The organism is Streptomyces xylophagus, assembly GCF_000716435.1.
In the GTDB taxonomy this organism is placed as follows: Bacteria; Actinomycetota; Actinomycetes; order Streptomycetales; family Streptomycetaceae; genus Streptomyces; species Streptomyces xylophagus.
Window position 1 is genome coordinate 227,273 of sequence record NZ_JNWO01000009.1, and the last position, 96,259, is coordinate 323,531.

90 protein-coding genes (1 of these 90 only partly in view) are annotated in these 96,259 nt (G+C 69.5%); 32 read left to right on the forward strand and 58 right to left on the reverse strand.

Features of this window, described 5'->3' with window-relative positions:
* The 7 genes from OO70_RS23070 to OO70_RS23095 form a co-directional block, all read right to left on the reverse strand.
* Positions 1–838 carry the 5' portion of a dipeptide ABC transporter ATP-binding protein gene (locus OO70_RS23070; RefSeq protein WP_043674630.1) on the reverse strand. 788 nt of this gene lie to the left of the window's left edge, so 838 of the gene's 1,626 nt are visible here — the first part of the coding sequence; it begins with the start codon at positions 836–838; the stop codon falls past the left edge of the window.
* On the reverse strand, positions 835–1,833 hold the full coding sequence (locus OO70_RS23075; protein ID WP_043674632.1) for an ABC transporter permease: 999 nt from the start codon (positions 1,831–1,833) through the stop codon (positions 835–837). The genes OO70_RS23070 and OO70_RS23075 overlap by 4 nt, the downstream gene beginning before the upstream one ends.
* Positions 1,830–2,879, reverse strand: a complete 1,050-nt coding sequence (locus tag OO70_RS23080) for an ABC transporter permease (protein ID WP_043674635.1) — start codon at positions 2,877–2,879, stop codon at positions 1,830–1,832. Before OO70_RS23080 ends, OO70_RS23075 begins: the two co-directional genes overlap by 4 nt.
* A 4-nt stretch (positions 2,880–2,883) precedes the next feature.
* Positions 2,884–4,602: an ABC transporter substrate-binding protein gene (locus OO70_RS23085; RefSeq protein WP_043674638.1), complete on the reverse strand. Its 1,719-nt coding sequence runs from the start codon at positions 4,600–4,602 to the stop codon at positions 2,884–2,886.
* Between the two features lie 194 nt (positions 4,603–4,796).
* The gene (locus OO70_RS56880) at positions 4,797–4,889 is read right to left on the reverse strand and encodes an Ms4533A family Cys-rich leader peptide (RefSeq protein ID WP_317886218.1); all 93 of its coding nucleotides are present in this window, start codon (positions 4,887–4,889) and stop codon (positions 4,797–4,799) included.
* 56 nt (positions 4,890–4,945) lie between these two features.
* Complete coding sequence (locus OO70_RS23090; protein WP_456113478.1) at positions 4,946–6,526, reverse strand: DUF3152 domain-containing protein; 1,581 nt, start codon at positions 6,524–6,526, stop codon at positions 4,946–4,948.
* A 1,167-nt stretch (positions 6,527–7,693) separates the two neighbouring features.
* The gene (locus tag OO70_RS23095) at positions 7,694–8,860 is read right to left on the reverse strand and encodes an alpha/beta fold hydrolase (RefSeq protein WP_043674645.1); all 1,167 of its coding nucleotides are present in this window, start codon (positions 8,858–8,860) and stop codon (positions 7,694–7,696) included.
* Between the two features lie 164 nt (positions 8,861–9,024).
* On the opposite strand from OO70_RS23095, the gene OO70_RS23100 reads away from it, so the two are divergent.
* The 4 genes from OO70_RS23100 (at position 9,025) to OO70_RS23115 (ending at position 10,909) form a co-directional block, all read left to right on the forward strand.
* The gene (locus OO70_RS23100; RefSeq protein WP_043674648.1) at positions 9,025–9,243 is read left to right on the forward strand and encodes a hypothetical protein; all 219 of its coding nucleotides are present in this window, start codon (positions 9,025–9,027) and stop codon (positions 9,241–9,243) included.
* A gap of 211 nt (positions 9,244–9,454) precedes the next feature.
* A complete protein-coding gene (locus tag OO70_RS23105) occupies positions 9,455–10,099 on the forward strand; it encodes a TetR/AcrR family transcriptional regulator (protein WP_043674651.1) in 645 nt (214 codons plus the stop codon).
* Positions 10,100–10,242: 143 nt separating this feature from the next.
* Entirely contained in the window at positions 10,243–10,470 is a 228-nt protein-coding gene (locus tag OO70_RS23110; RefSeq protein ID WP_019072095.1) for a DUF3107 domain-containing protein, read from the forward strand.
* 169 nt (positions 10,471–10,639) lie between these two features.
* Entirely contained in the window at positions 10,640–10,909 is a 270-nt protein-coding gene (locus OO70_RS23115) for a hypothetical protein (RefSeq protein ID WP_043674654.1), read from the forward strand.
* A gap of 6 nt (positions 10,910–10,915) precedes the next feature.
* Here OO70_RS23115 and OO70_RS23120 read toward each other — a convergent pair whose 3' ends face one another.
* Positions 10,916–11,653 (reverse strand): ferritin-like fold-containing protein, encoded by a 738-nt coding sequence (locus OO70_RS23120; RefSeq protein ID WP_106971747.1) that lies wholly within the window; start codon positions 11,651–11,653, stop codon positions 10,916–10,918.
* 480 nt (positions 11,654–12,133) lie between these two features.
* On the opposite strand from OO70_RS23120, the gene OO70_RS23125 reads away from it, so the two are divergent.
* Together OO70_RS23125 and OO70_RS23130 are read left to right on the forward strand one after the other, a co-directional pair.
* A complete protein-coding gene (locus tag OO70_RS23125) occupies positions 12,134–14,755 on the forward strand; it encodes a DEAD/DEAH box helicase (protein ID WP_043674660.1) in 2,622 nt (873 codons plus the stop codon).
* A gap of 147 nt (positions 14,756–14,902) precedes the next feature.
* The gene (locus OO70_RS23130; protein WP_199827378.1) at positions 14,903–15,781 is read left to right on the forward strand and encodes an alpha/beta fold hydrolase; all 879 of its coding nucleotides are present in this window, start codon (positions 14,903–14,905) and stop codon (positions 15,779–15,781) included.
* 6 nt (positions 15,782–15,787) lie between these two features.
* Here the strand turns inward: OO70_RS23130 and OO70_RS23135 are convergent, their stop codons facing one another.
* The gene (locus OO70_RS23135) at positions 15,788–16,681 is read right to left on the reverse strand and encodes an NYN domain-containing protein (RefSeq protein WP_043674663.1); all 894 of its coding nucleotides are present in this window, start codon (positions 16,679–16,681) and stop codon (positions 15,788–15,790) included.
* A gap of 196 nt (positions 16,682–16,877) precedes the next feature.
* Between OO70_RS23135 and OO70_RS55400 the strand changes: the two genes are divergently transcribed.
* A complete protein-coding gene (locus tag OO70_RS55400; RefSeq protein ID WP_019058373.1) occupies positions 16,878–17,030 on the forward strand; it encodes a hypothetical protein in 153 nt (50 codons plus the stop codon).
* 90 nt (positions 17,031–17,120) lie between these two features.
* Here OO70_RS55400 and OO70_RS23140 read toward each other — a convergent pair whose 3' ends face one another.
* The 3 genes from OO70_RS23140 to OO70_RS23150 all read right to left on the reverse strand — a co-directional run bounded on the left by OO70_RS23140 (position 17,121) and on the right by OO70_RS23150 (position 19,457).
* Positions 17,121–17,726: a MarC family protein gene (locus OO70_RS23140; protein WP_043674666.1), complete on the reverse strand. Its 606-nt coding sequence runs from the start codon at positions 17,724–17,726 to the stop codon at positions 17,121–17,123.
* 59 nt (positions 17,727–17,785) lie between these two features.
* Positions 17,786–18,643 carry a PHP domain-containing protein gene (locus OO70_RS23145; protein ID WP_043674669.1) on the reverse strand — a complete coding sequence of 286 codons (858 nt, stop codon included), beginning with the start codon at positions 18,641–18,643 and terminating at the stop codon, positions 17,786–17,788.
* A 172-nt stretch (positions 18,644–18,815) separates the two neighbouring features.
* The gene (locus OO70_RS23150; protein WP_043674672.1) at positions 18,816–19,457 is read right to left on the reverse strand and encodes a DUF6758 family protein; all 642 of its coding nucleotides are present in this window, start codon (positions 19,455–19,457) and stop codon (positions 18,816–18,818) included.
* 148 nt (positions 19,458–19,605) lie between these two features.
* On the opposite strand from OO70_RS23150, the gene OO70_RS23155 reads away from it, so the two are divergent.
* Positions 19,606–20,856, forward strand: coding sequence for an MFS transporter (locus OO70_RS23155; protein ID WP_043674675.1), 1,251 nt, complete (start codon positions 19,606–19,608; stop codon positions 20,854–20,856).
* 54 nt (positions 20,857–20,910) lie between these two features.
* Here OO70_RS23155 and OO70_RS23160 read toward each other — a convergent pair whose 3' ends face one another.
* Positions 20,911–21,507, reverse strand: coding sequence for a suppressor of fused domain protein (locus OO70_RS23160; protein WP_043674678.1), 597 nt, complete (start codon positions 21,505–21,507; stop codon positions 20,911–20,913).
* 528 nt (positions 21,508–22,035) lie between these two features.
* Here OO70_RS23160 and OO70_RS23165 point away from each other — a divergent pair.
* Entirely contained in the window at positions 22,036–23,154 is a 1,119-nt protein-coding gene (locus OO70_RS23165; protein WP_043674681.1) for a magnesium and cobalt transport protein CorA, read from the forward strand.
* A 23-nt stretch (positions 23,155–23,177) separates the two neighbouring features.
* A complete protein-coding gene (locus OO70_RS23170) occupies positions 23,178–23,690 on the forward strand; it encodes a hypothetical protein (RefSeq protein WP_043674684.1) in 513 nt (170 codons plus the stop codon).
* Positions 23,691–23,696: 6 nt separating this feature from the next.
* Here OO70_RS23170 and OO70_RS23175 read toward each other — a convergent pair whose 3' ends face one another.
* Entirely contained in the window at positions 23,697–24,422 is a 726-nt protein-coding gene (locus OO70_RS23175) for a LolA-like protein (RefSeq protein WP_063749735.1), read from the reverse strand.
* Between the two features lie 213 nt (positions 24,423–24,635).
* Between OO70_RS23175 and OO70_RS23180 the strand changes: the two genes are divergently transcribed.
* The 3 genes from OO70_RS23180 to OO70_RS23190 are packed head-to-tail and all read left to right on the forward strand — an operon-like array spanning position 24,636 to position 27,739.
* Positions 24,636–25,979, forward strand: a complete 1,344-nt coding sequence (locus tag OO70_RS23180) for a magnesium transporter MgtE N-terminal domain-containing protein (RefSeq protein ID WP_043674686.1) — start codon at positions 24,636–24,638, stop codon at positions 25,977–25,979.
* On the forward strand, positions 25,969–26,562 hold the full coding sequence (locus OO70_RS23185; protein ID WP_043674688.1) for a DUF1003 domain-containing protein: 594 nt from the start codon (positions 25,969–25,971) through the stop codon (positions 26,560–26,562). Before OO70_RS23180 ends, OO70_RS23185 begins: the two co-directional genes overlap by 11 nt.
* A gap of 43 nt (positions 26,563–26,605) precedes the next feature.
* On the forward strand, positions 26,606–27,739 hold the full coding sequence (locus OO70_RS23190) for an Mrp/NBP35 family ATP-binding protein (RefSeq protein WP_043674690.1): 1,134 nt from the start codon (positions 26,606–26,608) through the stop codon (positions 27,737–27,739).
* A 67-nt stretch (positions 27,740–27,806) separates the two neighbouring features.
* Here OO70_RS23190 and OO70_RS23195 read toward each other — a convergent pair whose 3' ends face one another.
* From OO70_RS23195 to sigE, 5 genes are all read right to left on the reverse strand, one after another.
* Positions 27,807–28,463: a hypothetical protein gene (locus OO70_RS23195; protein ID WP_043674693.1), complete on the reverse strand. Its 657-nt coding sequence runs from the start codon at positions 28,461–28,463 to the stop codon at positions 27,807–27,809.
* Between the two features lie 222 nt (positions 28,464–28,685).
* Positions 28,686–29,126 carry a sec-independent translocase gene (locus OO70_RS23200; RefSeq protein ID WP_043674695.1) on the reverse strand — a complete coding sequence of 147 codons (441 nt, stop codon included), beginning with the start codon at positions 29,124–29,126 and terminating at the stop codon, positions 28,686–28,688.
* A gap of 212 nt (positions 29,127–29,338) precedes the next feature.
* Entirely contained in the window at positions 29,339–30,958 is a 1,620-nt protein-coding gene (locus OO70_RS23205; RefSeq protein WP_043674698.1) for a S1C family serine protease, read from the reverse strand.
* Positions 30,959–31,036: 78 nt separating this feature from the next.
* Positions 31,037–32,014 (reverse strand): anti-sigma factor family protein, encoded by a 978-nt coding sequence (locus tag OO70_RS23210; RefSeq protein WP_043674702.1) that lies wholly within the window; start codon positions 32,012–32,014, stop codon positions 31,037–31,039.
* Positions 32,011–32,712 carry an RNA polymerase sigma factor SigE gene (gene sigE, locus OO70_RS23215; RefSeq protein ID WP_019072074.1) on the reverse strand — a complete coding sequence of 234 codons (702 nt, stop codon included), beginning with the start codon at positions 32,710–32,712 and terminating at the stop codon, positions 32,011–32,013. Before sigE ends, OO70_RS23210 begins: the two co-directional genes overlap by 4 nt.
* Before the next feature lie 282 nt (positions 32,713–32,994).
* Here sigE and OO70_RS23220 point away from each other — a divergent pair, with 282 nt between their 5' ends.
* Positions 32,995–33,693 (forward strand): O-methyltransferase, encoded by a 699-nt coding sequence (locus OO70_RS23220; protein WP_078651523.1) that lies wholly within the window; start codon positions 32,995–32,997, stop codon positions 33,691–33,693.
* Between the two features lie 107 nt (positions 33,694–33,800).
* On the opposite strand, the gene OO70_RS52615 is transcribed toward OO70_RS23220, so the two are convergent.
* The gene (locus OO70_RS52615; RefSeq protein WP_003966491.1) at positions 33,801–33,968 is read right to left on the reverse strand and encodes a DUF3117 domain-containing protein; all 168 of its coding nucleotides are present in this window, start codon (positions 33,966–33,968) and stop codon (positions 33,801–33,803) included.
* Positions 33,969–34,343: 375 nt separating this feature from the next.
* Here OO70_RS52615 and chcB point away from each other — a divergent pair, with 375 nt between their 5' ends.
* Positions 34,344–35,147, forward strand: a complete 804-nt coding sequence (chcB, locus tag OO70_RS23225) for a 2-cyclohexenylcarbonyl CoA isomerase (protein ID WP_043674708.1) — start codon at positions 34,344–34,346, stop codon at positions 35,145–35,147.
* 6 nt (positions 35,148–35,153) lie between these two features.
* Here the strand turns inward: chcB and OO70_RS23230 are convergent, their stop codons facing one another.
* On the reverse strand, positions 35,154–35,726 hold the full coding sequence (locus tag OO70_RS23230) for a DNA-3-methyladenine glycosylase I (protein WP_043674710.1): 573 nt from the start codon (positions 35,724–35,726) through the stop codon (positions 35,154–35,156).
* Positions 35,723–36,073: a DivIVA domain-containing protein gene (locus OO70_RS23235; protein WP_199827379.1), complete on the reverse strand. Its 351-nt coding sequence runs from the start codon at positions 36,071–36,073 to the stop codon at positions 35,723–35,725. The genes OO70_RS23230 and OO70_RS23235 overlap by 4 nt, the downstream gene beginning before the upstream one ends.
* A 135-nt stretch (positions 36,074–36,208) precedes the next feature.
* Between OO70_RS23235 and folP the strand changes: the two genes are divergently transcribed.
* Positions 36,209–37,069 (forward strand): dihydropteroate synthase, encoded by an 861-nt coding sequence (gene folP / locus OO70_RS23240; protein ID WP_043674713.1) that lies wholly within the window; start codon positions 36,209–36,211, stop codon positions 37,067–37,069.
* Between the two features lie 154 nt (positions 37,070–37,223).
* Here the strand turns inward: folP and OO70_RS23245 are convergent, their stop codons facing one another.
* Positions 37,224–37,982, reverse strand: coding sequence for an LOG family protein (locus tag OO70_RS23245; RefSeq protein WP_043674715.1), 759 nt, complete (start codon positions 37,980–37,982; stop codon positions 37,224–37,226).
* A 77-nt stretch (positions 37,983–38,059) separates the two neighbouring features.
* Positions 38,060–39,139 (reverse strand): succinyl-diaminopimelate desuccinylase, encoded by a 1,080-nt coding sequence (dapE, locus tag OO70_RS23250; RefSeq protein ID WP_043674718.1) that lies wholly within the window; start codon positions 39,137–39,139, stop codon positions 38,060–38,062.
* Positions 39,140–39,224: 85 nt separating this feature from the next.
* Here dapE and OO70_RS23255 point away from each other — a divergent pair, with 85 nt between their 5' ends.
* Positions 39,225–40,205 (forward strand): heavy metal transporter, encoded by a 981-nt coding sequence (locus OO70_RS23255; RefSeq protein WP_199827380.1) that lies wholly within the window; start codon positions 39,225–39,227, stop codon positions 40,203–40,205.
* 295 nt (positions 40,206–40,500) lie between these two features.
* Complete coding sequence (locus OO70_RS23260) at positions 40,501–40,953, forward strand: hypothetical protein (RefSeq protein WP_019072065.1); 453 nt, start codon at positions 40,501–40,503, stop codon at positions 40,951–40,953.
* A 112-nt stretch (positions 40,954–41,065) separates the two neighbouring features.
* On the opposite strand, the gene OO70_RS23265 is transcribed toward OO70_RS23260, so the two are convergent.
* Positions 41,066–42,160, reverse strand: coding sequence for a bifunctional succinyldiaminopimelate transaminase/glutamate-prephenate aminotransferase (locus OO70_RS23265; protein WP_043674724.1), 1,095 nt, complete (start codon positions 42,158–42,160; stop codon positions 41,066–41,068).
* A gap of 128 nt (positions 42,161–42,288) precedes the next feature.
* A complete protein-coding gene (fdxA, locus tag OO70_RS23270) occupies positions 42,289–42,609 on the reverse strand; it encodes a ferredoxin (protein WP_019058397.1) in 321 nt (106 codons plus the stop codon).
* 140 nt (positions 42,610–42,749) lie between these two features.
* On the opposite strand from fdxA, the gene OO70_RS23275 reads away from it, so the two are divergent.
* Entirely contained in the window at positions 42,750–43,781 is a 1,032-nt protein-coding gene (locus tag OO70_RS23275; RefSeq protein ID WP_043674726.1) for a GNAT family N-acetyltransferase, read from the forward strand.
* A 17-nt stretch (positions 43,782–43,798) separates the two neighbouring features.
* Positions 43,799–44,650 carry a transglutaminase-like domain-containing protein gene (locus OO70_RS23280; protein ID WP_043674934.1) on the forward strand — a complete coding sequence of 284 codons (852 nt, stop codon included), beginning with the start codon at positions 43,799–43,801 and terminating at the stop codon, positions 44,648–44,650.
* A 106-nt stretch (positions 44,651–44,756) separates the two neighbouring features.
* Here OO70_RS23280 and OO70_RS23285 read toward each other — a convergent pair whose 3' ends face one another.
* From OO70_RS23285 to OO70_RS23330, 8 genes are all read right to left on the reverse strand, one after another.
* Complete coding sequence (locus OO70_RS23285; protein WP_043674729.1) at positions 44,757–45,371, reverse strand: response regulator transcription factor; 615 nt, start codon at positions 45,369–45,371, stop codon at positions 44,757–44,759.
* On the reverse strand, positions 45,368–46,573 hold the full coding sequence (locus tag OO70_RS23290) for a sensor histidine kinase (RefSeq protein WP_043674938.1): 1,206 nt from the start codon (positions 46,571–46,573) through the stop codon (positions 45,368–45,370). Before OO70_RS23290 ends, OO70_RS23285 begins: the two co-directional genes overlap by 4 nt.
* Positions 46,574–46,578: 5 nt before the next feature.
* Positions 46,579–47,310, reverse strand: a complete 732-nt coding sequence (locus tag OO70_RS23295; protein ID WP_043674733.1) for an ABC transporter permease — start codon at positions 47,308–47,310, stop codon at positions 46,579–46,581.
* Positions 47,307–48,230, reverse strand: coding sequence for an ABC transporter ATP-binding protein (locus OO70_RS23300; protein WP_199827381.1), 924 nt, complete (start codon positions 48,228–48,230; stop codon positions 47,307–47,309). Before OO70_RS23300 ends, OO70_RS23295 begins: the two co-directional genes overlap by 4 nt.
* Positions 48,231–48,383: 153 nt before the next feature.
* Entirely contained in the window at positions 48,384–50,579 is a 2,196-nt protein-coding gene (locus tag OO70_RS55405; RefSeq protein ID WP_456113479.1) for a hypothetical protein, read from the reverse strand.
* Positions 50,580–51,266: 687 nt separating this feature from the next.
* Positions 51,267–51,686: a DUF6113 family protein gene (locus OO70_RS23320; protein WP_043674747.1), complete on the reverse strand. Its 420-nt coding sequence runs from the start codon at positions 51,684–51,686 to the stop codon at positions 51,267–51,269.
* Complete coding sequence (gene mshB, locus OO70_RS23325) at positions 51,686–52,543, reverse strand: N-acetyl-1-D-myo-inositol-2-amino-2-deoxy-alpha-D-glucopyranoside deacetylase (protein ID WP_043674750.1); 858 nt, start codon at positions 52,541–52,543, stop codon at positions 51,686–51,688. Before mshB ends, OO70_RS23320 begins: the two co-directional genes overlap by 1 nt.
* A gap of 23 nt (positions 52,544–52,566) precedes the next feature.
* Entirely contained in the window at positions 52,567–52,761 is a 195-nt protein-coding gene (locus OO70_RS23330) for a hypothetical protein (RefSeq protein ID WP_043674753.1), read from the reverse strand.
* A gap of 202 nt (positions 52,762–52,963) precedes the next feature.
* Here OO70_RS23330 and OO70_RS23335 point away from each other — a divergent pair, with 202 nt between their 5' ends.
* Positions 52,964–55,081: a prolyl oligopeptidase family serine peptidase gene (locus OO70_RS23335; protein WP_043674756.1), complete on the forward strand. Its 2,118-nt coding sequence runs from the start codon at positions 52,964–52,966 to the stop codon at positions 55,079–55,081.
* Between the two features lie 150 nt (positions 55,082–55,231).
* On the opposite strand, the gene OO70_RS23340 is transcribed toward OO70_RS23335, so the two are convergent.
* From OO70_RS23340 to OO70_RS23360, 5 genes are read right to left on the reverse strand one after another with little or no spacing between them, the layout of a single operon-like run.
* Entirely contained in the window at positions 55,232–56,317 is a 1,086-nt protein-coding gene (locus tag OO70_RS23340) for an ABC transporter ATP-binding protein (RefSeq protein WP_043674758.1), read from the reverse strand.
* Positions 56,310–57,284 carry an ABC transporter ATP-binding protein gene (locus OO70_RS23345; RefSeq protein WP_043674761.1) on the reverse strand — a complete coding sequence of 325 codons (975 nt, stop codon included), beginning with the start codon at positions 57,282–57,284 and terminating at the stop codon, positions 56,310–56,312. Before OO70_RS23345 ends, OO70_RS23340 begins: the two co-directional genes overlap by 8 nt.
* Positions 57,285–57,293: 9 nt before the next feature.
* Positions 57,294–58,274, reverse strand: coding sequence for an ABC transporter permease (locus OO70_RS23350; protein ID WP_043674764.1), 981 nt, complete (start codon positions 58,272–58,274; stop codon positions 57,294–57,296).
* Positions 58,267–59,190 carry an ABC transporter permease gene (locus tag OO70_RS23355; protein ID WP_043674767.1) on the reverse strand — a complete coding sequence of 308 codons (924 nt, stop codon included), beginning with the start codon at positions 59,188–59,190 and terminating at the stop codon, positions 58,267–58,269. Before OO70_RS23355 ends, OO70_RS23350 begins: the two co-directional genes overlap by 8 nt.
* Positions 59,191–59,196: 6 nt before the next feature.
* Complete coding sequence (locus OO70_RS23360; RefSeq protein WP_043674770.1) at positions 59,197–60,834, reverse strand: peptide ABC transporter substrate-binding protein; 1,638 nt, start codon at positions 60,832–60,834, stop codon at positions 59,197–59,199.
* Positions 60,835–61,284: 450 nt separating this feature from the next.
* Here OO70_RS23360 and OO70_RS23365 point away from each other — a divergent pair, with 450 nt between their 5' ends.
* The 5 genes from OO70_RS23365 (at position 61,285) to OO70_RS23385 (ending at position 67,383) form a co-directional block, all read left to right on the forward strand.
* Positions 61,285–62,310, forward strand: a complete 1,026-nt coding sequence (locus tag OO70_RS23365) for an ABC transporter permease (protein ID WP_199827383.1) — start codon at positions 61,285–61,287, stop codon at positions 62,308–62,310.
* Between the two features lie 93 nt (positions 62,311–62,403).
* Positions 62,404–64,134, forward strand: a complete 1,731-nt coding sequence (locus tag OO70_RS23370) for an ABC transporter substrate-binding protein (protein ID WP_234336910.1) — start codon at positions 62,404–62,406, stop codon at positions 64,132–64,134.
* A 106-nt stretch (positions 64,135–64,240) separates the two neighbouring features.
* Positions 64,241–65,221 (forward strand): ABC transporter permease, encoded by a 981-nt coding sequence (locus OO70_RS23375; protein ID WP_043674779.1) that lies wholly within the window; start codon positions 64,241–64,243, stop codon positions 65,219–65,221.
* 49 nt (positions 65,222–65,270) lie between these two features.
* Positions 65,271–66,311: an ABC transporter ATP-binding protein gene (locus OO70_RS23380; protein WP_043674780.1), complete on the forward strand. Its 1,041-nt coding sequence runs from the start codon at positions 65,271–65,273 to the stop codon at positions 66,309–66,311.
* Positions 66,312–66,336: 25 nt separating this feature from the next.
* Positions 66,337–67,383, forward strand: a complete 1,047-nt coding sequence (locus OO70_RS23385) for an ABC transporter ATP-binding protein (RefSeq protein ID WP_043674782.1) — start codon at positions 66,337–66,339, stop codon at positions 67,381–67,383.
* Between the two features lie 134 nt (positions 67,384–67,517).
* On the opposite strand, the gene OO70_RS23390 is transcribed toward OO70_RS23385, so the two are convergent.
* A complete protein-coding gene (locus OO70_RS23390) occupies positions 67,518–67,904 on the reverse strand; it encodes a VOC family protein (protein ID WP_043674940.1) in 387 nt (128 codons plus the stop codon).
* Between the two features lie 138 nt (positions 67,905–68,042).
* On the opposite strand from OO70_RS23390, the gene OO70_RS23395 reads away from it, so the two are divergent.
* Complete coding sequence (locus OO70_RS23395) at positions 68,043–68,804, forward strand: class I SAM-dependent methyltransferase (RefSeq protein ID WP_043674785.1); 762 nt, start codon at positions 68,043–68,045, stop codon at positions 68,802–68,804.
* A gap of 60 nt (positions 68,805–68,864) precedes the next feature.
* On the opposite strand, the gene OO70_RS23400 is transcribed toward OO70_RS23395, so the two are convergent.
* The 8 genes from OO70_RS23400 to OO70_RS23435 form a co-directional block, all read right to left on the reverse strand.
* Complete coding sequence (locus tag OO70_RS23400) at positions 68,865–69,977, reverse strand: ABC transporter ATP-binding protein (protein WP_043674788.1); 1,113 nt, start codon at positions 69,975–69,977, stop codon at positions 68,865–68,867.
* 11 nt (positions 69,978–69,988) lie between these two features.
* Positions 69,989–71,050 (reverse strand): ABC transporter ATP-binding protein, encoded by a 1,062-nt coding sequence (locus OO70_RS23405; protein WP_043674790.1) that lies wholly within the window; start codon positions 71,048–71,050, stop codon positions 69,989–69,991.
* Between the two features lie 8 nt (positions 71,051–71,058).
* On the reverse strand, positions 71,059–72,039 hold the full coding sequence (locus OO70_RS23410; RefSeq protein WP_043674792.1) for an ABC transporter permease: 981 nt from the start codon (positions 72,037–72,039) through the stop codon (positions 71,059–71,061).
* A 94-nt stretch (positions 72,040–72,133) separates the two neighbouring features.
* Positions 72,134–73,942 (reverse strand): ABC transporter substrate-binding protein, encoded by a 1,809-nt coding sequence (locus OO70_RS23415; RefSeq protein ID WP_043674794.1) that lies wholly within the window; start codon positions 73,940–73,942, stop codon positions 72,134–72,136.
* Positions 73,943–74,067: 125 nt separating this feature from the next.
* On the reverse strand, positions 74,068–75,102 hold the full coding sequence (locus OO70_RS23420) for an ABC transporter permease (RefSeq protein ID WP_043674797.1): 1,035 nt from the start codon (positions 75,100–75,102) through the stop codon (positions 74,068–74,070).
* Between the two features lie 695 nt (positions 75,103–75,797).
* On the reverse strand, positions 75,798–77,705 hold the full coding sequence (typA, locus tag OO70_RS23425) for a translational GTPase TypA (RefSeq protein WP_043674799.1): 1,908 nt from the start codon (positions 77,703–77,705) through the stop codon (positions 75,798–75,800).
* A 153-nt stretch (positions 77,706–77,858) separates the two neighbouring features.
* The gene (locus OO70_RS23430) at positions 77,859–78,443 is read right to left on the reverse strand and encodes a hypothetical protein (RefSeq protein ID WP_043674802.1); all 585 of its coding nucleotides are present in this window, start codon (positions 78,441–78,443) and stop codon (positions 77,859–77,861) included.
* A gap of 97 nt (positions 78,444–78,540) precedes the next feature.
* Entirely contained in the window at positions 78,541–80,724 is a 2,184-nt protein-coding gene (locus tag OO70_RS23435; protein ID WP_043674804.1) for an ABC transporter family substrate-binding protein, read from the reverse strand.
* A gap of 293 nt (positions 80,725–81,017) precedes the next feature.
* Here OO70_RS23435 and OO70_RS23440 point away from each other — a divergent pair, with 293 nt between their 5' ends.
* The 4 genes from OO70_RS23440 to OO70_RS23455 are packed head-to-tail and all read left to right on the forward strand — an operon-like array spanning position 81,018 to position 84,877.
* Positions 81,018–81,308, forward strand: coding sequence for a hypothetical protein (locus tag OO70_RS23440; RefSeq protein WP_019058435.1), 291 nt, complete (start codon positions 81,018–81,020; stop codon positions 81,306–81,308).
* 18 nt (positions 81,309–81,326) lie between these two features.
* Positions 81,327–82,148: a hypothetical protein gene (locus OO70_RS23445; RefSeq protein WP_043674807.1), complete on the forward strand. Its 822-nt coding sequence runs from the start codon at positions 81,327–81,329 to the stop codon at positions 82,146–82,148.
* Between the two features lie 18 nt (positions 82,149–82,166).
* A complete protein-coding gene (locus OO70_RS23450) occupies positions 82,167–84,110 on the forward strand; it encodes a fumarate reductase/succinate dehydrogenase flavoprotein subunit (RefSeq protein ID WP_043674810.1) in 1,944 nt (647 codons plus the stop codon).
* A complete protein-coding gene (locus tag OO70_RS23455; RefSeq protein ID WP_043674812.1) occupies positions 84,107–84,877 on the forward strand; it encodes a succinate dehydrogenase/fumarate reductase iron-sulfur subunit in 771 nt (256 codons plus the stop codon). Before OO70_RS23450 ends, OO70_RS23455 begins: the two co-directional genes overlap by 4 nt.
* Here OO70_RS23455 and OO70_RS23460 read toward each other — a convergent pair.
* The 4 genes from OO70_RS23460 to OO70_RS23475 form a co-directional block, all read right to left on the reverse strand.
* A complete protein-coding gene (locus OO70_RS23460; RefSeq protein WP_043674815.1) occupies positions 84,858–85,169 on the reverse strand; it encodes a hypothetical protein in 312 nt (103 codons plus the stop codon). The two genes, OO70_RS23455 and OO70_RS23460, sit on opposite strands and share 20 nt — an antisense overlap.
* Positions 85,166–86,164, reverse strand: a complete 999-nt coding sequence (locus OO70_RS23465) for a phosphotransferase family protein (RefSeq protein WP_043674818.1) — start codon at positions 86,162–86,164, stop codon at positions 85,166–85,168. Before OO70_RS23465 ends, OO70_RS23460 begins: the two co-directional genes overlap by 4 nt.
* On the reverse strand, positions 86,161–86,448 hold the full coding sequence (locus tag OO70_RS23470) for a hypothetical protein (RefSeq protein ID WP_043674820.1): 288 nt from the start codon (positions 86,446–86,448) through the stop codon (positions 86,161–86,163). The genes OO70_RS23465 and OO70_RS23470 overlap by 4 nt, the downstream gene beginning before the upstream one ends.
* 82 nt (positions 86,449–86,530) lie before the next feature.
* On the reverse strand, positions 86,531–87,484 hold the full coding sequence (locus OO70_RS23475; RefSeq protein WP_407702820.1) for a glycoside hydrolase family 18 protein: 954 nt from the start codon (positions 87,482–87,484) through the stop codon (positions 86,531–86,533).
* Positions 87,485–88,074: 590 nt separating this feature from the next.
* Between OO70_RS23475 and OO70_RS23480 the strand changes: the two genes are divergently transcribed.
* Positions 88,075–89,562: a hypothetical protein gene (locus OO70_RS23480; RefSeq protein ID WP_407702822.1), complete on the forward strand. Its 1,488-nt coding sequence runs from the start codon at positions 88,075–88,077 to the stop codon at positions 89,560–89,562.
* Positions 89,563–89,607: 45 nt separating this feature from the next.
* Here the strand turns inward: OO70_RS23480 and OO70_RS23485 are convergent, their stop codons facing one another.
* From OO70_RS23485 to OO70_RS23510, 6 genes are all read right to left on the reverse strand, one after another.
* Positions 89,608–92,307 carry a SpoIIE family protein phosphatase gene (locus tag OO70_RS23485; protein WP_043674823.1) on the reverse strand — a complete coding sequence of 900 codons (2,700 nt, stop codon included), beginning with the start codon at positions 92,305–92,307 and terminating at the stop codon, positions 89,608–89,610.
* 262 nt (positions 92,308–92,569) lie between these two features.
* Positions 92,570–92,977, reverse strand: coding sequence for an ATP-binding protein (locus OO70_RS23490; protein ID WP_407702823.1), 408 nt, complete (start codon positions 92,975–92,977; stop codon positions 92,570–92,572).
* 154 nt (positions 92,978–93,131) lie between these two features.
* On the reverse strand, positions 93,132–93,554 hold the full coding sequence (locus OO70_RS23495; protein WP_043674828.1) for a (deoxy)nucleoside triphosphate pyrophosphohydrolase: 423 nt from the start codon (positions 93,552–93,554) through the stop codon (positions 93,132–93,134).
* Between the two features lie 23 nt (positions 93,555–93,577).
* Positions 93,578–93,769: an SPOR domain-containing protein gene (locus OO70_RS23500; protein WP_043674831.1), complete on the reverse strand. Its 192-nt coding sequence runs from the start codon at positions 93,767–93,769 to the stop codon at positions 93,578–93,580.
* 398 nt (positions 93,770–94,167) lie between these two features.
* Positions 94,168–94,920, reverse strand: a complete 753-nt coding sequence (locus OO70_RS23505) for a GntR family transcriptional regulator (protein WP_043674834.1) — start codon at positions 94,918–94,920, stop codon at positions 94,168–94,170.
* A gap of 147 nt (positions 94,921–95,067) precedes the next feature.
* Positions 95,068–96,219, reverse strand: a complete 1,152-nt coding sequence (locus tag OO70_RS23510) for a DUF4190 domain-containing protein (RefSeq protein WP_234336913.1) — start codon at positions 96,217–96,219, stop codon at positions 95,068–95,070.
* Between the last annotated feature and the right edge of the window lie 40 nt (positions 96,220–96,259).

Sequence of the window (96,259 nt, forward strand, 5' to 3'; positions counted from 1 at the left end):
TCAGGGACGCCTCGGAGGGCGCCCGCGGCACGTCCACGCGCGGGACCGCGCCGAGCAGATCCCGGGTGTACGGCTCGGTCGGCGCCCCGAGCACGGTGTCCACCGGCCCGTGTTCGACGGCCCGCCCGTGCCGCATGACCAGGATCTCGTCGACGCTCTCGGCGGCCACACCCACGTCGTGCGTGACGAGCAGCAGCCCCAGGCCGGTCTCCTCGCGCAGCGTGTGCAGCAGGTCGAGGATCTGCGCCTGGACGGTCACATCGAGCGCGGTCGTCGGCTCGTCGGCGATCAACAGGTCCGGCTCACAGGCGAGCGCCATGGCGATGAGCGCGCGCTGCCGCATCCCGCCGCTGAACTCGTGCGGGCGCGAACGCGATCGCCGTAGCGCGTCCGGAATTCCCACCCGGTCCAGTACCTCGACGGCACGCGCGCGTGCCGCCCGACGCGACACGCGCGTGTGCACGCGATAGACCTCGGCTATCTGGTCACCGATCGCGTAGTACGGGTCCAGGGACGACAGCGGGTCCTGGAAGACCATCGCGGCCTTCCCGCCGCGCAACAGCCTCAGGTCCGCGTCGGACGCCTCCTGTACGTCGATGCCGGCCACGCGCACCGAGCCGCCGACGTCGGCCCCCGTGCCACGGTGCAGCCCCAACAGGGCCGAGGCGACCGTGGACTTGCCCGAGCCGGACTCGCCGACCAGGCCGAGCGCGGCGCCCTTCTCCAGGCTGAAGGAGAGGCCGTCGACGGCGCGCAGCGACCCGAACCCGACGGTCAGGTCGGTGACTTCCACCAGGACGTCCGTCGAGCCGTCCACCGAGCTGTTCACCAGGCTCATGCGAGCACCACCCGTCGGTCGGCCACCGCGTACAGCACGTCCGCGACGGCGTTGGCGATGACTACGAAGAAGCCGATGACGAGGACCATGCCGACGACCACAGGAAGGTCGACGACATTGACGGCATGGACGAGTTCCTGTCCGATGCCGGGCAGTCCGAAGAGCGTCTCGGTGAGCACCGCGCCGCCGACCGCCGAGCCGACGTTGTTGGCGTTGAGCGCGATGATCGGCGCGAACGCCCCGCGCAGCGCGTGCCGTCCGATGATCGACCGCTCGCCGACGCCGTACGCGCGGAACGTGCGGATGTGGTCCTCGGCGAGCGTCTCCAGCATCGACGCCCGGGTGAGCCGGGCGAACGCGGCGGCTTCGATGAGGGCCAGCGAGAGCCAGGGCAACAGCAGGTTCCAGGCCCACTGTTCGGGGTCGTCGGTGAGGCCGACGTACTGCGGGAAGGGCAGCAGTTGGAGCTGCCCGCAGACGACGATCATCAGCACCAGGCCGATCACGAAGACCGGGGTGGCGACGCCCGCGAGGGTGATGCCGGTCAGCAGGCGCTCGGTGAACCGGCCGCGCCGCCACGCGGACAGGACGCCGGTGCCGACCCCGAGGATCAGCCACAGCACCATCGCGCCGAACACGAGCGACAGGCTGACTGGCAGTTTCGCCAGGATCAGCTGGGTGACCTGCTGGTCGCCCTGGTACGACAGCCCGAGGCAGGGCGCCGAGCAGTGCTCCACGGAGGTGCCCGTGGAGTAGTCCTGGCCGACGAGGATGCCCTGAAGGAAGTGCCAGTAGCGGAGGTACAGCGGGTCGTCGAGCCTCAACTGCTGGGCGACCTGGTGCACTTGCTCCGGGGAGCAGCGCGGGCCGCAGGTGATCTGAGCGACGTTGCCGGGGGTGACGAAGAAGACGACGTAGACGATCACCGAGATGGCGAGCAGGGTGATCACGGTGCCGATACCGCGGCGCAGGACGAACCCTCCGAAGCCGCTCATGAACTGGCCTCCTTGGAATTCGCGCTCTTCGTAGTCGTGCCCTTGGCGCTCGCGTCCGCCTTGGCCTCGCGCTTGCGGCCGGTGCCGATCCGCAGGCGGGAGGCCGCGCGCGGGTCGAGGGCCGTGCGGATGCCGTCGCCCAGGACGGTCAGCGACAGGACGGTGACGAAGAGGGCGCCGGCGGGCAGCAGCAGGTACTGCGGGGCGGCCTGGTACCAGACGTCGGCGGCGGTGAGCATCTGTCCCCAGGAGGGCGTCGGGGGCTTCACACCGACGCCGAGGAAGGACAGCGCGGCTTCGGTGGTGATGTTGATCGGTACGAGGAGCGCCGCGTACGTGATGACGGGGGCGGCCAGCCCGGGAAGCAGTTCGCGGCGGGCGATGCGCCAGGTGCCCCAGCCGCTGAGCCGGGCGGCGGAGACGTAGTCGAGCTCCTTGAGGGTGAGCGTCTGGGCGCGCACGATCTTCGCGATGTTGCCCCAGGCGATGAGCCCGATGACGAGCGCGACCAGCAGGGGCCGCGGGAAGCTGCTGGGCACGATCGCCAGCAGGGCCAACGACATGATCATCAACGGCATCGCCACGATGATGTCGGTGATCCGGCTCAACAGTTGATCAACCCATCGACTGCCGAGCGCGGCCGCGACACCGATCACTACCCCGATGGTGACCTGTACGACGGTCGCCCCCAGGGCGACGCCGAGCGAGACCCGGGCGCCGTACGCGAGGCGGGCGAAGAGGTCGCGGCCTGTCTGCGGTTCGACGCCGAGCCAGTGGTCGGCGGTGATGCCCCCGAGGGAGCCGGTCGGCACGCCCCCGCGCGCGGAGTCGATGAGCGAGGGGTGGTAGGTGAAGGGGTCCTGGCCCTCGATCGCGGTGAGCAGCGGCGCGGCGAGCGCGACCAGGACGAGCAGGGCGACGACGACCGCCGCAACGAGGGCGGCGCGCTGCGCGCGCAGCCGCCGCCAGAACTGACGGGCCCCCGAGCCCGCCGGGACGGAGACGTCCGTCCCGGCGGGCTGGGAGGCGACAAGTGCCTCGCTCATGGGGTTACTTGACCGCGACCTGGGAGATGTCCAGGACGCCGGTCCAGTCGCTGATCACGACGTTCTTGATGTCCTTGCCGACCAGTCGCTTGTAGACGGGGTGGAACAGCGGCACGGTCAGGGCCTGCTCGCCGATCTTCTTGTCCAGTGCACCCCACCGCTTGGCGGCCTCGTCAAGATTCGTCAACTTGTTGATCGCGTCAATCTCGGCATTGACCGACTTGTCATTGAGCAGGCCGGTGTTGAAGTTCGCGCCGTCCTTGACGATCTGACGGCCGTCGAAGATCGGGGCGAGGAAGGGACCGCCGGAGGGCCAGTCGGCACCCCAGTGGGCGAGGAAGAAGCCCGGCTCGGTCTTGACGCTGTGGATCTTGTCCTTGTAGTCGTTGATCTCCAGGCCCTGCAGCTTGACGGTGATGCCGGCCTTCTTGAGCGCGTCCTGGATCGCGGTCGCGATCTCCGGGCTGGTCTCGAAGTCCTTGTCGTTGGAGTGCGTCAGGGTGACGGTGATCCCCTTCGGGTAACCGGCCTCCTTCAGCAGCTCCTTGGCCTTGGCCGCGTTGCCGGAAGCGCCCGCCGGGAAGAGGTCGTAGGGGTCGTAGCCGAAGGACTTCTGGTTCGGCAGGAACGTGGTCGCGGCCTCGGCGAGCGACGAACCGCCGGCCGCGTTGACCACCGACGACCGGTCGATGGCGTACGAGATCGCCTGCCGCACCTTGACGTTGTTGAACGGCGCGACCGTCGGGTTGAACGCGATGTAGTTCGTGTAACCGAAGTGCCCGGTGCCGACGCGCGCCGCGAGCTCCTTGTCACCGGTCACCTTGGCCAGCTCGGCCGGCCCGAGGTTGGTGTCCGTCGTCACGGCGGCGGCGTCCGTCCCCTGGGACGACGACAGCCGCTGGTTGATCACGGACGAGTCGAGCCCCGACTTCACGTCGATCTTGTCCGGGTAGGCCTTGCGCTCGGCGTCCGTGGCCGTGGACCAGTACTTGTTGCGCTCCAGGACGAGCGTCTCACCGTCGTTCTGGTTACTGACGACCTTGTACGGCCCCGACGAGATCGGGTGCTGCTCGTACTTCGTCCCCGTGTCCTTCGCCTTCGGGACGGGTGTGAACTGCGTCTGCGTGGCGAGGTAGGGGAACTCGCCCTCGGGCTTGTTCAGATGAAAGACGATGGTCAGGCTGTCAGGAGTCTCAATGGCGCTGAGCCCCTTCTTGTCCTTGTACGGCCCCTGGTAGTCGGCCGCGCCGACCAGCCAGTCCCTCAAGTAGGGCGCACCCCCGGAGAGTTCGGGGGCGAAGGAGCGCTCGATGCCGTACTTGATGTCGGCCGAGGTGATCGCGGTGCCGTCCTCGTACTTGAGGCCCTTCTTCAGGGTGTACGTCCACACGGTCGCGTCCTTGTTGGGGCGCCCGGTGTCGGTGGCGAGGTCCGGGACGACCTTGGCGCCGGCCGCGCCGTTCTCGCGGTTGCGAGTGGTAAGGGTGCGGAAGACGAGGGACGGGACGTTGCCGCCGCCGGAGGTGTACAGGCGCGCCGGGTCGAAGTCCTCCTGGGGGTTGGAGTTCAGGACCGTGAGCGTGCCGCCCTTGTGCGGCGTGGAGTCGCCACCGGAGCCCTTGGCATCGTTGTCCTTCGGCCCGCAGGCGGCGGCGCCCGCTGCCACGGCCAGGCTGACGGATGCCACGGCCACGCGCCGGGCTATGACGGACGGTTGACGCATCGGAATGACGACCTCTCGGGGGGATGCTCGGGAATTCTCATGGGGTTTCCCGAATAGTGAGACAGATGGACGAGGGGTGAGACGGAAGTGAACAGGCGTCTGCCCCGGCGTCAGGTCGTCGGAAATGCCCTGCCGAAGTCACACGGGCAAGGGCGTGATGGTGCGGGTCGCGACACGAACGCCAGGGGCGGTGTTCAGCGACAGAGGATGTCGGCCACGCAGAGCGGGGTCACGCCGATGAGCGCCAGCTCGATGGCGGCGCGATTCGCGACATGACTAGACCACATGCCCAAAAATATGAAGGAAGTTGCGGCTCGTGTCAATGTGACATAAGCGTCGCCCGTCAACTCCCCGGGTACGGCCAGGGGTTCGCGAGGCAGTGGATCCCGTCATGGTCGAGGAACTTGGTCTGCTGCTGCATGACCGGCGCCAACTCGCCGTCCTTGTCGCAGGTGACGTGCCCGTAGCCGAGACGATGACCGACTTCATGGTTGATCAACATCTGTCGATACGCGTACATCTTGTCCCCATATGTTGACGACCCCTGCGCCCATCGATACGCATTGATCATCACGCGTTCGGTGGAGGCCGAGTCGCACGACACGTTGTCCTCAGTCGTGTCGAGCCCGGACTTGGCGCACCACTTGGCGGTAGTACCAGGGCTGGCCAGGGTGATCACGAAGTCCGGTTTGCCGGAGTAGATCCGCTCGAAGGTACGGGCACCGTTGTGGGCCCAACTCCGGCCGTCGTTGAGCGTCTTCTGCACGGCCTCGGCGAAGAGCGTCCCGTCGAGCCCGAGTCCCTGTTCCACGTCCACGCGGTACGTGTACTTGTGCCCCTTGCCGGGCGCCTTGTCGACACCGGGCACCGCGTCGAACTTGTCCGGCCCCTTGAGCTTGGCGCTGAGCGGGTACTTCTTGTCCATCATCTGCGCGTACGTCAGTGTCGCCACGCGGGGAGAGGCGGACGGGCTGGACTGCGGCGAGGCCGTCCCCCTCACGTCACGGGCCTGATCGGTGGCCGCCTGCGACCGCACACCGTCGTCGCCGCCGTCCTTGGCGACCTGCCCGGCCACGATGACGGCCAGCACGGTGGTGACGGCAGCGGCCGCGATGCCGGTGTAGGCGCGTCCCTTGCGGCCCTTGGCGGGGGCGGGCGCGGAGCCGGTCCGGTCAGGGTCGGCGGGAGGCGCGTCGCCGGTGTCGCCATCGGTGTCGACGTCGCTCTCGGGGGCCCAGTCGGTGACGGAGCCGTACGGGTCGCTGGGGTGCGTCGCGACGCCTGTCCGAGGCGCGAAGACGTCCTCGTCGCCCGCTTCGAAGGCGTCGACATAGTCCTGCCGGGGCCCACGACCGGCCCGACCGTGTCGCCGGCGACCGGGCTGAGGGGCCTGGCGCTGCCGAGGTATGGAGACCGCCGGGCCACCCGGGCCGGAGGGCATGGCGGCGGCGGGGGCTTGGGGCGTAACAGGGGTACCAGTTGCACCAGGTACGCCGGGCGGACCTTGAGGAGTGCCGAGAGGTCCGCGCGGCACGCCGTATCCCACACCGGCACGTCCCCTCAACTCACCCCAGCCACCACCGGATTCAGGCTGCTGGGGGTGACCGGCACGGGCTTGGGGGGTGCCGTCGGGGACACGGGGGACACCGCGCGCGGGAGTGCCTTCGGGGAAGCCGGGAGTTCCTTGCGCGCGGGTGCCGCCGAAGAAACGGGGTGTGCCGTGCGCAGGAGTGCCGTCAGGCGTGCGGGGAACACCGCGAGCCGGGGTGCCATCAGGAAGCCTGGGAAAGCCGTGCGCGGGCGTGCCGTCCGGCAGCCGAGGCACGCCGTGTGCCGGGGTGCCGTCGGGAAGCCTGGGAAAGCCATGCGCCGGAGTACCGTCCGGCAGCCGCGGGACACCGTGGGCCGGAGTTCCGTCGGGCAGCCTCGGAAAGCCATGCGCCGGAGTGCCATCAGGAAGCCGGGGAACACCGTGAGCCGGAGTTCCGTCCGCAAACCCCGGGACGCCACGAGCAGGCGTGCCGTCCGGCAAACGGGGGACTCCGCGCGCGGGAGTGCCATCAGGGAGACGCGGGTCTCCAGGAGTAGGAGCACCGCCGAAGAAACCCGGGGTCCCGTGAGCCGGGGTCCCGTCAGGGAGACGCTGTCCTGCTTGAGCGGGCGGCGCGCTCCGGAAACGCGGCACTCCATGGGCGGGAGTCCCGTCTGGAAAACTCTGCGCACCCTGCGCGGGCGACGACCCCTGGAAGCGCGGCACGCCGTGGGCCGGGGTTCCATCCGCGAAACGCGGCCCCCCTTGAGCGGGCGCTGTCCCTGGGGAACGCGGAACTCCCCACGCAGGCGTGCCGTCCGCCATACCGGGAATCCCGTGAGCCGGGGTCCCGTCCGAAAGGCGCGACTGCCCTTGACCGGGCGGCCCACCCTGAAAACGAGGCACCCCCTGAGCCGGGGTCCCGTCCGCGAAACGCGGCGCACCCTGCCCGGGCGGCACTCCTTGGAAACGCGGTACACCGTGAGCCGGAGTCCCATCCACGAAGCCCGGTATGCCTTGACCCGGGGTCCCATCCACGAAGCCCGGTATCCCTTGAGCCGGAGTCCCGTCCGGCAGACGCGACCCCCCTTGGCCGGTCGCCCCTCCTCCGGAGCGCGGGACACCCCGCACAGGCGGGCCGTCCCCCACGCGCGGCACCCCATGAGCCGGCGTCCCCTCAGGGAATTGCGACGCCCCGTACCCCGGGTTCCCGCCTGCCGAAGGCTGCTGCCGGCCAGGTATCACCCCAGGTCCGGGCCGCCTCTGCCCTACCCCGGCACCCGCACTCTCACCCGGCACCGAACGCCCCGGCGGCACAACGCGCTGACCCGCCCGGCTGCCGTCCCCTACCTCATCCGCCCCAGGACGCGCCCCGCGCCCAGGCACCGCACCAGCCTCGGATCCACCCCGCCGACCCACACCTGCACCTGTGCCTGCCCCGGACCGACCCCCCTGGCCCCTGTCGGAACCCTGAGCGCCTGTCCCGGCCCCCCTGCCTATGTCCGCGGGGTCACCCTTCGCGGCGGACCTGCGGCGACTATGGCGTCCCACGTCGCCCCCTCAGCTCCCCGCGTTCGTATCGTCGGCCTTGTCATTGGCCCCGGCACCGGACCCCGTACTCGCTCCGGCGCCGTCGGCATCCCTCACCGTACGCACCGAAACGCCGTCACGGGACCCCCGCGCACCGCCCCCGCCACCTCGGCCGAAACCTTCCGTCTCGACGGTACGGCGATCGCTCGCGGCACCGGGGCGCTCACCAGCAGCGGACGCCAACTCCCCTGAGTCCGCCAGGAGTTCGCGGAACGCCGTCGCCACCGTCTCCGGGTACTCCATCATCGCGACGTGCCCGGCGTCCGGCAGGGACAGCAGGCGGGAGTCGCGGAAGGTGCGGGCGGCCCGCTGGGCCATGCGGTAGCCGACCAGTTGGTCGCGGCCGCCGTAGACGAGGAGGGTGGGGGCCAGGACGCGTTCGGCCTGGCGCCAGAGGCCGTGTTGGCCGCCCAGGGTGTACGCGTTGACGATGCCGCGGGAGGAACGGGCCATCGCGTCCCAGAAGTACGGCAGTTGCAGGCGCCGCTCCAGTTCCTCGACGGCGTGGCGGAACGCCTCGGGTGTCACCTGGCCGGGGTCGCCGTAGCAGAGACCGAGGACGCCGCGGACGCGCTGTTCGGCCGTCCAGTCCCTGCTGATGCGGGTGAACAGGGCCGCGATCCCCGGTACGCCCAGCAGTGCCGTCGGCACCGCCGAGCGCTGGACGCGGATCTCCGGCAGGGCCGGGGAGATCAGCGTGAGCGTGCGGACGAGGTCGGGGCGCACCGCGGCCACCCGGGTCGCGATCGCGCCGCCCAGCGAGTTGCCGAAGAGGTGAACAGGGCCGCGCCCGGCCGCGTCGAGGTAGCGGATGCACGCGCGCGCGTGCCCGGTGACGGAGTAGTCGCCGTCGTCCGGTGGCGGGGAGTCGCCGAAGCCCGGCAGGTCCAGGGCCTCACTGTCGACCAGGCCCTCGAGCTCGGCCATGAGCTGCGACCAGTTCTGCGAGGAACCGCCCAGCCCGTGGACGTAGAGCGCGGGTGGCAGTCCTTCGCGTACCGGGGGCCTGGACCGCACCGTGAGGGTGATCCCCGGCAGCCCGACCGACCGGAGCCGCTCCCCTTCGCCGACCCTGACGGGCGCCACCTTGGGGAGCACACTGGCGGCCGACACGGAAGGCAGCTCTGTCGAAGACATGCGGCAATGTTACGAGACGATCACGCAGTGGCTCGTGTGTTCGCCGTCACAGACACACCCACAGGTCCGCGCGCAGACACACCCATGGGCCGCGCATGGACCCACTCACCGCATGGCGTCCCGGTCGGGTGGGTCCTAGGCTCGTACCTGGAAGGGAGTCCGCAATGGCCGTCGACCCCACCGATCCCGAGACCTTCGAGGTCGAGAACGACGACGCCGAACTCGACGTCGAAGCACCAGAGAACGACGCCGCCGAGCAGCTGACGGACCTCACACCGGACCACGACGACCCGCTGACGGCGCTGGATCCGGACTCCGCGAACGAGGCCGACGTCATCGAACAGGCCCGGGTCGTCTCCCTCGACGAGGACGACTATCGCTGACGCCCCCCTGTCACCGCTGTCCTCGGCGGGTAAGAAACAGGCGCCGAGGCGCCCTCCCCTGCCCGCTCCATCCCCCTTCGAAACACTTTGCGCCGCTTTCGCAGCCGTCCGGTCCGTGAAATTCTGCGCTCGCACCGCGCACACCACGGTTACCGAAAAGTACGATGGCGGCGCGGCGCTCACCGCATGAGGACGACATTTGGGAGGCGGCGTGACAGCCATCGAGCAGACAGAGGCGGCGCGCCCGCGGGGCACCCGCCTGCCGCGCCGTGCCCGACGGAACCAGCTGCTGGGCGCCGCCCAGGAGGTCTTCGTCGCGCAGGGGTACCACGCGGCCGCGATGGACGACATCGCCGAGCGCGCCGGCGTCAGCAAGCCGGTGCTCTACCAGCACTTCCCCGGCAAGCTCGACCTCTACCTCGCCCTCCTCGACCAGCACTGCGAGTCGCTGATCCAGGCGGTGCAGACCGCGCTCGCGTCGACGTCCGACAACAAGCAGCGCGTCCGGGCGACGATGGACGCGTACTTCGCCTACGTCGAGGACGACGGCGGCGCCTTCCGGCTGGTCTTCGAGTCGGACCTGACGAACGAGCCCGCCGTGCGCGAGCGCGTCGACAAGGTGACGAACGAGTGCGCCGAGGCGATCTGCGACGTCATCGCCGAGGACACCGGCCTGTCGCGGGCCGAGTCGATGCTGCTGGCCTCGGGTCTTGGCGGCCTCGCCCAGGTCGTCGCCCGCTCCTGGCTGCACAGCGACCGCAGCGTGCCGCGCGACCAGGCGGTCCAGCTGCTGGCCTCGCTGGCGTGGCGCGGCATCGCCGGTTTCCCGCTGCACGGGAACGAGCAGCACCACTGACCCCCGGGCTCCCTTTTTGTTCCCGTCCGTTGTTCGCTCCTGGCGTTCCCGGCGCTGAACATCTCCGTCCCCTCACCGGGCTAATGTGTGCTGAGTACGGCGCGGAAGATCGCGCACTTTGCTGACCGTCGGAGGGACATAGCGTGGAGGTCAAGATCGGCGTGCTGCACACGCCTCGCGAGATCGTTCTGGAGACCGGTCAGAGCGCCGAGGAGGTCGAGCAGGCCGTGGCCGAGGCACTGACCGGGAAGGCTCCGCTGCTGAGCCTCGTGGACGAGCACGGCCGCAAGGTTCTCGTCCCCGCCGACCGACTCGCCTACGTCGAGCTCGGCGAGGCGGCCCCGCGCAAGGTGGGCTTCGGCGCGCTGTAGTCGCGAACGGACGAGGGGGCCCGGTGACCGACGAGGTCACCGGGCCCCCTCGCGTTTCCGCCACAGATGGAGCACAAGTCACCCACAGGGGAGGATTGCATTCCGCAGGTCACGGGTATGACCGGCTACGACCGCAGTACGCAGGCCGACCGTGGGAGGGACCCCCGTGATGATCCTGGAAGCGCTCGGCTCCGCAGTGCTGGGTCTGCTGCTCGCGTGGGCGGCCACCCACCGGCTCGCCCACCGTCTGCCGACCCGCGCCCTGGTGTTCTCCACGGGTGTCGCCGGAGCCCTTTTCGGTGACTTCGTCACCCACAGCGCGCTGGGCCCCGGCAGCGGTCTGCCGAGCCTGCTCGGCGCGGCGGTCGTCTCGGCCGCCTCGCTGTCGCTGCTCCTTCGACCCGCGAGACGACTCCGGGGACGATCCGCCCCCGCATAGCCGTAACTAGGCGGCGAGCCCCAGTGCCGCCATCCGCTTGGTGTGCGCCTCGGTGATCCGGGAGAACATCCGGCCGACCTCCGCGAGGTCGAAACCGTCGGCCACGCCACCCACCAGCATCGTCGACAGCGCGTCCCGGTCGGCGACCACCCGCTGGGACTGCGACAGCGCCTCACCCATCAACCGCCGTGCCCACAGGGCGAGTCGGCCACCCACGCGCGGATCCGCGTCGATCGCGGCGCGTACCTTTTCTACGGCGAAACTGGCGTGCCCGGTGTCGTCCAGGACCCCGAGCACGAGCAAGCGGGAGTCCTTGTCGAGGCGGGCGGCGACCTCGCGGTAGAAGTCGCTGGCGATCGAGTCGCCGACGTACGCCTTGACGAGCCCTTCCAGCCAGTCCGAGGGCGCCGTCTGCTTGTGGAAGCCGTCGAGCGCGGCGACGAACGGCTGCATCGCGTCGGTCGGCTCGGCCCCGATCTCCGTGAGCCGGTCCCTGAGCTGCTCGAAGTGGTGGAACTCGGCCGACGCCATCTTCGCCAGCTCCGCCTTGTCCGCGAGCGTCGGCGCCAGCTTGGCGTCCTCCGCGAGCCGCTCGAACGCCGCCAGCTCGCCGTACGCGAGCGCGCCGAGCAGGTCCACCACCGCGTTGCGGTACTGCGGGTCGGCGGCGGCCGTCGCCCAGTCCTGGGCGGCGACTCCGGTGGGTTCGGCGGGTCCGTCGGAGGCGTTGTCAGCGGTCGTCATGAAGCGCACAATAGCCCGCTCACAGCACGGCGGAAGTCCCTGGTCAATCAGTGTGACGACGACTACGTGACCAAATCGGCCAACGCATGTGCGCGATTCCGGGGTATGGTGGTAATGCGCCCGCCGAGTATTCGCCGGGCCGCACGAATGAGGATGCCCGGTCGGTGGCCCGATCGGCTCCGACCCGACAGCCCTCCTCGCCCGTACGGCACGTTGCGTACGAAGTTCGGAGGGGGACCCTCAGCGGTTCGAGCGCTAGAGCGTCGGCAGTGGTCCCGTGCAGTACGGCTTGCCCTCGCGGGTTGTCCGTAAGGCAGCCGACGTCCCCGGCACGGTCCTGACACGACCCCCGCGCTCGCCTCGCACCGCGCACACAGAAGAGGCAGCACCCTGACTACTTTCCGAGAGCTCGGAATCCTTCCCGAGACCGCTGAGGCCCTTGAGGCCGTCGGTATCGTCTCCCCGTTCCCGATCCAGGAGATGACGCTCCCCGTCGCCCTTTCCGGCACGGACGTCATCGGCCAGGCCAAGACCGGCACCGGCAAGACGCTGGGCTTCGGCCTCCCGCTCCTGGAGCGCGTCACCGTCCCCGCGGACGTCGAGGCAGGCCGGGCCAAGCCCGAGCAGCTGACCGACGCCCCGCAGGCACTCGTCGTCGTCCCCACCCGCGAGCTGTGCACGCAGGTCACGAACGACCTGCTGACCGCCGGCAAGGTGCGCAACGTCCGCGTCCTCGCCATCTACGGCGGCCGGGCCTACGAGCCGCAGGTCGAGGCGCTCCGCAAGGGCGTCGACGTCATCGTCGGCACCCCGGGCCGCCTGCTCGACCTCGCGGGCCAGAAGAAGCTCGACCTCAAGCACATCAAGTCGCTCGTCCTCGACGAGGCCGACGAGATGCTCGACCTGGGCTTCCTGCCCGACGTCGAGAAGATCATCAACTTCCTGCCGGCCAAGCGTCAGACCATGCTGTTCTCGGCGACCATGCCAGGCGCGGTCATCGGTCTCGCGCGCCGCTACATGACGCAGCCCACACACATCCGCGCCACCTCGCCGGACGACGAGGGCGCGACGGTCGCGAACACCAAGCAGTTCGTCTACCGCGCGCACAACATGGACAAGCCCGAGCTCGTCGCCCGCATCCTGCAGGCCGAGGGCCGGGGCCCGGTCATGGTCTTCTGCCGTACGAAGCGCACGGCGGCCGACCTCGCCGACCAGCTCCAGCAGCGCGGCTTCGCCTCCGGCGCGGTCCACGGCGACCTCGGCCAGGGCGCCCGTGAGCAGGCGCTGCGCGCGTTCCGCAACGGCAAGGTCGACGTGCTCGTCTGCACCGACGTCGCCGCCCGCGGTATCGACGTCGAAGGCGTCACGCACGTCATCAACTACCAGTCCCCCGAGGACGAGAAGACCTACCTGCACCGCATCGGCCGTACGGGCCGCGCGGGCGCCAAGGGCATCGCGGTCACCCTCGTCGACTGGGACGACATCCCGCGCTGGCAGCTCATCAACAAGGCGCTGGACCTGGGCTTCCCGAACCCGCCGGAGACGTACTCCACCTCCCCGCACTTCTTCGAGGAAATGAACATCCCCGCGGGCACCAAGGGTGTCCTGCCCCGCTCGGAGCGCACGCGCGCCGGGCTGGCCGCGGAGGAGGTCGAGGACCTCGGCGAGACCGGCGGTCGCGGCGGTCCGCGTGGCCGGGGCGGTCGTGGTGCTCGCGACGGCGGCCGTGACAGTGGTCGTGATGGTGGCAGGGGCGGTCGCGACAGCGGCCGGGACAACAGCCGGGACGAGTCCCGTTCCGCCGACACCGAGCGCGCGGCGCGCACCCCGCGCCGCCGCCGTCGTACGCGCAACGGCGCCCCGATGGAAGGGACTTCGGCGGCTCCGGCCGTGACGTCGTCCACTCCGGAGGAGACCGCGCTGGCCGCCTCCGAGGACACCGCGACCCGCACCCCGCGCCGTCGTCGCCGCACGCGCAACGCAGCGACGGGAGAGCAGCTGCCGGCCACGACAGTCGCACCCGAAGCCGCCGAGAGCGCAGTGGCCACGGCGGAGGGCTCGACCCTGGACGCCCCCGCGACCTCGCGCCGCCGCCGTACCCGCAAGCCGGCCGAGGCCGAGATCGTGACGCCCGCGGCCGAGGTCGTGGTCGCCGAGACCCCGGTCGTCGAGGAGACGCAGCCGCGTCGCCGGACCCGTAAGGCCGTACAGGCCGCGGAGCCGGTCGAGGCCGCGCCGGAGACGGCAGCCGTGGCCGCGGTCGACACGGCCGAGGCCGTCGAGACCAAGCCGCGCCGCACCCGGACCCGGAAGACCGCGGCTCCGGCCGAGGTCGCCGCCGTGGAGACCGCCGAGGTCGTCGAGACCGCGCCGCGTCGCCGTACCCGCAAGGCCGTCGCCGACATCCCGGCGCAGGTCACCGAGGAGCAGGGCAGTGCCGCCGAGGCGTCGCTCGACTCCGCGGAGGGCACGGAGACGAAGCCCCGCCGCCGTACGACACGGAAGGTCGCCGAGGCTCCGGTCGTCGCCGCAGAGGCGCCGGTCGCGGCTGAGGTCAAGCCCCGCCGGACCCGGAAGACCGCGGCCCCGACCGAGGTCGTCGCCGTGGACACCGCCGAGGCCGTCGAGACCAAGCCGCGCCGTACGCGCAAGACGGCCGCCGTAGCCACGGAGGCGCCGGAGGTCGTGGAGACCAAGCCGCGTCGCACCCGTAAGGCCGCGGTCGCCGCCGTGGACACGGTCGAGGCCGTCGAGGCGAAGCCCCGTCGGACCCGTAAGGCAGCGGTCGCCACCGAGGCACCGGAGGCCGAGGCCGCAGTAGAGGCGAAGCCGCGTCGCACCCGGAAGACCGCGGCCGTCGCCGCCGAAGCCGCTGTCGACACGGCCGAGGGTGTGGAGGCCAAGCCGCGTCGCACCCGCAAGGCTGCGGTCGCCGCCGAGATCCCGGCCCAGGTGGCCGAGGAGCCGGAGGCCAAGCCTCGTCGCACCCGTAAGACGGCCGCCGTCGCCACGGAGACGGCGGAGGCACCGGAGGCGAAGCCGAGGGTGCGCCGTCCCCGCAAGACAGCGGCGACAGCGGCGGTGGAGGCCACCGAGGGCTGATACGCCCCCGAAGGTCAACAAATCGGTACCGGACGGCCCGGCCCACGTGAAGTGGGCCGGGCCGTCCGCGTTCCCCCGCTCCCCCGTTAACCCCGGTTACACCCTCCCGTTCCCGGCCCGCTCAACCCCGCCGGATAACCTCACCCCATGAGCAAGCCCCCCTCCTTCACCCCGCCCCCCGGCGCTCGCGCGTACCCGTTGCGGACCGCTCGCGGTGAGTTCGCCGTCGTGGACTCGCCCGTGGGCGACGGTGTCGAGCCGAGAGGGGTCGCGCTGTTGCTGCCGGGGTTCACCGGCAGCAAGGAGGACTTCAACCCGTTGCACGAGGCGTTCGCCGCGCGCGGGTACCGGACCGTCGCCGTGGACGGGCGGGGACAGTACGAGACCGACGGGCCCGCCGACGACGAATCCGCCTACGCCCAGGGCGAGTTGGCGCGGGACGTGCTCGCGCTGGCCGAGGCGGTCGGTGCGCCGGTGCACCTGCTCGGGCACTCCTTCGGCGGGCACGTCGCACGAGCCGCCGTGCTGCTCGACGACTCGCCGTTCGTGTCGCTGACGCTCATGGCGTCGGGGCCGGCGGAGATCTCCGCCTCCCAGCAGCAGCGCGTGAAGCTGTTGCGGGACGCGCTCGCCGTGATGTCGATGGCCGAGGTGTGGGACGCGATCCAGGCGATGGAGGCACCCGAGGAGACCGAGACCGGCGGTGCGCTGGACGAGGGGCTCGACGACCGGGCCGACCTGCGGCGCCGCTGGCTGGGCACCAAGCCGGCCCAACTCCTCGCGGCGGGACGCCAGTTGTGCGTCGAGCCGGACCGGGTCGCCGAACTGGCCACCGTACCGCTGCCCTTCCACGTCCTGTCGGGTTCGCGCGACGACACCTGGCCGGTGCCACTGCTCGACGACATGGCCGTACGACTGAAGGCGCGGCGGACGGTCATCGCGCGGGCCGAGCACTCACCGAACACGGACCAGCCGGCCGCGACGGCCAAGGCCATCGCCGACTTCTGGGACACCGCAAGCCAGTAGAAAACGCTAGTACTGCGTCTGCAGGTGCTCCCAGAACCCGTCCCGCAGCGCCCGCCGCAGATCGGCCTGGCCGCGCAGGGAGTACTGGAGCAGCCCCTCCGCCTCCACCAGCAGGTCCTGGTCGACCGCCCCCGGCAGATACGGATGCCCGGGCAGCAGCTCCACCAGCGCCTCCCGGCCCCGCGCCGAGAGCCACTTCGCCGCGATCTGCGCGCCCACGAACCGGACGTCGTCGCGAGTGGGCCGGGTGGCGGTGGCCTCGTAGACGGCGGTCGCGCGCCGGGAGACGTACGGCTTGAAGAAGTCGAGGTCGAAGGTGCGCTGGCTGTCGACCTCCCAGAGGAGCGGCTCGGCCTGGTTGCGGCCCTCGGGGGCCTCGATGCCCCACAAGTGGACGCGGGCGCCGTACCCTTGGGCCGCCTCGACCGCCGACACCAGGTCCTCGTCGCCGCCGATGAGGGCCGCGTCGCTGATGGCTCGGTGCCGGGCGAGGGACTCCAGGTCGGAGCGGATGAGTGAATCGACGCCCTTCTGCTGGTTGTTGGCGTTGAGATTGCCCAACCGCACTTTCACGTCAGGGAGTTCGGCGATGGCCTGCTGCTCCGAGGTGTGGATGCGGCGCCGGGCGCCGTCGTACCAGTAGACCCGCAGCAGCCGGCTGTCCGCGAAGATCGTGCGGGCCTTGTCGATGAGCGCCTCGATGAGGCCCTCGGTGTCGAGGTCGAAGGTGCGTCGGTCCTCGGTCCCGGAGACGAGCCGGCCCGCGGCTGCATACAAATACCCGGCGTCGACGAAGATCGCATGCGTCGAGGGCGTCTTCGCCACTTCGGCGAGCATGCGCTGCAGCAGCTCGTTCGTGCGGTCGATGCGGGCGCTGAGGGCCGCGAGGTCGTCGTTCATCGCCTCCATTGTCCCGGCGGTCACGCTGCGAACACAACCGGTCCCGGTCAGTCTCGCGCCGATCTCTTACCGGTCAGTAATTAGGCGTGCGAAAAATTTCCTTAGCGTAGGGAATGTTTGTAACACGCATCCCGTTGACTACATACGTAACCAAGTAGTTCTCCTCAGGAGGATGACCAGACGAAGGGAGAAGCCAATGCGCTTCGAAATCATGCGTCTTGACGAGGTCGACGGCACCACCGTGGACAGCACCGTCGTGGACGCCGCCTCCGTCAATCGGATCGTGCAACAGGCTGCCGCCATAGGACAGCGCCTGTGGATCCGCCCCGCCGAGACCAAAGCCTCGTAACACCGACGACATTCCCGCAGAGCTCCACCAGACTTCAGAACCCCCGTACGGCACCGATGCCGTGCGGGGGTTCTGCGTGTCCGGCCCCTCTCAGCTCGCCCGGATCACCTGGGTGATCCCGTTGATGATCTGCTGCACGGCGATCGCGGACAGCATCATCCCCGCGAGCCGCGTCACGAGCACCACCCCGCCGTCCTTGATGACCCGGATGATCAGCAGCGAGTACCGCATCACCACCCACAGAACGACATGGATCGCGAGGATCGCCGTCCACACCGACACCTGCGTGGCCACGCTGTCGGCCTTCTGCACGGCGAGGATGACGGACACGATCGCACCGGGCCCGGCGAGCAACGGCATGCCCAGCGGTACGAGGGCGACGTTGACGTCCTTGGTCTGCTTCGGCTCGTCGGTCTTGCCGGTGAGCAGATCGAGCGCGATCAGCAGGAGCAGCAGCCCGCCCGCGATCATCAGCGCGGGCACGGAGACATGCAGATAGTCGAGGATCTGGTGCCCGAGCAGCCCGAACACGGTGATCACGCCACCCGCGACACACACGGCCTGGAAGGCCATCCGCTTCTGCACCTTGGACGGTCGTCCGGAGGTCAGCGCGAGGAAGATCGGGGTGATCCCAGGGGGATCCATGATGACAAAAAGGGTCAGGAAGAGAGAGCCGAAGACGGCGACGTCGAACATGGGTGAGCCACAAGCCTTGCAGGTGAGAGTGAGCGGAGACGAACGGTCGGAGGCGGGGTTCAGACTCCGCCGGCCCCCGGCACCGGGAACGCCCCCGTGGCGCGCCGCGTGATCTCGCCGTAGACCTCGGGATCGGTCGTGTACTCACCGAGCTGCACGCTCTTACGGCTCCCGTGATAATCGCTGGACCCGGTGACGAGCAGCCCGAGCTCCTTCGCGAGCCCCCGCAACCGCACCCGCGTCTCGGCATCGTGGTCCATGTGCTCGACCTCGATACCGTCGAGCCCGGCCGCGGCCATCTCGGCGATCGCGGCCTCGGGCACGGTGTGCCCACGCTTGCTGGCGCCGGGGTGCGCGAACACGGTCACGCCACCAGCGGCCTTGACGAGCCGGATCGCCTCGAAGGGATCGGTCTCGTGCTTCGCCACATGGGCCCGCCCCCCATCGGCGAGCCAGTCCACGGTGAAGGCGTCATTGACGGTCGGTACGACACCCAACTCGACCAGCGCGGTGGCCACATGCGGCCGCCCGACCGACCCCTGACCGGCGATCCGCGCGACCTGCTCCCAGGTCACGGGCACACCCAGTTCCTGCAGCTTGGCGACCATCCCCTGAGCCCGAGGCACCCGATCGTCCCGCACCAACTCCCGCTCGGCGAGCAGAGCCGGCTCCTCGGGATCGAACAGGTACGCCAACAGGTGCATGGAGACCCCGTCGATCCGACAGGACATCTCAGCCCCGGTGACCAGCGTGAGCCCCGAGGGCAACGCGTCGATCGCCTCGGCATACCCACGACTGGTGTCGTGGTCGGTCAACGCAACAACATCCAGCCCGGCAGCGGCAGCGTTCCGCACCAACTCAGCGGGCGAATCCGTCCCGTCGGACGCCGTGGAGTGGGTGTGCAGATCAACACGCACGCGCAGACTCCAAACGGCAACAGTTCAACGGGGGACCACTCAAGGGTAACGGCAACCCCGGGACCCTATAAACGCCCCAGGGATCTCGCCCTTAAGGGGCGCGAGGAACTGCGCGACCAGCCACAACGCACCCGCAGACGCCCCACAACAGAACCCGGCACCCCCTTAGGCGCTACGGCTCCAGCAAGCGCGGCGACAAGGCTCCGCACGGCACCAGATCCACCTCTGCCCCCGCATCCCGCAGATCCGTAAGCACCAGCTCGTCATACATCAACAACCCCGACTGCTCAGGCCAGACAACCGCCCACAGCCACAACCCCAACGCCTCCCCCGCAAACACCGCCCGATCACCCGGCGCGGACGCGACATGCCACAACGGCGTAGGCCGCCCCGCGGCAAGCAGCTTCGCCTGAGGAGGCTTCTCGACGTTCATATAAGGCCCAGGATCCGGCCCATCGATCCCCGCATACCGCGCACCAAGGCCGACACCCAGCTCCTCGGCGACAAGGATCAACTCCCCCATCCCCCCAAGCGGCCCGGGCCCGGTGCAGGCGACCGCCGTAGCCCGCCCCCCACTTCGGTCATCGCCCGCACAGGCCACACCGGTGAACAGCCATCCGACCGGCAACGGCCACGGCATCCACACCGGCACCTTCGTCCGGTGCACCACGACACTGAGCGCCTCGACGCTGGGCGGGATCACGGGCTGCAGCGGATGCACGGTCCCGTGGACATCGCACTGCCAGGAATCGGCGAAGAGTCCGGGAGCCCTGACCCGGCCACCACACTTCGGGCAACTGGGTTCGCCCCTCATAGGGCCCCACGGTCCTACCCTCGCTCCCCCACGTCAAGGACGATCACCCGTCCGGCCGGGACCACTCACGGAGCGAAACTAGATGCAGCTTGCATTAATTACCCAGCCTAACTTACTATGTGCATATACCAACTACTTGGGAGGAAGCATGGACGACCCCTTCAGTGCGGGAGCCGGCGCGGGAGCCGACGCCGGCGCGGGCAGCATCCTGCGGCAGCCGAAGGCCGTATGGGCCACCGCCGGCGCCTCGGTCGTCGCCTTCATGGGCATCGGACTCGTCGACCCGATCCTGCCGTCGATCGCCAAGGGCCTGGACGCCACGGCCGGCCAGGTGTCCCTGCTCTTCACCTCGTACTTCCTGATCACCGCCCTCGCGATGCTGGTGACCGGCTTCGTCTCCAGCCGCATCGGCGGCCGCAAGACCCTGCTGCTCGGCCTCGCCCTCGTCGTGGTCTTCGCGGGCCTCGCCGGCACCTCGAACTCGGTCGCCGAACTCGTCGGCTTCCGGGCCGGCTGGGGTCTGGGCAACGCGCTGTTCGTCTCGACGGCCCTCGCGGTCATCGTCGGCGCGGCGGCCGGCGGCAGCGCCGCGGCGATCCTGCTCTACGAGTCCGCCCTCGGCCTCGGCATGGCCTGCGGCCCGCTGCTCGGCGCCCTGCTGGGCAACCAGAGCTGGCGCTACCCCTTCTTCGGCACCGCGTTCCTGATGGCGATCGGCTTCCTGTGCATCACGGTGTTCCTGAAGGAGCAACCGAAGCCCGCCCGCAAGACCTCACTCCTCGACCCGCTCAAGGCCCTCGGCCACGGCGGACTCGCCTCAGCCGCCGTCTCGTCCTTCTTCTACAACTACACGTTCTTCACCGTGCTGGCCTTCACCCCGTTCGTGCTGGACATGACCCCGTACAAGTCCGGTGCCGTGTTCTTCGCGTGGGGCCTGCTGCTCGCCGCCTTCTCGGTCCTCGTCGCGCCGCGCCTGCAGGCCCGGTTCGGCTCCCTGAAGGTCCTCGGCGGCTCACTCGTCCTGCTCGCCGTCGACGTGCTCGTCCTGGGCTACGGCAGCCACACCACCGCCGTCGTCTGCACGATCCTGTCCGGCGCCTTCATCGGCGTGAACAACACCGTCTACACCGAGTTGGCCCTCGGCGTGTCGGACGCGCCGCGCCCGGTGGCGAGCGCGGGCTACAACTTCGTCCGCTGGTTCGCCGCCGCTGCCGCGCCGTTCTTCGCGCCGCGGATCGAGGGGTGGAGCAACATCCACATCCCGTTCGTGGTCGCGGCGATCACCGCGGCGCTGGGCGCGCTGGTGGTCCTCGTACGACGGAACGCGCTCACGCACGAAGCCGAGGAACTGGAGCCGAGGCACGCGGTGGAGGACAGTGTCGCGGTGTTCGCCAACTGACGGATTCCGGCCGGGCGTTGGTGAGATCGGTCACGCGTACGGTCATCCAAGAGGTCAGTCGAGCGGGACGGATTTGCGGGACGGGTCCCGTAGGTCCGTCCCGTTCGTCAGCCAGCGCTCCTGGAGGGCCTGCGCGCCGTGGACGCGTTTCCAGGCGGCCTCGTTCGGGGTCATGGGGAGCAGTGGCAGGAAGCGGACCGGGTCCAGGGGCTCGTCGAGTTCGAGGTCTTCGACCAGGCCACCGGGCTCGGCGACCAGTACCGAGGTGAACGGGGCGCCGGGCCACAGCGGTTCGCCCACGTCGAGGGAGGCGCCGGGGGCCACGACCACGCCCTCGACCTGCGGGGACGCGGCGAGTACGGCGAGCGGGCGGAGCACCTTGTCGGTGTCGGCGTGGCCGCCGCGCACGGACAGGACCAGCTCGGCGCGCGGTCCCGCGACCGGGTCGGCGAGCATCGCCGCGGGGTCGCTCATCGGCTGCGCGGACATGCCGAGCGTGGCGTAGCGGACGATCGCCCCCTCCTGGTCGTCGTCCTGGAAACGCAGCACCTCGACGCGGTCCGTACCCAGGAAAGTGACCGCCGCGCGCGCGTCCGGTTCGCCCAGCGCGGTACGCAACCGGGCCTCGACCAGAGCAAGAACATCAACCATGCGGGGAGCATAGAACTCGTCAGTACCGGGCAAAGCAGCGCCTTGACACTTCGGCCGGCTGATAGTCTTGGCCGGTCGTTCGGGGCAGCACGCTGAAGCGTCGCGATCAAGTCCCGACGCCGTTGAGACTCCCCTACGGGGGACCGGCCGGAGGAGGTGGGGCTGCAATGGACCGAAGTCGACCTGGCAGTACCACCCGCTCTTCCGGCCGCTGATGTCGTAGCTCTGGTTCCGGCCTCCAGCCGGCTGTCGCCGCTCGCACTTCTTCACCGTCGCGGAAGAGCACTTCGTTTCTTTACCTGATCTGTCCGGCCGTGTCTGTGGTCCGCCTGTTCCGAAGGCGGCCCGAAGTCGGTCGGTGCCTGTAAGTCAGTGCAGTGCCTGTATCAGTAGCGAAACTCGCCACCGCGACGGTGCGGTGCTCCCCGCTTTGTGGACGTGCCAAACATCCGCACACAGGACGTCCCCATTCCGGGCAGTTCCAACCGTCGTTGGCGCCTTTCGTTGCTCGTCGCGAAGGAGCCCGCCATGTCGATGATCCGCGACCTGCGTGCCGTGGTCCGCCCGTCCCGTCCCTCCCTGCGCAAGGACGGCGGCGCGTACGACACCACGCGTGACCCCGGTACCCCGTCGGCCGTCGTCGACTGCGCCGTCTACCGCGACGGTGCCCGCGTCGACACCGGCAAGCCGCTGACCCCGCACGAGGCGATGCGTCTGGTGCGCCGCGACGGGGGCTTCGTGTGGATCGGGCTGCACGAGCCGACCGAGGCCGAATTCTCCGGTATCGCAAGCGAGTTCGGGCTGCACCCGCTCGCCGTCGAGGACGCCGTACAGGCCCACCAGCGCCCCAAGCTGGAGCGCTACGACGACTCCCTGTTCACCGTCTTCAAGACCATCCACTACGTCGAGCACGACCAACTCACGGCCAACAGCGAGGTGGTCGAGACCGGCGAGGTCATGTGCTTCACCGGGCGGGACTTCTTCATCACCGTCCGGCACGGCGGCCAGGGCTCGCTGCGGGCGCTGCGGCACCGGCTGCAGGACGACCCCGAGCTGCTCGCGCGCGGTCCCTCGGCGGTGCTGCACGCGATCGCCGACCACGTCGTCGACGGCTATGTCGCGGTCGCGGACGCGGTGCAGGACGACATCGACGAGGTGGAGACCGAGGTGTTCACGCCGGGCCGCAAGGGCGGGGTCTCGCGCGGTGTCGACTCGGCGCGGATCTACCAACTCAAGCGCGAGGTACTGGAGTTCAAGCGCGCCGTGTCGCCGCTGCTGCGTCCCATGCAACTGCTCAGCGAGCGGCCGATGCGGCTGATCGACCCCGACATCCAGAAGTACTTCCGCGATGTCGCCGACCACCTCGCCCGGGTCCAGGAGCAGGTCATCGGCTTCGACGAGCTGCTCAACTCGATCCTCCAGGCCAACCTCGCGCAGGCGTCCGTCGCGCAGAACGAGGACATGCGGAAGATCACCGCGTGGGCCGCGATCATCGCCGTACCGACGATGGTCACAGGGGTGTACGGCATGAACTTCGACAACATGCCGGAGCTGCACTTGAAGTACGGCTATCCGCTGGTGCTCACCTTCACCGTGACCGTCTGTCTGTCGATCCACCGCATCCTGAAGCGCAACGGCTGGCTGTGAGCGGCCTGGATAGGCTGAGCGCCATGACAAGCGAGCTGCTCGAGCAGGCCCTCGTCGAGGAGGCCACAAAGAAGTCCGGCCTCGTCTGGGTCAACGGCCCGGGCGTCCCGGCCCGCGCCCTGTGGCATGTCTGGCACGAGGGCGCGGCCTGCCTGATCGGCGACGGACCGGGCGAACAGCCGCTGCCGGGACTGGTCGACGGCGGCACCGCCGAGGTCACGGTCCGCAGCAAGGACAAGGGCGGCCGACTGGTCTCGTGGACGGCGAAGGTCGTGGAACTGGCACCGGACTCCGAGGCCTGGACCGCGGCCGTAGCCGAGCTGAAGGGCAAGCGGCTCAACGCCCCCGACGGCGAGGCGATGACAGGGCGCTGGGCACGCGAGTGCCGGGTACTGCGTCTGGAGCCGACGGGAGCGACGGCCGACCTGCCGGAGGGTTCGCTGGCGGAGCCCCCGCTGCCGACCCCGGCGACGACCCGTCAGCCGATCCCGGCGAGCCTGCCGCGCCTGCTCCTGAAGAAACGCAAACGCAGGTAACTGCCGCTAGGAAGACGGCAGTTGCTTGCCGTAGTCGACAGTGTCGTCGTCCGCCGGTTCCGTCACGGCGAAGCTCTTGCCCCAGTCCGAGAAGGTGAGGGTGCCCGCGCCGCCCGCGCGGACCAGCCGGAGCGGATACGGCTTGCCCTCCAGCGAGACGTCGAGGGTGCCGCCGGAGCCGTCGTCACCCGTGATGCGGATGGTGCGGACACCGTTCTGGTCGTGGTGTCCGTCCGTCGCGAGTGTGCCGTGCAGAGTCAGCAGACTGGAAAGGAGCACGTCCTTGTCCGTGAAGCCACTGAACTTCTTGTACGAGGGGTCGCCCTGCGGCACCTTCACGTACTTGCCGTGCAACGAGTCGCCGACGCCCGAGTCGCCGTTGCTGTTCCAGAAGTCCGCATCGGCCTTCAGGTACAGCTGCTCGCCGACCCTCAGCAGCCCGAAGGTCGACCCCTTCGAGGTGACCGACCCGCTGCCGCCGTCGGACTTCAGCCGCATGTCGAGCGTGTACGTCCGCCCGCTGGTGACGACGGTCCCGGACAGCCGTACCGCGCCGGCGGCACCCGCGGCCGACACCGACGTCGACTGGATCTTGTCGGCGGCCAGCTTGCCGACCCCGTTCGTCCCCGCGTCCGGATCCTCACTGCACCCCGTCAGCCCCGTCACGACCAGGGCACACACCGCGCCGAGCAGCGCCGCACGACGGTTTCGGACCGGGGGGATCGCAGTCACAGGTGGGGGGCCTTTCGTGCGGCGGGGGGGGCGATGGCGTACGGCAGCGTACCGGGGCCGGCGGACGGCGGCGGAGCCAGTCCGTCCGGACCGCCCACCTGCGCGGATCGCAAACGGACGGGCTAGCCTGAAGCCCATCCGAGCGGGCAATTCGGAACATCCGGAAACCATCAAAAGAACGCCTCGAACCACGAAAAGAATGGAGGTGCGGCCATGGCAGGGGGCGCTCCCCGAGTCTTCGTCTCGCACCTCTCCGGTGTCGCCGTCTTCGACCCGAACGGCGACCAGGTGGGCCGCGTACGCGACCTGATCGTCATGCTGCGCGTCGGCCAGCGGCCACCCCGGCTGCTCGGCCTGGTCGTCGAACTCTCCACCCGGCGCCGCATCTTCCTCCCCATGACCCGCATCACCGGCATCGAGTCCGGCCAGGTCATCACCACCGGCGTGCTGAACGTCCGCCGCTTCGAGCAACGGCCCACCGAGCGGCTGGTGTTCGGCGAACTGCTGGACCGGCGCGTCACCCTCGTCGAGACCGGCGAGGAGGTCACCGTCCTCGACCTGTCGGTGCAGCATCTGCCGGCCCGCCGGGACTGGGAGATCGACCGCGTCTTCGTACGGAAGGGCAGGAGCGGCGGAGCCTTCAGAAGGGCCAAGGGCGAGACGCTGACCGTGGAGTGGTCCGCCGTCACCGGCTTCTCCCTGGAGGAGCAGGGACAGGGCGCGGAGAGCCTCCTGGCCACCTTCGAGCAGCTGCGCCCCGCCGACCTCGCCAACGTCCTGCACCATCTCTCCCCCAAGCGGCGCGCCGAGGTCGCCGCCGCCCTCGACGACGACCGCCTCGCCGACGTCCTCGAGGAGCTCCCGGAGGACGACCAGATCGAGATCCTCGGCAAGCTGAAGGAGGAGCGCGCGGCGGACGTCCTGGAGGCGATGGACCCGGACGACGCGGCCGACCTCCTCTCCGAACTCCCCGAGGACGACAAGGAGCGCCTGCTGAACCTGATGCAGCCCTCCGAAGCGGCCGACGTACGCCGCCTGATGTCGTACGAGGAGCACACGGCGGGCGGCCTCATGACGACCGAGCCGATCGTCCTACGGCCGGACGCGACCGTCGCCGACGCGCTCGCCCGCGTCCGCAGCGCCGACCTCTCGCCGGCCCTGGCCGCGCAGGTCTACGTCTGCCGCCCGCCCGACGACACCCCGACCGGCAAGTACCTCGGCACGGTCCACTTCCAACGGCTGCTGCGCGACCCGCCGTACACCCTGGTCAGCGCGATCATCGACGACGACCTGCAACCGCTGGACCCGGACGCGACGCTGCAGCTCATCGCCGGGTTCTTCGCGACGTACGACATGGTCGCGGCGCCCGTGGTCGACGAGACCGGGTCGCTGCTCGGCGCGGTGACGGTGGACGACGTACTGGACCACATGCTGCCCGAGGACTGGCGGGAGACCGAGTTCCATCTCGACGAGGGCGAGACCGAGGGCGAAGACGAGCACGAGGCAGACTCAGCGACATCGGCAGAGGCGGAGGAGGTGGCGGCTCATGACTCCTGAGCGCGAGACCACACGCGAGCGGACACCGGCGGGCGCGACCGCCACCACCCGGACCCGGGCCCGGCTCGACCAGCCGCGCCCGCCCCGGCGCCGGCTCGTGCCCGAGTACGACCCGGAGGCCTTCGGGCGGCTGTCGGAGCGGATCGCGCGGTTCCTCGGCACCGGGCGGTTCATCGTCTGGATGACGATCGTCATCATCGCGTGGGTGCTGTGGAACATCTTCGCCCCGCGCGCCGTGCGCTTCGACAACTACCCGTTCATCTTCCTCACCCTGATGCTGTCGCTCCAGGCCTCCTACGCGGCCCCGCTGATCCTGCTCGCGCAGAACCGGCAGGACGACCGCGACAAGGTCAACCTCGAACAGGACCGCAAGCAGAACGAGCGGTCGATCGCGGACACCGAGTACCTCACCCGCGAGATCGCCTCCCTGCGGATCGGTCTCGGCGAGGTGGCGACCCGGGACTGGATCCGCTCGGAACTGCAGGACCTGGTGAAGGAACTCGACGAACGGCACGACAGGCACACGGTATTCCCGACAGTCCGGGCAGAACGGTCCCGGGCACGTGACGTAGACGACCGCTGACGGGCTTACCGGGGGCCCTGTGCGGCGCCGTACCATCGTCCCTATGGCTACGGAAGACGCGGTGCGTGAAGCGCTGTCGACGGTGAACGACCCCGAGATCAACCGACCCATCACCGAGCTGGGGATGGTCAAGTCGGTGGAGATCGGTGCGGACGGAGCGGTCGCGGTGACCGTGTACCTGACGGTCTCCGGCTGCCCGATGAGGGAGACGATCACGCAACGCGTGACCGATGCGGTCTCCGCGGTCGACGGTGTCACCCGCGTCGACGTGACGCTCGACGTCATGAGCGACGAGCAGCGCAAGGAACTCGCGACCGCCCTGCGCGGTGGCAAGGCCGAGCGCGAGGTCCCCTTCGCGCAGCCCGGTTCCCTCACCCGCGTGTACGCGGTCGCCTCCGGCAAGGGCGGCGTCGGCAAGTCCTCGGTGACGGTGAACCTCGCCGCGTCGATGGCGGCCGACGGTCTCAAGGTCGGGGTCGTCGACGCCGACATCTACGGCCACAGCGTGCCGCGCATGCTGGGCGCCGACGGCACTCCCACCCAGGTCGAGAACATGATCATGCCGCCGTCGGCACACGGCGTGAAGGTCATCTCCATCGGCATGTTCACCCCGGGCAACACACCGGTCGTGTGGCGCGGCCCGATGCTGCACAGGGCCCTTCAGCAGTTCCTGGCGGACGTGTACTGGGGCGATCTCGATGTACTTCTTCTTGATTTGCCGCCCGGGACGGGCGACATCGCCATCTCCGTCGCCCAACTCGTCCCGAACGCCGAGATCCTGGTCGTGACGACCCCTCAGCAGGCGGCGGCCGAGGTCGCCGAGCGGGCGGGCTCCATCGCCGTACAGACCCACCAGAAGATCGTCGGCGTCGTAGAGAACATGTCCGGCCTGCCCTGCCCGCACTGCGGCGAGATGGTCGACGTCTTCGGCTCCGGCGGCGGCCAGTCGGTGGCGGACGGCCTGACCCGCACGACCGGCGCCTCGGTCCCGGTCCTGGGTTCCATCCCGATCGACGTCCGCCTCCGAGAGGGCGGCGACGAGGGCAAGCCGGTGGTGCTGAGCGACCCCGACTCCCCTGCGGGCGCGGCGCTACGAGCGATCGCGGGCAAGCTGGGCGGGCGGCAGCGAGGTCTTTCGGGACTGTCCTTGGGGATCACCCCCAGGAACAAGTTCTAGGGCAGCCAACCAGGGGCGCGGGGAACTGCGCGACCAGCCACATACGGCCCGCAGTTCCCCACTGGTTTTACTCGTATGTGCCGATGTCCTTGATCATGGCGAAGCCGAGCCCGTACGCGCTCATGCCCCTGCCGTACGCCCCCACGTGCACGCCCTCCTGCGTCGACCCGGCGAGCACCCAGCCGAACTCCGACTCACGGTAGTGAAAGGGCGTCGGCACCCCGTCCACCGGCAGGGACAGCGTCGACCAGTCGTCACCGGCAAGGTCATCCGCCAGCACCCACGCCGTCTCCGTCTGCTGCTCCAGCCAGTCGTCCCGCAGCGTGTGGTCCATCTGCCCGGGCCAGGTGAAGGACAGCAGCCCCACCCCGGCGAGCCAGGCAGCGGAGGACACCGACGTGGCCTCCAGAAGACCCGTACCGTCCGCGGTGCGCCGCGCCGGGTTGCCCGCGACGGTGACGACCACCGCGAACTTCTCCTTGTCCTCCGTGCCTTCGTTGCGTACGGAGGGCTCGTCGCCGTGCCCGATCGAACCGTGCTCGACGGCTCCGTCCGCCGCCATGCCCACCTGCATCAGCCAGCGCGGCCCCGTGAAGGCCTCGTCGAGGCCGTACCACGGGAAGGGCGCCAGCAGGTAGCTGTCGACCGTGCGCCGGGCGGAGGGGACCTGTTGTCCACCCTCCGCGGCCGGCGCCTGCGCGCCTACCCGACTCGTCGTCTCCATGCCCGGACGCCTCCTCGCTCTCGTCGGACCGGGGCGGCCCGCCCCCCTTCGGGCGACTCGCCCGGTCCGCACAACAACTCGGCAGCATAGCCACCTCGCGGGAAGCAGCCCGGAAAGCGCCCGGCGCGTGAGGCGCACGGGGGCCGTGTTCAGGCCGTACGGAGGCGTGGAAGACGTCGGGGACGTATGAAACGCGTCACGTATGACGCGCCTGAGGCACGGTCAGGTGGCGTCCGCGTCGAAGGGCGGGCGCTCGTCCTTCTCCGGGTCCTCGGGCTTCTTTGTCATGTCGAGACGACCGCTGCCGGAGGAAGAGGAGGACGAAGAGGAGGAGGGGGTGTCCGCGTTCTGCACGGCCTCCGTGACCTCGGCCATCTCCTTCTTCAGGTCGAAGCCGTTGCGGATCTCCTTGAGCCCCAGTTCGTCGTTGTCCAGCTGCTTGCGCAGGAACGTCTTGGGGTTGAGGTCCTCGAAGTCGAAGTCCTTGAACTCCGGGCCCAGCTCCTCGCGGATGTCCGCCTTGGCGCTCTCCGAGAACTCTCGGATCTTCCGGATCGTCCGCATGACGTCCTGGATGACCTTCGGGAGCTTGTCCGGACCGAAGACGAGCACAGCGAGGACGATGATCGTCACCAGCTCTAGCGGTCCTATGTCATTGAACACCTGAAGCTCCTAGCGATGTCCTCGGCCCTCGGCCCTCGGTGGTCTGTGCGGTCTTCCGTGGTCCGGGCCGGGTCCACGGTACCCGGCGATCCCACCCGACCGGTACTGTCCCGGGGGCTACGAGTGGGTGTACACGACCGGTTTTCCGGGTTGTTTGCCTAGTGGGACGGGGCGCGGGGCTCTCACCTGTGACGTTTCTGTCAATAACCGGCTCATCCCGTGGTCGAGGAGCCGAGGACGAGCGACACCGTCATGTCCTTGCCGTCACGCCGGAGGGTCAGGCGCAGCTGGTCGCCGGGACGGTGGGCTCGGGTCCTGACGATGAGTTCGTCGCCGGAGTGGACGCGCTCGCCGTCGACCCCGGTGATGATGTCGCCCGCTTTGAGGCCGGCCTTGGCACCGGGGCCGCCGGCGGTGACGGCGGGACCGTCGCCGCTGCCCTTCGCGGCGACGCGGGCTCCGTCGCCGGTGTAGTCCATGTCGAGGGTGACGCCGATGACGGGGTGCGTGGCCTTCCCGGTGTTGATCAGCTCCTCGGCGACACGCTTGGCCTGGTTGACGGGGATGGCGAAACCGAGCCCGATGGAACCGGCCTGACCGTCTCCCGTGTCCGTACCGTCGTCGGCGGAGCGGATCGCCGAGTTGATCCCCACGAGCCGCGCCTGCGAGTCCAGCAGGGGCCCGCCGGAGTTGCCGGGGTTGATGGGCGCGTCGGTCTGGAGCGCGTCGACGTACGAGACGTCACTCCCGTCCGCCGCGTCGCCGCCGGCCGTGATGGGCCGGTCCTTGGCGCTGATGATCCCGGACGTCACGGTGTTGTCGAGATCGAAGGGCGCCCCGATCGCTACGACGGGGTCACCGACCCGCACGTTGTCGGAATTGCCGAGCGGCATCGGCCGGAGCCCCCGCACACCGCTCACCTGCACGACGGCGAGGTCGTATCCGCTGTCGTGCCCGACGACCTTGGCCCTCGCGGTCTGTCCCCCACTGAAGCTCACGGATATCTCACCGTCGCTCCCAGCGGGCTGCACGACATGGTTGTTGGTGAGGATGTGCCCCCGCGTGTCCAGCACGATCCCGGTACCGGTCCCCGACTCCTCGTCCCCGGTCACATGCAGGGTCACGACACTGGGCAGGGCCCGAGCGGCGATCCCGGCCACACTGTCCGGCGCCCGCCCACTGGCCTCCTCCCCGGCCTGCGACAACACGATGTCCCCACCCGCGCCGTCCCGCTCGATGTACGCCCCTACGACCCCTCCGACGCCCCCGGAGAGCAGCGCGATGCCGAGCGCGGAGGCGGCGAGGCGTTTCCGGGCGCGGTTGCGGCGCTGCTGGTGGGTGAGAGCGGGGGCGCCGTTCTGCTGGAGGGGGGCGGGGGTTGCCCAGGGGTCGTAGCGGTGCCAGGGGTTGGTGGCGGGGAGGTCGGGGTGCGGGTCAGGATCAAGGTCGGGGTCGGACGGTGATGGTGGAGTTTGGGCACCACCGGCACCACCGGCAACAGGGGCACCAGGGGCCCCTGTAAGCACCTGTGGCGCCACGTCGTACCCGGAGGTGACCGTCGGGTGCTGGACGGGCGGCGCAGGCGCCCAGGGACCCGGCTGGCCGTACGGCGGGGTGCTGTGGGGGTCGGGGTCGTGCAGGGGCTCGGGCCGGTGGGCGGGTGCCGGTATGGGAGAGGCCGGTTCGAGGTCACCGTCAACGTCCGCAGCCACACCGCTGGTTGGAGACTCGGCCCCATCCGCACCCGGCGTCATCGCTCCGGAATCCCCGGCCCGGCCCCGACCCCACCACTTCGACTTCGTGGGCCTCGGTTTCGGTGTCCCGTCGTTCATGTGCTCCCCACCAACCGGCCGCGCCACCCCGTACTCCCCGGATTCAACCAGGTTCGCCGGTCGCGGTGCAGGGGCTGGTCAGCGGTGGGGGCGGGAGGAGGTGGAGGGGGCGGGAGAGGGGGACGAGGTGGTGTCGGGGACGGGGGCGCGCAGCAGGCCGGGGGCCATGACCTCGGGGGCCGTGGACCAGGACGTGAGGGCGACCGGCGGGGTCGCGTTCAGCGGGCGTATCAGTGGGGACATGACCGCCGCACCGGCCATCACCGGCGCGCTCAGCGTGTGCATGACCTCGTCGCCCCGGGCGACCGCCGGAGACGGCACCCCGGGCAGCAGCGGCGCGGAGACGGACGTCGGTGCCACCGAGGTGTCGCCGAGCATCGACCGCTGGCTCGCACCCTGGGCGAGCAGGGGTCCGACGCCACCACGGCGACGGCCCGCGTCGGGAGTCACCGCGCCCGTGCCCTGCGTACGCGCCGGAGTCACACCCGCGCCCCGCGCCTCGGCTGCCGCGTCGCCCGGCGTGACCGTGGCCACCCCGCCCAGTGCGATCGCGGCCAGCGACACCGCGCCGGCGGCGACGAACGCGAACCGCATCCCGCGCGAGGCGGAGCGGTCGGTGTCGTGCCGACTGACGTCATGGATGCGGAAACCCTCACGCGCGGAGGGTGACGAAGGGGCCAGGGCCGTGGAGGCGTGCGGGCCCGCCGGGACATAGCCGAACTCGAACGCGTCGAGCGGGCCGTCCCTCTTCACGCCGAAGAAGCCGACCCCGGCGAAGAGTCCCCCGCCGGGCGGCTCCTCGCCGTCCGTGTCGTCGCCTCCCCCGGGAAGCCCCTGGAGACGGGCCAGGAAGCTCTCGGAGGGGGGCGGTGGGGCCATTTCCGCGAACACGTTCTTCAGTCGGCGCTGTGCGTCGGCCTCGGCCTTGCACTTCGTGCAGGTGGCCAGGTGTGCCAGTACGCGATCGCGCGACTCATGACCGAGCTCCCCGTCCACCAGGGCGGAAAGTCGGTCTCCCAGATGCTGCTCCGCAGGCGTAGGACGTGATCCACTCACGCGGTCGCGCCCCCTCCCCCCAGCGCGGGCACACGCGCCACGAAGGAACGGCGCTCGGCCCGTGCTTCCGGCGAGCGGTGCGCGAGGGCCTTGCGGAGCTGGGAGCGGCCGCGGTGGATCCGGGAACGGACCGTGCCGAGCTTGACGCCCAGGGTCGCGGCGATCTCCTCGTACGAGAGACCCTCGATGTCGCACAGGACGACCGCGGCCCGGAACTCCGGGGCGAGGGTGTCCAGGGCCTGCTGGACGTCGGCGTCGAAGTGCGCGTCGTTGAAGACCTGCTGGGGCGACGGCTCGCGGCTGGGCAGGCGCTCGGCCGCGTCCTCCCCCAGCGCGTCGAAACGGATGCGCTGCTTGCGGCGGACCATGTCCAGGAAGAGGTTGGTGGTGATGCGGTGCAGCCAGCCCTCGAAGGTGCCGGGCGTGTACGTCGACAGCGAACGGAAGACCCGGACGAAGACCTCTTGCGTGAGGTCCTCGGCGTCGTGCTGGTTCCCCGTCAGGCGGTACGCGAGCCGGTACACACGGCCGCTGTGGGTGCTGACGATCTCCTCCCAGGTGGGCGGAGTCCACGCCTGCCCGTCCGCGTCGGTGGAGAAGGTCGCGGTCTGGGCATGGTCAGCGGCGTGGCTGTGGTCAGCAGCGGTGTCGTTCACGGATTTCGGCCTGCCCGCCGATCCGAGAAAGCGCCGGAGCACTCCTCCCCGATCCACAGGTACAGCCGCACCTCCCCTGTCGGCTCTGGTGGTGTCCAGTGGAGCCCCTACCATAGCCACCTCGCCCGTTAGCTCCGGATAAGCGGTTTTACGAGAATTTGATACACGCTCATACCGACCTCGCGGCGGTGAGAGCTCTTGTTCGTGACCTTGCTCGTCGCCCTGCTGGTGCCTCTGCCCGACGTACTGATCCATCCTCATCCCCCGCTCTTCCCTCCGGTCGCGTCCCCCAGTGCATTCCTCCCCCTCTAAACGCCCGGTCCCATCAGCAGGTTCCCGGCACCAACGGATACAGTCACGCCCAGGCAACCACGGGGACAGGAGAGGGTCATTACCGGCAACCGGCAGACGAGCTGGGCGTTCGCCGACGCCTATGTCGCCGAGGACGAAGCACTGCGCTGGGCCCGTGACCGGGCCCGCGAGGCAGGGCTGCGCTCGGTGTCGCCCGGCACGGGCGCCGCGCTGCGGATGCTCGCCGCCACCGTGGACGCGAAGGCGGTGGCGGAGATCGGAACCGGGACCGGCGTCTCCGGAATGCATCTTCTGTACGGGATGCGGCCGGACGGGGTACTGACCACCGTCGACCCGGAGCCGGACCACCAGCAGTTCGCCCGCCAGGCCTTCCGCGCCTGCGGCTTCGCCAGCAACCGGGCCCGCTTCATTCCGGGCCGCGCCCTGGACGTGCTGCCCCGGCTCGCGGACGCCGGCTACGACCTCGTGTTCTGCGACGGCGACCGGCAGGAGTTCCTGGACTATCTCGCTGAATCGTTGCGCCTGCTGCGTCCGGGTGGCCTGGTGGTCTTCGAGGGCGTCTTCGCCAACGGCCGGACCGTCGACTCGGGCCCCCAGCCCACCGAGGTACTGCGGCTGCGCGAGCTGCTGCGGGCCGTGCGCGAGAGCCCCGAGCTGGTGCCGTCGCTGCTCCCGGTCGGCGACGGGCTGCTGTGCGCCGTCAAACGGTAGACAGGCCTCAACCAGTGGGCAGGCCATAGGAGTTCAGGAAAGCAGCGTGCCCCGGCACCATCTCGGATGCCGGGGCAGCTGAAGGGGTATGGTCGCGTTCCGCCGCGTCAGCCGACGACCTTCTTGAGGGCGTCGCCCAGCGCGTCGGCCTCGTCAGGGGTCAGCTCGACGACGAGCCGACCGCCGCCTTCGAGCGGAACGCGCATGACGATGCCCCGCCCCTCCTTGGTCACCTCGAGCGGGCCATCGCCCGTCCGCGGCTTCATGGCCGCCATGCTCGTTCCCCTTCCTGAAACCAGCTCATCGTCGCCGACGGCCCCATGGAGGGCACGCGCGGCCCCTAATGAGACACGCGTCACCGGCATCGAACACATTGCTTCCAAGCCATTATCCCGCATCTCAGGACCCGATGACCAACATCAGTCGGCATCGCTTGGGCAACGCGCACGAGCAAAACCACTCAATTCGCCGATGCGACTGCGATACTTCGCCGCCGCACCGACCCGCGTCGACCGAATCCGGACCGGAATTCTTTGACGCAGGTCACACGTCCGGTCCGGTGCTCGGACGGTGATCTCCGCCATGCTGTCCTACGGACGTACGGCGTACCGACCGGTACGCCGGAGCCGCGACACCGGAGGGGACACACCATGGCCGACACCGTGCTCTATGAGGTGAGCGACGGACTCGCGACGATCACGCTGAACCGCCCCGAGGCGATGAACGCGTTGAACATCGCGACCAAGGTCGCCCTCCGGGAGGCGGTTCAGACCGCGGCGGGCGACGACGCCGTCCGCGCCGTGCTGCTGACCGCGGCCGGGGAGCGGGCGTTCTGTGTGGGCCAGGACCTCAAGGAGCACATCACGCTGCTGGCCTCCGACCGGGAGGCCGGGACCGGGGCCACCATGACCACGGTGAAGGAGCACTACAACCCCATCGTGCGGGCGATCGCCGGTATGGCGAAGCCCGTGGTCGCCGGGGTCAACGGGGTCGCCGCGGGCGCTGGATTCGGGCTTGCCCTGGCTGCGGACTACCGGGTCGTGGCGGACACCGCGGGCTTCAACACGTCCTTCGCGGGGGTCGCGCTGACGGCCGACTCCGGCATCTCCTGGACGCTGCCTCGGGTCGTCGGACCTGGGCGTGCCTCCGACCTGCTGCTGTTTCCTCGGACGATTTCGGCGCAGGACGCGTACGAGTTGGGGATCGCCAACCGTCTCGTCCCCGCCGGCGAGTTGCACGCGGAGGCCGAGAAGGTGGCCCGGGCGTTGGCCGATGGGCCGACCGTGGCGTATGCGGCGCTGAAGGAGGCCGTCGCCTACGGCCTCTCGCACACCCTTGAGGAGACGTTGGAGAAAGAAGACGAACTCCAGTCTCGGGCGGGCGCGTCGGAGGATCACGCGATCGCTGTGCAGGCTTTCGTCAACAAGGAGAAGCCGAAGTACTTGGGCCGCTGAGCCGGCTCAGGAACGGCGGGACACACAGTCCACCAGGTGGTCGTTGACCAGACCGCACGCCTGCATCAGTGCGTACGCCGTCGTCGGGCCGACGAATCTCAGGCCCCGTTTCTTGAGGGCCTTCGACAGGGCCGTCGACTCGGCCGTGACCGCCGGGACGTCTCCGAGGGTTTTCGGGGCCGGGCCCGGCGTCGGGGCGTAGGACCAGATGAACTCGTCCAGTTCGCCCGGCGCCCAGTCGTCCAGCACGCGCGCGTTGGCGATCGTCGCGTCGATCTTCGCGCGGTTGCGGATGATGCCGGCGTCGGCGAGGAGGCGTTCGCGGTCGGTGTCCGTGAAGGTGGCCACCTCGGCGATCTTGAAGCCGGCGAAGGCCGCGCGGAAGCCCTCGCGGCGGCGCAGGATCGTGATCCAGGAGAGGCCCGACTGGAAGGCCTCCAGGGAGAGCCGCTCGTAGAGGGCGTCGTCGCCGTGGACCGGGCGGCCCCACTCCTCGTCGTGGTACGTGACGTAGTCCTCCGTGGACAGCGCCCAGGGGCAGCGCAGGGCGCCGTCCGGACCGGCGACGGCGTCGCTCACTGGCGGTCGCCTTCCGCGGGCTTCTCCATGGAGACGTGGGCGGTGGCCTGGGCGCCCGCCAGCGCGGACTCCAGGTCGGCGATCCGAGCGTCGCGCTCGGCGAGTTCGGCGGCGATGCGACTCAGTGCGTCGTCCACCTCGGCCATGCGGTAGCCCCGCGCGGCGAGCGGGAACCGGAGCGTCTCCACGTCGGCTCGGTCGACCGGCCGGTCCAGGGGCAGCGGATCGTCGAGGCGCTCGGGCGCGGCGTCCGGCAGCGGGGCGCTGTCGCCGCCGCCGATCACCGAGAGGGTCACGGCGCCGACCACGACGGCGAGCGCGACGACCAGGAACAAGAACATGAACATCGCTGGGGTCTCCACGGGCGTCGAGGTCGGACGTGCCGAAGCCGAATGTGTCAGGGTTCGATCGTGCCATGCGACGCTGACAGTTAGGGTCACAGGCGGCTGAAGACCGGTACGTACTAGGAGAGGTCACAGGGGATGCTCAGGCTGGGCAGGCGTGAATTCGACACGCACGAGCCGGTGATCATGGCGATCGTGAACCGGACCCCGGACTCCTTCTACGACCAGGGGGCCACGTTCCGCGACGAGCCCGCCCTCGCGCGCGTGGAGCAGGCGGTGGCCGAGGGCGCCGCCATCATCGACATCGGCGGGGTCAAGGCCGGTCCCGGCGAGGAGGTCACCGCCGAGGAGGAGGCGCGGCGCACGGTCGGTTTCGTCGCCGAGGTGCGGCGGCGCTTCCCGGACGTGATCATCAGCGTCGACACCTGGCGGCACGAGGTCGGCGAGGCCGTCTGCGAGGTGGGCGCGGATCTTCTGAACGACGCGTGGGGCGGCGTCGATCCCCGGCTCGCGGAGGTCGCCGCGCGGTATGGCGTGGGGCTGGTGTGCACCCACGCGGGCGGCTCGGAGCCGCGTACCCGGCCGCACCGGGTGACGTACGACGACGTCATGGCCGACATCCTGCGCGTGACCCTGGGGCTTGCCGAGCGGGCGGTGGCGTTGGGTGTGCCGAGGGAGTCGGTGCTGATCGATCCCGGGCACGACTTCGGGAAGAACACGCGGCACAGCCTGGAGGCGACTCGGCGGCTCGGGGAGATGGTCTCCACGGGGTGGCCTGTGCTGGTGTCGTTGTCCAACAAGGACTTCGTGGGCGAGACGCTCGACAAGCCGGTCAAGGAGCGGGTTGTCGGTACGTTGGCGACCACTGCCGTGTCTGCGTGGCTGGGGGCGCAGGTGTATCGGGTGCATGAGGTCGCGGAGACTCGGCAGGTGCTGGACATGGTGGCGTCGATCGCCGGGCATCGGCCTCCGGCTGTGGGGCGGCGGGGGCTGGCCTGATTTTTTCGCCCCCGCCGCCCCTACCCGTCCCATCCCTGGGGGCTGCGCCCCCAGACCCCCGCTTCGGCCCCGAAAGGGCCTCGTCCTCAAACGCCGGACGGGCTGAATTTGCCGGCCTGCGCTCAACAGCGCACGGGCTGAAAAGCAGGCAGCGTTAGCGGCCTGCCTCCTTCGACACCAGCGCGACCGCCTCGTCCACGTCGTCCGTCACGTGGAACAGGAGGAGGTCCTTCTCGGAGGCCTTGCCCTGGGCGATCAGGGTGTTCTTCAGCCAGTCGACGAGGCCGCCCCAGTACTCGCTTCCGAAGAGGACGATCGGGAAGCGGGTGACCTTCTGGGTCTGAACGAGGGTGAGGGCCTCGAAGAGTTCGTCGAGGGTGCCGAGGCCGCCGGGGAGGACCACGAAGCCCTGGGCGTACTTGACGAACATCATCTTGCGGACGAAGAAGTAACGGAAGTTCAGGCCGATGTCGACGTAGGCGTTGAGCCCTTGCTCGAAGGGCAGCTCGATGCCCAGGCCGACGGAGATGCCCTTGGCCTCCAGGGCGCCCTTGTTGGCCGCCTCCATGGCGCCGGGGCCGCCGCCGGTGATCACGGCCCACCCGGCCTCCACGAGGGCGTGTCCGAGCCGTACGCCCGCCTCGTACTCCGGTGAGTCCGGCTTGGTGCGGGCCGAGCCGAACACGCTGATCGCGGGCGGCAGTTCGGCCAGTGTGCCGAAGCCCTCGATGAACTCAGACTGGATGCGCAGGACACGCCACGGGTCGGTGTGGACCCAGTCCGAGGGGCCGCCCGCGTCCAGGAGGCGCTGGTCGGTCGTGCTCGCGGTCACCTGGCCGCGCCGCCGGAGGACCGGTCCCAGGCGCTGCTCCTCCGGTGGCTGCTGCTTGCCCTCGGGGTTGCCTGTAGCCATGTGCGCTCCCTCCACTTGCAGGTGTTTCGTACTTCAGCGTAGGTCTACGCGGGTTACGGAGGGGGGACATACGGATGTCAGACGGTGAGCCAGTCCCGCAGCCGCCGCTCCGCCTCGGGGATCAGGGCCGCCTCGACCCGCTCGTCGACCTTGTGGGCGAGGAGTTGGGCGCCGGGGCCGTAGTTCACCGCGGGCACGCCGAGCGCGCTGAAGCGGGCCACGTCCGTCCAGCCGAACTTGGGGCGGGCCTCGCCGCCGACGGCCGCCATGAAGGCCGCCGCGGCCGGGTGGGTCAGGCCGGGGCGGGCCCCTCCGGTGTGGTCGTCGACGACGAACTCGTCGACCCCGCAGTCGGCGAAGTAGTCCCGCACGAAGGCCTCCGCCTCGGCCTCGCTGCGGTCGGGCGCGTAGCGGAAGTTGACGACAAGGGTGCACGCGTCAGGGATGACGTTGGTGGCCACGCCCCCTTCCACACGCACCGCGTTGAGACCCTCGTGGTACTGCAGGCCGTCCACTACGGGCGTACGGGCCTCGTACGCGGCGAGCTTGGCCAGCGCACGCGAGGCCGCGTGGATCGCGTTGGAGCCCATCCACGCGCGCGCGGAGTGCGCTCGTTCACCCGTGAACTTCAGGAACATCCTGAGCGTGCCCTGGCAGCCGCCCTCGACCTGACCGTCCGTCGGCTCCAGGAGGACCGCGAAGTCGCCCTCCAGCCACTCGGGATGGGCTTCGGAGACGTGCTTGAGGCCGTTGAGGTGGGCGGCGACCTCTTCGTTGTCGTAGAAGACGAAGGTGAGGTCGCGGTTGGGGGCCGGGACCGTTGCGGCGATGCGGAGTTGGACCGCCACGCCGGACTTCATGTCGCAGGTGCCGCAGCCCCACAGGACGCCGTTCTCGTCGAGGCGTGAGGGGACGTTGTCGGCGATCGGGACCGTGTCGATGTGGCCGGCCAGGATGACGCGTTCCGATCGCCCGAGGGTGGTGCGTGCGACGACGTTGTTGCCGTACCGGTCGACCGTCAGGTGGGGCAGGGCGCGCAGCGCGGTCTCGATCGCGTCCGCGAGGGGCTTCTCGCTGCCGCTCTCCGAGGGGAAGTCGACAAGCTGCGCGGTGAGCCGTGCGGCGTCCAGCGTGAGGTCAAGAGGGGTGTCGGCCATGCCGTCGACCCTAACGCGAAGAGCTTGTGCACAGGTTGTCCACACCCGGCGCAGCGGTAACAGGAGCCTCCAGTACCTTGTGGGAATGCCTGAGCAGTCCCCCACTCCAAAGAAGCGTCGACGCGGCCGCCTCTTCCGGTTCTCAGCAGCCTTCGTGGTGCTGCTCGCCGTCGCGGGCTACCTCGTCGTCCAGTACGTCACCGGCGGTCGGGGCGGCCCCGGCTGCAAGGTGGTCTCCGGCAAGGACGACGGCCAGGAGTACGAGTTCTCGCAGGAACAGGCGATGAACGCGGCGACGATCGCCGCCGTCGGCACCGGGCGCGGCATGCCCGAGCGGGCCGTCACGATCGCGCTCGCGACCGCCCTCCAGGAGTCGCAGCTCGTCAACATCCAGCACGGCGACCTGGATTCGCTCGGCCTGTTCCAGCAGCGGCCCTCGCAGGGCTGGGGCACCAGGAAACAGATCCTGGACCCGACGTACGCGGCGGGCGTCTTCTACGAGCACCTCGCCAAGGTGAACGACTACCAGAAGCTCCCCCTCACGGTCGCCGCCCAGCGCGTGCAGCGCAGCGGTTACCCGGAGGCGTACGCCAAGCACGAGCCCGACGCCGCGCTGCTGTCCGCCGCGCTCACCGGGCAGGCCGCCGCCACGCTGACCTGCCAGGGCCTCCCTGACACCACCGTGACCGCCACGGGCCCGGACGCCGTACGGGCCGCGCTGGTACGGGACTTCGGGCGCACGGTGCTGAAGGAAACCGGCGCGGAGGTGACCGGGGGCGGCTCGGCTTCGAAGGACAAGACGAAGGCCAAGTCCACTCCGGCTCCCAGCGCGAGTGCGACAGGCGGGAGCAGCACCGTGACCCTGCCGGTGCGGTCCGGCAGCACGAGGACCGGCTGGCAGCTCGCGCACTGGGCGGTGGCCAACTCCTCGGCGCTGCACATCGAGCGTGTGTCGTACGCCGGCCGCGAATGGGCCGCCGGCAGCGCGGACGACCCGTGGCACTCGACCGGCACGAAGGCCGCCGGCGGGGTGCGGATCGTGACCGAGCGGCAGGCCGAGAAGTAGTACGGGCGGCAGGCGGGCAGTAGTACGGGTCCTCACCCGTAGGGGTTACGCGTGGTCGATCCGGGCCCGGGTGTGCTCAGGTTTTCGCGCGGTCACCCTCGCGTGTGCCGAAGTCCTTGAAAACAAAGGGCTGCGACCATTCGACGGGGTTTCGGGCCGGGCGCTCTTTGTCCGTTTTTATCCGTAGCTGATAATGCGACGCATTGCGAACTCTTTACGTTGGCGCTCCGCAACCTTCGCGCGCTTCGAGCGGTAGTCACTGCGTCCGAGCCCGGAGATCAACACAAGGAGCATCATGTCCCTCCCCCTGACCCGCCGGATCGCCCGTGCCGCGCTGCTCGTCGCAGCGGGAGCGGCAGCCGGGGTCGGTGCGGCCGGCTCCGCCAGTGCGGCCCCCTCCCTGCCGGCCACCCCGAACCTGGGCGCACTGACCGCCCTGGACGGGGCGAGCGTCGGCAACACGGTCGACGGCGCGAGCCAGAACGTCACGGGGGTCGCCGGCAAGTCCGGTGGCCAGACGCTGGAGAAGGCGGTGCCGGCCGCCGGGAAGACCGGTGGGAAGGTTGCCAAGACGGTGGCGCCGGCTGCGCAGCATGTTGCCGGGGACACGGCTGGGCAGGCCGGGGGCCTGCTCGGTGACACCGCCAAGACCGCCACGGCGGGTGGCGGGTTGCCGACGGACGCGGTGACCAAGGGTGGGCTGCCGACTGCGCAGGAGCTGCCCCTTAAGGGTCTGCCGCTCGGCTAGGCGCCCTGCGCTGAAGGGGTCCAGGGAGTTCCCTGGGCCCCTATTCTGCGTTGTTTGTCGGCTTGCGGCCGGTGGGGGCTTGTCGCGCAGTTCCCCGCGCCCCTACGGCAACTCAGCTGAGCCTGTTTACAGCTGCCCGGACTCGCTCGTCCGTCGCTGTCAACGCCACTCGTACGAAGTTCGCGCCCGCTTCTCCGTAGAAGTCGCCCGGCGCCACCAAAATGCCCAAGTCGGCCAGGTGGGACACCGTGTCCCAGCAGGACTCGTTCCTCGTTGCCCAGAGGTAGAGGCTCGCCTCGCTGTGTTCGATGCGGAAGCCGTGGGACACGAGGGCCTCGCGCAACAGCGACCGGCGGGCTGTGTAGCGCTCGCGCTGTTCGTGGACGTGGGTGTCGTCGCCCAGGGCCGCTACCACTGCCGCCTGGGTCGGGGCCGAGGTCATCATGCCGCCGTGCTTGCGGATCTGGAGGAGTGGGCCCAGGACCGCCGGGTCGCCGGCCAGGAAGGCCGCGCGGTAACCGGCGAGGTTCGAGCGCTTGGAGAGGGAGTGGACGGCGACGATGCCGTCGTAGGAACCGCCGTTGACGTCCGGGTGCAGGACCGAGACCGGGTCGGCCTCCCAGCCCAGTTCGAGGTAGCACTCGTCGGAGAAGATCAGGATGCCGTGCTCGCGGGCCCAGGTGACGATCCGGGTCAGTTCGTCCTTCGACAGCACCTTGCCGGTCGGGTTCGAGGGCGAGTTGAGCCAGAGGAGCTTCAGGCCCTCGGGGTTCAGGGTGGTCGGGTCGTCGTAGACCTCGTGGTCGGCTCGGGCCAGGCGGGCGCCCACCTCGTATGTCGGGTAGGCCAGGCGCGGGTAGGCCACGCGGTCACCGGGGCCCAGGCCCAGCTGGGTGGGGAGCCAGGCGACGAGTTCCTTGGAGCCGACGATCGGCAGGACGTGGTGGTGGGTGACGTCACGGGCGCCGAGACGGCGTTCGACCCAGCCGGTGATCGCGTCGCGCAGGGCCGGGGTGCCCCAGACCGTGGGGTAGCCGGGCGAGTCGGCCGCGTCGATCAGGGCCTTCTGGATCAGGTCGGGGACGGGGTCCACCGGGGTGCCGACCGACAGGTCGACGATGCCGTCCGGGTGTGCCGTCGCCGTCTTCTTGTACGGCTCCAGCTTGTCCCAGGGGAAGGTGGGCAGCAGGTCGGAGACTGCGGACACGATTTCTGGCTCACTTTCTTCGGTACGACCGGTACGACCGGAACGGCAAACGCCTCGGCCCCGTAGGGCGCTGATCGGGCGTGATCAGGCCGTACGGGACCGAGGCGGCGCGACTGCGCGGGCCGCTCCTACTGGTTCTGCGGCGGCAGCGCGGCGACGAAGGGGTGGTCGCGCTCGATCAGGCCCAGCTTGCTGGCACCGCCCGGGGAGCCGAGCTCGTCGAAGAACTCGACGTTCGCCTTGTAGTAGTCCTTCCACTCCTCGGGAGTGTCGTCCTCGTAGAAGATCGCCTCGACCGGGCACACCGGCTCACAGGCTCCACAGTCGACGCATTCGTCCGGGTGGATGTACAAGGACCGGGAGCCCTCGTAGATGCAGTCGACCGGGCACTCCTCGATGCACGCCTTGTCCTTGACGTCGACACAAGGCTGCGCGATGACGTAGGTCACGCTGTCGTTCCTCCTCGATAGGGCGCTGGCGGGCCTCCGTAGGCTCCGCCGCCAGGCGCGCTGGAGCGCGGCGTCGTCCATGCCCGCACCTAGTATCTCCGTTCCGGGGCGTGATCCATACAGGAGGGGTGAACTGACCTGTGGAAATCTCTGCGGCCGGACGACTCGAGGTCCGCATCACCGCTGCTGACGTGGGCAAACGGGTGTCCGTCAGGCGCTTGACAGGTACGGAAGACACGGCGGAGAAGTTCACCGACACGGTGGGTGTTCTCACATCATGGGACAGCGGTGTGCTGACGATCACACGGAAGGGTGGCGAGTCCGTCCGTATTTCGGAATCCTCGCTGGTGGCGGGCAAGGTCGTCCCGGCCGCTCCGGCCCGTCGGCGGGGACCGTCCGCCGGCTACCGCGAGCTGGCGCGCGTCGCCGCACGCGGCTGGCAGCCCGTGGAGAGCGAACGGCTCGGCGAGTGGGAGCTGCGCGCCGCCGCCGGATTCACCCGCCGCGCCAACTCCGTGCTCCCGCTCGGCGATCCCGGCCTGCCCCTCGACGAGGCCCTGACTGCCGTACGACGGTGGTACGGCGACCGGGGCCTGCCCGCGTACGTCCAGACCGCGACCGGCGCCGAGGGCACGCAGGAGGTGCTCTGCGCCGAGTTGGAACGGCGTGGCTGGACCCGTGAGGTCACGGCCGAGCTGTGGGTCGGGGCCCTGGCCCCGGTCGCCGACCGCGCCGACGCGTCCGGGGTTCTGCTGTCCCGGGCGGCCGACGAGGCGTGGCTGGCCCGCTATCAGCGCAAGGGGGTGAGCGAGGTGGCCCTCAAGGTGCTGGGGAGCGGGCCCTCGGTGTGGTTCGCGACGGTGCCCGGTGAGGGTGCGGACATGGCTCCCGCTGCCATCGGGCGGTGCGTCGTCGACGGGCGGTGGGCCGGGTTCGGTGCCGTCGAGGTCGATCCTGCGCTACGGCGGCGGGGGCTGGGCTCGCTCGTCATGGCCGCGTTGGCCTCGCGGGCGCTGGACGAGGGGGCGTCGGCCGCCTGGTTGCAGGTCGAGGCGGACAACGCGGGGGCGCGGGCGCTGTACTCCGGGATGGGGTTCGGGGCGCATCACGCCTACCACCACTATCGCGAGCCGGTGGCTGACAGTGCCGTCGGCCGCCTCGGAACGTCGTGAGGGGGTACGAGTTCGCCATGCCTGCTCCCTGTCCCCCGTCGCCCGAGCGGGCCGCGGAAGTGCGTCGCCTGTTCGCCGAGGAGGCCCGGTCCGAGCGGCCCGATCTCGCGATGCTGTGCCTGCTCGTGGGGGCGGCGGCGGACGGGGCGTTGGACGACGCGGGGATCGACTCGGTCCAGATCGAACTGGACCGGCTTGCCGGGCAGTTGCCCTTCCGGCCGGGCGCCCCACTCGCCTGGGCCGATGCGCTGCGTCAACTCCTCGGCGTGCGTTTCGAGTTCCGGGGTTCGCCGGGTGACTATCAGCGGCTGGAGTCCTCGTTGCTGCACGACGTGCTGCGGCGGCGGCGCGGGTTGCCGATCCTGTTGTCCGTGGTGTGGATGGAGGTGGCTCGGCGGGCGGGGGCGCCGGTGTACGGGGTCGCGTTGCCGGGGCACTTCGTGGTCGGGTTCGGGCCGGCGGAGGATCAGGTGCTGGCCGATCCGTTCGACGGGGGGCGGGTGTTGTCGGGGGGTGATGCGGAGTTGTTGGTGGCGGGGGCGACTGGGGCGGCGCTGCATCCCTCGATGCTTGTGCCTGCGGCGCCGTTGGAGGTTGTTTCGCGCGTCCTGAACAACATCCGGGCGTGGGCTGCGGCTCGGCCGGAGCGGTCGGATGTTGCCTTGTGGGGTGTGGAGTTGGCGTTGCTGTTGCCCTCGCATCCTGCGCGGTTGCGGTATGAGCGGGCGCAACTGTTGGTTCAGCGGGGGGATTACCTCACCGGGGCGGCTGAGCTGGAGGCGTATGCGGAGGTGGTGGCTGTGGTGGATGAGGCTGCGGCTGATCGGGTTCGGGGGCAGGCTCAGTCGGCTCGGGCGATGTTGAACTGATAGTCGCCGGTGCGCCGTTGGGGTGTCGGTTGTGCTGCGTGTGCGGGTGCGTTGTGGCTGGTCGCGCAGTTCCCCGCGCCCCTGAGGGATCACGGCAACCTGCGTTTTACAGCCAGCCCTTCTCCCTCGCGATCCGTACCGCCTCCGCCCTGTTCCGTACCGCCAACTTCTGAATCGCCGTCGACAAGTAGTTGCGGACCGTCCCCTGCGACAGATGAAGGGCCGTAGCCAACTCGGCGTTGGTAGAGCCGTCCGCCGCCGCCCTCAAGACCTCCCGCTCGCGGTCCGTCAAAGGGTTGGCGCCCTCTGCCAAAGCCGCTGCCGCCAGTGTGGGGTCGATGACACGCTCGCCCGCGAGTACTTTCCTTACCGCTTGGGCCAGTTGGGCCGCCGGGGCGTCCTTGACGAGGAAGGCGTCGGCGCCTGCTTCCATCGCGCTGCGGAGGTAGCCGGGGCGGCCGAAGGTGGTGAGGACCACCAGCTTCACCGTGGGCAGGGCCTTGTGGACCTGGGCCGCCGCCTCGATGCCTGTGCAGCCCGGCATCTCGATGTCGAGGAGAGCCACGTCCACGGCGTGTTCCCGTACCGCCGCCAACACCTCGTCGCCGCGCGCGACTTGGGCGACGACCTCGATGTCGTCCTCCAGGCCGAGCAGTGCGGCCAGTGCCTCGCGGACCATCGACTGGTCCTCGGCGAGGAGGACCTTGATCGTACGGCTCATGCGGGCGATCCTACGTCCGCCGAGGAGACCGGAACGCTTGCGGGCACCCGTGCGACCAGCCGGAAGCCGTGCTTGAGGCGGGCCGCCTCCAGGGTGCCGCCGACCTTCGCGAGGCGCTCGCTGAGACCCGTCAGACCGTTGCCGGGGCCCTTGCCGGAGCCGCCGGTGCCGTCGTCCTCGACGGACAGTTCCAGGACGGGACCGTCCAGGGTCTGGCGGCGGACCAGTTCGACCACGCAGCGCCGGGCGCCGCTGTGCCGTACGACGTTGGTGATCGCCTCGCGCAGGGCCCAGGCGAGGGCGGACTCGCTGGGTTCGGGGATGTCGGTGAGGTCCGGGTCGGTGGGGAGGTCGGCGGTGACTCCGGCGGCCGTCAACGCGACCTGGGCGCCCGCGAGTTCGCCGGGCAGGCGGGGGCGGCGGTAGCCGGTGACCGCCTCGCGGACGTCCACCAGGGCCTGGCGGCTGACCTGTTCGATGTCGGCGACCTGCTGGGCCGCCTTGTCGGGGTGGTCGGGGAGCATCCGGCCGGCCAACTCACTCTTCAGCGTGATGAGGGAGAGGGAGTGGCCCAGGAGGTCGTGCAGGTCCCGGGCCAGGCGCAACCGCTCCTCGTTGGCCGCCAGTTGGGCCACCGTGGCCCGCGCCTTGCGCAACTCGACCGTCGTGCGCACCAGTTGCCGTACGCCTGTCATGGAGTAGCCCACCAGCAGCACGATCAGAAACAGGCCCCAGGCCTCGTCCAGGTCGTCGACGAACCAGCCCGCCAGCATCATCGCGGCGGTGGTCAGCGGGATCGTCCAGTACGCGGCCTGCAGCGGGAGGGTCACCCCGCAGCTGACGGAGACGTAGACGAAGAGGCCGAGCCAGGAGTCGCCGAGGCTGAGGGCCAGGGCGACGGCCAGTACCCACAGGACGGCGACCTGGGCGGCGACGAGCCGGCCGGAGTAGGGGCGGCCCATGGTGCGGAAGACGACCGACAGGTAGATCCCGGTGAAGGCCACCAGGCCCACCCAGCCGGCCGTCGTGGCCGAGGTGGTGTGGTGGCCGCCCAGCAGGTCCTGCACGGGCGCGCCGAGGAAGACCAGCCAGGGCAGGATCCACACCAGCTTGCGCAGCACCTCGCTCCGGTTGCGGGGCGGCTGGCCGATCCGGATCAGCCGCTCCACCCTGGCCTTTTCCGGCAGCGGGTCTTCGGTCATCGCGCTCACGCCTTCAGCGTGTCCTTCCGGTACAGCCACGCCGCCCCGCCCGCGAAGAGCGCGAAGTAGACGACGAGGAGGGTGACGTCCTTGGCGTGGGGCGACTGGCTCTGCTCGATGGCCTGCCCCAGGGCAGCGTACGCGTGCGTGGGCAGCCACTTCGCGATGTCCTGCAGCCAGGTCGGGAAGGTCGAGGACGGGAACCACAGGCCGCCGAGGATCGACAGACCGAAGTAGATGATCATCGTGATCGGGCGGACCGCGTCCCCGGAGGCGAGGTAGCCGATGGCGACGCCGAGCGCGGCGAAGACCAGGCTGCCGGCCCAGATCGCGCCGGTCAGCGCGAGCCACTGCCAGGCGTCCAGGCGTACGTCCTTCACCACGGCGGCGACGATGAAGACGACCACGATGGACGGCAGGCTGACGACCGCGGCGCTCGCGGTCTTGGCGAGGACGTAGCCGCGCCCGGGCAGCGGGGTCAGCCGCAGCTGCCGTACCCAGCCGTTCTCGCGCTCCTTGGCGATGCGCTCGCTGTTGCCCATCAGGACGGCGGTCAGGGCGCCGAAGGAGGCCATGGAGACCATGACGTACTTCGCGATGCTGAGGCCGGTGCCGTCGACGGTGCCCGTCTGGTTGGAGACGAGCAGGAAGATGACGGAGGGGTAGATCACCGAGAAGAACAGGAACTTGCGGTTGCGCAGGGCGCGGGTGATTTCCAGTTTGATCAGGCTTTTCATGACTGCTTGGCCTCCTCGGCCTCCGTGATGGCGACGAACGCCTGCTCCAGACCGAGCCCGGCGACTTCGAGGTTGCGGGGGTAGACGCCGAGGCCGTAGAGCGCGTGGACGGTCGCGTCGGCGTCGGTGGACTGGATGCGGATGGTCTGGCCCGACACATCGACCGAGGTCAGGAAGGGGAGGGACCGGATCGGTGCCTCGTCGATCTCGCCGTCCAGGTCGAAGGCGATCCTCCGGGCGCCCGCCTTCGCCTTGATCTCGGCCGAGGTGCCGTCGGCGAGCAGCCGGCCGCGGTGCAGGACCAGGACGCGGTCCGCGATGGCGTCGGCCTCTTCGAGGTAGTGGGTGGCGAAGAGGACCGTACGGCCCTGGTCGGCCTGTTCGCGCATGGTGGCCCAGAATGCCTGCCGGGCGGAGACGTCCATGCCGGTGGTCGGTTCGTCGAGGACGATCAGGTCGCTGTCGCCGGCGGTCGCGAGGGCGAAGCGGACGCGCTGGGCCTGGCCGCCGGAGAGCTTGTTGACCTTGCGGTCGGCGATCTGGCCGATGCCCGCACGGGCGATCACATCGCCGACCTTGTACGGCTTCGGGTGCAAGTCGCAGGCCAGCTTGACCAGTTCACCGACCGTGACCTCGTCCATCAGCCCGCCGCTCTGCAGCATCGCGCCCACCCGCCCGGCGACGATCGCCTCGCGGGGGCTGGTGCCGAAGACCTCGACCTTGCCGGTGTCTGCCTGCTTGAGGCCGAGCAGCAGATCGAGGGTGGTCGACTTGCCGGCCCCGTTCGGACCCAGCAGGGCCACCGTCTCCCCCGCGTGCAGCGCGAGCGACAGCCCGTCGACGGCCCGTACGCTGCCGTAACTCTTGCTCACCTGGTCGAACCCGACCACCGGGGTGGTCGTCGCCGCTGTTGTCGTCATGGCACCCATCGTGTCCGCCGGGGGCCGGTTCCCGGCAGTGTCTGCGGTCCGGTGTGCCGCATGACAGATGTCATGCCGGGGAGGGTGTCCTACGACGAGAGGGCCACCCGGCGTCCGTGCCGGGTGGCCCTCTCGTTCGTCCAGGCAGTGCCGCTAGCTGGGGGTCGTGTCGATGATCCCCACCCGGTCGGTCTTGCTGATCAGCGCCTTGCGCAGGGCGAGGTACACGTCCTCGGGCGTGACGGCGGTCTTCTGGCCGGTCGCCCTGGTGATCTTGACGCCGTCGAAGGTGCTGCCGTAGAGCGTCTTGAGGGCGGTGAGGTCGGGGCTGTCGACGAGCTTGCCGTTCACGGCCTTCACGCCGAGGAACTTCCACAGCGAGTTCTGCGGGCTCAGCTTCAGCTGGACCCCGGTGTCCGTCTCGACCGTGACGAACCCGGACATCGCCGGTTCCGCGAAGGCCTTCATCTCGCGGTCGACCTCGGCGTTCGTGACCGTCGGCTGCTTGGTGGTCGTCGGGACCGTCACCGCGGTGGCCGTGCCGGTCTCCACCTCGGTGCGGTACGCCTCCTCCACGGCCGTGACGGAGCCGGACGCGTCGATGGCCTTGCCCGCCTTGCCGTAGACGGCGACCGCCTTGCCTGCCTTGAACTGGATCGTGCCCTCGGTCACCGCGCCGGAGCCGGAGCCGCCGCCGAGGTCCGAGAGGGCGGCGGCCAGCTTCTCCTCGTCGACCGGCATGTCGGGCTGGACGACCCGGTGCTGGCCGAAGAGCGAGCCGATCACGGAGACCGGGTTGTAGTCGCTGGTGGCGGCCGAGCTGACCGTGGACGCGAAGTCGAACTGCAGCCCCGCCTGGTCCGGCTTGAGCGAGACCGTCTTGCCGCCGACCGACAGCTTCAGCGGCTTGTTCACCCGGTCGCCGAACGCGTCGTCGAGCTTCTTGACGGCGTCGTCGCGGGTGCCGCCGCCGATGTCGACGCCGAGCACGGTGGTGCCCTTGGGCACGTCGGTGTGGTTCATCAGCAGCCCGGCGCCGTAGGCACCGCCCGCGATGACGAACACGCCGACGACGAGCAGGACCAGCTTGCTGCGGCCCTTCTTCTTTTTCTTCGCCGCGCTCTTGCCCGCGTTCTTGGCGGCGGGCGCGCTCTGCGTCGAGCCGGGCTCGGGCAGCTTCGGGGGCGTGTGCGGCAGCGGTCCGTCGGGGTGGGTGCCGGTGCCGAACGGCGCGTTCCCGGCGCCCGGGACGACCGGCATGCCGCTGGTGACGGTGTGTCCGGAGACCTGGTCGGCGGGGGCGCCGTAGCCGGGCATGCCGGGCTGGGCCAGCTTCTGCGGGGTGAGGATCGCGGTGTCGTCGCTGAGACCGCCGCCGGGGATCATGCCGGGGAGACCCGCGCCGCCGGGCGCGCCGGCGCCTGTACGGGGACCGCCGGGACCCATTCCGGGGCCGCCGGGGACGCCCGTGCCGGGACCACCGGGTCCCGTACCGGGGCCGCCGGGACCCGCGCCGGGACCACCAGGGCCTGCGCCAGGACCGCCGGGACCGCCAGGGCCCCTGCCGCGACCGCCGTGCCGGCCGGAACCCGTGCCCGGGCCGCCGGGGCCACCCGGACCGGCGAGTCCACCGGGACCGCCAGGGCTACCGGCGCCGTTCGTGCTGCCCGGTCCGTCGGCGTAACCGATCGGCGCGCCCGGTGCTCCGCCCATGGGGCCGGGCGGCAGCATCAGGCCGTTTCCGGTGACCGGACCGCCGGTCGGGCCCGCGGGACCCTCGGGGCCGCCCTGACCGCCGCGCCCGTTCGGGCCGTTGAAACCGCTGGGCCCACCGGGACCGCCCGGGCCGCCGGGACCACCGGCGCCTCCGGGACCCATGCCCTGGCCGCCGGGCCCGGGGAACTGCTCGGCACGCCCGCCGGGGCCACCGGACCCGGGGAAACCGCCCGGCTCGCCCTGGCCGTTGGACCCGGGATAGCCACCTTGGTCACTCTGGCCGTTGGGACCGGGGAAACCGCCCTGCTCGCCCTGGCCATTGGACCCGGGATAACCGCCCTGGCCGCCCTGGCCGTTGGGACCGGGGAAGCCGCCCTGCGTGCCCTGCCCGTTGTCCGAGAAGTACGGCAGGTCGTCGCGGCGCGGTTCGCCCTGGGCGTTGTTCGGGCCGCCGCCGTTCGGGCGTGAGCCGTTGCCCAGCGGGCCCGCCGCCAGTGCCTCGGTCACGTCGAAGGAGCCGGTGCCGCCACTGTGTCCGGGGGCGACGGGTCCGGAGCCGGTGGCACCGCCGACTCCGGCGCCGTTCGTGCCGCCGTTCGCGCCGCCCGGCCGGGAAGCGCTCGGCAGACCCATGGCGCCGACCACACCACCGGGGCGCGCGCCCGTCGGCCGTGCGGCAGCGGGCGTACCCGACGGGGCACCAGGACCCGGGGTACCCGCGGCCGAACCGCCGGGAATTCCGGCGCCGTTGGTGCCACCACCGCCCTGACCGCCCTTCGCGGGGCCGGACTTGCGGGGTGCGAACCAGTCGCTGGTCTTCTCCTCGGCGCCGGGCAGCGCGAGTTCACCGGTCGGCTCGACGACGCCCGCGGGCAGCGCGGAACTCGGCAACTGCACCTCGGCGGTCGTGGACGCGTCGGCGGACTCGGTGTCCGTGACGGGCGTGCGCACGACGACCGGCGGAATGGGCCGCGAACCGGGGATGTTGATCCGGATCCGGGTCGTCAGCGTCGTCTCGGTCTTGCGTTCCTCCGGCTGCGCGGCCGAACGCCCCGCATCCGTACGGTCGTCGGAAGCCGCGGGCGTCCCGTACGGCGGGGTCCCCGAGGGGTAAGCGGCTCCGCCGCGCCCGTCGGGCCCGGAGGACGGAGTGTCAGTTTCACGACTCAAGGCAGGTTCTCCCGGTTGGCTCCGCCGCCCGACACCCACGGGCGACTCGGCGGCGCGCACCACCATACTGGCCACTTCTTGGCGGGATCCCACGACCGCTGGGGAAACCCACACCGGACTCGCACGGGTGCGTCACCGCGAAGTGGTACGTCACTTGCCAAGTCGGACCTCAGGGCTGCTTGGTTGCCGCCCCAAACCCAACGTGGCACACATCACAGCTACGGCCATCCCGCCGAGCAGGAAGAGATAGGAACCGACTCCCGCGCCGAAGAGGAAGTCGCCTTCCGGTCGGCTGGCGGTGAGCAGGATGACGGCGACCATCCAGCCGGCCGCGGGTGCCACGGCCCCGCCCCGGCCGTCGGAGGCTCTCGCTCCGCCGAGGAACAGTCCGCCCGCTCCGGCCAGCGCGAGCAGCAGCCCGCCCGGGAACCACGCGGCCTGCACCAGCGCCCCCGCCGCCCCGACGACCGCCCCGAGCACGAAGAGCCCGAAGTAGGCCAACACCCGTAGCCCGGACGGCCGTTGCAGCGGCTGGGCGAGCAGGCTTCCGCCGCCCTGGTTGGCGCTCATCACAAACCCAGCCCTTCGAAGAGGTCGGTCTCGGGCGCCCCACCGGGTACCCCGTGGACCAACTCGTAGTACTCGGTGGTGAATACGGGCTGCGCGAGCTCGTTCGACAACACGAAGTACGGCTGATCCGGGGCCACTTCGATCTGGGTGGCGTGCGCACGCAGCGCCGCGGTCTTGGCGGCGGCGTAAGCGGTGCCGTCGATCACGGCGGTGATCCGCCCGTCGTCCACGACACCCGGTACGTCGTCCACGGCGGCCGGCGCGGCGAAGGGCAGCTCCGGCAGCGCGTCACGCAGCCGCGCGAAGCCCTCCTCGACGACGGTCCGGGGCACGCGGTTCCAGTAGACCTTGGCGATCGGATGCCCGGCGTCGGCGGCGAGTTCGGCGGCGCGCATGGCGACGCGGTGGGCCTGGATGTGATCGGGGTGGCCGTAGCCGCCGTCGGGGTCGTAGGTGACCAGGACCTGGGGGCGTACCTCGCGGATCACCTCGACGAGGTGTCCGGCGGCCTCGTCGACGTCGGCCTGCCAGAAGCAGGCGGGGTCGTCGTTGTCCGGGGTGCCCATCATCCCGGAGTCCTCGTAGCGGCCGCGGCCCCCCAGGAGGCCGTGGTGGGCGACCCCGAGCGCCTTCATGGCGGCGCTGAGCTCGCGCTCCCGCTCCTCGGCCAGCACGGAACCCGACAGATGCCGCAATTCCGGCGGGATGACCTCGCCGTGCTCGCCAAGGGTGCACGTCACCAAGGTCACGTGGGCACCCTCGGCCGCGTACTTGGCCATGGTCGCGCCGTTGTTGATCGACTCGTCGTCCGGGTGCGCGTGCACCAGCAGCAGACGACGGCCGGGCAGTTCCGTCATGGGCCCACCCTAAAGGGGACCCGTCAGAACTTGATGCTGCCGATCATGCTGGCGATGTTCGTCGTGAGATCGCTGATCGTGGGCGCGATCGTCGAGGAGGCCAGATAGAACCCCAGGAGGATGCAGACGACCGCATGCCCGCCCTTCAGCCCTGATTTCCTGACCAGAAGGAAGACGACGATCGCCAGCAGCACCACCGCCGAAATCGAGAGTGCCACGGCGGCTCACCTCCAATGATCCCAGGGACTAGGGGGGTCGGACTATGGGGGCAGTGGATCCATGGCGTGGATCCGTAGAGCAAATCCATACAGCGGCCAGCAGGTTCATACCCACCAAGCGCTAGTGATCATAACTATCCGCGCTCGCGCATCGCTCGGCGCACGGCCGCACAAGGGGGCGCATGGCCAATATGGTCGGGGCATGACGACCGAGGCTGACTCCTTCCCCCGACGGCACGCCCGTACCCAGCGGTTCACGCTCGGCGCGCCGCGCGCGTTCACCGTGTCGCCCGACGGTTCCCGGGTCGTGTTCCTGCGCTCCTCCTCCGGCACGGACCGGGCGAACGCGCTGTGGGTCCTCGATCCGGCGGACGGCAAGGAGCGGCCGGCAGCGGACCCGCGCACCCTCCTCGGCGGCGCCTCGGAACACCTCTCCCCCGAGGAGCGGGCGCGCCGCGAACGCAGCCGCGAGGGCGGTGCGGGGATCGTCGGCTACGCCACCGACAGCGAGGCCGAGTTGGCGTCTTTCGCCTTGTCAGGGCGGCTTTTCACGGCCGAGCTGCGGGCCGGCACCGCACGCGAACTCCCGGTCCCCGGACCGGTGATCGACCCGCGCCCCGCCCCCGACGGACGGCACATCGCCTACGTCACCGGCGGCGCCCTGCGCGTCGTGGGTGCCGAGGGCGACGGCGACCGGGCGCTCGCCGAGCCGGAGTCGGACCAAGTCACCTACGGGCTGGCCGAGTTCATCGCGGCCGAGGAGATGAGCCGTACGCGCGGCTTCTGGTGGTCGCCGGACTCGGACCGGCTGCTGGTCGCCCGCGCGGACGACACGCCCGTCCAGCGCTGGTGGATCGCCGACCCGGCCCACCCCGAGCGCGAACCGCAGCGGGTCGCGTATCCGGCGGCGGGCACGGCCAACGCGGACGTACGGCTGTACGTGATCGGTCTCGACGGGGTGCGCACGGAGGTCGTCTGGGACCGGGCGCGGTACCCGTATCTGGCGCGAGTGCACTGGTCAGCGGCGGGTGCGCCGCTGCTGCTGGTGCAGGCCCGGGACCAGCGCAGCCAGCTGTTCCTCGCCGTGGAGCCGGACTCAGGGGCGACCCGGATGGTGCATGCCGACGAAGATCCAATTTGGCTTGATCTTTTCCCTGGCGTGCCCTGCTGGAGCCCCTCCGGGCAGCTCGTGCGGATCGCCGACGAGGGCGGCGCCCGGGTGCTCGCGGTCGGTGAACGCCTGCTCACAGGACCGCAGTTGCACATCCGCGCGGTGCTGGACGTCTCGGACGACAGCGTGCTCGTCTCGGCCTCGGCCGGTGAGGCCGCGCCGGCCCCGGAGACCGGCGAGGTGCACGTCTATCGCGTCAACGAGCTCGGCCTGGAGCGTCTCTCGCAGCAGCCCGGCGTGCACTCGGCGGTGCGCGCCGGGGGCGTGACCGTACTGGTGTCGGCGGTGCCGGACCGGCCGGGCACCCAGGTACAGGTGCTGCGCGAGGGCAGGAAGACGGTGACGATCACGTCGTACGCCGAAGATCCCGGTATGTCCCCGCGCATCACGTTCACCGAGGGGGGCGCACGGCGCGTCCCGTGCGCCCTGCTTATGCCACGGGACTACGACGGCAGCGGCCCGCTTCCGGTTCTGCTGGACCCTTACGGCGGTCCGCACGGCCCGCGCGTGGTCGCCGCGCACAACGCGCACCTCACCTCGCAGTGGTTCGCCGACCAGGGTTTCGCGGTGCTCGTCGCCGACGGCCGCGGCACCCCAGGCCGCTCACCGGCCTGGGAGAAGGCGATCCACCGCGACTTCGCACTCTCCCTCGACGACCAGATCGACGCGCTCCAGGACCTCGCGAAGTCCCACCCCCTCGACCTCTCCCGGGTGGCCATCCGCGGCTGGTCGTACGGCGGTTGGCTCGCGGGCCTCGCCGTGCTGCGCCGCCCGGACGTCTTCCACGCGGGCATCGCGGGCGCCCCGGTCACCGACTGGCGGCTCTACGACACCCACTACACGGAGCGGTACCTGGGCGACCCGGCCGCGGACCCGGAGGCGTACGCGAAGAGCAGCCTGGTGACGGACGAGGGGCTCTCCTCACCCGCCGACCCGCACCGCCCGCTGATGATCGCGCACGGCCTCGCCGACGACAACGTGGTGGTCGCGCACTCCCTGCGACTGTCCTCCGCACTACTGTCCGCCGGCCGCCCGCACGAGGTGCTGCCGCTGTCCGGGGTGACGCACATGACCCCGCAGGAACAGGTCGCGGAGAATCTGCTGTTGCTTCAAGTGGACTTCCTGAAGCGAGCGTTGGCGATGGTCTAGGTACGGCAACGGACCGGGGCGACATGGCGCGCCCCGGTCCGTTTACGGCACCCGCACGGCCGTACGTTGTTCAGATTGACGCGTCCGTATATCGAGACCGGGTCGGCGGAGTTGCCTGCGTGTTAACGCAGTTGATACCTGTTTGTGGGGTTATTCCGTCCCATCCGCAAGATCGTCCGGGGTCGCTTCGGGGGTTTCCTCCTGGGGTACGACCGTCTTCTCCTCCGCGAAGTGACAGGCCGAGTCGTGCGCCGCGGGCCCCGTCACGAGCCGGAACTCGGCCGGCACCGCGAGCAGCGGGACCTCCAGCGCGCAGCGTTCCTGTGCCTTCCAGCAGCGGGTGCGGAAGCGGCATCCGGACGGGATGTCCGTCGGCGACGGCACGTCCCCCGACAGGATGATCCGCTCCCGGTGCTCCCGCGCGTCCGGGTCGGGCACGGGCACGGCGGACAGCAGCGCCTGGGTGTACGGGTGCGTCGGGTGGTCGTAGATCTCGGCGTCCTTGCCGATCTCCACGATCCGGCCCAGGTACATGACCCCGACCCGGTCCGAGATGTGCCGGACGATCGACAGGTCGTGCGCGATGAAGACGTAGGAGAGGTCGAACTCGTCCTGGAGTCGGTCGAGGAGGTTGATGACCTGCGCCTGCACGGAGACGTCGAGCGCGGAGACCGGTTCGTCGGCGACGATCACCTCCGGGCGCAGCGCCAACCCCCGTGCGATGCCGATGCGTTGGCGCTGGCCGCCGGAGAACTGGTGCGGATACCGGTTGATGTACTCGGGGTTGAGCCCGACGACGTCCAGCAGATCCTGAACCCGCTTGCGCCGGTCGCCCTTCGGCGCCACCTCGGGGTGGATCTCGTACGGCTCCCCGATGATGTCGCCCACCGTCATACGGGGGTTGAGGGAGGTGTACGGGTCCTGGAACACCATCTGGATGTTGCGTCGGGCGGCCTTCAGGGCGCGGCCCGACATCTTGCTGATGTCCTCGCCCTTGAACTTGATCGAGCCTTCCGTCGGCCGCTCAAGGTTGACCAGCATCTTGGCCACTGTCGACTTGCCGCAGCCTGACTCCCCGACGATGCCGAGGGTCTCTCCCCTGTTGAGCGTGAAGTCCACACCGTCGACGGCCTTGACGGCACCGACCTGTTTCTTGAAGAGGATGCCCTGGGTCAACGGGTAGTGCTTGACCAGTCCACTCACTTCGAGGATCGGCTCAACTGTTGACTCAACCATTGAGGCACTCCCTCCAGAAGTGGCAGGCGCTGCCCCGGTGTTGATCGACCTCGTACAGCTCGGGTTCATCGGTCCGGCACACGTCCTGGGCCATCGGACAGCGGGGGTTGAAGGCGCAGCCGGGCGGGATGTGCATGAGGTTCGGCGGCAGGCCCTTGATGGCGTACAGCTCCTGGCCCTTCTGGTCCAGGCGCGGGATGGAGTCCAGCAGGCCGCGCGTGTACGGGTGGGCCGGGGACTTGTAGATGTCGTGGACGGGGGCCGACTCGACGATCCGGCCGGCGTACATCACGGCGATCTTGTCGGCGACGTCGGCGACGACTCCGAGGTCGTGGGTGATGAGGATGAGCCCCATGTGCAGCTCGCGCTGCAACTCGGCGAGCAGGTCCATGACCTGTGCCTGGACGGTGACGTCGAGGGCGGTGGTCGGCTCGTCGGCGATGATCAGCGCCGGTTCGAGGGCGAGCGCCATGGCGATCATGATGCGCTGGCGCATACCGCCGGAGAACTGGTGCGGGTAGTCACGGACGCGCTGGGCCGCGCCCGGAATCCGGACCCGCTCCATCAGCTCGATCGCCTTGGCGCGGGCGTCCTTGCGGGACATCCCCCGGTGCACGATGAACATCTCGCCGAGTTGGTCGCCCACGGAGAGCACGGGATTGAGCGAGGACAGCGCGTCCTGGAAGATCATCGCCATCTCGGCACCGCGGACCTTGCGCCGTTCCTCTTCCTTGAACTTGAGGAGGTCCTTGCCCCGGAACAGGATCTCGCCGCCGGTGATCTTCCCCGGCGGCACATCGAGAATCCCCATCACGGCCTGCGCGGTCACGGACTTCCCGGACCCCGACTCCCCCAGCACGGCGAGGGTCTCCCCCTCGTCCACGCTGTAGTTGACCCCGTTGACGGCCTTGGCGACCCCGTCCCTGGTCCTGAACTCCACATGCAGATCCCGCACTTCGAGCAGCATGACGCCGCCTCACCTCAACTTCGGATCGAGGGCGTCGCGCACCGCGTCGCCGAGCATGATGAACGCGAGGACGGTGATCGCCAGGGCTCCGGCCGGCCAGAGGAGCATGTGGGGGGCGTTGCGGATGTACTGGGACGCCGAGGAGATGTCGATGCCCCAGCTGACCGTGGGCGGCTTGAGGCCCACGCCGAGGTAGGACAGGGTCGCCTCCAGCGAGATGTACGTGCCGAGGGCGATCGTGGCGACGACGATCACCGGTGCGACCGCGTTCGGGGTGATGTGCCGTAGCAGGAGGCGGGAGTTGGAGGCGCCGAGGGCCCTCGCGGCCTGGACGTAGTCGTTCTGTTTGGCGGTGATGACCGAGCCGCGGGCGATGCGGGAGATCTGCGGCCAGCCCAGCAGCACCATGAAGCCGATGACCGGCCAGACCGTGTTGCTGGTCACCACGGACAGGAGGACCAGACCGCCCAGGACCACCGGGATCGCGAAGAAGATGTCGGTGAGGCGGGAGAGGATCGAGTCCCAGATCCCGCCGAAGAAGCCGGCGAGTCCGCCCAGCACCGAGCCGAAGAGCGCGACTCCCAGCGTGGCCAGCACGCCGACCGTCACCGACGTACGGGTGCCGTAGACCGTGCGCGTGTAGACGTCGCAGCCCTGGCCGTCGTAGCCGAAGGGATGGCCCGGCTGGGAGCCCTCCTGGGCCTTTGCGAGGTCGCACTTGAGGGGGTTGCCCGAGGCGATCAGCGAGGGCCAGAGGGAGATGACGATCAGGAAGAGGATGACGAGCGCGGAGATGATGAAGACCGGGTTGCGGCGCAGGTCTCGCCAGGCGTCGGACCAGAGGGAGCGGGGCTTCTCCTGGGGGCCCGTGCCTTCCGGGCCGCCGGGTGTCTTCTCGAGGGTCTCCGCCTCGCTCGTCGCGAGGTCCATCGCACCGCCCATGCCGGTCCCGGCGATGGCGCGATCCGGCTCGAACGGCTGCTCAGGCATAGCGGATCCTCGGGTCGAGTACGGCGTACAGGAGGTCGACGAGCAGGTTGGCGACCAGGAAGACGAGGACGAGGACGGTCACGAAACCGACCACGGTCTGCGTGTTCTGGCGCACGATCCCCTGGTAGAGCTGGAAGCCGACGCCGTGGATGTTGAAGATCCGCTCGGTGACGATCGCGCCGCCCATCAGGGCGCCGATGTCGGTGCCGATGAAGGTGACCACGGGGATGAGTGAGTTGCGCAGGAGGTGGCGGATGATCACCCGGCGTCTCGGCAGGCCCTTCGCCACGGCCGTGCGGACGTAGTCGGAGCGCCGGTTCTCCGCGATGGACGTGCGGGTCAGCCGGGTCACGTACGCGAGCGAGACCGAGGCCAACACCAGCCCGGGGACGATCAGTTCGCTGAACGTCGCGTCCGTGGAGACGGACGGTTTGATCCAGCCCCACTCGACGCCGAGCAGCAGTTGCAGAAGCAGACCGGTGACGAAGGTCGGGATGGAGATCACGACGAGGGTGAGCAGGAGGACCGTGGTGTCGATCGGGCGTCCGCGCCGGAGGCCGGTGACCACACCCAGCGCGATGCCGACGACGACCTCGATGACGATCGCCACCACGGTCAGCCGGATGGTGACCGGGAACGCCGTCGACATCAGCTCGGTGACCTTCTGCCCGTTGAACGCCGTACCGAAGTCACCGGTGAAGACGTTCCCCATGTAGGTCAGGTATTGCTGCCACACGGGCTTGTCGAGCCCGAACTCCCGCTTCAGCTGGGCGGCCGTCGCCGGGTCGCACTGCCGGTCGCCGCACAGGCCCGCGATGGGGTCGCCCATCACGTTCACCATCAGGAAGATCAACAGTGTGGCGCCGATGAAGACCGGGATCATCTGCAGCAGACGCCGGGCGACGTACCGTCCCATGCGGGCTCAGCCGACCTTGATCTCGTTGTACACAGGGACGCTGAACGGGTTGAGCGCCACGTTGGAGAGCCGGTCGGAGTAGCCCGCGCTGCCGTTCTGGTACCAGAGCGGGATGGCGGCCATGTTGTCGCGGACGACACCCTCGGCCTGCTGGAAGAGCTTGATCGCCTTGCTCGTGTCCGTCTCCGCGTTGGCCTGGTCCACGAGCTTGTCGAAGTCCTTGTTGGACCACAGGCCGTCGTTGGAGGAGGCGTTGGTGTAGTAGAGCGGCTGGAGGAAGTTCTGGATGAGCGGGTAGTCCATCTGCCAGCCGGCCCGGAACGGCCCGGTCATCTTGTGCTGGCCGATCTGGTTGCGGAAGTCGGCGAAGGTACCGACCGGGTTGCCGACGCACGCCTTGTCGTTGCCGAGCGCGTTGTTGATGGAGTTGCACACGGCGTCCACCCACTCCTTGTGCGAGCCCGTGTCCGCGTTGTACGTGATCTTGACCTGCCCGCCGGGAATGCCGCCGCCCTCCTGGACCAGCTTCTTCGCCTCGGTGGGGTTGTACTTGCAGGAGTCCCCGCACAGCCCGTCCTGGAAGCCGCCCGCGGTGCCGAGCACCGGGGAGGTCCAGTCGGTGGCCGGGGTGCGGGTCTTCTGGAAGATCGTGGTGGTGATCTGGTCCCGGTTGATGGCCATCGACAGCCCCTGGCGGACCTTGTCCGAGCCGCTCTTGTTCCAGTTCTTGTCGTAGTACGGGAACGCGAGGGTCTGGATGATCCCGGCGGGCGTGTTGATGTACCGGCCGCCGAGGTCGCTCTTGACGTTCTTGAGCTGCGAGGCCGGGATGTCGTCGACGAGGTCGAGGTTGCCGGCCATCAGGTCGGTGTAGGCGGTGTTGTTGTCGGTGTAGACCTTGAGGGTCACGCCACCGTTCTGGGCCTTGTCCGCACCGGTGTAGCCGTCCCACTTCTTGAGCTGCATCTGCGAGCCCTTGGTGTACGAGGAGATCGTGTACGGGCCGTTGCCGACCGGCTTCTTCAGCCAGCCGGCGTGGTCGGAGAAGAACGTCGACGGCAGCGGGGAGTAGGCCGCGTAGCCGAGGGTGTCCGGGAAGGTCGAGAACTTCTGGGTGAGCTTGACGGTGAAGGCGTTCGTGCCGGTCACCTTGAGCCCGGTGAGTGTGTCGGCGCTCTGTGACCCGCTGTCGGGGTGGGTCTTGTCGTAGCCCTCGATGTACCCGAAGAAGTACGCGTTCTTCTGGTTGTTCTTGAGGCTGGCGCCGTAGTTCCACGCGTCGACGAACGACTTCGCGGTCACCGCCTCGCCGTTGCTGAACTTCCAGCCGCTCTTCACCGTGACCGTGAAGTTCTGCGAATCCGTGGTCTCGATCTTGTCGGCGAGCATGTCCGTGGCCTTGCCGGTCTTCGGGTCGTACCGCTTCAGACCGCGGAAGACCATGTCGAGGACCTTGCCGCCCTGCACCTCGTTGGTGTTGGCCGGCTCCAGCGGGTTCTGCGGGTCGCCCCAGGAGGCGCTGAGCACCGCGCTGCCGTCACCGCCGCCGCCGCTGCCGCTGCTCCCGCCGCCCCCACAGGCGGTCGCCGCGAGGGCTACCGCCGCCGCGCAAGCGGCCCATTTGGCGTGCGTGGCTCCACGCATCGAGTGCCTCCTCAGGAAAGCCGATCCCTGCTGATCCGTTACCGGTCAATATCGGCTTAAAAGGAGCACATCGCCTGCGGGCCCACCCGTTCGGGGGACCTCCGACCTCTGTTCAGTCGATCTTCGGCAGGGAGCACAATGGATCACCGCGAAGCGATGCGGAACCGTTGGATTGTGACGCCCCGATGTACGCATTCCGATACTTGGGCGTCCGCATAACGAACTCATTGCCCGTTTCGCGTAGTTGGCCCGACATAAAGCACGGATCGATCACGGGGTGCTACACGCGTAGCTACGGAACAGTCAAAGTGAAGCAAAGAAGGTAAAGAGAAACCCAAGTCGACCCAGATTTTATTGACCTTGCATGAATTGCGTTGAAAAAGTCCGGCGTAGCCCGTAGGGGAGTGCCCTGCGGAGTCTCATCAGACCCTCCCTTGGGCCAGGAGCACCATGACCCCCCCAACTCCATCCGCGGCCCCGCTCGAGGTGACCGACGAGAGCGCCGAGAAGTCGATCACTTCTCCCGACTCGAAGGCCGGCGAGAGCAGGTCTCCCGGACAGCTCGCGTGGCGCCGCTTCAAACGGGACCGTACGGGCGTCATATCGGCGATCGTCGTGATCTTCTTCTTCGCGATCGCGCTGGCCGCTCCCCTGATCTCCAAGCTGTACGGGAAGGATCCGTACACGACATACGCGAGCCAGGACCCGAGCCTGCTCGACGCCTTCTCGTACCCGGCGGGCGCGAACGGCGGCATGAGTTCGCAGTTCTGGTTCGGAATCGAACCGCAGCTCGGCCGCGACGTCTTCACCTTCCTGATCTACGGCATCCGGACCTCGCTGGGCATCGCCCTGGCCGCCACCCTGATCACCACCGCCGTCGGCGTCGTGGTCGGCGTGGCCGCGGGCTACGTGGGCGGCAAGACGGACTACATCGTCGGCCGGATCATCGACATCGTGCTGTCGATCCCCTCGACGCTGTTCATCATCGCCTTCATGCCGGTGGTGTTCGGGCTCTTCGTCGCCGCCGACGACAACATCCCGACCTGGCTGCGGGCCACCGCGCTCATCCTCATGATGTCCCTCTTCGGCTGGGCGTCGATCGCCCGTCTGCTGCGCGGCCAGGTACTCGGCCTGCGCGAGCGGGAGTTCGTCGAGGCCGCCAAGGTGACCGGGGCGTCACCGGCGCGCATCGTGTTCAAGGAACTCCTGCCGAACCTGTGGACCCCGATCCTCATCCAGTCCACCCTGCTGCTCCCGGCCTTCGTGACCTCGGAGGCGGGCTTCGCCTTCCTCGGTGTCGGCATGATCGACCCGACTCCCGACTGGGGCGTCATGATCCAGCGGGGCGCCCAGTTCTACACCCAGGACTTCACCTTCATGCTCTTCCCGGGTCTGGCCATGGTGATCTTCGTCCTCGCGTTCAACCTGCTCGGCGACTCGGCGCGCGACGCGCTCGACCCGAAGTCCAAGCGCTGACCCATCTCTCATCTCCGGCCCGGTCAATGTCGTCCGGCTGGTCCGTCCCACCCGTAAGGCAGGGTTACTGTGTCTTTTTCCCGTAGAAACTTCATGATCGCCACCGGTGTGGTGGCCGCGTCGAGCTCGGTGCTGACCGCCTGTGGCGGCGGCAACTCGACCTCGAACACCAAGGTCCCCTCGGTCAGCAAGGCCAAGCAGAGCAAGATCGGGGTCGGCACGAAGGCCGACTCGACGGGCCCCGCCCCCGAGGTCGCCGGCGCGGTCAAGGGCGGGACGATCTACGGGCTCGACCAGTTCGACATGGACCACCTGGACCCGGCGCAGATCTACGTCTCCACCGAGATCCTCATCACCACGCCGATCATGCGCGGCCTGACCGGCTACAAGCTCGACTCCAAGGGCGGCGCCACCCTGGTCGGCGACGCGGCCACGGACGCGGGCACGGCCAAGGACGGCGGCAAGACCTGGTCGTTCACCATCAAGGACGGCATCAAGTGGGAGGACGGCTCCGACCTCTCCATGGACGACGTCCGGCACACCTTCGAGCGCCTCTTCGCCTCCTTCGTCACCGAGGGCCCGCGCTACGTCCAGCAGTTCCTGGTGGGCGGCGACAAGTACACCGGTCCCTACGAGGGCAAGAACCTCGACTCCATCGAGATCGACGGCAAGACCATCACCTTCCGCCTCAACGAGGCCCGTGGTGACTTCAACTTCACGCTCGCCGAGCGGGCGTACTCCTTCGTGAAGAAGTCGAAGGACACCAAGGAGAAGTACGACAAGCAGCCGTTCTCCTGCGGCCCGTACAAGATCTCCGCCCGTGACGTCGGCAAGTCCATGACGTACACCCGCAACGAGCACTGGGACGCGGCGACGGACCCGATCCGCAACGCCTACCCGGACAAGTACCTGTTCCAGTTCGGCTTCGAACTGCTGGCCTCGACCGACCGCTACATCGCGGACAAGGGCAACGACCAGTACACGATGTCGATCTTCAACGAGGTCGCCCCGGAGCGGATCGCCACGGTCCTCACCAACGCGAAGCTCAAGCAGCAGGTGCTCACCGCGGTCGACACGGTCACCTACTACTGGCCGATCAACACCACCCGGATCACGGACGTCAGGGTCCGCCAGGCCATCAACTACGCCTGGCCGAACCAGCAGTTGCAGACCATCCGCGGCGGCGCCTCCACCAGCGAGATAGCGACGACCATCTTCTCCCCGGTGACGCCCGGCTACACGGAGTTCGACCTCTACGGCAAGACCACGAAGCCCGGCGGCGACCCGGTCAAGGCCAAGGCCCTCCTCAAGGAGGCCGGCAAGGTCGGACAGAAGCTGGTCATCGCCTACCAGACGTCGGACAACGCGGTGAAGCAGGCCGTGGCGATCAAGAACGCGCTGGAGGCAGCCGGCTTCACGGTCGTCAACAAGCAGATCGACAAGTCGACCTTCTACACCCAGATCGGCAAGATCGACAACCAGTACGACCTGTTCGCGGCCGGCTGGAGCCCGGACTGGCCGGGCGGCTACTCGGTCTTCTACCCCTGCTGGGACGGCGAGAACATCGGCGACGGCCGCAGCAACTACGCCCAGCTGAAGAACGCGAGCGTCGACAAGGCCATCGCGGCCGCCTCCCTGATCACCGACGCGGACGCGGCCAACAAGGCCTGGGGCGCGATCGACAAGCAGGTCATGGAACTCGCGGCCTGTGTCCCGGACTACCACGCCATCCGCAACTGGATGCACGGTACGAAGGTCGGCGGCTTCGTCTACGACGCGGGCAACACCGGTATCGCGCTCACCAGGCTCTACGCCAAGGCGTAGGCGCCACCGCCACCACAGGGGGCGGCCCCCACCCCGGGCCGCCCCCCACCGGCTCCACACCCCTCACGCCCCGGCAACGGCGCCCCGTCCGGAAAGTCCTGACCCCATGTTCCGCTTCCTTGTCCGCCGTACGATCGGCGCGCTGGTCATCCTCCTGATCGTCAGCGCCATCACGTTCTGGCTCTTCTACGCCGTCCCGCGTGACCCGGCCATGATGTCCTGCGGCAAGAACTGCACGCCGGCCTCGCTGGCGCAGATCCGGCACAACCTGGGCATCGACCATCCGATACCGGTCCAGTACTGGTACTGGCTCAAGGGCATCTTCGTCGGGCGTGAGTACAGCGGCTTCGGACACTGCAACGCGCCGTGCCTCGGCTACTCCTTCGCCAACAATGAGCCCGTCTTCGGCACGATCATGGACCGGCTGCCGCTGACCCTCTCGCTCGCCTTCGGCTCGGCCGTCATCTTCCTGATCTTCGGTGTCGGCACCGGCATGATCGCGGCGCTCAAGCAGGGCAAGTTCCTGGACAAGTTCGCGACCTCGGCCTCGCTGCTCGGCTCCTCGCTGCAGATCTACTTCGTCGGCTACATCGCGCTGTACTTCCTGACCTTCAAGCTGGGCATCCTCGACCAGCCCTCGTACACGCCGCTGACCGACAACCCCGTCCAGTGGTTCTCGGGCCTGCTGCTGCCGTGGATCGTGCTGTCGATCATCTTCACCGCCAACTACACCCGTATGGCCCGCTCCCAGCTGGTCGAGCAGCTCAGCGAGGACTACGTCCGCACCGCCCGCGCCAAGGGCCTCTCCCGTGCCAACGTGTTCCTGCGCTTCGCCTGGCGCGGCGCGATGGGCCCGATCGTCACGGTGTTCGGCATCGACCTGGGCACGCTGATCGGTGGCGCGATCATCACCGAGCAGGTCTTCAGCCTCCAGGGCATCGGCCGCCTCTCGGTGATCTCGGTCATCCAGAGCGACCTGCCGATGCTGCTCGGCGTCACGGTGCTGTCCGCGGCCGCGATCGTGTTCTTCAACATCTTCGTCGACGCCGCCTACGCCTTCATCGACCCGCGGATCCGGCTCGCCTGACCCTCCGCCCGTACCCCCTACCCCCCGCATCGCCCCCAGGAGCGTCTCCGTGACGAGCACCGATCAGCAGCCCTTCCTCTCCGTCAGGGATCTCAAGGTCCACTTCTCCACCGAGGACGGCATCGTCAAGGCCGTCGACGGACTCTCCTTCGACCTCGCCAAGGGCCAGACCCTCGGCATCGTCGGTGAGTCGGGCTCCGGCAAGTCCGTCACCAACCTGACGATCCTGGGCCTCCACGACCGCGACCGCACGGCGATCGACGGCGAGATCCTGCTCGACGGCAAGGAGCTGCTCACCGCCACCGAGCGAGAGCTCGCGCAGCTGCGCGGCAACAAGATGTCCATGATCTTCCAGGACGCGCTGGCCTCACTGTCGCCGTACCACACGGTCGGCAAGCAGATCAGCGAGGTGTACCGCAAGCACACCGGTGCCTCCAAGAAGGAGTCCCGCGAGCGCGCGATCGAGATGCTGAAGCGGGTCGGGATCCCGCAGCCCGAGGTCCGGGTGGACGACTACCCGCACCTGTTCTCGGGCGGTATGCGCCAGCGCGCGATGATCGCCATGGCCCTGGTCTGCGACCCGGAGCTGCTGATCGCCGACGAGCCGACGACGGCCCTCGACGTGACGGTCCAGGCCCAGATCATGGACCTGCTGAAGGACCTCCAGCAGGAGTTCGGCACCGCGATCGTCTTCATCACCCACGACCTCGGCGTCATCGCCGACATCGCGGACGACGTCCTGGTGATGTACGGCGGCCGGTGTGTGGAGCGCGGTACCAAGAAGGAGGTGCTGACGGACCCGCAGCACCCCTACACGCTCGGTCTGCTCAGCTCCATGCCGAGCCTCGAAGGACCGGTCGACGTGCCGCTGATGCCGATCCCGGGCTCGCCGCCCTCGCTGCTCAACCCGCCGTCCGGCTGCCGCTTCCACCCGCGGTGCGCCTTCGCCGAGAAGGTCGCGGGCGGACGGTGCTCCAGCGAGTCGCCCGTGCTGGAGGTGGTCGACGGCCGGGGCTCCGCCTGCCACCTCACCACCGCGCAGCGCCAGGAACTCTTCGCCGATCTCGCCGCCGTAGCCCAGCACAACTGACGTACTAGAAACGGGACTTCCCATCATGAGCGACACAACTCCCCTCCTGGACGTCAGCGGGCTGACCAAACACTTCCCGATCAAGGGCGGCTTCCCGATCCGGCGTACGGTCGGTGCCGTGCAGGCGGTCGACGGCCTCGACTTCCAGGTCGGCGAGGGCGAGAGCCTGGGCCTGGTCGGCGAGTCGGGCTGCGGCAAGTCGACGACGGGCCGCCTGATCACCCGGCTGCTGGAGCCGAGCGCGGGCAAGATCACCTACAGCGGCCAGGACATCACCCACGCCAACCGCAAGGCGCTCGCGCCGATCCGGTCCGAGATCCAGATGATCTTCCAGGACCCGTACGCCTCGCTGAACCCGCGCCAGACGGTCGGCAAGATCGTGGCGGGTCCCATGGAGATCAACAACATCAACCCGGCCGGCGGCCGAGAGGCCCGCGTCCGGGAGCTGTTGGAGATCGTCGGCCTCAACCCCGAGCACTACAACCGCTTCCCGCACGAGTTCTCCGGCGGCCAGCGCCAACGCATCGGTGTCGCCCGCGCGTTGGCCCTGGAACCGAAGCTGATCGTCGCGGACGAGCCCGTCTCCGCCCTGGACGTCTCGATCCAGGCCCAGGTCGTCAACCTGCTCCAGAAGGTCCAGCGGGAACTCGGCATCGCGTTCGTGTTCATCGCCCACGACCTGGCGATCGTCCGGCACTTCTCACAGCGGGTCGCGGTAATGTACCTCGGCAAGATCGTGGAGATCGCCGACCGCGACGACCTGTACGGCAACCCGCGCCACCCCTATACGCGGGCCCTGTTGTCCGCCGTGCCCGAGGCCACGGTGGACGAGACGCCCGCCCGGGAGCGCATCCGGCTGGCCGGTGACGTGCCGTCGCCGATCAACCCGCCCACCGGCTGCCGCTTCCGCACCCGCTGCTGGAAGGCGACGGAGAAGTGCGCGACGGAGGCTCCGCCGCTGGTGCAGGTCGAGGGCAACAAGCCCGGCCACCTGACCGCATGCCACTACCCCGAGACGGCGGACACCGTTCCGGCACCCCGTCTCTCCAAGGACCCCGAGGCGGCGGCCTGACACACCCCTTTAGTCAGCCGCCCCCTTCAGGAACGGACTTTCACCGGCCCATTGACCCGAGCCCATGAACGTCCGGTTCCAGGGGACGAAGGCCCGCGCCCACCCAGGCGCGGGCCTTCGCCATTCCCTGCGGCTCAGCCCAACTCCCCGCGCTCCACGCAGAATTCATTGCCCTCGGGATCGGCAAGGATGAACCATCCGCCACCGTCCGGCCGGGTGTGGTCGGCGACTTTCGTGGCGCCCAGTCGCAGCGCCCGCTCGACCTCCTGGCTACGGGTCCGGCCCTGGGGCTGGAGGTCCAGGTGGATGCGGTTCTTCGCGGCCTTGGACTCGGGTACGCGCACGAAGAGCAGCGTCGGGCCACCGGCCGGGTCGACGATCACCGCCTCCGGATCGCCGGGCTTGTCGTCGTCGGCCAGCGGGCGACCCAGCAACTCGCTCCAGAACAGGCCGAGTTCGTAGGGGTCGCCGGTGCAGTCGAAGGTGAGGGTGCGGATGGTGGGGTTCAGGGTGTTTGTCATCGCGCCGAGCATCCCGGAGGGCGGCACCGTTGTCGACCGGTTAAAGCACCGCGCCCTTACGGCCGACGGAAGTTCGGAAGTCTGCAAGAAATGAACGAGCCCGGCGTCCGGCCCCTTCCCGTGTGACAAACTGCCGCGGTGGTTGATCGTTCGTTCGCGGACCTTTCGCTCGCCGCGCTGTACGACACCCTCAACCCCTGGGGGCCCGGCGACGACTTCTATCTCGGGCTGGTGATGTCCGCCGGCGCCGTGCTCGACATCGGATGCGGTACCGGGCGTCTGCTCGGGCGGGCCCGGCGGGAAGGGCATCCGGGGCGGCTCATGGGGCTCGATCCCGCCGCCGCGATGCTGGTGCAGGCACGGGCTCATGAACCCGGGGTCGAGTGGGTGCTCGGGGATCTGCGGACACGGGAGTGGCACGGCGAGTTCGATCTCGCCGTGATGACCGGCCATGCCTTCCAAGTGCTGCTCGGCGACGAGGAGTTGCGCCTGGCGCTGGCCGCCGTACACGCCGCGCTCGCCCCTGGCGGGCGGTTCGTGTTCGAGACCCGGAATCCGGGGGCGCGGGCCTGGGAGCGGTGGACGCCGGACCGGGTGCGGGAGATCTCCGACGGCAACGGCGGGGTCGTACGCGTGTGGCACGAGGTCGAGTCCGTGGCGGCGGCCGGGGACCGCGTGACGTTCACCGAGACCTTCGACGGCGCGCACTGGGAGCGTCCGCAGGTCGACCGGACCACCCTGCGGTTCCTCGGGCCCGATGCCCTGGACCGCTTCCTCCGCGAGGCCGGGTTCGCCGTCGTCGAGCGGTACGGCGACTGGGTACGGGGGCCACTGACCCCGGCCGGCCCCGAGATCGTCACCGTGGCCGAACCGGCGGGCCGGTACAACCAGGCGTCGTGACATCGCCGTTGGGCCACCGGCAGAGCGGCGAGTGACCCAACGGCACCTCTGCTGCTCGTCCTACGACTCCTCCAGCGCGGCCAACGCCGGGTCCAGCACGATGTCCTCGTCGCGGGCCTCGATCGTCGGCTCCTCCGGGAAGTGGCAGGCCGTCAGGTGGCCCGCGAGGTTGCCGGAGATCTGGATCAGGGGCGGTTCCTCAGTCGCGCACTTGTCCTGGGCCTTCCAGCAGCGGGTGCGGAAGCGGCAGCCGGTGGGCGGGTTGATCGGGGAGGGGACGTCGCCGGCCAGACGGATGCGTTCGCGGCCCACCGTTTCGTCGTCGCCCAGGTTCACCTCGGGCACGGCGGACAACAGGGCGTGGGTGTACGGGTGCCGGGGGCGGGTGTAGATGGAGTCGCGGTCGCCCACCTCGATGATCTTGCCGAGGTACATCACCGCGACCCGGTGCGAGAAGTGCCGTACCACTGCCAGGTCGTGGGCGATGAAGAGGAACGCGATGCCCAGTTCCCGCTGGACCTCTTGCAGCAGGTTCACCACCTGGGCCTGGATCGAGACGTCCAGGGCGGAGACCGGTTCGTCCGCGACGATCAGCTTCGGTTCCAGGGCCAACGCCCTTGCCACGCCGATGCGTTGGCGCTGGCCGCCGGAGAACTCGTGCGGGAAGCGGTTGTAGTGCTCGGGGTTGAGGCCGACGATCTCCAACAGCTCCCGGACACGCCCCTCGCGGCCGCCGGCCGGCTGGATGCCGTTGATCTCCATCGGGCCCGAGATGATCTTGCCGACCGTCTGCCGCGGGTTCAGCGACGAGTACGGGTCCTGGAAGATCATCTGGATCTCGGAGCGGATCGGGGCAAGTTGTTTTCGGCTGGCGTGAGTGATGTCCTGGCCGCTGTAGGTGATCTTGCCCGCGCTCGGCTCCAGCAGGCGGGTGATCAGGCGGCCCGTCGTCGACTTGCCGCAGCCCGACTCGCCCACGAGGCCGAAGCTCTCCCCCACGTGCACGGTCAGGTCGATGCCGTCGACGGCCTGGACGGCGCCGACCGTACGGCGGATCGGGAAGCCGCCCTTCACCGGGAAGTGTTTGGTCAGGCCCTCCACCACCAGGAGCGGGTCCCCGGATACTTCCGGGGCCGCGTCGCGCGGGGCGGGCAGGACGAGGTCCTCTGTCATGACGTCTCCTCCTAGCCCAGTCGGGGCTTGATCTCTTCGATGAAGATGGACCGCTTCTGGTCCGCCGTGAGGTGGCAGGCCGAGGCGCGGTCGGGGGCGAGCAGCGGGCGTTCGGTGACGCAGCGGGTGCCGCCGACCCGGTCCTGGAAGGTGCAGCGGGGGTGGAAGCGGCAGCCCGAGGGCGGGTTCAGGAGTGACGGCGGGGCGCCGGGGATGGGGGCCAGGGGCGCGCCCAGGTCCGAGTCCAGGCGGGGCATGGAGTTCAACAGGCCCCAGGTGTAGGGGTGTTGGGGTGAGCGGAGGACTTCGTTCGTCGTGCCGCGTTCCACCGCGTTGCCCGCGTACATCACCATGATGTCGTCGGCCATGTCGGCGATGACACCGAGGTCGTGCGTGATGAAGACGATCCCTGAGCCGAACTCCTGCTGGAGGTCCTTCAGGAGGTCCAGGATCTGAGCCTGGACCGTCACATCCAGTGCGGTTGTGGGCTCGTCGGCGATCAGCAGGTCCGGGTCGCAGACCAGGGCCATGGCGATCATCGCGCGCTGGCGCATACCGCCGGAGAACTGGTGCGGGTAGTCCTTCGCCCGCTCCTTGGGGTTGGGGATGCCGACCTTGCCGAGCATCTCCACCGCACGGGCCCAGGCCACCTTCTTGGAGGCGCCCATGTGTTTCATGTACGGCTCGGCGATCTGGCGGCCCACCGTGTAGTACGGGGAGAGGGCGGTCAGCGGGTCCTGGAAGATCATGGCGACCTTGTTGCCGCGCAGCTTCTCCAGGTCCGACTCGCGGGCCGTGGTCAACTCCTGGCCGTCGAGCAGGATTTCGCCCTCGACGGTGGTGAACATCGGGTTGTGCAGGCCGAGGATCGTCAGGTTGGTGACCGACTTTCCGGAGCCCGACTCCCCCACGATACCGAGGGTCTTGCCGCGTTGGACGTCGAAGGAGAGACCGTCGACGGCGCGCACGATGCCGTCCTCGGTCTTGAAGCTGACGTGCAGGTCCCGCACGGAGAGGAAGGCACCCGCGTCGGCCGGCGAGGGAGCCCCGGCTTCCTTGGTCAATGTGGTCACGAGTGCTCCTAGGCCAGCCGTACGCGCGGGTCGATGAAGGCGTAGCAGGCGTCGACGATGATGTTGAAGAGCAGGATCATGGTGGCGGAGAAGATCATCACGCCCAGCAGCAGCGGCAGGTCGCTGAAGAACACCGCCTGGACCGCGAGGTTGCCGAGGCCCGGCAGGCTGAAGGTGTACTCGGTGATGATGGCGCCGCCGAGCAGAGCGCCCAGGTCGATGCCGAAGATGGTGACGATGGGGATCAGCGAGCCGCGCCAGGCGTAGCGGAAGAAGACATATCTGCGGGACATGCCCTTCGCCTTGGCCGTACGGACGTGTTCCTCCTGGAGCTGCTCGATCATCGCCGAGCGCGCCATACGGGTGTACTGCGCGGCGAAGATCGTGGACAGCACCACCCAGGGGATGATCAGCCCGGAGAACCAACTGACCGGGTTCGCGGTGAAGTTGTTGTACGCCGGCTTGTCGAAGAGGTGCGTCTGGTAGACCAGCAGCGCCAGTGCCAGCGGGCCCAGGAAGTAGATCTGCATCGAGCTGAGCACCATCGCCCCGGCCGTGGCCGTCTTGTCGATCAGCGTGCCGCGCTTCCAGGCCGCGAGCAGGCCGGTGCCGAGGCCGATGAGCAGGAAGAAGAAGGCGCCGCCGAGGGTGAGCGAGATGGTGGTGGGCAGCCGGTCGATCAGCGTGGCCCAGACCTGGTCGTTGGTGTGGTACGAGTACCCGAAGCACGGGGCGGGGCAAGGGCCTTGGGCGAAGCCGTTGCTGCCCATGACGAGGTTCTTCAGGAAGATCCAGTACTGCGTGGTGATCGGCTTGTCGAGGCCGAGCACATGGTGGATGTTCGCGAGGCTGGTGGGATTGCACGTCTTGCCGCACATCAACAGACCCGGGTCCCGCGGCATCCCGAAGAACAGCAGGAACGTGACGATGCTCAGCAGGAAGAGGATGACGATCGCGCCGAGGAACCGGCGGACGAGGAAGCGCAGCATGACAGGGGCAGCTCTCTGACGTCGGCGGGCCGCCCGGCACCCGGTGCGTCGCCCCGGAGAGGGGCGGGAGCACCGGGTGCCGGACGGACGGCGGTTACTTGACGAACAGGCGACGCGGGTCGACGCCGCCGAGGACGTCGTCGTAGACGAGGCCGCCGACCTTGGAACCGGCGATCTGGGTCTGCTTGTAGTACGCGGTCGGGACGAAGGAGACGAGGTCCTTCACGAGGTACTCGTCGATCTTCTCCCAGGCGGCCGCGGCCTTGACCGGGTCGGTGATCTTGTTCGCCGCGTCGATGTCGGCGTTCACCTTGGGGTCGTTGACCTGGGAGTAGTTCTGCGCACCGTCGGCGATGACGCGTCCGTCGTAGAGCGGCGGGACGACGGTCGAGGCGGACGGCCAGTCGGCACCCCACGCGGTGTGGAAGATGTCGTAGTTGTTGTCCAGCTTGCTGACCTGGTCGTAGTAGGTCTCGGCCGGGATCTCCTGGCGCTGGACGTTGAAGCCGGCCTTCTTCAGGCCCGCCGCCATGGCGGTGGAGTACTGCTGGCCCTCGGGGGTGTTGGTGTAGCCGAAGGTCAGCTTCATGTTGAGCTTGCCGGCCTTCTTCAGCAGCGCCTTGGCCTTCACCGGGTCACCGGCAGGGTTCTTCTTCTTGCCGAACGGGTCGAACGCGGCGTTGTAGCCGGAGACGGTCGGGCTGATCGTGCCGCCGGCGACCTCCATCGCGTCGGTACCGCCGAAGGCACGGAGGAACGGCGTGATGGGCAGCGCGTAGGCGATGGCCTCACGCACCAGCTTGTCCTTCATGGCCGGGTGGCTGTTGTTGATGTTCATCTGGCCCACGTACGGCTGGTAGCCGGAGACCGTGCGGGACTTCATCTTCGGGTCCTTGAGCACGCTGGACAGGTTGCCCGCGTCGACCTGGTTGTTGAAGCTGATGCCGGTCTGGTCCGCCCCGCTGTCCGCGAGGAGCGCCTTCGTCGACGTCTCGAACTGCTGGTTGAACGTGAAGTTGAACTGGTCCACGTACTGGTGGCGGATCGGGTCCGTCTTCGGGTCCCAGTTGGTGTTCTTCACGAGCACCATCGACTTGCCCGACTTGAACGACTGGATCTTGTACGGGCCGCTCGTCACCGGGTTCTTGTCGTACTTGACCTGGGTGTCACCCTTGGCGGACACGACGGCGTAGCCCGCCATGGCGAGGGCGTACGGCAGGTCGGCGTGCGCCGTCTTGAAGTGGAAGATGACGGTCTTGGCGTCCGGTGTCTCAAGGACGGTGCTCGGCAGGTGCTTGCCCTTGTAGGGGCCGTCCGGCAGCAGCTTGCGGTAGTCGGCGCCGGCGGTGTCGGCCAGCCACTGCTGGATGTACGTCGGGCCCTGGTTGATGTAGGACGCGAAGAGCCGCTCGAAGGTCTGGCGGAAGTCGGCGGACGTGATCGGCGTCCCGTCCGCGAACTTTATGCCGTCCTTGAGGGTGTACTTCCAGGTCTTGCCGCCGTCCGTGGTGGTGCCGGAGTCGGTGGCGAGGTCACCGACGACCTCGTGACCCTTGCCGTCGGCGGTGGTCGTCTTGTAACCCGTGAGACCCCGGTGGAGCAGGGTCGCGAGCGAGCCCTCGTCCGAGACGTAGATCTGGGCCGGGTCGAGGTGCGCGTAGCTGTCGCGCTGGAGCACCTCGATCGAACCGCCGGACTTGGCGCCCGGTACGGCCGGGGCCGGTCCGGTGGAGTCCGCGGCGTCGCCGAACTTGATCGACTTCTGCTGTCTTGCCGCGTTCTCCTTGTCCTGCTTGTTGTTGTCACTCGCGTCGCTGCCGCCCTTGCTGCAACCGGTGAGCACAAGAGCCCCGGCCGCGAGCACGGAGAGCGCGGCGTATACGTGGCGTCCGCCCCTACTCATCACTCAGTTTCCACCCATCTGTGTGTCACCAGTGCACAAAGGAATTCCCGTGCTGGATCGCCGTGCTGGATTGCTGTGCTGTGTTGCCGTGCGGTATCCGGGCGAGGACGCCCACCAACGGACGGTCAGCGTGCCGTCTTGGGATCGAAGGCGTCCCTGACCGAGTCCCCGAGCAGGTTGAAGGCCACGATGAAGATGATCATCGAGACACCCGGGAAGAACATGTAGGTGATGTCGTTCGACATCACGAGTTCGGTGGACGCCTTGGAGAACATCTGTCCCCAGTCCGGCGTCGGTTCGACGATGCCCACACCCAGGTAGGACAGTCCGGCCTCGGCGGTCACGAAGCCCGGAAGCATGTACGTGGACTGCACGAGGATCGGCGTGACCACGTTCGGCAGGATCTCCCGGCTGATGATCCGCCAGGGCGAGGCTCCGCTGACCCGGGCCGCCTCGATGAACTCCCGTTCGCGCAGCGCCAGACTGGTGCCGCGCAGGATGCGGGCCAGGCTCATCCAGCCCAGGAACCACTGCACCGCGATGAGCGCCACGACCCGGACGTAGGTCGGCGTCTCGTCGGTCGGGCTCACGAAGAGGGAGACCACGACCGGCATGCTCGCGATGAAGAACAGCTGGGCGGGGAAGGCGAGCAGGAAGTCGATGACCCGGCTGATGAAGTAGTCGGGCTTGCCGCCGAGGTAGCCGGCCGCGACGCCGAGCAGGATGCCGGTGAGCACGGTCGCGATCGTCACGCAGACGGAGATCATCAGCGACGTGCGGATGCCGTAGAGGAGCTTGGTGAACACGTCGTAGCCGTTGCCCGGTTCGAGGCCGAACCAGAACTGGCTGCTGATCCCGCCGTTGGGCTGCAGCGGGACGCCCGCGCTGTCGAAGAGCTCGGGGCGTTCGTCCGCGTACACGGTGTACGGGTCCTTGCCGTACAGCTTGGAGATCAGCGGTGCGAGGAGTCCGACGAGGAAGAAGAAGGCCACGACGTAGGCCGAGACGACGCCGGTGCGGTCGCGCTTGAAGCGGATCCACATCAGCTGGCCGGGCGAGCGGCCCTCCAGCTTCTTCACTTCGGGTTCCGCCTGCGGCCCTGGTTCGCCGTCGACGACGACCGAGGTTCCGCCGCCCTCAATGTCGATAGGACTTGTCACTGTTCGCCCATTTCACAGGTGTGGGTGTGCCGAGCGGGCGATCCGCGCAGGGTGTGCGCGACCACCGGTCGGAACTAGGAAAGAGGTCCGGGAGCGGTCCGGTGTCGCGGGAGATCCCGCAGCCGGACGCGCGTAGTTGAACGGCGGCACTGGGCCGCCGGTCGACTTCTCAGAGCCAATCTCCGCATGGGCGGGCGAAGTTGCTACTGACGGACGGCGTGTCCCACCTGGCGTTCGTGACACCACGCATGGGGCTCCTCCTCATGACTCCACGTGTTCACCAACAGGAGGGGGTTGACGTCTTTCCTCCGTCACCCCTGACGGAGGGTCAGACACCCCCTGGTGCTCGCGAGTCGGCGCCGTCCCCACGGCGCGGTGACCCATTGACCCGAGCGTTACGCGGCTAACTATCTGCCATGTGCCAGGTGCCGACCACTGTCTTTAAATCTCAATTCAGTCACAGCTGACGCGTACATCTTCCAAAACATGGACAAACTGTTCGACGGGAGAAGGCCACGAAACGGACTTGTTACATGGCTATCGGGCGAGGATCTCCGCATTACGGACACACCGCCCTACGGAACGGGGCCGCACGGGGCTTAAACCGGTTGCACAAAGCCCGGGCACCCCCAAGATGGGGACACCCGGGCTCAGTTGGCCGGATCAGTGCCTCAGATCGTGGCACATTGCATGCATCAGCCGTGCTTGGCCCGGCTCGCGGAGCGACCGCGCTCCTTCTGGTCGAGGACGACCTTGCGGATGCGAACGGACTCCGGGGTCACCTCGACGCACTCGTCGTCGCGGCAGAACTCCAGGGACTGCTCCAGGGAGAGCTTGCGCGGCGGCACGATCGCCTCGAACGAGTCGGCGGCGGCCGAGCGCATGTTGGTGAGCTTCTTCTCCTTGGTGATGTTCACGTCCATGTCGTCGGCGCGCGAGTTCTCGCCGACGATCATGCCCTCGTACACCTCGGTGCCGGGGTCGGTGAACAGCACACCGCGCTCCTGGAGGTTCGTCATCGCGAACGCGGTGACGGCACCCGCGCGGTCGGCCACCAGCGAACCGTTGTTCCGGGTCGTCAGGACGCCGAACCACGGCTCGTGGCCCTCGTGGATGGAGTGGGCGATGCCCGTGCCGCGCGTACCCGTCAGGAACTCGGTACGGAAGCCGATGAGACCGCGGGACGGAACGACGAACTCCAGGCGGACCCAGCCCGAGCCGTGGTTGGACATGTTGTCCATCCGGCCCTTGCGGACGCCCATGAGCTGCGTGACCGCGCCCATGTGCTCCTCGGGCACGTCGATCGTCATGCGCTCGACCGGCTCGTGCACCTTGCCGTCGATGATCTGCGTGACGACCTGCGGCTTGCCGATGGTCAGCTCGAAGCCCTCACGGCGCATCTGCTCGACCAGGATGGCCAGCGCCAGCTCACCGCGGCCCTGCACCTCCCAGGCGTCCGGGCGCTCGGTGTCGAGCACGCGGAGCGAGACGTTACCGATCAGCTCGCGGTCCAGGCGGTCCTTGACCTGACGGGCGGTGACCTTGCGGTCCTTGACCGCGGCTTTCGCGGTGGCGCCCTTGCCGGTGCCGCCGCGGCCGACCAGCGGCGAGGTGTTCGTACCGATGGTCATGGAGATCGCCGGCTCGTCGACCGTGATCAGCGGCAGCGCGATCGGGTTCTCGGGGTCGGCGAGGGTCTCGCCGATCATGATGTCCGGGATACCGGCCACGGCACAGATGTCACCGGGGCCCGCCATCTCGGCCGGCTTGCGGGTGAGCGCCTCGGTCATCAGCAGCTCGGTGATGCGCACGTTGGACATCGTGCCGTCGCGCTTGATCCACGTGACGGTCTGGCCCTTGCGCAGCTCGCCCTGCTCGACGCGGAGCAGCGCGATACGGCCGAGGAAGTTGTCCGCGTCCAGGTTGGTGACGTGCGCCTGGAGCGGGGCGGCCTCGTCGTACTCGGGGGCCGGGACGTGCGACAGGATCGTGGAGAAGAAGGGCTCCAGGCTGTCGCTGTCCTGCGGGACGGTGCCGTTCTCGGGCTTGGTCAGCGAGGCCACGCCGTCACGCGCACAGGCGTAGACGATCGGGAACTCGATCTGCTCCTCGTCCGCGTCCAGGTCCAGGAAGAGGTCGTAGGTCTCGTTGACGACCTCGTCGATCCGGGAGTCCGGGCGGTCCGTCTTGTTGATGCACAGGATGACGGGCAGGCGCTGCTGGAGCGCCTTGCGCAGCACGAAGCGGGTCTGGGGCAGCGGGCCCTCGGAGGCGTCGACGAGCAGCACCACCGCGTCCACCATCGACAGACCGCGCTCGACCTCGCCACCGAAGTCGGCGTGGCCCGGGGTGTCGATGATGTTGATGGTGATGACATCGCTGCCATCCTTCGGGTGGTACTTGACGGCCGTGTTCTTGGCCAGGATCGTGATGCCCTTCTCACGCTCCAGATCGTTCGAGTCCATCATTCGGTCGTCGAGCGACTCGGCGGCGTGCGCGGCGAAGGCACCGGCCTGCTTCAGCATGGCGTCGACGAGGGTCGTCTTCCCGTGGTCGACGTGGGCGACGATGGCGACGTTGCGGATGTCGTGGCGCGTGGCCATATTGCGGCGTACTCCCGGAGAGTGAGGAAGGCCTGCGCGTACGTCTGTGTTACGCGGACCCTGCCGGGCTGGACACGCCACGGCCTTACCCCATCGTACGTGGCGTACGGGGAAGGGGCCTCCACAGGGCCTTACAGGCGGCCGCTGGACCGGTCAGACGCCGGTCACGGCAAGGGATCCGGCGGGGCACAGCCTCGCCGCGGCGACCTTGGCCGGGGCGCCCTCGGAGGGCTGGGAACAGGGCAGGAACCCACCGCCGTAGGTGTCCCAGGTGTGCACGTGACCGTGCACCGGCGGGTTCAGTCCGCAGGTGTAAGTGAAGTCGGCCTCAATCAGGTCGACCGACTCCCAGGTGTAGTAGCGCTGCGGGGGTTCGCCGAGCTCGTCGAAGAACTCCGTCTTCTCCTGCCCGGCCGTCTCGGACGGCCCGGCGAGCGGGTCCTCCGTCTTGAGGTGGACACCCAGCGCCTTGATCACGCGGGCGGGGGTGACGCCCTTGGGCGAGTGGGTCACGGTGGGGCGGTAGACGGTGTCGGAGACGGGTTCGATGGTGCCCTGGTACCCGCCGTCGGCGTACGTGATCCGGTCGGGCAGTCCGGTCAGCCGTTCCACGTGCCGGATGCCGGACCAGGTGTAGGTCCCGTGCGTACAGATCGTGGCCGCCCCGGCGGCGGACCGGCCGTCATCGGTGGCTACGGCTCCGCAGCCGGCCGTGCCCAGCATCACCGCCGCGGTCAACGCCGCGCTCCAACCCCGCACAACCCACCCCCGTACGACGGCCGCCGTCCCGCAACTACCTGCGGGACGGCGGCCGTGCTCGTCATCTGCGGTGATGCTAGCCCTTGGACGGGCTCGCCGACGGGTGGGCCCCCTTCTTCAGGAAGCCCATGTCCTCGTAGACCGGGGTCTGGAAGCCGAAGGAGCCGGCGTTGACGATCGTCCTGCGGGCGGCGGTGAGCTGGGGGCGCTGGTAGAGGGGGATCGAGCCGGCCGCGGCCCAGATGCGGGCGTCGGCCTTGCGGACCAGGGCGGCGGACTCGTCCTCGTCGAGGGTCGACGCGGCCTGGTCGAAGAGCTGGTCGACCTGGTCGGTGCCGACGCGGGTGTAGTTCTGCTCGACGTTCAGGGAGCCGTCGGCGGCCGGGACCGGCTTGGCGAAGATCGGGCGGGCGTCGGTGGCGGGGAAGGCGGACGCGGGCCAGGAATAGAGGGCGAGGTCGTACTGGCCGGACGCGATGTGGTCCTTGAAGTAGCTGTCGTCGGAGACCTTGGTGATCTCCGTGCGGATGCCGACCTTCTCCAGCATCCGGGAGATGCTGTCGGCGACCGCGCGCAGCGACTCCGAGCCGGTTCCGGAGGGGAGCACGAAGCGGAGGGTGAGCGGCTTGCCGTCCTTGGCGAGCGTGCCGGTCTTCGCGCCGGCGGGGGCGGCCGTGCCCTTGGGGGCGTACGCGCCGGGGGCCCCGCCCTGCTTCACCTTGCGGCCGTCGTACTGCTTGCCGTCGGCGAGGTGCTTGGAGCCCTCGTCCCGGCCGTGGTCGCGCTTCTTGGTGTGGTCCTGCGGGTCCTTGTTGTCCTCGCCGACGATGTACTGCCCGTCGGAGCCGCCCTCGGACTCGGACCCGTCGTCGTCCTTCTTGGTCTTCTTCCCCTCGGCGCCGGCCGCCTTCTCGCCCTTGTCCTTGACCGGGCCGCCGGGCACCCACCCGGCGTCGGCGAGCAGCGCCTGCGCCTCCGTGGTGTCGTGGTCGCCGAGCGCGCCGCTGTTGTCGGCGTACGCGGCCTGGCCGGAGAGGGCGAGGTGGCTGCCGACCGGCACGGCGGGCAGGCCCAGCGGGGTGAGGACGACCTTGGCGAGCGCCTCCCGGTCGAGCGCGCGGGCCACGGCACGCCGGACGCGTTCGTCGGCGAGGGGGCCTTCGGAGCCGTTGAGGGCGAGCTGGGTGTAGGCGGGCTCGAAGGAGCGGCGGACGGTGAAGGCGCGCAGCGCGTCCTGCTGGCGCAGGTAGGTGGCGAGCGCCTTGCGCGCCTTCTTGCCGAGCTTCTTCTTCTCCTTCGGGCTTACGTTCTTGCTCTCGTCCTTGCTCTCCTCCTCGCTCGTGGGGCTCGCGCCCTGGAGCGGAGTGCTCGTGCCCTTGGCGCGCCCCGCGAGGGCGATGCGGCTCGCGTCGGCGGGGTCGATCTCGGCCAGGTCGACCGTGCCGTCGGCGAGCGCGGCGGCCCGCTTGTCGAGGGGTACGGCGTGCAGCACGATCTCGGAGAGCTTCGCGGGCCGACCCCACCAGTGCGGGTTGCGGGCGAGGACGATCTCCTTGTCCTTGCGGTCGATCTTCTGCAATGCGAACGCCCCGGCGGTGACCTTCAGCTTGCGGCGGGCGCCGTCGTTGAAGGCGTCCGGGGTGCCCATGACGTCCTTGGGGTACAGCGGCGAGAACAGGGCCTTCCAGTCGGCGTACGGCCTGCTGAAGGTGACCTTGACCTCGAGGTTGTTGGCGCCGCGCTCGATCTTCTCGATGCGGTCGTAGCCGGCGTTGCGGGCGGTCCAGTACGCGGAGTCCTTGCCGGACAGTGCGCGCCACTGGGCGGCGAAGTCGGCGGCGCCGATCTCGCGGCCGTCGCTCCACACGGCCTGCTGGTCGAGCTTGTAGAGGACGACCTGCTTGGGCGAGGTGTCGACGACCTTCGCGGACTCCAGGAAGTCGGCGTCGCGCTGCGGCCGGCCCTGGGCGTCGAGCCGGAACATGGCGGGCAGGACGGCCTGGGCGACGCGGGTGGTGGTGTCGTCGGCGTCCGACTGGAACGTGTTGAGGGTCTCCGGTACGTCGTCGACGGCCCAGTTCAGGGTGCCGCCGTCGGCTACCAGGTCACGGCCGACCGGGGCGATGTCCTGTCCGGCGAGCGGCTTGCCCGACTCGTCGTCCGCGCCGCATGCCGCGAGGGTGGGCACCGCGAGCGCGCCCGCGGTGAGGAAGGCGACCGAGCGCATGACCGCGCGCAGTCTGACGCCGTCGTGGGACATCACTGCTACCTCCGGTAAGCCGCGGGGCTTCTGATCACTTTTGGCGGTATATGGAGCTGATCAGATCTTTGCGGCCACTGAAGAGGAAACGGTTCGGCCATGAAGGGCGACACGGCGAGGGGCGCCGGGAAGCCCACCCGTGCGGCGCAATGTTCGAATCTGCCCCCGTACACACCAACGCACCCCGGCCAATCCGTGCACACCGCTTCCCACCGGCAGGTGTGGCGCGCAACACTCGCAGGCGCATGAACGTTGCCGTCCAGGGCCGACGCCCGCGGAAGTGAGGTCACGTCATGTCCGTGCACGACGAACTGACGTCAGTCCAGCGCTGTCTCGACGACCTGTTCAGGTCGGTGGGGCGGCTCGAGAACCAATTCGGCAGCGGCGGCCTGGAGATGCGCAGGGTCAAGGCCGACGCCGACCGGCTGCGCGAGAGCGTGGCGCTGCTGCGCGACGCCGCACCAGGGATCGAGCGCCCCCGGCGCCCCGATCTCGTCTCCATCCCCGACACCCCCTACGACAACACCCTGTGGACGGACTCGGACGACGAAGGACTCGGCGCCCACGACCGCCACGCACCCTGAACCGACCGGAGTCCTGACTTGGCCACTGGTACGGAACCCCAACCGAAGAGCGGCGGCGTACACACCGGTACGCGCGCCGCGATCGACGCCCCGCATCTGCGGACCGACCGCTGGTGGCTGGCCCCGGCCGGCACCGCCGCCGGACTGCTGGCCTTCGTCGTCTACTCGACGTGGCGGGCCTTCGCGGACTCGAACTACTACTCGGCGCCGTACGTCTCGCCGTTCTACTCGCCCTGTCTGGCCGAGCGGTGCAGCACCATGCACGCGGGCCCGAACGCCGATCTCTTCGGGAGCTGGTGGGGCATCTCCCCCGCCATCATCATCCTGATCTTCCCGCTCGGCTTCCGCCTGACCTGCTACTACTACCGCAAGGCCTACTACCGCGGCTTCTGGGCCTCGCCCCCGGCCTGCGCGGTGGCCGAGCCGCACAAGAAGTACACGGGTGAGACCCGCTTCCCTCTCATCCTCCAGAACGTCCACCGGTACTTCTTCTACGCGGCGCTCCTGGTGGCGGGCACCCTGACCTACGACACCGTGCTGACCTTCCGCGACGAGCACTACCACTGGGGCCACATGGGCCTGGGCACCCTCGTCTTCGTGGCCAACATCGTGCTGATCTGGGCGTACACCCTCTCCTGCCACTCCTGCCGGCACATCGTCGGCGGCAAGCTCAAGCACTTCTCCAAGCATCCCGTGCGCTACAAGGCGTGGAAGTTCGTGGGGCAGCTGAACAACCGTCATATGCAGCTCGCCTGGGCGTCGTTGATCAGTGTCGCGGCCGCCGATTTCTACGTGTACCTGGTCGCCTCAGGAGCCTTCAATGATCCGCGCTTCTTTTAGATTGGCAGGGGCCTTCTGATGTCCGTGGTCGAGCGACAGGAGTGGGACGTCGTCGTGGTCGGTGCCGGTGGCGCCGGTCTGCGGGCCGCCATCGAGGCGCGCGAGCGCGGTGCCCGTACGGCGGTGATCTGCAAGTCGCTGTTCGGCAAGGCCCATACGGTGATGGCCGAGGGCGGCATCGCGGCGGCGATGGCCAACGTCAACGAGCACGACAACTGGCAGGTCCACTTCCGCGACACGCTGCGCGGCGGGAAGTTCCTCAACCAGTGGCGCATGTCGGAGCTGCACGCGAAGGAAGCCCCGGACCGGGTCTGGGAGTTGGAGACCTGGGGCGCCCTCTTCGACCGCACGAAGGACGGCAGGATCTCCCAGCGCAACTTCGGCGGCCACGAGTACCCGCGCCTCGCCCACGTCGGCGACCGTACGGGACTCGAGCTGATCCGCACGCTCCAGCAGAAGATCGTGTCGCTCCAGCAGGAGGATTACAAGGAGACCGGCGACTACGAGTCCCGCCTGAAGGTCTATCAGGAATGCACCGTGACACGGGTGTTGAAGGACGGAAGCCGCGTCTCCGGGGTCTTCGCCTACGAGCGCGAGACGGGTCGCTTCATGGTCCTGGAGGCGCCCTCCGTGGTGATCGCGACGGGCGGGATCGGCAAGTCCTTCAAGGTGACGTCGAATTCGTGGGAGTACACGGGCGACGGCCACGCGCTGGCACTGCTCGCCGGGGCGCCCCTCCTCAACATGGAGTTCGTGCAGTTCCACCCGACGGGCATGGTCTGGCCGCCGTCCGTGAAGGGCATCCTCGTCACCGAGTCCGTCCGTGGCGACGGCGGGGTGCTGCGCAACTCGGACGGCAAACGCTTCATGTTCGACTACATCCCGGACGTCTTCAAGGAGAAGTACGCCGAGTCGGAGGCGGAGGGCGACCGCTGGTACGAGGACCCGGACCACAACCGCCGTCCCCCCGAACTGCTCCCCCGCGACGAGGTCGCCCGCGCCATCAACTCCGAGGTGAAGGCGGGCCGCGGCTCACCGCACGGCGGAGTCTTCCTGGACGTGTCGACGCGGATGCCGGCGGAGGTGATCCGGCGCCGACTCCCGTCCATGTACCACCAGTTCAAGGAACTGGCCGACGTCGACATCACGGCGGAGGCGATGGAGGTCGGGCCGACCTGTCACTACGTGATGGGCGGCATCGCGGTCGATTCGGATACGGCGGCGGCACGCGGGGTCGAGGGGCTGTTCGCGGCCGGTGAGGTGGCCGGCGGCATGCACGGCTCCAACCGGCTGGGCGGCAACTCCCTGTCCGACCTGCTGGTGTTCGGCCGCCGGGCCGGCTGGCACGCGGCGGACCACGCGGCCGACCTGGCGGACAGCCGCCCGCTGGTGGACGACGCCGAGGTGGACCTGGCGGCGGCGGAGGCGCTGCGCCCCTTCTCGGCCGAGGGTCCCGAACCCGGCAAGGAGAACGGCCGCCCACCGGAGAACCCGTACACCCTCCACCAGGAACTTCAGCAGACCATGAACGACCTCGTCGGCATCATCCGCCGCGAGGGCGAGATGGAACAGGCACTGGAGAAACTGGCCGATCTGCGGGTACGGGCCCGTCGTGCCGGAGTGGAGGGCCACCGGCAGTTCAACCCCGGCTGGCATCTCGCCCTGGACCTGCGGAACATGCTGCTGGTCAGCGAGTGCGTGGCCCGGGCCGCGCTGGAGCGCACCGAGTCGCGGGGCGGACACACCCGCGAGGACCATCCCGGCATGAGCCGCGACTGGCGCCGCATCAATCTGATCTGCCAACTCACCGATCCCACAGGCGGATTGGGCGCCACGGACCCGGTGTCCGGCCAGATCACCCTGACCCGCGAGACGACCGAACCCATCCGCGCCGACCTGCTCGCCCTCTTCGAGAAGGAAGAGCTGGTCAAGTACCTCGCCGAAGAGGAGCTGTACGAGTGAGCAGCTACGAGGCCCGCTTCAAGGTGTGGCGGGGTGACGTCAAGGGCGGCGACCTGGAGGACTTCAAGGTCGAGGTCAACGACGGCGAGGTGATCCTCGACATCATCCACCGCATCCAGGCCACCCAGGCCTCCGACCTCGCCGTGCGCTGGAACTGCAAGGCGGGCAAGTGCGGTTCGTGCTCGGCGGAGATCAACGGGCGCCCCCGGCTGATGTGCATGACCCGCATGTCGGTGTTCACCCCCGAGGAGACGATCACGGTCACACCCTTGCGCGCCTTCCCTGTCGTACGGGATCTGGTGACGGACGTCGGCTTCAACTACCAGAAGGCCAGGGAGGTTCCGTCGTTCGTGCCGCCGGAGGGTGTGGGACTTGGCGAGTACCGGATGATGCAGGAGGACGTCGACCGCTCGCAGGAGTTCCGCAAGTGCATCGAGTGCTTCCTGTGCCAGGACACCTGCCATGTCGTCCGCGACCACGAGGAGAACAAGACGGCGTTCGCGGGCCCCCGATTCCTCATGCGGGTCGCGGAGTTGGACATGCACCCGCTGGACGCGGCGGCGGAGAGCGGCCTGGACCGCAAGAAGACCGCCCAGGACGAACACGGTCTCGGCTACTGCAACATCACCAAGTGCTGCACCGAGGTCTGCCCCGAGGGCATCCACATCACGGACAACGCGCTGATTCCCTTGAAGGAACGGGCGGTTGACCGCAAGTACGACCCGCTGGTGTGGCTGGGGTCGAAGATCAGGAGGCGGTCTTCGTAGGCTTGTGGCGGTCGACGGCGGCGCTCTGCATGAGGATCCCGACGGCGAGCACGACGCCGCCGACCACCGCGAACGGGGCCAGTCGCGAGTCGCCCGGGCTCTGGAACGGCCCGAAGAACACGAACGCGGCCAGCCCCGCGTCGCTGACCAGGATGCCGTAGCCCCACAGCCGAGGTCGCGCGACGCTGTTCCGGCGGACGAGCGGGGTCCAGCCGCGCGCGACCGCCCCGATGCCGACACCGGCGAGGACGGCGATGAGCAGCGCGGCCAGGGTCACTTCGGTGTCGCTCATGTCCGCTCCACGAGGGACAGGGCCTGTTGGAGATTGTGTTCCGCGATGCCCCTCATGAACTCCGGGTCGTGGAAGTCGCCCACGTCGAGGAGGCGCAACGGGCCCGCCACCAGGGAGAGATGCATGGCCAGGCGGTAGAGGCGCAGCCGGTCCTCGTCCAGGCCCTCGGTGCGCAGGGCGTCGTAGTGGCGGCCGAAGCGCAGGCGGAGGAAGACGTGCTCCCATTCGAGGTCGAAGTACATCAGGCCCTCGATGTCGATGAGGGCGAGGTCGCCGTCGGGGGTCACGCGGACGTGGTCGGGGCCGAGTTCGCCGTGGACGAGGGTGGCGGGTTCGGTGCGGGGTCGGACCCGGGCGGCCAACGTCTTTATGGCGTGGGCCAGTTGGGGGTGCGCGGCGGCGGCTCGTGGGTCGCGCGCCGGTAGCTCGTCGAGGTCGGCCAGGGCGCGTTCGACGACGATCCGCTCGCATGAACTCCCGTACGAGGAACCGCCGTTGTCGACCACCGCGACCTTGCCGAAGCGCGGGCCCGTGCAGGCGTGCAGGGTGGCGAGCAGGGCCGCCATCCGCTCCAGCGCGTCCGGTACGGCGGCCGGGTCGCCGGCCAGCAGATCCTCCAGGGTGCCGCCGGGGAGGTCCTCGACGATGGCCGCGTCCGCCGGGAGGTGGGTGTGCGTGGGGTCGGCGTGCAGGAGGCGGGGCGCGCGGACACCGGTCGCGGCGAGGCGGTCGGCCGCCGCCGTGAAGAGGCTGAGGCCGGAGGCGTGGGAGAAGGGGTCGCGGGGGTCGCCGGGGCCGGCGTCCCAGAGGTCCTCCTCGGGCGACCAGACGTAGGCGACGGCGGTCGGCACAGGGCCGTCGTCGAAGGTGAGGCGGTAGACGCCCTTCTTCGAACCGCCCCGGATGCGGGTGACCGCCGTCGGGGTGCGGTTGAGGGCGGCGCGGGTCAGGGGGGTCAGATCGGCGCGGGTGAGGGGTTTGCGGGTGGTGGTCATCGGACTGCGGGGCGCTGCGCACGCCACTGCAGTACACAGCCGAGGACGATCAGGGCGAGCGCCGTCGCTCCACCCGCGTCGCCCACGGCCAGGGAACCCGCCCACCAGCGCAGGGAGATCCCCGTCGCCATACCCAGAGCGAAGACCAGCTGCCCGTAACCCCACATCTCCGGCCGTACGACCCGGCCTTGCAACGTCGGCAGCATCCGGCCGGTCGTCACCGCGACGACTCCGCTCACGGCCACCAGCAGACAGGCCACCACGGCCAGCCCCGTCCACACCATCGCCCACCCCCATCGGACGTGACCGATCATCGCATCCGTGGCTGTGAACAGCGCTGTATTTTCACCGCACTTGACCTCGTACTCAACGCACCCAGCCCTCCCGGTACGCCGTCCAGTCCGCCTCCGTCGCCGCGAAGTCGACGTACAGGGCGACACCGAAGTTCGTACGGTGCGCGTCCGTGCGGGACAGGCCGAGGCGGACGCCGCGTACGGCGGCGGGGACGGTCTCGGCGGCGCCTCGGTGGCCGAAGCGGTTCTCGTGGAAGAAGGGCAGGCCCATGAGGAGGTCGGTGGAGTCCGGGGTGACCTCCAGGGCGAGCGAGGTCTGCTGGGCGACGTAGCCGCCGTAGAGGCTCTGCAGGGGCTGCATCGTGTCGTACGACATGACGGCGATCTGGTCGACGCGGCGGGCGACCTGGCCGAAGTACGCCTGCGACCACCATTTGGGGTGGTTGGTGAGGGTGCCCCAGAAGGAGTGGAAGGCGGGGAGCGGGTCGATCTGGTGGGCGGCGACGGAGAGTTGGGCGTGGTGGGCCCGGGTGACCTCGTGGAGTCTGTCGAGGAGGTCGAGGTAGTCGGCGTCGCCGGAGTGGAGGGGTTCCAGGTCGAAGTGGGCGCCCTCGAAGCCGGCGGCGAGGATCTGCCGGGTCGAGGCGACGATCGCGGTGCGGGTCACGGGGTTCTGGAGGCGCAGGCCGTCGGGGCTCTCGGTGGCGAGCTTGTCACCCAGCCAGGCCTGGACCCGGACGCCGGGGAGCTCACGGTGCACCGACTCGATCAGCCAGGCGGCCTTCGGGTAGTCCGACTCCGGGAGGGTGCCGTCGTGCTCCAGGGGACCTGAATGGACGTACAGGTCTCGGATACCGGTGTCTCTGAGGCGGCGGGCCAGTGCGGTCACATCCGCGTCGCTCTTACGACCGTCCACCCACGCGTGGCCGAGCCAGATCGCGTCCCGGTTCCTGGTGTACGTGCCGTCGGACGGGTCACCGGTGTAGTTCACCCGGAGGGCGATCTCGGCGGCGAGGGTGGGAAGCACCAGGGCGAGAACGAGCGCGAGGGCACTGCGGCGGACCCACCGGACCCACCTGTTCTTCCCACCCGCACCACCCGTACTACTTTCGTCGCCGGGTGCGGGTGGCCCCTGTGGGGGTGCAGCGCCGTCGGCGGCCTCGGCGGGCTCGGGCGGATCGGTGGCCGCAAGCCCGTCGGTCGCCGCAAGCCCGTCGGTCGCCGCAAGCCCGTCGGTCGCCGCAAGCCCGTCGGTCGCCGCAAGCCCGTCGGTCGCCCTCCGCCTCCGGCCTCCGGCCGCACCGCAGAGTCTCCGTCCGCGGCCTTCAGCCCTGTCGCCCGTTCCCCATCCCCTACGCCTGCCCGCCCCGCAGCCGTGCCCTCCGCGTTCCCCATCCCCGCGTCTCCCCTCCTGTAGCCGTACCCCACCCGACCCCCACCCGTCCCCTGCACACCCCCGCCCGGTCGCGCGCCCGCATTCCTGCTCATACGCTCCGAAATGTGACGTCATCCTTGATACGGGGCCGGCCGCGGCGCGGGGCCTCTCACATATCCGTGCGGGTGGCGCATGCCGTGGTCGGTGGGGCGGCCGGGGTCGTGTGGCTGGTGTTGCCGGTGATGACGATCAACCCGGAGGTTCCGGTTGCGGCCACCGGGGACGGGCCCGTCGCCGCCGGGCACGGGCACGGGCATGTCCAGCAGGGCGCCGAGGCGTCGGCGTCCACCGCCGATCTCGTGCTGCCGCTCGTCGCCGTCGGCGGGGTGGGTGTACTCGCGGGGTACGGGTACGTACGGCGTACCCGTAGGGCCCGTACCCGTACGACTCCCGGTGTGGTCTCACCCCAACCCCCCGTGACCCCGCTCCCCGTCCTGGAACGGCAGGCCGGTGCCGCCCTCGTCCAGGCCGACGACTGTCTGCGCACCAGCCGGGAGGAACTCGCCTTCGCCGAGGCCCGGTTCGGGGCGACGGCCGTCGAACCGTTCGTACGGGCCCTGCGGGAGGCCGAGCGTGAACTGTCCGCCGCGTTCGCGATACGCCTGCGCTACGGCCAAGGGGTCCCCGAAGAGGAAACCGCCCGGCGTCAGGCCCTCGCCGGGATCGTCGGACGGTGTGCCGAGGCCGGGCGGCGACTGGACGCGGAGGCCCCCGGGTTCGATCAACTCCGGGCGTTGGAGCGGGAGATGGGCCCTGCACTGGAAGTCGCGGAGGGGCGGTTCCGGGAACTCGCGGGCCGTACCGGCGCCGTGGAAGCCACCCTCGCCGACCTGAACACGCACTACTCGGCGACGGCAACGGCGACCGCGACCGCGTCAGTCACCGGATACGTCGAACAGGCCAAGGACCGGCTCGTGTTCGCCACCACCCACCTCAACCAAGCCCGCCAGGCAGCCGACTTGGGACACACCGACAAGGCGATTCGCGACCTCCGGGCCGCCGAGGGTGCCATCAGTCAGGCCGACATCTTCCTGACCGACGTCGACCGGCTCGCCAATACCCTTGCCGCCGCTGGCGAGTTGGTCCCGGCCACGCTCACCGGCGCGGAGGCGGAGATCGCGAGAGTCAGGGCGACCGGGACCACCGGGCCGACCGCCGATGCCGACTCCACCCTCGCCGCCGTACGAGAAGAACTGACCGGCGACGGCTCCTACGACCCCCTCGCCGCCCTGCGCCGCATCGTGCGGGCCATGTCGCCGCTCGGCGCCGGGCGGGACGGTGTGCTCGGTGCTGCCGCGTGGCTCGTCGGGCGTACTGACGTCCGTGCGGCGGGCGGCTTCGTGGCGACGCACCGGGGTGCGGTGGGCGCGGACGCGCGGACCCGGCTCGCGGAAGCGGGGCGGCTGCTCGACGCCGATCCTGCCGATTCCGCCACGGCCGACGTACTCGCCCTGGAGGCAAGGGAGTTGGCCGAGCAGGACGTGCGCGTACACGGGAACCCGTACGCCGGCGGCGCCGAGCACGCGAGCGGGGTCGGTGGGGCGGTCCTCGGCGGGATCCTCCTCGGCGAGGACGCGGACGGCGGGCCGCCGCTCGCCTTCGGCGGACCGGACACCCGGAAACGGCGCGGCCTTCCGCCGCCGTACCCGGAAACGGCCAGAACAGACTGACCAACATCTCCGCCGGCCCCGCAAACCGCCACAACAGACTGACCGTCAGAACAGGCTGAGCAGTGCCTCCGCCGGATCCACCATCCCGTTCTCCCCGTCCGGCAACGGCAGTTCGAACCACACCGTCTTGCCGCGTGGTGTCCGGCGTGAGCCCCAGGCCGCTGAGAGAAGGCCGACGAGTTGGAGGCCCCGGCCGCCCTCGTCCGTGTCGCGGGCGCGGCGGCGGCGCGGCTGGACCAGGCCCGCGTCCCAGACCTCGCAGACCAGGGTGCGGTCCAGCAGCAACCTCAGCCTGATCTCGCCTTCGCCGTACCGCAGCGCGTTCGTCACCAGTTCGCTGACCAGCAACTCGGTGGTGTCGATGAGGGGTTCGAGGTCCCAGGACTTCAACTGGGCGCGGGCGTACTCCCGGGCGCGGCCCACGCTGCGTGGCTCGCGCGGCAGGGTCCAGTCGCCGACCGAGTCCTCGGGCAGGCCCTGGACGCGTGCCATGAGGAGGGCGATGTCGTCCTCGCCGTGGTGGGTGTCGAGGGTGCTGAGGACGTGGTCGCAGACGTCCTCGAGGTCGCGGTGGGTCTCGGCGTTCAGTGCCGCTGTGGTGGGCGGGTGGCCGTCGGACGAGAGGCTGGCCGGGTCGGTCAGGGCGCCCACGAAGGCCTGGAGGCCCTCGTCGAGAGGATGGTCGCGGGATTCGACCAGTCCGTCCGTGTAGAGCGCCAGCAGCGCGCCTTCGGGCAGTTCGACCTCCACCTCCTCGAAGGGCTCGCCACCGACCCCTAGGGGCATGCCGGGCGGGACGTCGAGCATCAGGGCCGCCTCGCCTGGCTCCACCAGGACCGGCGGGAGATGGCCCGCGTTGGCGAAGGTGCAGCGCCTGGTCACCGAGTCGTAGACGGCGTAGATACAGGTCGCGAGGTACACCTCGGAGAGGTCGGCCTCGCGGGGGCGGCGGGCGGCGCGGGTGGCCTGCTGGACTCCGCCCGGGGTGCCGAGGCCGCGCGCGATCTCGTCCAACGCGGAGAGGACTTCGGCCGGTTCGAGGTCGAGGAGGGCCAACGTACGGACGGCTGTGCGGAGTTCGCCCATGGCCACCGCCGCGCGTAGACCTCGGCCCATCACGTCTCCTACGACCAACGCCGTGCGGTGGCCGGGGAGTTCGATGACGTCGAACCAGTCGCCGCCGACCTCGGTCGCCGCGTTCCCGGGAAGGTAGCGGCACGCGATGTCGAGTCCGGAGGCCTCCGGGTCGCCGGGCGGGAGGAGCGAGCGTTGCAGTATCAACGCCCGCTCGTGCTCGCGGCGGTACAGGCGCGCGTTGTCGATACAGACGGCGGCCCGCGCCGCCAACTCCACAGCCAGATCCCGGTCCCGGTCGCCGAACGGCTCGCTGCCCTTCGTACGGGCGAACTGCACGAGTCCTACGACGGTGTCGTGGGCGACCATCGGCACGGCCAGCGTGGACTGGACGGGGCCGTTCTCCTCGGCGGAGACGTACTGCGGGCGGGCGGTGCGCAGGGCGTCCGCGCAGGGCGAGTTGAAGGGGTAGTGGTGGACAGCGTTGACCGCCACGGGTGCGCCGCCGCCCACGAAGGGGACGTCGGAGACCGCGCTGGCGAAGGCCACCCGGCGCAGTTCGGCGCTGCCGTCGGCCCGGCCCGGCGGGGTCTCGTCGCCGGCCAGGAGGCCCTGGTAAAGGTCGACGGTCGCGAGGTCGCAGAAGCCGGGGACGACGACGTCCAGGAGTTCGCGGGCCGTGGTCTCCAGGTCGAGGGAGTTCCCGATGCGGGCGCCGGCCTCGTTCAGAAGGGCGAGATTGCGCCGCGCGGAGGCGGCCTCGCGGGCGGCGGCGCGGCGGGCGGTGACGTCGGTGCCGAGCCAGGCGATGCCGATGGGGCGGCCGCTGCCGCTGTGCACGCGGTAGAGGTTGATGGACCAGTGGCGGCGCTCTTCGGAACCGGGCACGAAGCCGGTCACGTGCATGTCGGTGATGGAGTTGCCGGTCTCCAGGACGCGGCGCAGGGTCGCGGTGACCCGCTCGGCCTCGGGGCTCTGCAGATAGTCCTGGACGCCGTTGCCGCGGTGGTCGTCGGGGGTGCCGCCGAAGGTGTTGGCGATCTGCTGGTTGGCGCGCCGGACCCGCAGGTCGGGGTCGATCAGCAGGAACCCGAACGGAGATTGACCGAATATCGACTGCGAGGCGGCGAGATCGGTCTCGATGCGACGCAGGATGCGGACGTCGACGACGATGCAGACGGCGGCCCGCTCGCCCTCCTCGGTCCGGGTCGGCATCACATAGACCTCGGCGAGTCCCTCCTTGCCCGGCTCGCCCTCGGCGGTCTCCGGCACCCGGAAGGGGACCACTCCGGTCCACTCGCGGCCGTCCAGGATCTCGGCCATCTTCCGCTGGCCACGCTCGTGCAGTTCGGGGTCGACGAACGCCTCGATGGGATCCATGCCCACCGCGCGCTCCGTGGGGATGCCGAAGAGCTGCTCGGCCCGCAGACTCCACTGGTCGACGAGCCCGTCGGGGCCGATGGAGAAGGAGGCGACCTTGATGTAGTCGTAGATCGAGCCGGGTGGACTGCTCTGCCACATGGCGTCGCCGACGGACAACGCGTCGCCCTCGGACATCCCGTCGGCGACCCGCACGGCGTCGGCGGGCACGTCGACGGAACCCGCGGCCTCAGCCCTCGCGCCGCCCGACGGGTCCTCGGACTCCGTGGCCTTCGCTGGTATCTCGCTCACGCGAACCGTCCCCTCCAGCTCACCGCGTCCGGCACCGGTCACCGGGGGCGGCTGCCCGCAGTATCCAGCACTACGGCGCCCCACAACACGGTGTTCACGATCACAGGACAATCCCGATGCATTTCGGACCGGCCTGCGACAACACTTCCAGTCTTCTAACCAGCGGACACGCAGTCGAACCACGCGGATCGACAACCGTCACAGGCCTGAACCTGTCGATGGACACCGCTGTCCGGTCCGTACAGCGGTCCGCGGCCCCGATTCACCCCGGCACGGCCAGCTCGAACCACACCGTCTTGCCGCTCTCCCCGGGTCTGGTGCCCCAGCGGACGCAGGCGCCGGCGACCAGTTGGAGGCCCCGGCCGCTCTCGTCCTCGGGGCGGGCGACGCGCTCGCGGGGCGGGTCGGGCAGCGGGTCGGAGACCTCGACGAGCAGCACGCCGTGCGGGCCGACAGGGCGGACCAGCCGGACTCCGATGGGGCCGGTGGCGTGCCGCAGCGCGTTGGTCACCAGCTCGCTGACCAGCAGCGCCGCGATGTCGGCGAGGGCGTCGAGGTCCCACTCGCGCAACTGCCCACGGACCGCGGAGCGTGCGGTGCGGACGGCTCCGGGGTCCGCGGGGAAGGTCCACTCGGCGCAGTCGCCTTCGGTGTCGATCAAGCCGATCACATCCCGGGCCAGCCAGCTCACCCATGTCCGATTTCATGGGGTTAATGGGCACATACCCGATATTCAGGACCCGGTACCGTCCCCGAGGGCGCACTGTGGCACGAACGGCGTACGCCGACTTCGCCGCGCTCCGCCCGCACGACGCAGGACGGGTTCAGCACGCCCGGATATCGAGGTGCGCGAGCGTCTCCCGTACGGCGGGCACGTCCTGGTCGAGCCAGTCGACGGTCCAGACGTCGGCGGGGGCGAGCCAGCGCAGTTCGTCGTGGTCCTGCAGCGGCTTCGGGCGGGGCGAGGCGGGGAGCAGCCGGGCCGTCCAGACCTGGAGGACGTACGGCGGCTTCAGCGGCCACTCCCCCGGGACGCGCGCGACGGTCTCGGCGTCGACGCCGAGTTCCTCACGAAGTTCGCGCACCAGCGCGGCGTCGGGGCTCTCGCCGGGCTCGACCTTGCCGCCGGGGAGCTCCCAGCGTCCGGCCAGTTCGGGGGGAGCGCTGCGACGGGCGGCGAGCAGTCGGGTGTCGTCGCCGACGCCGTCGAACAGGGCGGCTCCGACCACCACGATCCGTTCGTTCATGCGCCGGAGACTACGGGGTGCGGTCAGTTGCGGGTGACGTCCCCGTTCTGCCCGATCCGCTCGACCCAGTAGAGCTGCTTGTGTCCGCGGTCGTCGAGGCTGTCCGCGATCTTCTGGGCCTCGGCGCGGGTGGCGTACCTGCCCACGCGGTAGCGATTGCCGTTGTCGTCCTGCCGTATCACGAGCCAGGGAAGAGTGATCGTGCCGTCGTTCATCGCGCCCCTCCGCTTCCCGCTCGCGGTTCGTGCCGTGCCCCACCCCATAAGGAAACCGCAATCCGCATATGCCGGAGCCTACGCCTAACCTTCACGCAGCGAATACGGGTTTTCACAAAGAGGTACGCAACCAGCCAGGACGGAGGGGGCGCACGATGACGAACGCGCCGTTGGCGCACCTCGATGCATCCGGTCGGAGGCAGGGTACAGGCGCCGTGAACGACCTGCGAGAAAGACCGGAATCCAACGGCGCACGGGACAGGGCGGATTGACCGGTTCCGGCGGCAAGTGCCGGAAAAAGTGCACTACTTCACGCGAAACGCACTACAACGCACCACCCGGTGCGCTACTTCACCGGAAGGTGGCGGGCGATCACTTCACCGGGGGCCGGCGGCCGATCACTTCACCGGAAGGTGGTAGGCGATCCGGTAGCGGTCGGCCGGGACGACCACGTCGGCCGTCTCCACCGGGCGGCCCGAGGCGTAGTACGTGCGCTGGATGACCAGCACCACATGCCCGGGGACTCCGCCCAGGGCGAGCAACTCCTCGGCGAGACCCGGCCGGGCGCCGACCTCCTCCGTGACGTTGTCGACCACGACATCGATGGCACGCATCCGCTCGACGACCCCCATGCCGCCGAGCGGGCCCTCCTCGGGCAGCATCACGGGCGTACGGCCGGTCACCGCGAGGGGCTCCCAGGACGTGGAGAGCATCATCGTCTCGCCGGCGTCCCGGAACACGTACTTCGTGCACATCACGCGCTCGCCGGGCTGGAGGGCGAGCCGCTCGGCGATCGTGCCGCCGGCCTCGGCCTGCTCGCTGCTGGACTCCCAGGTGCCGCGCGCCTCGCCCTCGGCCTGCTCCTGCCGGAACGGTGTCGCGCCGGTGGGCGGCCGGAACCCGGAGCGGGAGACGCGCCGCGGCACGGGACGCTCGCGCACATACGTCCCCGAGCCGGAACGGCCCTCGACCAGCCCCTCGGCCATCAGCACCTTGCGCGCCTCGAGGGCGACCGTGTCCGAGACGCCGTACTCCTCGCGGATCCTGGCCTGGGAGGGCAGCCGGGTGTGCGGGGGCAGCTGGCCGTCGACAATCTTCTTGCGGAGATCACCCGCGACGCGCAGATACGCCGGCTGCTCACCGAATGTCACTGGCCACTCCCATCAGGTTGTACAGACAGCAACAGCCTGGCAACCGTGGGTTGTGCCATGCAAGCAAAGGCCAGAGAATCACTCGATGTGATGACTTATGCCCCGCGTGGGCTTTACCCAGGCACTTTCTCCCCGCTATAGGAGCCGTCACACCTCCAGGCCGGTGTCACCTCCTCCGCTGTCCCCGCCGCCGCCGTTCTCGTCGTACGACGGAGGGGTCGTGGCGAGCCCCAGAGCCTTGCGGGCGGTGACCGACTTCTTCGGGTCGATGAGGTCGGCGCCCTTGTCGTAGTGCGCGTAGAACTCGTCCGCGTCGGAGGCCTCGGCTGCCTTCGCCCACTCCTTCTGCGCCGCTCGCAGGTCCTTGACCAGGGCCGCGACCGGCTTCTCGGAACCGCCGGGCCACTCATGACTCTCCAGCAGACCGGCCTGCTGGGTCAGCGCGGCCGAGACCCGGCCCGCCCAGGCCTTGTGCCCCGGCAGGTCGTCCTCGACGTACTGCGCGTCGGGCGCCGAGTCCAGTGCCACGTTGAGAACGTGGGCGGCCTTCAGATACGCGACCTGGTCCGAGTCGAGGGTCGCGGCGTCGTTGCGCAGCGAACCGCCGGGCAGGCTCGCCTTCTCGTCCGTGTTGCCGAACGCGCAGGTGATCTCGCGGTCGCCGAGGCTCCAGCTCTGCTCGGTCGGCGTGACGTAGTAGACGTCCACGTCGTCGGGTACGGCCCAGCCGTCCATGGCGTAGGCGTCCTGGAGCGCGTAGCACCTGTCGTCCGCGGTGGCGGCGACCTTCTTGTCCCCAGGATAGGTGCCACCGCTCATCCGCACGACGGCGAACACCTCCCCGTCGTGCTCGCCGTCGCAGGACACCACGTCGAAGTCGTACGTCATGCCCTCCAGCGAACCGCTGGGCGCGTCGAAGCACTCGCCCTTCACGGGGGAGGCGCTCGAGTTGTTCCGCGCGCTGTCCTTGACGTCGTCCCAGAACCCGGTCGCGGCACCGGTCACCCCGAGCACCCCCACCACCAGCCCGAACGCCGACAGCACCATGCCGGCCGCCGCCATGCTCCGCCCACGCTCACCCCGCTTCTTGATCTGGTTCAACGCGATCAGCCCGAGAACCAGACCGACCCCCGGTATGCAGCACAGGATGCCGAGCACGAGGGCGGCGATGGACATGCCGTTGAGGGGCGCGGGGGTGTTGTACGGGGTGTAGCCCTGGGACCAGGTCTGGTAGGGCTGGGGGCCGTAGGGGGAGGGGGGTCCTTGCAGGGGCGGGGGACCCCTGTCTCTTATACACATCTGACGCTGCCGACGACTCCTTACGTGTAGATTTCGGTGG

Bases quoted from the DNA above. Each gene is read 5' to 3' on its own strand.
- OO70_RS23075 (WP_043674632.1), bottom strand. From the start codon at position 1,833: ATGAGCGGCTTCGGAGGGTTCGTCCTGCGCCGCGGTATCGGCACCGTG.
- OO70_RS23080 (WP_043674635.1), bottom strand. From the start codon at position 2,879: ATGAGCGAGGCACTTGTCGCCTCCCAGCCCGCCGGGACGGACGTCTCC.
- OO70_RS23085 (WP_043674638.1), bottom strand. From the start codon at position 4,602: ATGCGTCAACCGTCCGTCATAGCCCGGCGCGTGGCCGTGGCATCCGTC.
- OO70_RS56880 (WP_317886218.1), bottom strand. From the start codon at position 4,889: ATGTGGTCTAGTCATGTCGCGAATCGCGCCGCCATCGAGCTGGCGCTC.
- OO70_RS23095 (WP_043674645.1), bottom strand. From the start codon at position 8,860: ATGTCTTCGACAGAGCTGCCTTCCGTGTCGGCCGCCAGTGTGCTCCCC.
- OO70_RS23100 (WP_043674648.1), top strand. From the start codon at position 9,025: ATGGCCGTCGACCCCACCGATCCCGAGACCTTCGAGGTCGAGAACGAC.
- OO70_RS23115 (WP_043674654.1), top strand. From the start codon at position 10,640: ATGATCCTGGAAGCGCTCGGCTCCGCAGTGCTGGGTCTGCTGCTCGCG.
- OO70_RS23120 (WP_106971747.1), bottom strand. From the start codon at position 11,653: ATGACGACCGCTGACAACGCCTCCGACGGACCCGCCGAACCCACCGGA.
- OO70_RS23125 (WP_043674660.1), top strand. From the start codon at position 12,134: ATGACGCTCCCCGTCGCCCTTTCCGGCACGGACGTCATCGGCCAGGCC.
- OO70_RS23130 (WP_199827378.1), top strand. From the start codon at position 14,903: ATGAGCAAGCCCCCCTCCTTCACCCCGCCCCCCGGCGCTCGCGCGTAC.
- OO70_RS23135 (WP_043674663.1), bottom strand. From the start codon at position 16,681: ATGAACGACGACCTCGCGGCCCTCAGCGCCCGCATCGACCGCACGAAC.
- OO70_RS55400 (WP_019058373.1), top strand. From the start codon at position 16,878: ATGCGCTTCGAAATCATGCGTCTTGACGAGGTCGACGGCACCACCGTG.
- OO70_RS23140 (WP_043674666.1), bottom strand. From the start codon at position 17,726: ATGTTCGACGTCGCCGTCTTCGGCTCTCTCTTCCTGACCCTTTTTGTC.
- OO70_RS23150 (WP_043674672.1), bottom strand. From the start codon at position 19,457: ATGAGGGGCGAACCCAGTTGCCCGAAGTGTGGTGGCCGGGTCAGGGCT.
- OO70_RS23155 (WP_043674675.1), top strand. From the start codon at position 19,606: ATGGACGACCCCTTCAGTGCGGGAGCCGGCGCGGGAGCCGACGCCGGC.
- OO70_RS23160 (WP_043674678.1), bottom strand. From the start codon at position 21,507: ATGGTTGATGTTCTTGCTCTGGTCGAGGCCCGGTTGCGTACCGCGCTG.
- OO70_RS23165 (WP_043674681.1), top strand. From the start codon at position 22,036: ATGTCGATGATCCGCGACCTGCGTGCCGTGGTCCGCCCGTCCCGTCCC.
- OO70_RS23170 (WP_043674684.1), top strand. From the start codon at position 23,178: ATGACAAGCGAGCTGCTCGAGCAGGCCCTCGTCGAGGAGGCCACAAAG.
- OO70_RS23180 (WP_043674686.1), top strand. From the start codon at position 24,636: ATGGCAGGGGGCGCTCCCCGAGTCTTCGTCTCGCACCTCTCCGGTGTC.
- OO70_RS23185 (WP_043674688.1), top strand. From the start codon at position 25,969: ATGACTCCTGAGCGCGAGACCACACGCGAGCGGACACCGGCGGGCGCG.
- OO70_RS23190 (WP_043674690.1), top strand. From the start codon at position 26,606: ATGGCTACGGAAGACGCGGTGCGTGAAGCGCTGTCGACGGTGAACGAC.
- OO70_RS23195 (WP_043674693.1), bottom strand. From the start codon at position 28,463: ATGGAGACGACGAGTCGGGTAGGCGCGCAGGCGCCGGCCGCGGAGGGT.
- OO70_RS23205 (WP_043674698.1), bottom strand. From the start codon at position 30,958: ATGAACGACGGGACACCGAAACCGAGGCCCACGAAGTCGAAGTGGTGG.
- OO70_RS52615 (WP_003966491.1), bottom strand. From the start codon at position 33,968: ATGGCGGCCATGAAGCCGCGGACGGGCGATGGCCCGCTCGAGGTGACC.
- chcB (WP_043674708.1), top strand. From the start codon at position 34,344: ATGGCCGACACCGTGCTCTATGAGGTGAGCGACGGACTCGCGACGATC.
- OO70_RS23235 (WP_199827379.1), bottom strand. From the start codon at position 36,073: ATGTTCATGTTCTTGTTCCTGGTCGTCGCGCTCGCCGTCGTGGTCGGC.
- folP (WP_043674713.1), top strand. From the start codon at position 36,209: ATGCTCAGGCTGGGCAGGCGTGAATTCGACACGCACGAGCCGGTGATC.
- OO70_RS23245 (WP_043674715.1), bottom strand. From the start codon at position 37,982: ATGGCTACAGGCAACCCCGAGGGCAAGCAGCAGCCACCGGAGGAGCAG.
- dapE (WP_043674718.1), bottom strand. From the start codon at position 39,139: ATGGCCGACACCCCTCTTGACCTCACGCTGGACGCCGCACGGCTCACC.
- OO70_RS23255 (WP_199827380.1), top strand. From the start codon at position 39,225: ATGCCTGAGCAGTCCCCCACTCCAAAGAAGCGTCGACGCGGCCGCCTC.
- OO70_RS23260 (WP_019072065.1), top strand. From the start codon at position 40,501: ATGTCCCTCCCCCTGACCCGCCGGATCGCCCGTGCCGCGCTGCTCGTC.
- OO70_RS23280 (WP_043674934.1), top strand. From the start codon at position 43,799: ATGCCTGCTCCCTGTCCCCCGTCGCCCGAGCGGGCCGCGGAAGTGCGT.
- OO70_RS23285 (WP_043674729.1), bottom strand. From the start codon at position 45,371: ATGAGCCGTACGATCAAGGTCCTCCTCGCCGAGGACCAGTCGATGGTC.
- OO70_RS23290 (WP_043674938.1), bottom strand. From the start codon at position 46,573: ATGACCGAAGACCCGCTGCCGGAAAAGGCCAGGGTGGAGCGGCTGATC.
- OO70_RS23295 (WP_043674733.1), bottom strand. From the start codon at position 47,310: ATGAAAAGCCTGATCAAACTGGAAATCACCCGCGCCCTGCGCAACCGC.
- OO70_RS23300 (WP_199827381.1), bottom strand. From the start codon at position 48,230: ATGACGACAACAGCGGCGACGACCACCCCGGTGGTCGGGTTCGACCAG.
- OO70_RS55405 (WP_456113479.1), bottom strand. From the start codon at position 50,579: ATGGGTCTGCCGAGCGCTTCCCGGCCGGGCGGCGCGAACGGCGGCACG.
- OO70_RS23320 (WP_043674747.1), bottom strand. From the start codon at position 51,686: ATGAGCGCCAACCAGGGCGGCGGAAGCCTGCTCGCCCAGCCGCTGCAA.
- mshB (WP_043674750.1), bottom strand. From the start codon at position 52,543: ATGACGGAACTGCCCGGCCGTCGTCTGCTGCTGGTGCACGCGCACCCG.
- OO70_RS23335 (WP_043674756.1), top strand. From the start codon at position 52,964: ATGACGACCGAGGCTGACTCCTTCCCCCGACGGCACGCCCGTACCCAG.
- OO70_RS23340 (WP_043674758.1), bottom strand. From the start codon at position 56,317: ATGGTTGAGTCAACAGTTGAGCCGATCCTCGAAGTGAGTGGACTGGTC.
- OO70_RS23345 (WP_043674761.1), bottom strand. From the start codon at position 57,284: ATGCTGCTCGAAGTGCGGGATCTGCATGTGGAGTTCAGGACCAGGGAC.
- OO70_RS23350 (WP_043674764.1), bottom strand. From the start codon at position 58,274: ATGCCTGAGCAGCCGTTCGAGCCGGATCGCGCCATCGCCGGGACCGGC.
- OO70_RS23355 (WP_043674767.1), bottom strand. From the start codon at position 59,190: ATGGGACGGTACGTCGCCCGGCGTCTGCTGCAGATGATCCCGGTCTTC.
- OO70_RS23360 (WP_043674770.1), bottom strand. From the start codon at position 60,834: ATGCGTGGAGCCACGCACGCCAAATGGGCCGCTTGCGCGGCGGCGGTA.
- OO70_RS23365 (WP_199827383.1), top strand. From the start codon at position 61,285: ATGACCCCCCCAACTCCATCCGCGGCCCCGCTCGAGGTGACCGACGAG.
- OO70_RS23370 (WP_234336910.1), top strand. From the start codon at position 62,404: ATGATCGCCACCGGTGTGGTGGCCGCGTCGAGCTCGGTGCTGACCGCC.
- OO70_RS23375 (WP_043674779.1), top strand. From the start codon at position 64,241: ATGTTCCGCTTCCTTGTCCGCCGTACGATCGGCGCGCTGGTCATCCTC.
- OO70_RS23385 (WP_043674782.1), top strand. From the start codon at position 66,337: ATGAGCGACACAACTCCCCTCCTGGACGTCAGCGGGCTGACCAAACAC.
- OO70_RS23390 (WP_043674940.1), bottom strand. From the start codon at position 67,904: ATGACAAACACCCTGAACCCCACCATCCGCACCCTCACCTTCGACTGC.
- OO70_RS23400 (WP_043674788.1), bottom strand. From the start codon at position 69,977: ATGACAGAGGACCTCGTCCTGCCCGCCCCGCGCGACGCGGCCCCGGAA.
- OO70_RS23410 (WP_043674792.1), bottom strand. From the start codon at position 72,039: ATGCTGCGCTTCCTCGTCCGCCGGTTCCTCGGCGCGATCGTCATCCTC.
- OO70_RS23415 (WP_043674794.1), bottom strand. From the start codon at position 73,942: ATGAGTAGGGGCGGACGCCACGTATACGCCGCGCTCTCCGTGCTCGCG.
- typA (WP_043674799.1), bottom strand. From the start codon at position 77,705: ATGGCCACGCGCCACGACATCCGCAACGTCGCCATCGTCGCCCACGTC.
- OO70_RS23435 (WP_043674804.1), bottom strand. From the start codon at position 80,724: ATGTCCCACGACGGCGTCAGACTGCGCGCGGTCATGCGCTCGGTCGCC.
- OO70_RS23440 (WP_019058435.1), top strand. From the start codon at position 81,018: ATGTCCGTGCACGACGAACTGACGTCAGTCCAGCGCTGTCTCGACGAC.
- OO70_RS23450 (WP_043674810.1), top strand. From the start codon at position 82,167: ATGTCCGTGGTCGAGCGACAGGAGTGGGACGTCGTCGTGGTCGGTGCC.
- OO70_RS23460 (WP_043674815.1), bottom strand. From the start codon at position 85,169: ATGAGCGACACCGAAGTGACCCTGGCCGCGCTGCTCATCGCCGTCCTC.
- OO70_RS23465 (WP_043674818.1), bottom strand. From the start codon at position 86,164: ATGACCACCACCCGCAAACCCCTCACCCGCGCCGATCTGACCCCCCTG.
- OO70_RS23470 (WP_043674820.1), bottom strand. From the start codon at position 86,448: ATGGTGTGGACGGGGCTGGCCGTGGTGGCCTGTCTGCTGGTGGCCGTG.
- OO70_RS23480 (WP_407702822.1), top strand. From the start codon at position 88,075: ATGACGATCAACCCGGAGGTTCCGGTTGCGGCCACCGGGGACGGGCCC.
- OO70_RS23495 (WP_043674828.1), bottom strand. From the start codon at position 93,554: ATGAACGAACGGATCGTGGTGGTCGGAGCCGCCCTGTTCGACGGCGTC.
- OO70_RS23500 (WP_043674831.1), bottom strand. From the start codon at position 93,769: ATGAACGACGGCACGATCACTCTTCCCTGGCTCGTGATACGGCAGGAC.
- OO70_RS23510 (WP_234336913.1), bottom strand. From the start codon at position 96,219: ATGTGTATAAGAGACAGGGGTCCCCCGCCCCTGCAAGGACCCCCCTCC.